General features: G+C 55.8%; 88 protein-coding genes, 2 tRNA genes and 2 pseudogenes (2 of these 92 cut by a window edge). 59 read left to right on the top strand and 33 right to left on the bottom strand.

All coding sequences use genetic code 11. The features are described 5' to 3' along the window. The 4 genes from ALMA_RS06765 to ALMA_RS06750 all read left to right on the top strand — a co-directional run. On the top strand, nucleotides 1-1,185 hold the 3' portion of the coding sequence (locus ALMA_RS06765; RefSeq protein WP_094726932.1) for an ABC transporter substrate-binding protein. 171 nt of this gene lie to the left of the window's left edge; the window shows 1,185 of its 1,356 coding nt (coding positions 172-1,356); its start codon lies off the left edge, out of view; it ends in the stop codon at nucleotides 1,183-1,185. A 1,558-nt stretch (nucleotides 1,186-2,743) separates the two neighbouring features. Further along, nucleotides 2,744-3,235, top strand: coding sequence for an S-ribosylhomocysteine lyase (locus tag ALMA_RS06760; protein WP_094726951.1), 492 nt, complete (start codon nucleotides 2,744-2,746; stop codon nucleotides 3,233-3,235). A 184-nt stretch (nucleotides 3,236-3,419) separates the two neighbouring features. Continuing rightward, nucleotides 3,420-4,847, top strand: a complete 1,428-nt coding sequence (gene alr, locus ALMA_RS06755) for an alanine racemase (RefSeq protein ID WP_094726931.1) — start codon at nucleotides 3,420-3,422, stop codon at nucleotides 4,845-4,847. Next, entirely contained in the window at nucleotides 4,844-6,142 is a 1,299-nt protein-coding gene (locus ALMA_RS06750) for a deoxyguanosinetriphosphate triphosphohydrolase (protein ID WP_094726930.1), read from the top strand. The genes alr and ALMA_RS06750 overlap by 4 nt, the downstream gene beginning before the upstream one ends. Here ALMA_RS06750 and icd read toward each other — a convergent pair. The 3 genes from icd to acnA form a co-directional block, all read right to left on the bottom strand. Continuing rightward, nucleotides 6,126-7,337: an NADP-dependent isocitrate dehydrogenase gene (gene icd, locus ALMA_RS06745; protein WP_094726929.1), complete on the bottom strand. Its 1,212-nt coding sequence runs from the start codon at nucleotides 7,335-7,337 to the stop codon at nucleotides 6,126-6,128. The two genes, ALMA_RS06750 and icd, sit on opposite strands and share 17 nt — an antisense overlap. An 83-nt stretch (nucleotides 7,338-7,420) precedes the next feature. Beyond that, nucleotides 7,421-8,596, bottom strand: a complete 1,176-nt coding sequence (locus ALMA_RS06740; protein WP_094726928.1) for a citrate synthase — start codon at nucleotides 8,594-8,596, stop codon at nucleotides 7,421-7,423. Then, the gene (gene acnA, locus ALMA_RS06735) at nucleotides 8,593-11,400 is read right to left on the bottom strand and encodes an aconitate hydratase AcnA (protein WP_094726927.1); all 2,808 of its coding nucleotides are present in this window, start codon (nucleotides 11,398-11,400) and stop codon (nucleotides 8,593-8,595) included. The genes ALMA_RS06740 and acnA overlap by 4 nt, the downstream gene beginning before the upstream one ends. Before the next feature lie 226 nt (nucleotides 11,401-11,626). Between acnA and dnaG the strand changes: the two genes are divergently transcribed. Further along, entirely contained in the window at nucleotides 11,627-13,684 is a 2,058-nt protein-coding gene (dnaG, locus tag ALMA_RS06730) for a DNA primase (protein WP_094726926.1), read from the top strand. Between the two features lie 19 nt (nucleotides 13,685-13,703). Here the strand turns inward: dnaG and ALMA_RS06725 are convergent, their stop codons facing one another. Beyond that, nucleotides 13,704-14,897: an SLC13 family permease gene (locus ALMA_RS06725; protein WP_086106404.1), complete on the bottom strand. Its 1,194-nt coding sequence runs from the start codon at nucleotides 14,895-14,897 to the stop codon at nucleotides 13,704-13,706. A 239-nt stretch (nucleotides 14,898-15,136) separates the two neighbouring features. Here ALMA_RS06725 and ALMA_RS06720 point away from each other — a divergent pair, with 239 nt between their 5' ends. From ALMA_RS06720 to ALMA_RS06710, 3 genes are all read left to right on the top strand, one after another. Next, nucleotides 15,137-15,562, top strand: coding sequence for an Ohr family peroxiredoxin (locus ALMA_RS06720; protein ID WP_094726925.1), 426 nt, complete (start codon nucleotides 15,137-15,139; stop codon nucleotides 15,560-15,562). A 141-nt stretch (nucleotides 15,563-15,703) separates the two neighbouring features. Further along, complete coding sequence (locus tag ALMA_RS06715; RefSeq protein WP_244568905.1) at nucleotides 15,704-16,498, top strand: ABC transporter ATP-binding protein; 795 nt, start codon at nucleotides 15,704-15,706, stop codon at nucleotides 16,496-16,498. Next, on the top strand, nucleotides 16,495-18,291 hold the full coding sequence (locus ALMA_RS06710) for a hypothetical protein (protein WP_148140283.1): 1,797 nt from the start codon (nucleotides 16,495-16,497) through the stop codon (nucleotides 18,289-18,291). The genes ALMA_RS06715 and ALMA_RS06710 overlap by 4 nt, the downstream gene beginning before the upstream one ends. A gap of 42 nt (nucleotides 18,292-18,333) precedes the next feature. On the opposite strand, the gene ALMA_RS06705 is transcribed toward ALMA_RS06710, so the two are convergent. Together ALMA_RS06705 and ALMA_RS06700 are read right to left on the bottom strand one after the other, a co-directional pair. Next, nucleotides 18,334-18,669 carry a hypothetical protein gene (locus tag ALMA_RS06705; protein ID WP_094726922.1) on the bottom strand — a complete coding sequence of 112 codons (336 nt, stop codon included), beginning with the start codon at nucleotides 18,667-18,669 and terminating at the stop codon, nucleotides 18,334-18,336. Between the two features lie 96 nt (nucleotides 18,670-18,765). Beyond that, nucleotides 18,766-18,838: transfer RNA gene (locus tag ALMA_RS06700), tRNA-Arg, on the bottom strand. 101 nt (nucleotides 18,839-18,939) lie between these two features. On the opposite strand from ALMA_RS06700, the gene purE reads away from it, so the two are divergent. Both purE and purK read left to right on the top strand, forming a co-directional pair. Continuing rightward, complete coding sequence (gene purE, locus ALMA_RS06695; RefSeq protein WP_086106399.1) at nucleotides 18,940-19,449, top strand: 5-(carboxyamino)imidazole ribonucleotide mutase; 510 nt, start codon at nucleotides 18,940-18,942, stop codon at nucleotides 19,447-19,449. Further along, a complete protein-coding gene (gene purK, locus ALMA_RS06690; RefSeq protein WP_094726921.1) occupies nucleotides 19,433-20,605 on the top strand; it encodes a 5-(carboxyamino)imidazole ribonucleotide synthase in 1,173 nt (390 codons plus the stop codon). Before purE ends, purK begins: the two co-directional genes overlap by 17 nt. Nucleotides 20,606-20,672: 67 nt before the next feature. On the opposite strand, the gene purD is transcribed toward purK, so the two are convergent. From purD to purT, 6 genes are all read right to left on the bottom strand, one after another. Then, nucleotides 20,673-21,977, bottom strand: coding sequence for a phosphoribosylamine--glycine ligase (gene purD / locus ALMA_RS06685; protein ID WP_094726920.1), 1,305 nt, complete (start codon nucleotides 21,975-21,977; stop codon nucleotides 20,673-20,675). Nucleotides 21,978-22,028: 51 nt separating this feature from the next. Beyond that, nucleotides 22,029-23,156: a phosphoribosylformylglycinamidine cyclo-ligase gene (gene purM / locus ALMA_RS06680; RefSeq protein ID WP_094726919.1), complete on the bottom strand. Its 1,128-nt coding sequence runs from the start codon at nucleotides 23,154-23,156 to the stop codon at nucleotides 22,029-22,031. A gap of 17 nt (nucleotides 23,157-23,173) precedes the next feature. After that, a complete protein-coding gene (gene purF, locus ALMA_RS06675) occupies nucleotides 23,174-24,691 on the bottom strand; it encodes an amidophosphoribosyltransferase (RefSeq protein ID WP_094726918.1) in 1,518 nt (505 codons plus the stop codon). Between the two features lie 25 nt (nucleotides 24,692-24,716). Continuing rightward, entirely contained in the window at nucleotides 24,717-28,508 is a 3,792-nt protein-coding gene (locus tag ALMA_RS06670; RefSeq protein ID WP_094726917.1) for a phosphoribosylformylglycinamidine synthase, read from the bottom strand. Nucleotides 28,509-28,645: 137 nt separating this feature from the next. Next, nucleotides 28,646-29,395: a phosphoribosylaminoimidazolesuccinocarboxamide synthase gene (gene purC, locus ALMA_RS06665; protein WP_094726916.1), complete on the bottom strand. Its 750-nt coding sequence runs from the start codon at nucleotides 29,393-29,395 to the stop codon at nucleotides 28,646-28,648. A gap of 155 nt (nucleotides 29,396-29,550) precedes the next feature. Then, complete coding sequence (purT, locus tag ALMA_RS06660; protein ID WP_094726915.1) at nucleotides 29,551-30,819, bottom strand: formate-dependent phosphoribosylglycinamide formyltransferase; 1,269 nt, start codon at nucleotides 30,817-30,819, stop codon at nucleotides 29,551-29,553. Nucleotides 30,820-31,210: 391 nt separating this feature from the next. On the opposite strand from purT, the gene ALMA_RS06655 reads away from it, so the two are divergent. The 10 genes from ALMA_RS06655 to ALMA_RS06610 all read left to right on the top strand — a co-directional run bounded on the left by ALMA_RS06655 (nucleotide 31,211) and on the right by ALMA_RS06610 (nucleotide 40,650). Beyond that, nucleotides 31,211-32,128 (top strand): ABC transporter ATP-binding protein, encoded by a 918-nt coding sequence (locus tag ALMA_RS06655; protein ID WP_211278346.1) that lies wholly within the window; start codon nucleotides 31,211-31,213, stop codon nucleotides 32,126-32,128. A 17-nt stretch (nucleotides 32,129-32,145) separates the two neighbouring features. Beyond that, entirely contained in the window at nucleotides 32,146-32,922 is a 777-nt protein-coding gene (locus ALMA_RS06650) for an ABC transporter permease (RefSeq protein WP_094726949.1), read from the top strand. A 2-nt stretch (nucleotides 32,923-32,924) separates the two neighbouring features. Continuing rightward, entirely contained in the window at nucleotides 32,925-34,427 is a 1,503-nt protein-coding gene (locus tag ALMA_RS06645) for a YcaO-like family protein (protein WP_094726914.1), read from the top strand. 390 nt (nucleotides 34,428-34,817) lie between these two features. After that, a complete protein-coding gene (locus tag ALMA_RS06640) occupies nucleotides 34,818-35,723 on the top strand; it encodes a hypothetical protein (protein WP_094726913.1) in 906 nt (301 codons plus the stop codon). 13 nt (nucleotides 35,724-35,736) lie between these two features. Further along, nucleotides 35,737-36,504, top strand: a complete 768-nt coding sequence (locus ALMA_RS06635) for a hypothetical protein (RefSeq protein ID WP_094726912.1) — start codon at nucleotides 35,737-35,739, stop codon at nucleotides 36,502-36,504. A 36-nt stretch (nucleotides 36,505-36,540) separates the two neighbouring features. After that, the gene (locus ALMA_RS06630; RefSeq protein WP_094726911.1) at nucleotides 36,541-37,458 is read left to right on the top strand and encodes a SagB/ThcOx family dehydrogenase; all 918 of its coding nucleotides are present in this window, start codon (nucleotides 36,541-36,543) and stop codon (nucleotides 37,456-37,458) included. A 7-nt stretch (nucleotides 37,459-37,465) separates the two neighbouring features. Beyond that, nucleotides 37,466-38,176 (top strand): CPBP family glutamic-type intramembrane protease, encoded by a 711-nt coding sequence (locus ALMA_RS06625; RefSeq protein WP_094726910.1) that lies wholly within the window; start codon nucleotides 37,466-37,468, stop codon nucleotides 38,174-38,176. Then, complete coding sequence (locus ALMA_RS06620; RefSeq protein ID WP_148140282.1) at nucleotides 38,173-39,306, top strand: hypothetical protein; 1,134 nt, start codon at nucleotides 38,173-38,175, stop codon at nucleotides 39,304-39,306. The genes ALMA_RS06625 and ALMA_RS06620 overlap by 4 nt, the downstream gene beginning before the upstream one ends. A gap of 75 nt (nucleotides 39,307-39,381) precedes the next feature. Next, nucleotides 39,382-40,530, top strand: a complete 1,149-nt coding sequence (locus tag ALMA_RS06615) for a glycosyltransferase (RefSeq protein ID WP_094726908.1) — start codon at nucleotides 39,382-39,384, stop codon at nucleotides 40,528-40,530. 43 nt (nucleotides 40,531-40,573) lie between these two features. Next, nucleotides 40,574-40,650, top strand: a tRNA-His gene (locus tag ALMA_RS06610). Nucleotides 40,651-40,848: 198 nt separating this feature from the next. On the opposite strand, the gene ALMA_RS06605 is transcribed toward ALMA_RS06610, so the two are convergent. After that, a complete protein-coding gene (locus ALMA_RS06605) occupies nucleotides 40,849-41,286 on the bottom strand; it encodes a GNAT family N-acetyltransferase (RefSeq protein ID WP_094726907.1) in 438 nt (145 codons plus the stop codon). 545 nt (nucleotides 41,287-41,831) lie between these two features. Here ALMA_RS06605 and ALMA_RS06600 point away from each other — a divergent pair. Then, a complete protein-coding gene (locus ALMA_RS06600) occupies nucleotides 41,832-43,217 on the top strand; it encodes an SLC13 family permease (RefSeq protein ID WP_094726906.1) in 1,386 nt (461 codons plus the stop codon). A 70-nt stretch (nucleotides 43,218-43,287) separates the two neighbouring features. Here ALMA_RS06600 and ALMA_RS06595 read toward each other — a convergent pair whose 3' ends face one another. Beyond that, complete coding sequence (locus ALMA_RS06595) at nucleotides 43,288-44,427, bottom strand: CdaR family transcriptional regulator (protein ID WP_094726905.1); 1,140 nt, start codon at nucleotides 44,425-44,427, stop codon at nucleotides 43,288-43,290. A 166-nt stretch (nucleotides 44,428-44,593) separates the two neighbouring features. Here ALMA_RS06595 and ALMA_RS06590 point away from each other — a divergent pair, with 166 nt between their 5' ends. The 5 genes from ALMA_RS06590 (at nucleotide 44,594) to garR (ending at nucleotide 50,639) form a co-directional block, all read left to right on the top strand. Continuing rightward, nucleotides 44,594-45,943, top strand: a complete 1,350-nt coding sequence (locus tag ALMA_RS06590; RefSeq protein WP_094726904.1) for an enolase C-terminal domain-like protein — start codon at nucleotides 44,594-44,596, stop codon at nucleotides 45,941-45,943. 43 nt (nucleotides 45,944-45,986) lie between these two features. After that, the gene (locus ALMA_RS06585) at nucleotides 45,987-47,312 is read left to right on the top strand and encodes an enolase C-terminal domain-like protein (protein ID WP_244568904.1); all 1,326 of its coding nucleotides are present in this window, start codon (nucleotides 45,987-45,989) and stop codon (nucleotides 47,310-47,312) included. 115 nt (nucleotides 47,313-47,427) lie between these two features. Then, entirely contained in the window at nucleotides 47,428-48,348 is a 921-nt protein-coding gene (locus ALMA_RS06580) for a dihydrodipicolinate synthase family protein (RefSeq protein WP_211278345.1), read from the top strand. A gap of 57 nt (nucleotides 48,349-48,405) precedes the next feature. Continuing rightward, complete coding sequence (locus tag ALMA_RS06575) at nucleotides 48,406-49,710, top strand: glycerate kinase (RefSeq protein WP_094726902.1); 1,305 nt, start codon at nucleotides 48,406-48,408, stop codon at nucleotides 49,708-49,710. A gap of 41 nt (nucleotides 49,711-49,751) precedes the next feature. After that, nucleotides 49,752-50,639, top strand: a complete 888-nt coding sequence (garR, locus tag ALMA_RS06570; RefSeq protein ID WP_094726901.1) for a 2-hydroxy-3-oxopropionate reductase — start codon at nucleotides 49,752-49,754, stop codon at nucleotides 50,637-50,639. A gap of 291 nt (nucleotides 50,640-50,930) precedes the next feature. Here garR and ALMA_RS06565 read toward each other — a convergent pair whose 3' ends face one another. Next, complete coding sequence (locus ALMA_RS06565) at nucleotides 50,931-51,878, bottom strand: AEC family transporter (protein WP_094726900.1); 948 nt, start codon at nucleotides 51,876-51,878, stop codon at nucleotides 50,931-50,933. Between the two features lie 518 nt (nucleotides 51,879-52,396). Between ALMA_RS06565 and rpsL the strand changes: the two genes are divergently transcribed. From rpsL to tuf, 4 genes are all read left to right on the top strand, one after another. Further along, nucleotides 52,397-52,768: a 30S ribosomal protein S12 gene (gene rpsL, locus ALMA_RS06560; protein WP_018143131.1), complete on the top strand. Its 372-nt coding sequence runs from the start codon at nucleotides 52,397-52,399 to the stop codon at nucleotides 52,766-52,768. Nucleotide 52,769: 1 nt separating this feature from the next. Further along, nucleotides 52,770-53,240 (top strand): 30S ribosomal protein S7, encoded by a 471-nt coding sequence (gene rpsG, locus ALMA_RS06555; protein ID WP_086106067.1) that lies wholly within the window; start codon nucleotides 52,770-52,772, stop codon nucleotides 53,238-53,240. A 48-nt stretch (nucleotides 53,241-53,288) separates the two neighbouring features. Next, nucleotides 53,289-55,415, top strand: a complete 2,127-nt coding sequence (gene fusA, locus ALMA_RS06550) for an elongation factor G (RefSeq protein ID WP_094726899.1) — start codon at nucleotides 53,289-53,291, stop codon at nucleotides 55,413-55,415. A 225-nt stretch (nucleotides 55,416-55,640) separates the two neighbouring features. Next, entirely contained in the window at nucleotides 55,641-56,840 is a 1,200-nt protein-coding gene (gene tuf, locus ALMA_RS06545; RefSeq protein WP_086106065.1) for an elongation factor Tu, read from the top strand. Nucleotides 56,841-56,926: 86 nt separating this feature from the next. On the opposite strand, the gene ALMA_RS06540 is transcribed toward tuf, so the two are convergent. After that, a complete protein-coding gene (locus ALMA_RS06540; RefSeq protein WP_094726898.1) occupies nucleotides 56,927-57,784 on the bottom strand; it encodes a hypothetical protein in 858 nt (285 codons plus the stop codon). A 199-nt stretch (nucleotides 57,785-57,983) separates the two neighbouring features. On the opposite strand from ALMA_RS06540, the gene nusA reads away from it, so the two are divergent. The 10 genes and pseudogenes from nusA (at nucleotide 57,984) to ALMA_RS06495 (ending at nucleotide 74,312) form a co-directional block, all read left to right on the top strand. Next, on the top strand, nucleotides 57,984-59,123 hold the full coding sequence (nusA, locus tag ALMA_RS06535) for a transcription termination factor NusA (RefSeq protein WP_094726897.1): 1,140 nt from the start codon (nucleotides 57,984-57,986) through the stop codon (nucleotides 59,121-59,123). Between the two features lie 275 nt (nucleotides 59,124-59,398). Next, nucleotides 59,399-59,494 (top strand): annotated as a pseudogene (locus ALMA_RS08385) (translation initiation factor IF-2 N-terminal domain-containing protein); the annotation flags it as partial. A 426-nt stretch (nucleotides 59,495-59,920) separates the two neighbouring features. Continuing rightward, nucleotides 59,921-62,470, top strand: a pseudogene (infB, locus tag ALMA_RS06530) (translation initiation factor IF-2); the annotation flags it as partial. Between the two features lie 100 nt (nucleotides 62,471-62,570). Next, the gene (rbfA, locus tag ALMA_RS06525; RefSeq protein ID WP_094726895.1) at nucleotides 62,571-63,158 is read left to right on the top strand and encodes a 30S ribosome-binding factor RbfA; all 588 of its coding nucleotides are present in this window, start codon (nucleotides 62,571-62,573) and stop codon (nucleotides 63,156-63,158) included. Between the two features lie 10 nt (nucleotides 63,159-63,168). Further along, a complete protein-coding gene (gene truB, locus ALMA_RS06520) occupies nucleotides 63,169-64,185 on the top strand; it encodes a tRNA pseudouridine(55) synthase TruB (protein WP_244568903.1) in 1,017 nt (338 codons plus the stop codon). Between the two features lie 12 nt (nucleotides 64,186-64,197). Then, a complete protein-coding gene (gene ribF / locus ALMA_RS06515) occupies nucleotides 64,198-65,367 on the top strand; it encodes a bifunctional riboflavin kinase/FMN adenylyltransferase (protein ID WP_094726893.1) in 1,170 nt (389 codons plus the stop codon). Between the two features lie 353 nt (nucleotides 65,368-65,720). Next, entirely contained in the window at nucleotides 65,721-69,455 is a 3,735-nt protein-coding gene (locus ALMA_RS06510; protein ID WP_094726892.1) for a mucin-binding protein, read from the top strand. A 148-nt stretch (nucleotides 69,456-69,603) separates the two neighbouring features. Continuing rightward, nucleotides 69,604-70,305 carry an ABC transporter ATP-binding protein gene (locus ALMA_RS06505; RefSeq protein ID WP_094726891.1) on the top strand — a complete coding sequence of 234 codons (702 nt, stop codon included), beginning with the start codon at nucleotides 69,604-69,606 and terminating at the stop codon, nucleotides 70,303-70,305. A gap of 3 nt (nucleotides 70,306-70,308) precedes the next feature. After that, a complete protein-coding gene (locus ALMA_RS06500; protein WP_094726890.1) occupies nucleotides 70,309-73,569 on the top strand; it encodes an FtsX-like permease family protein in 3,261 nt (1,086 codons plus the stop codon). A gap of 107 nt (nucleotides 73,570-73,676) precedes the next feature. Beyond that, entirely contained in the window at nucleotides 73,677-74,312 is a 636-nt protein-coding gene (locus ALMA_RS06495) for a TetR/AcrR family transcriptional regulator C-terminal domain-containing protein (protein ID WP_094726889.1), read from the top strand. 119 nt (nucleotides 74,313-74,431) lie between these two features. Here the strand turns inward: ALMA_RS06495 and ALMA_RS06490 are convergent, their stop codons facing one another. Next, entirely contained in the window at nucleotides 74,432-74,842 is a 411-nt protein-coding gene (locus ALMA_RS06490) for a hypothetical protein (RefSeq protein ID WP_094726888.1), read from the bottom strand. A 676-nt stretch (nucleotides 74,843-75,518) separates the two neighbouring features. Between ALMA_RS06490 and uriT the strand changes: the two genes are divergently transcribed. Beyond that, nucleotides 75,519-76,913, top strand: a complete 1,395-nt coding sequence (gene uriT / locus ALMA_RS06485) for a uridine transporter UriT (protein WP_446681704.1) — start codon at nucleotides 75,519-75,521, stop codon at nucleotides 76,911-76,913. Between the two features lie 63 nt (nucleotides 76,914-76,976). On the opposite strand, the gene ALMA_RS06480 is transcribed toward uriT, so the two are convergent. The 4 genes from ALMA_RS06480 to ALMA_RS06465 form a co-directional block, all read right to left on the bottom strand. Then, complete coding sequence (locus tag ALMA_RS06480) at nucleotides 76,977-77,741, bottom strand: sulfite exporter TauE/SafE family protein (protein ID WP_094726887.1); 765 nt, start codon at nucleotides 77,739-77,741, stop codon at nucleotides 76,977-76,979. 12 nt (nucleotides 77,742-77,753) lie between these two features. Beyond that, nucleotides 77,754-79,085 (bottom strand): anaerobic sulfatase maturase, encoded by a 1,332-nt coding sequence (locus ALMA_RS06475; RefSeq protein WP_094726886.1) that lies wholly within the window; start codon nucleotides 79,083-79,085, stop codon nucleotides 77,754-77,756. A gap of 104 nt (nucleotides 79,086-79,189) precedes the next feature. Then, the gene (locus ALMA_RS06470; RefSeq protein WP_094726885.1) at nucleotides 79,190-80,698 is read right to left on the bottom strand and encodes a sulfatase family protein; all 1,509 of its coding nucleotides are present in this window, start codon (nucleotides 80,696-80,698) and stop codon (nucleotides 79,190-79,192) included. Nucleotides 80,699-80,736: 38 nt separating this feature from the next. Next, nucleotides 80,737-82,185 carry a sugar porter family MFS transporter gene (locus tag ALMA_RS06465; protein ID WP_094726884.1) on the bottom strand — a complete coding sequence of 483 codons (1,449 nt, stop codon included), beginning with the start codon at nucleotides 82,183-82,185 and terminating at the stop codon, nucleotides 80,737-80,739. Between the two features lie 27 nt (nucleotides 82,186-82,212). Here ALMA_RS06465 and ALMA_RS08155 point away from each other — a divergent pair, with 27 nt between their 5' ends. Next, on the top strand, nucleotides 82,213-82,371 hold the full coding sequence (locus tag ALMA_RS08155) for a hypothetical protein (RefSeq protein WP_158520680.1): 159 nt from the start codon (nucleotides 82,213-82,215) through the stop codon (nucleotides 82,369-82,371). A 139-nt stretch (nucleotides 82,372-82,510) separates the two neighbouring features. On the opposite strand, the gene ALMA_RS06460 is transcribed toward ALMA_RS08155, so the two are convergent. Further along, a complete protein-coding gene (locus ALMA_RS06460; protein WP_094726883.1) occupies nucleotides 82,511-83,377 on the bottom strand; it encodes a D-hexose-6-phosphate mutarotase in 867 nt (288 codons plus the stop codon). A 191-nt stretch (nucleotides 83,378-83,568) separates the two neighbouring features. Here ALMA_RS06460 and ALMA_RS06455 point away from each other — a divergent pair, with 191 nt between their 5' ends. From ALMA_RS06455 to nagA, 4 genes are read left to right on the top strand one after another with little or no spacing between them, the layout of a single operon-like run. Then, nucleotides 83,569-84,714, top strand: a complete 1,146-nt coding sequence (locus ALMA_RS06455) for an ROK family protein (protein ID WP_244568902.1) — start codon at nucleotides 83,569-83,571, stop codon at nucleotides 84,712-84,714. 25 nt (nucleotides 84,715-84,739) lie between these two features. Then, nucleotides 84,740-85,663 carry an ROK family protein gene (locus ALMA_RS06450; RefSeq protein WP_094726882.1) on the top strand — a complete coding sequence of 308 codons (924 nt, stop codon included), beginning with the start codon at nucleotides 84,740-84,742 and terminating at the stop codon, nucleotides 85,661-85,663. Between the two features lie 18 nt (nucleotides 85,664-85,681). Further along, nucleotides 85,682-86,503, top strand: a complete 822-nt coding sequence (gene nagB / locus ALMA_RS06445) for a glucosamine-6-phosphate deaminase (protein WP_094726881.1) — start codon at nucleotides 85,682-85,684, stop codon at nucleotides 86,501-86,503. A 26-nt stretch (nucleotides 86,504-86,529) separates the two neighbouring features. After that, nucleotides 86,530-87,834, top strand: coding sequence for an N-acetylglucosamine-6-phosphate deacetylase (nagA, locus tag ALMA_RS06440; RefSeq protein WP_377866727.1), 1,305 nt, complete (start codon nucleotides 86,530-86,532; stop codon nucleotides 87,832-87,834). A gap of 237 nt (nucleotides 87,835-88,071) precedes the next feature. On the opposite strand, the gene ALMA_RS06435 is transcribed toward nagA, so the two are convergent. From ALMA_RS06435 to ALMA_RS06425, 3 genes are all read right to left on the bottom strand, one after another. Further along, on the bottom strand, nucleotides 88,072-88,821 hold the full coding sequence (locus ALMA_RS06435) for an amino acid ABC transporter ATP-binding protein (RefSeq protein ID WP_094726879.1): 750 nt from the start codon (nucleotides 88,819-88,821) through the stop codon (nucleotides 88,072-88,074). After that, nucleotides 88,821-89,675 carry an amino acid ABC transporter permease gene (locus ALMA_RS06430; protein ID WP_086106048.1) on the bottom strand — a complete coding sequence of 285 codons (855 nt, stop codon included), beginning with the start codon at nucleotides 89,673-89,675 and terminating at the stop codon, nucleotides 88,821-88,823. The genes ALMA_RS06435 and ALMA_RS06430 overlap by 1 nt, the downstream gene beginning before the upstream one ends. Before the next feature lie 172 nt (nucleotides 89,676-89,847). After that, nucleotides 89,848-90,681, bottom strand: coding sequence for an ABC transporter substrate-binding protein (locus tag ALMA_RS06425; protein ID WP_094726878.1), 834 nt, complete (start codon nucleotides 90,679-90,681; stop codon nucleotides 89,848-89,850). Between the two features lie 154 nt (nucleotides 90,682-90,835). Between ALMA_RS06425 and ALMA_RS06420 the strand changes: the two genes are divergently transcribed. Both ALMA_RS06420 and ALMA_RS06415 read left to right on the top strand, forming a co-directional pair. Beyond that, the gene (locus ALMA_RS06420; RefSeq protein WP_169712321.1) at nucleotides 90,836-91,282 is read left to right on the top strand and encodes a cupin domain-containing protein; all 447 of its coding nucleotides are present in this window, start codon (nucleotides 90,836-90,838) and stop codon (nucleotides 91,280-91,282) included. 21 nt (nucleotides 91,283-91,303) lie between these two features. Further along, complete coding sequence (locus tag ALMA_RS06415; protein WP_094726877.1) at nucleotides 91,304-91,633, top strand: carboxymuconolactone decarboxylase family protein; 330 nt, start codon at nucleotides 91,304-91,306, stop codon at nucleotides 91,631-91,633. Nucleotides 91,634-91,723: 90 nt separating this feature from the next. Here the strand turns inward: ALMA_RS06415 and ALMA_RS06410 are convergent, their stop codons facing one another. Genes ALMA_RS06410 through ALMA_RS06400 form a run of 3 tightly spaced genes read right to left on the bottom strand, consistent with a single transcriptional unit; the run spans nucleotide 91,724 to nucleotide 95,204 of the window. Next, complete coding sequence (locus tag ALMA_RS06410; RefSeq protein WP_094726876.1) at nucleotides 91,724-92,215, bottom strand: cupin domain-containing protein; 492 nt, start codon at nucleotides 92,213-92,215, stop codon at nucleotides 91,724-91,726. A 27-nt stretch (nucleotides 92,216-92,242) separates the two neighbouring features. Beyond that, nucleotides 92,243-93,598, bottom strand: coding sequence for an amidohydrolase family protein (locus ALMA_RS06405; RefSeq protein ID WP_094726875.1), 1,356 nt, complete (start codon nucleotides 93,596-93,598; stop codon nucleotides 92,243-92,245). After that, entirely contained in the window at nucleotides 93,582-95,204 is a 1,623-nt protein-coding gene (locus ALMA_RS06400) for an adenosylhomocysteinase (RefSeq protein WP_094726874.1), read from the bottom strand. Before ALMA_RS06400 ends, ALMA_RS06405 begins: the two co-directional genes overlap by 17 nt. Nucleotides 95,205-95,513: 309 nt before the next feature. Here ALMA_RS06400 and ALMA_RS06395 point away from each other — a divergent pair, with 309 nt between their 5' ends. Next, the gene (locus ALMA_RS06395; protein ID WP_158520679.1) at nucleotides 95,514-96,335 is read left to right on the top strand and encodes a 5'-methylthioadenosine/S-adenosylhomocysteine nucleosidase family protein; all 822 of its coding nucleotides are present in this window, start codon (nucleotides 95,514-95,516) and stop codon (nucleotides 96,333-96,335) included. A 123-nt stretch (nucleotides 96,336-96,458) separates the two neighbouring features. Here ALMA_RS06395 and ALMA_RS06390 read toward each other — a convergent pair whose 3' ends face one another. Continuing rightward, the gene (locus ALMA_RS06390; RefSeq protein ID WP_148140281.1) at nucleotides 96,459-97,328 is read right to left on the bottom strand and encodes a hypothetical protein; all 870 of its coding nucleotides are present in this window, start codon (nucleotides 97,326-97,328) and stop codon (nucleotides 96,459-96,461) included. Between the two features lie 159 nt (nucleotides 97,329-97,487). After that, nucleotides 97,488-98,504, bottom strand: coding sequence for a C40 family peptidase (locus ALMA_RS06385; protein WP_244568901.1), 1,017 nt, complete (start codon nucleotides 98,502-98,504; stop codon nucleotides 97,488-97,490). 274 nt (nucleotides 98,505-98,778) lie between these two features. On the opposite strand from ALMA_RS06385, the gene efp reads away from it, so the two are divergent. The 9 genes from efp (at nucleotide 98,779) to ALMA_RS06340 (ending at nucleotide 111,735) form a co-directional block, all read left to right on the top strand. Next, nucleotides 98,779-99,342: an elongation factor P gene (gene efp / locus ALMA_RS06380; RefSeq protein ID WP_086106039.1), complete on the top strand. Its 564-nt coding sequence runs from the start codon at nucleotides 98,779-98,781 to the stop codon at nucleotides 99,340-99,342. A 32-nt stretch (nucleotides 99,343-99,374) separates the two neighbouring features. Then, nucleotides 99,375-99,989 carry a transcription antitermination factor NusB gene (gene nusB / locus ALMA_RS06375; RefSeq protein WP_094726871.1) on the top strand — a complete coding sequence of 205 codons (615 nt, stop codon included), beginning with the start codon at nucleotides 99,375-99,377 and terminating at the stop codon, nucleotides 99,987-99,989. A gap of 36 nt (nucleotides 99,990-100,025) precedes the next feature. After that, nucleotides 100,026-101,243, top strand: coding sequence for a glutamine-hydrolyzing carbamoyl-phosphate synthase small subunit (carA, locus tag ALMA_RS06370; protein ID WP_094726870.1), 1,218 nt, complete (start codon nucleotides 100,026-100,028; stop codon nucleotides 101,241-101,243). Nucleotides 101,244-101,279: 36 nt separating this feature from the next. Further along, nucleotides 101,280-104,714 (top strand): carbamoyl-phosphate synthase large subunit, encoded by a 3,435-nt coding sequence (gene carB / locus ALMA_RS06365; RefSeq protein ID WP_094726869.1) that lies wholly within the window; start codon nucleotides 101,280-101,282, stop codon nucleotides 104,712-104,714. 175 nt (nucleotides 104,715-104,889) lie between these two features. Further along, on the top strand, nucleotides 104,890-105,489 hold the full coding sequence (gmk, locus tag ALMA_RS06360) for a guanylate kinase (protein ID WP_094726868.1): 600 nt from the start codon (nucleotides 104,890-104,892) through the stop codon (nucleotides 105,487-105,489). Nucleotides 105,490-105,859: 370 nt separating this feature from the next. Beyond that, the gene (locus ALMA_RS06355; RefSeq protein WP_158520678.1) at nucleotides 105,860-107,953 is read left to right on the top strand and encodes a Cna B-type domain-containing protein; all 2,094 of its coding nucleotides are present in this window, start codon (nucleotides 105,860-105,862) and stop codon (nucleotides 107,951-107,953) included. Nucleotides 107,954-108,328: 375 nt separating this feature from the next. Continuing rightward, nucleotides 108,329-109,540: a LacI family DNA-binding transcriptional regulator gene (locus ALMA_RS06350; RefSeq protein ID WP_094726866.1), complete on the top strand. Its 1,212-nt coding sequence runs from the start codon at nucleotides 108,329-108,331 to the stop codon at nucleotides 109,538-109,540. Between the two features lie 183 nt (nucleotides 109,541-109,723). Continuing rightward, nucleotides 109,724-110,665: a uridine-preferring nucleoside hydrolase UriH gene (uriH, locus tag ALMA_RS06345; protein WP_086106030.1), complete on the top strand. Its 942-nt coding sequence runs from the start codon at nucleotides 109,724-109,726 to the stop codon at nucleotides 110,663-110,665. A 95-nt stretch (nucleotides 110,666-110,760) separates the two neighbouring features. Then, nucleotides 110,761-111,735, top strand: coding sequence for a ribokinase (locus tag ALMA_RS06340; RefSeq protein WP_094726865.1), 975 nt, complete (start codon nucleotides 110,761-110,763; stop codon nucleotides 111,733-111,735). Nucleotides 111,736-111,828: 93 nt separating this feature from the next. On the opposite strand, the gene ALMA_RS06335 is transcribed toward ALMA_RS06340, so the two are convergent. Further along, the gene (locus ALMA_RS06335) at nucleotides 111,829-112,278 is read right to left on the bottom strand and encodes a hypothetical protein (RefSeq protein ID WP_094726864.1); all 450 of its coding nucleotides are present in this window, start codon (nucleotides 112,276-112,278) and stop codon (nucleotides 111,829-111,831) included. Between the two features lie 63 nt (nucleotides 112,279-112,341). Here ALMA_RS06335 and ALMA_RS08105 point away from each other — a divergent pair, with 63 nt between their 5' ends. Next, the gene (locus ALMA_RS08105; protein WP_148140280.1) at nucleotides 112,342-112,773 is read left to right on the top strand and encodes a hypothetical protein; all 432 of its coding nucleotides are present in this window, start codon (nucleotides 112,342-112,344) and stop codon (nucleotides 112,771-112,773) included. Nucleotides 112,774-113,590: 817 nt separating this feature from the next. On the opposite strand, the gene ALMA_RS06325 is transcribed toward ALMA_RS08105, so the two are convergent. Beyond that, on the bottom strand, nucleotides 113,591-114,562 hold the full coding sequence (locus tag ALMA_RS06325) for an amidase domain-containing protein (RefSeq protein WP_158520677.1): 972 nt from the start codon (nucleotides 114,560-114,562) through the stop codon (nucleotides 113,591-113,593). 252 nt (nucleotides 114,563-114,814) lie between these two features. Further along, nucleotides 114,815-115,343: the final stretch of a hypothetical protein gene (locus ALMA_RS06320; protein ID WP_094726861.1), read on the bottom strand. It continues 758 nt past the right edge of the window; the window shows 529 of its 1,287 coding nt (coding positions 759-1,287); its start codon lies off the right edge, out of view; its stop codon occupies nucleotides 114,815-114,817.

The raw sequence follows: 115,343 nt of genomic DNA, 5'->3' as shown, positions 1-115,343 counted from the left end.
GGCTTCGAAGCTGCGAACCCAAACATCAAGGTAAAGATAGTGAACGCTGGTACGTCGAAGGATGAGTACACCGCTCTGAGTAATGCGATGCAGGCTGGCTCGGGTGCTCCAGATATGGCTCAGATCGAGTACTACGCTCTGCCAGAATATGTCACCCGTGGTTACATGCAGAATGTGGCTGATAATGGTGCGAAGGACTTCGGCGACTTCTACACTCCAGGAACCTGGGCATCCGTGAGCCTGAATGGTGGCGTGTACGGTCTTCCTATGGATTCGGGTCCTATGGCATGGTTCTATAATAAGGAAGTCTTCGATAAGGCGGGAGTCGATCCTACTCAGGTCAAGAGCTGGGATGAGTTCTACGAGGCAGCGAAAAAGATCCGCGCTACAGGCTCGTACATCACCTCTGACTCCGGTGACGCTGGCTTCTTCGACTCCATGACCTGGCAGAATGGCGCCAAGCCATTCGACACGTCCAGCGATGGTAAGACTGTCACCATTAACCTGACCGGTGATGATAAGGTCAAGGGCTTCGTAGACTGGTGGCAGAAGCTCATCTCGGAAGATCTCATCGATACAAAGACTGCAGGCTGGACCGATGACTGGAACAAGGGTCTGGATAACGGATCCATCGCATCCCTGCTCATCGGTGCATGGATGCCATATAACCTCCTGTCTGGTGCTCCAAACGGTGATGGTAAGTGGCGCGTCACTCAGATGCCTACCTCCGACGGTCAGCCAGCTGGCTCTGAGTCTGGTGGTTCCTCTCTCGGCATCATCAAGTCTGACGATAAGGCAAAGGTGGACGCAGCATACAAGTACCTCGAGTATGTGACCCATAACAAGGAAGGTATCGCTACTCGTGTCGAGGCTGGTGCATTCCCAGCAGATAATAACACCCTGAACTCTCCAGACTTCCTGAACGTCACCTCCATCACCGATGCTGATGGTAAGGCACACGAGTACTTCGGCGGACAGAAGTTTAACGAAGAGCTCGCTACCGCAGCTAAGAATGTGCGTGCTGGCTACAAGTTCCTTCCATTCGAAGTGTATGCGCGCGGTAAGTTCGGCGACTTCGTGGGTAAGTCCTTCACGGATAAGCAGAAGCTGTCTGATGGTGTGAAGGCCTGGCAGGATGACATCGTATCGTACGCAAAGCAGCAGGGATACTCTGTGAAGGAGTAACTCTCGTGGGCGGCTTGGTTCGCTAACTCGAAGCTGTGAAGCTGTGAACGGGAGGGGAGCAGATGTGGTCTGCTTCCCTCCCGTTTTTGTGTGTGGGTAGAGGCTCAAAGTCTGGCTACGCGAAAACTTACGCTAAAGATTTAGCCATTTTTTAGGGTACCTAAGGTAAAAAATGGCTAAATCTTTAGCGTAAGTTTTTTGTCCCTATCTAGAATGTGATTAAAGTGTGAAGGCGCAAGTGTGGATAACTTCAGAAAATACTACGGCGTGTTTCCACATCTGCTAACATAGCTTCTTCAGGCTTGCTCCTAGTGAATATCTGTCAAACAATGGATATATGACATGTATAGATGCACATAAGCTACAGCGCCCGTTAGATAATAATGAGCGCAGAAGGTGGAGACGGGACGCGGAGCGAATGGAGCCGTTACCAGGATTCTTCATGCTCACTGAAGAGTGGGAAAAGCTTTCTCCTGAGGAACAGTACCTCAGTAAAATAGTGGCTTTAGCGAACTTGCATCCACACTGGATCTTTTGTGGTGTTTCTGCAGCTGCACTATACGGTGCGTCAGTTCCGGAGGTGCATCAGAGAACAATAGATATATGTACGAGCAGATATAAGCAGTCAATTTTTCCGATAAAAGTACATTGGTTGCCTGACTATGCGACTGTAGCAGAAAATGTAACAGAATGTCCTATCCCACCCGCCTTCGACACAGCCTCCATCCGACGAACATACCAGCCCATCACGCCGAGCATAGGCCGAGCGAACGGAGTGCTCGTGACCTCGCCCTTGAGAACCATGTTTGATGTCATGAGAGATGCGGGCTTCGAGCAGGGGCTTGGGATGTGTGACTCTACAGCGCGAACTATGGGCATAGCGAAGCTCACTCCAGCTCACCTCGACACAGCAGCACAGATAACCAAAGGTGCATGGCATCGTGACGTGATCCTCACTATGCTCTCGTTCATCGACGGTCGCTCCGAAAACGGTGGGGAGTCGCTCGCTAGAGCGCACATGATTATGGGTGGTCTGGAAGTGCCTGAGCTCCAGGTGAACATGGACGTAGAGGAGTATCGCGGTCCTGGCCCTCGAGAAGGAACTTCCCGATATCAGATTCGCCGTTTTCGCGTGGACTATATGTGGACTGTGCCGGACGACGCGGGTGGGATGAGAACGATAGTGGGAGAATTGGACGGGGAAGAAAAGTATGCGAAAGGCATGACGACCGTAAATAAGGAACGCCGGCGCGATGCGCTGCTCGAAGCGAGCGGGGTGCGGGTCGTGCACTTCAGTCATGCGGACGGATGCGAGGGCAGTGGGCTCAGCATGGTGCACCGTCTGTATCAAGCGGGCGTCCGCATGGTGGACGAGGCCGAACGCGAAACGGCGAGCGCGGATGCTCGGAAGACGATGACCGCGCCCCACCCTTACGCGCGTCATACGTTCGGTCACCGCACTATACTAAGGAGCATGGCCGAACGCGGCTCTCTCCGCGAGAACCCGCGAGAGATTCGCGAAGGCGGTGCAGACAGCAGAGGTAGAAAGGACAGCATTATGCCAGGAACTGAAGAAAATATGCCGGAAAGCTTCACACTGGATCACACGGCAGTGAAGGCGCCATACGTGCGTCTCATCGACACGGAAAGCGGTCCTCACGGGGATGTCATCTCGAACTATGACGTGCGTCTCGTGCAGCCGAATGAAGGCGCTATCCCTACCGGCGGTCTGCATACCATCGAGCATACTATCGCGGTGAAGCTGCGTGAGCGCATTCCTGGATATATTGATTGCTCTCCGTTCGGATGCCGTACGGGCTTCCACTTGCTGGCATGGGGTGAGCATTCGGCGGAAGACGTGGCACGCGCAGTGAAGGAATCGCTGGAGTTCATCGCTTTCGAGGCTGAGTGGGAAGACATTCCTGCGACCACGCCGGAGACGTGCGGGAACTATAAGGATCACTCCCTGTTTACCGCTCGCGAATGGTGCAAGCTTATTCTCAGTCAGGGCATCAGCTCGGACGCCTTCGTGCGCAAGGTCGTCGAGTAAGACGAGTAGATACGAGTGACGGCGAGTAGACGCGTCGAGCGCGCGACGGAAGTTCCGCGCGTGCTCAGTTCCGCGCCTACGCCGACGCTCCACTTTTCCTCAGAATTGCGCAGTTTCGTAAAGAATCTGCGCAATTCTTCGTAACAGCACACAGAACGACACACGAAACGACCACGATAGAAGCATGACTCTTACAGCAGTAGACCTTCCAGATATCCCGAGTGAGCGCGGACGTAAAGCATACGAGGCGGCACTGCGCGCATATCCGGCGCAGGCGCTCGTCGAGCTCGACGTGCTCGCGGCGAACATGGCGCATATGGTACGCTACACGCGCACGCGTGCGGCCGAGCAGAGCGTGCCGGCGCCGGAAGTCATGGGCGTGGTAAAGGCGGATGCGTATGGGCACGGGCTCATTCCGACCGCGCTCGCAGCCCTGGCTGGGGGAGCGACCTGGCTGGGCGTGGCGCAGGCGCGAGAGGCATTGGCACTGCGGCGTGCGGGCATAGGTCCGGACCGCGCTCGGATTCTGAGCTGGATGTTTTCGGCGCTTACCTCGCCGTTTGAGAAGCTCATCGTGGCGGATGTGGACATCGCCGTAGGGTCGCTGCGGGACGTCGAGCGCGTCGCTGCGGCCGCGCGTGCTGTGGGGAAGACCGCGCGCGTGCACGTGCAGATAGAGACGGGCTTCGGACGGAACGGCTTTACTGCGGACGAGCTGGATGACGCGATAGCGCTTCTGAAGGCCAATTCTTCCGTTTCGGGTGAGGCTCTCCTCGACGTCGTGGGCGTGATGAGCCACCTCGCTGTGGCCGATGCGCCGGAGAGCGAAGAAGCGCGCGAAGCGACGGACAGCCAGATACAGAACTTTAATGCCATGGTGGAAAAGATGAGGGAAGCGGGTATTCGACCGCGGATCCGCCACCTGGCGAACACTGCTGCCACGCTGACGCGTCCAGAGATTTATTTCGAGCTCGTGCGCCCAGGTATAGGTCTGTATGGCTACGAGCCAGACCGTGGCATGGGTACGCCGGAAGACTTCGGCATAAGGCCAGCCATGACGCTGCAGGCACAGCTCGGCACTATTAAGGATCTCCCGGCAGGCCATGGCATCTCCTACGGCCGCACGTATATCACCGAGCAGGATACGAGTACAGCTGACATGCCTGTGGGATATGCGGATGGCATTCACCGCAGTGCATCGGGCTTTAACCCGCTCGGCTCACAGCGCACCACGCATAAGGGTGGGCCAGTGGCTGTGCGGCTGGCGGACGGGTCCACGAAGGTGGTGCACATCGCGGGCCGCGTGTGCATGGACCAGTCGGTTCTGGACCTCGAGGGAAATGCCGCTGAGCTCGGCATCCATGAGGGTGACACGGTGAAGCTCTTTGGCCCGGGGCGTGGCGCTGTCTTCGGAGAGCCGACGGCGGATGACTGGGCGCGGTCGGCAGATACCATCAGCTATGAGATTTTCACGTGCTTGAGAAATCGCATCCCGCGCCTGTACTTCGGGGCGCAGAAGGTGCTCAGTCCAGAAGATATTCATCTCATCGAGTCCACGTGGACGAGTGTGCCAGGTGAAGCGCCTACGACGTCGGGAAGAATCGTGTCATGAGTATTCCATCACGCACCCACGTAGCCGGAGGGCGCACGGATGGGTACACGCAGCATGATACGGAGCGCTGGGCGCACGAGGACTCGAAGTCGAGGAATCGCACCGCCTTCGAGCGCGACCGTGCGCGCGTGGTGCACTCGTCTGCGCTGAGGAGGCTCGGCGCGAAGACGCAGATCCTCGTAGCGGGCACGGATGATTTCGCTCGCACGCGGCTCACCCACACGCTGGAAGTGGCGCAGATAGGCCGCCAGATAGCGGAGATTTTCGGCTGTAATCCGGATGTGGTGGACTGCGCTTGCCTCGCGCATGACCTCGGACATCCGCCTTTCGGGCATAATGGGGAAAGCGTGCTGATGAAGCTGTCTGAGTCCATCGGCGGATTTGAGGGGAACGCTCAGACTTTCCGCCTGCTTACGCGCCTCGAGCCGAAAGTCTTTCATGCGGATGGCCGCTCGGCGGGCGTGAATCTGACCCGTGCAGCTCTCGACGCGGCGACGAAGTATCCGTGGACGCGCGCTCAGGGGCAGCTGCATCCGGATGGCCCGAAGGGGAATAAATTCTGCGTCTACGAGGATGACCGTGAGGTCTTCGAGTGGCTGAAGGCGGGCAGTAAGGCGCCGGCATTCGCGAAGCCGATGGAAGCGCAGATTATGGATTTAGCTGATGACATCGGGTATTCTGTGCATGACGTGGAGGACGCCATCGTGGGCCAGTCCATCGACGCGCCGGACCTGCATGCCGCGGATGTCATCGACGCCGTCGTGCAGAGCGTGCGCAGCTGGTACGGCGAGCGCTGGGATGCGGATAAGCTCGTTCAGGCGTATGAGAGGCTGGAGAGCGCAGGCCTCGTTCCTCATGATTTCAATTCTTCCCGTCGCGACTTAGCCATGCTGAAAAACGTGACCTCGAATATGATAGGTCGTTTCGCGAACTCGGTGGAATCTGCCACGCGTGAGGCCTACGGGCAGGGAGATCTCATCCGGTACAGTGCGAATGTGGTCATCCCCGAAGAGACGAGCTACGAAATCATGTATTTGAAGGGGATAGCCGTCTATGCGGTCATGGAACCGCGCGAGCATGAGCCATTCCGCGCGAAGCAGACGAAGATCATCGAAGACCTCGTCACTGTGCTCATGGATGGGGGAGCGGAGCCGAGCTACCTGCTCGAGCCAGTCTTCCTCGATGACTGGCTCGCAGCAGGCAGCGATGAGGAGCGTCTGCGCGTAGCAGTGGATCAGGTGGCGAGCCTGACGGATAACTCGGCCATCAGCCTGCATGCTATCGTATGTGAGTAATCACCGCATCAGCGAAGTCCTGCGTGCTCAGCGCGACGGATGAGGACGGTGCTAAGTCGCGGGTGAATTGGCCAGAAGCAAAAGCAGAAGCCAGAGCGGAACGAAGCCTGTCCGCGGCCTCGCTCCAGCCGATGTACTCCAGCAGCATAGCGCCGGACAGCAGCAGCGAGGACGGGTTCGCCAGCCCCTGACCGGCGATGTCTGGAGCGGTGCCGTGCGTCGCCTCGAAAACGGCGTGACCGGACGAATAGTTGATATTCGCGCCCGGCGAGATGCCAATGCCGCCCACCTGCGCGGCCAGAGCATCCGAGGCGTAGTCGCCGTTCAGATTCGTGAGCGCGACCACGTCGAAGCGGTCCGGATGCAGGAGGATCTGCTGCAGGAAATTATCCGCGATGACGTCGCTGACCACGAGACGGCCATCCGCGAGCGCATCTGCGTACTCGCGCTCAGCCAGCTCGTAGCCCCAGCGGCGGAAACCACCCTCCGTAAACTTCTGAATATTCCCCTTATGTACGAGCGTGACGTTCGTTAGCGAGTGAGCGAGCGCGTACTCGATGGCCGCGTGGATGAGACGCTCGCTGCCCTCGCGCGAGATAGGCTTAATGCCGATGCTGCTCGAATGCGGGAAGCGGATCTTCGTCACGCCCATCTCACTGCGGAGAAAGTCAAGGACCCGCTGAACCTCAGGAGTGCCCGCGTTCCACTCGATGCCGGCATAAATGTCCTCTGTATTCTCGCGGAAGATGGTAATGTCCGTGAGCTCGGGATGCTTCAGCGGGCTTTCGATGCCGGGGAAGTAGCGTACCGGACGCACGCAGGCGTAGAGGTCGAGCTCCTGACGCAGAGCCACATTCAGCGAGCGCATGCCCTTCCCCACGGGAGTTTCGAGAGGTCCCTTGATGGCCACGAGGTCCTCGCGGATGACCTCAAGAGTCTCGGCCGGTAGACTTTCTCCCGTTTCAGCGAGGGCAGCGTGGCCTGCCAGAACGCGGCGCCACAGGATGCGACGCTGGCCTTCGCCCTGAGGTGTGCCGGTGCTGGTGCCGGGGTACGCGGCGGCCACGGCAGCATCGAAGACGCGACGCGACGCCTCCCAGATATCCTGGCCGATGCCGTCGCCTTCGATGTACGGGATTTCTGGGGTGTCGGGGACGGCGAGCGTGCCGTCGGGGGTCATGCGGATTTTCGTCATGGTTATATCTCCTTTCGGGAGGGGGAGTGAGTAGACGGTTCGAGATGCAAAAAACTTTCGGGGTAGGGTGGACGAGAATGCGTCTACCGCCGCCCCACAGCCTCATATGTCAGCCCGCTCAGCCCCACATACTGCGAGCGCGGGCGGATGAGTTTGTTATGCTTCTGCTGCTCCTGGATATGGGCTATCCATCCGGACACGCGGCTCATGGCGAAGATGAGGGTGAAGATGTCTCGGTCTATGCCCAGAGTGTGGTACACCGTGGCCGAGTAGAAGTCCACGTTCGGGATGAGGCCCTTCGTGTTCTTCATGTAGTCTTCTATCTCGCGCGAAAGCTCATACCACACGGCGTTTTCTGTGCCGGTGGTGAGCTCTTCGGCCATGGCGCGCAGATACTGTTCACGCGGGTCGCGCGTCTTATAGACCCGATGGCCGAAGCCCATGATTTTCTCTTCGCTACTGAGCTTCTGACCGAGGTAGTCGCTCACGCTTCCTCCGGCGTCCACGCGCTCGCGAATCTCGGTGAGCATCTCGAAGACGCGTTCGTTTGCTCCACCGTGCAGGGGGCCTTTGAGGGTTCCTATGGCGGTGGTCACGCAGGAGTAGATGTCGCTTAAGGTGGAGGCGCACACGCGTGCGGCGAAGGTGGAGGCGTTCAGCTCGTGGTCCGCGTGGAGGATCAGCGCCTTATTCATCGCCTCCTCTTCGAGTGCGGTCGGCTCGTGGCCGGTAAGCATGTAGAGGAAATTGGCAGCAAAGGACAGGTCCGTACGAGGTGCGAGCGGAACGAGGCCTCGACGCAGCCTCGCGAACGTGGCGATGATGGTGGGCATCTTCGCCATGAGCTGGATGCTCTGGTCGTACCGCGCGTCTACGGACGTATCCTCGGCGCGCACGTTATAGACGCCGAGCAGGCTGACGGTGGAGCGCAGTACGCTCATGGGATGCAGATGCCGGCGCGACTGAATGAGGATGCACTGCTCGACGGCGTCGGAAATCTCGTAATTTGCGCGCAGCTCGCGCACGAAATGGTTTAGCTCCACCTGCGTGGGCAGATGCAGATTCCACAGCAGGTAGATGACCTCCTCGAAGCTCGCGTTATTCTCCATGAGTTCGCTGATGTCATATCCCGCGTAGGCCAGACGGTCGTCCACGATAGAGCTGATGCGCGTCTGGCAGGCGATCATGTCCTTCATGCCGTTTGCGGCCGGCGTCTGTGCGGCCGGCGTGTGTGTGGCCGGCGTGTGTGCTGCGTTCATGCTGTCGCTCCTAACTTTTTACGGACGACCATCGGCAGGATGCCGCCGTTCGTGTAATACTCGATGTCCGCCTGCGCGTCGAACCGTACGAGTGCGCTGAACTGCGTGACGCGTGGCCTGCCCTCGCTGTCCGTGCTCGTGGCGGTGACGGTGACGACGTCGTGAATGCGCGGGGTCTCGCTCAGCGCGATGTCATACGTTTCGTGTCCGGTTAAGCCCAATTTTTCCGCGCTCATTCCGTCCATGAACTGCAGGGGCAGTATGCCCATCATGACGAGGTTCGAGCGGTGAATGCGCTCGAAGCTTTCCGCGAGCACTGCTTTCACGCCGAGCAGTCCCGTGCCCTTCGCTGCCCAGTCGCGCGAAGAACCCATGCCGTAGTCTTTTCCGGCTATGACGAGGGTGCCCACGCCCTCCTTCTTATAGGCCATGGCGGCGTCATACATGGTGGTCAGCTCGCCGTGGCGTGTGGTATATCCGCCCACTTTTCCGTCGGCGAGCTCATTCGTGATGCGGATGTTCGCGAAGGTGCCGCGCATCATGACTTCGTGGTTTCCGCGGCGGCTGCCGTAGGAGTTAAAGTCGCGATGGGTTACAGCGTGGTCGGTGAGGTACCGGCCTGCTGGCGAATTCAGTGCGATGGCTCCGGCGGGAGAGATGTGGTCGGTCGTGACGGTGTCTCCGAACTTCGCGAGTGGGGTGAGGTTCTGGAGAGCCTCGGTGTTCACGGCGAGCGGCTCGTCGAGAGAGTCGAAGTATGGCGGGTTCTGGATGTAGGTGGAGTCCTCGTTCCACGCGTACGTCTGGCCGTCGGCGGTTTCTATGGCATTCCATGCTTCGTTATCGTCGAAGACGCGGCTGTATTCCTGAGCGAAGAGGTCTCGCGTGACGAAGCGGCGCACGTAGTCGTCCACTTCCGCCTTATCTGGCATGAGGTCCTTCAGATACACTGGCTCGCCCGTCGTGCTGTCTGTGCCCAGCGGCTCTGTGGTCAGGTCGATGTCCGTGGTGCCTGCCAGCGCGTAGGCCACGACCAGTGGCGGGCTAGCCAGGAAGTTCGCTTTCACGAGAGGATTAATGCGGCCTTCGAAGTTCCGGTTTCCGGAGAGCACGCCGCTGACGAGCAGGTCGCTGTCTGTGATGGCTTTCGAGACTTCGTCGCTTAGGGGACCAGAATTTCCTATGCATGTCGTGCAGCCGTATCCCACCACCTGGAATCCCAGCTGGTCGAGGAAGTCCTGCAGTCCTGAGTTTTTCAGATACCCGGTGACCACCTTGCTTCCTGGAGCCAGCGAGGTTTTTACTGTCGGGGAGACGCTGAGGCCTCGGCGCACAGCATTCCTCGCGAGCAGGCCGGCAGACATGAGCACGTATGGATTCGACGTATTCGTGCACGAGGTGATGGCGGCTATGGCCACATGGCCGGTCTTCATCTCATAGTCGCGGCCGTCGATGGTGGCAGTAGCGGTCTTGTCTATCTCCTCTGCACTCAGGCCGAATCCCTGGACTCCTGACTCGCGCGTGAGGCTTTCGCGGAATACCTGCTTCGCGCGGCTGAGTGGAATGAGGTCCTGTGGGCGCTTCGGGCCGGAAATGCTCGGGAAGACTGTGCTGAGGTCCAGCTCGATGACCTTCGTATAGCGTGGGGTAGGTGCGGAGGCATCCACGGAGGCATCTGCGGAGGAATCCGAGGTGTCATGCGAGGCATCGTAGAAGAGGTCATTCGCGTGCGCATAGGCATCCACGAGAGCGATGGTTTCTTCTGCGCGGTTCGTCAGCTGCATGTAGCGCAGCGTCTCCGCATCGATAGGGAAGTATCCGCAGGTGGCGCCATATTCTGGAGCCATGTTCGCTATGGTGGCGCGGTCTGCCAGGCTCAGTGTGCTCAGGCCCGGTCCGAAATACTCCACGAATTTGCCGACCACCTTCGCTTCGCGCAGTATGTTCGTGAGGCGTAATGCCAGATCCGTGGCCGTGGCGCAGGCAGGAAGCTCGCCGGTCAGATGCACGCCGATGACTTCCGGCACAGGGAAGTACGAGGCTTCGCCGAGCATGGCAGCCTCCGCTTCGATACCGCCCACACCCCAGCCGAGCACACCAAGGCCGTTAATCATGGTGGTGTGGCTGTCTGTGCCGAACATGGAGTCCGGGAAAGCCAAGCCGTCCTTGTGGAGGATGACATCGGAGAGGAACTCGATGTTCACCTGGTGGATAATGCCTGTGGCAGGAGGGACGACGCGGTAGTTTTCGAAGGACTTTTCTGCCCATTTGAGAAACTCATAGCGTTCAGCATTACGCTCGAATTCGCGCTGCATGTTCAGACGCAGTGCATCCGTACGTCCTGCCACATCCACTTGAACCGAGTGGTCGATGACCAGGTCCACAGGAATCTCTGGATTAATATCCTCAGCCTTACCGCCATGAGCCACGATGGCGTCGCGCATGGAGGCGAGGTCCACGACCACAGGCACTCCTGTAAAGTCCTGGAGCACGATGCGGCTCGGCTTAAAAGGAACCTCGCCCGAAGGAGCAGCTGCATCATAGTGGACGAGAGCGTCGATGTGAGCAGCAGTCTCCGCGGTATACTCGCCACTTTCAGCGTCGCGAGTGCCTTTACGCAGCAGACTTTCGAGAAGAATCCTCAGACTGTAGGGCAGAGTGTGCACATCCACGCCGCGCTCGCGGCAGGCTTCGGCGATGCTGTAGTACGTGTAGCGTGCATCAGAGCGCGCCGACTGCGTCGATTCGGCCGAGTTCACAGAGCTGTCTCGAAGTGTGACATCTACTGTCTTTCTATATGTCATAGCTGACTCCCTCCAGTGCTGCGTCGTAGCAAGTTCGGATAGATTTCGTTAGTTTATGTCCAGAAAAGTTACGCCACATGTTACGTGTCCATTAACTGGACATTTTTGTGTTAACTATGTGAGACGACCACGTGAACGCGGTTCGCGAAGGGAAAACGGAAATTGGCCATACGCAAGCTCGCGTATACTAGGACAGTACAGATGAACGCGGAAACGAGGAGCAGCCATGCCAGGACGGATCGTGAAGGAGGACATCGAAAAGGTGCGCGAGGCGGCGGACCTCTACGACGTCGTGTCCGCCAGCGTGACGCTCCAGCATGCCGGCTCGAACGCGTGGAAAGGCCTGTGCCCGTTCCATGATGAAAAAACGCCGAGCTTTAACGTGAACGTGGCCACGAACCACTGGAAATGCTTCGGATGCGGACTGGGCGGCGACGTTTTCGAATTCGTGCAGCGTTCCGAGGGCATCGAGTTTCCGGAAGCCGTGCAGTATCTCGCAGACCGGTATCGCATCGAGCTGCATTACGACCAGAGCGCGCACATGGCAGACCAGACGCGGCGTGGCACCACGCGCTCCCGTCTGCTCGAAGCAAACGCGGCTGCACAGAAATTCTTTATGAGCCAGCTCATGACGAAAGAAGCGCTGCCTGCACGCCAGCTGCTCGGCGGACGCACTTTCACTCAAGCGGACTGCGAACGCTTCGGCTGCGGATATGCGCCGCGCGGCTGGGATGAACTCACGCGGCATCTGGCTTCGAAAGGCTTTACGAATCAGGAGATGATAGACGCGGGCCTGGCTCGAGCGAACCAGCGTGGGGGAGTGTATGACTACTTCCGCGGCCGGGCCACGTGGCCTATCCGCGACACGACCGGCCAGGTCATCGGCTTCGGCGCGCGCAAGCTCTACGACGATGACACGAACCCGGGAAAGTATATAAACACGGCAGATACTGCGCTCTACCATAAGAACCGCGTGCTCTACGGCATCGACCTCGCGAAGACGAGCATAGCCCAGAAGCGCCAGGTCGTAGTGGTGGAAGGGTATACGGATGTGATGGCCTGCCATCTGGCGGGCGTGACGAATGCTGTGGCCACGTGCGGTACTGCTTTCGGCGAGGAGCATGCGAAGATCATCCGCCGTCTCATCTCGGATAATTCGCTGAATAATTATAAATTCGTCGGTCCTACGCAGGGCTCGGGTGTGGTCTTTACCTTTGATGGCGATGCGGCGGGGCAGAAGGCTGCCCTGCGCGCCTTCCAGCTGGATACGGCATTTCTCACGCAGACTTTCGTGGCCATAGCCCGCGAGAATCTCGACCCGTGCGACCTGCGCATCCAGTACGGGGATGAGGCCGTGCGCGAGCTCATCGCAGGAAAGCAGCACCTCGTGGAGTGGATAGTTCGCACGAGCATCGCGCGGTTTGATACGCAGTACGTGGCTGGGCGCGTGGGGGCTATGAAGGCTGTGGCGCCTATCATCGCGCAGATTCGTGACATCTCGCTGCTCGAAGGCTATGCGCAGGATGCGGCGCGCGAGATAGGCGTGGATATCCGCGAGATGCGCGAAGAAGTGTACCACGCTCGCCGTTCAGCTGGGGTCCGGAATGAAGATGCGTTCGCGCCGAACCGGCAGTATGCCTCGTCGGGCTCGGGCTCGTCTGTGCTGAATGCGCCGGACTTCACGGGGCCGCTCGACCGTGTGTCCCTCGAGCGTTTTAATGCCGAGCGCGTGAACTACTACGAGATGCATGCGGATGATTCCGTTTTTACCGCGGAGCAGCAGATGCTCTGCGTGCTCGTGCAGATACCGTGGGCTCTGGACGCGGCCGCTTTTGCGCAGATGACGGAGGCCACTTTCACCATTCCGGTCTTCCGCGACCTGTACCGCGCCGTCCTCGTGGCGGGCGGTCTGCCGGATGCTGGGACCTCGCCCGCGCAGTGGGTGGATAGGCTCGCTCAGGCGGGAGGCCCGCTCGTGGCTCCGGCTTTAGATGCGCTGGCTGTGATGCAGCTGCCAATTCCTGTGGAAGACGACTCGGTCTCCTCGGCGAGGGCTTCGCAAGGGGCTGCGATGGGTGGTGCTCCGGTTCCGAGCGCTGCTCAGAGGGAATTCGCTGCTCAGGTGGCCTCTCGGCTGCTGGACGGGGACATGATGCGGGGCATCGCCGCGCTACGCGTGCAGATGAATAAGACAACGGATGGCACACAGAAGCTCGCGCTGCTCCAGCAGATTACAGCGCTGGAAAAGCGGCGCGCGGATGCGGGCGCGGGGCAGATGCGGTAGAGGAGAAATTGACCTCAGGTTACAGGGACAGAATGAAGTACGCGAGCGGCATGAGCACGACGAGGAAAGCGAGGTTCATGCCCGTGTAGATGGCCAGGTAACGGCCCTTCTTATCCGGGAACTTCGAGACGATGCTGCGGTACGAGACGAGCGATGCCATCGAGGCGATGAGCGTACCGAGGCCGCCGAGATTCGTGCCGATGATAAGCTCTGTCCACGCGTGCGAGAAGCCAGACAGGAGTAGCGTCGTCGGCATATTCGAGATGAACTGCGAGGTCAGCACGGAGATGCCGAGCGGGTCGAACTGAACGAAATGCTCAGCCAGCGTATAAAACTCGGGAACGCGCTTCATATTCCCTATGAAGATGAAGAACATGGCGAAGGTGAGCGGCAGTCCCCAGTCGATGTTCCTGAACACACGATGGTCGGTGAAGATCATGGTGGCACAGACGATGACCATCATGAGCCACAGCGGAATAACGTCTCCCACGCCGAGCAAGCAGACCACGAACAGAGCCGCGTACACCCACGTGCGCCAGCCGCCATAGCCTGCGCCGTAGCCCATAATGCGAATCTCATCTGGCTGTGTCTTATGCGGTGATGGGGCGAGAACGGCCTTCTCGAGGTCGGTATCTGCGGTGACCTCATCCATAGATTTGTTATCAAAGGCCAGCCAGATGACGAGCACGAGCATAATGCCCGAGGCGATGGTATAGGGAGCCATAATGCCTATCATCTCCATGGTAGGCATCTTCAGAAGAGCTTTGAGATAGAGGTTATGCGCATTACCTATAGGGGTAAGCATGGCGCCGAGGTTCGCTCCGAGGGTCATGAGAGTGACCACGAGTGGAGCCCACTCGTCTCTGTTCGCCATGATAAGAACCGAGATGGCGAAAGGCACGAAAGTGACGAGAGCCACGTCATTTGTGACGAGCATGCCGGAGAAGAAGGTGAGGCATACGAGCACGAGGATAACCATGCGAGAGGTAGAAGCTTTCTGCAGCAGCTTCGAGGCGATAATGCGGAAGACTCCGATGCGCTGAAGCCCGGCCACCACGAGCATGAGAGAGACGAGCTGCGCGAGTGTGTTCCAGTGGACATACTCAGCGTACTGCGCGTCTGGCAGAACGATGAAGCACGAGATAATCGCGAGAAGGGTAGCGACGAGGAGAACGACTTCCTTCTTCGCCCATTCGAGTAGCCACTGGCCCATGAAAACTCCTTTTTCCTTCCCACTATTCTACTGTATGCACGGAATAGTTGGGCAACGGGCGCGTTTTAGCTCGACTGTGGCGGACAGTATAGCGCAGAGCAGGGTGCTGAGTATGGTGCTGAGTATGGCGCACATCACACCTCGCGGAAGGCTGAAAATGTTCTGAGGGTCTACCTTCTCGCACGTGGAAACGGTAGAATAAAAGGGAATCTGATACACGTCAGAGATAAGGAGTTCTTATGGTTACGTATACCGCAGTAGCAGATGTGACCGGCGGCCGTTCTGGCCATGCCACCACCGTCAGCCCAGCAGCTGAGTTCGACATATCCGCTCCAGTAGAGATGGGCGGCACGGGTGAAGGATATAACCCAGAGCAGCTCTTCGCCGTGGGCTGGGGCGCATGCTATCAGGGTGCGCTCATGGCTGCCGCACGCGAAAAGCGCGTGAACGGCATGCTCATGATGAAGTCTCGCGTGCGTGCACACATCACCCTCGTGAAGGATGATAACGGCCCACACCTGAGCGCGAAGCTCGAGGTCTTCGTTCCTGAGCTGTCCCTCGACCAGGTGCAGGAGCTCATCGACCTGGCAGATACTATCTGCCCATATACGAAGGCGACCGCGGGGAACATGCCATACGAGGTCGTTCCGGTAGAGTCTTTGTAGATTTCGGCCAATTTTTCCTCGAGCGGGGCTGGAGTGCATGCACGCATTCCGGTCCCGCTCTTTCGATACTATGGGGGGGGTACAGAGGAGTACATGAGAGATACCCCAGAAAAGAAGAAAGAAAAAGGAAGGCATAGAATTATGACTGCGGATACTGCATACTCAAGCGCGCAGCCAGTGGCGCTGTCTGTGGATGGGCTGCTGAAGACTTTCGGACGAAAAACTGCTGTAGATAACCTCCATCTCGATGTGCCGGAAGGATCCTTCTATGGCATCGTGGGGCCGAATGGTGCGGGGAAGACCACTACCTTGCAGATGTGCACTGGTATGCTGCTTCCGAGCGCAGGACACGTGAGCCTTTTCGGACAGGATGTGTGGGAGAACCTCGACGAAGCGCGTGCTGTCATGGGCGTGATGCCTCAGGCAGATGAGATTTTCGACCGCCTCACCGGCCGGCAGCTCCTCATATATGTGGGGCTCCTGCATGGCATGAAGCGCGAGGAGTCTCGCCGCCGCGCGGATGACCTCATGGCTGCGTTCGGCCTCGCGGATGCGGGAAAAAAGATCGTGGCAGACTACTCGACGGGTATGAAGAAGAAGATATGCCTGGCTGTGGCCATGATTCACTCGCCTCGCATTCTCTTCCTCGACGAGCCTTTCGAAGCAGTGGATCCTGTCTCCTCGGCAAATCTTCGAGATATTCTGAAGGAATATGTGGCTGGCGGTGGTACCGTGGTCATCTCCTCGCATGTGATGGCTCTCGTAGAGAAGATGTGCTCCCACGTGGCCATCATCGCTGAAGGTACGGTGCGCGCGGCAGGCACTCTGGAAGAAGTCTCTGCGGGTGAAGAGCTGGAAGACCGCTTCTTCGAACTCGTGGGTGGTCGCCAGGAGACTGCTCACTTCGACTGGCTGCAGGGTGGTGAGCAGGAGTGAACTCGAAAATAACCTCAGCCCTCGCCGATGCGTGGACGGTCACACGCCTGAAATGGGCAATGAATGTATCCGTGATAAACAAATCCCCATGGCAGGCCATCAGTTTTCTCCTCAGCTGCCTGTGGTCTGTGGGACTCGTGGTCGGATCTGTGGCTTTTACGTGGTTTTATGCGCAGAGCCTCGAGATGACTGAGTCAGCTGTGAAGAGTTCAGCGGGAGTCCTCGGTTTATTCTGGACCGTGGGCGTGGTCTTCATATCTGTAGCCCAGCTTCTCGCTTTCGGAAACTCCGGCATTAATGCTCGCACACTCTACCGCTTCGGGATGAAAAGGCGCTCTATCCGCAACGCGCTCATCCTCTCGAATATGATGACGCCTAGCGGCATCGGCTGCTTCCTCGCGCTTACGGGGGTGATGGGTATCCTCGGCATGCACTTCGTTCTCGGTACGGGAACTGGTCTCTTCGGCAGCTCAGTGCTGGCTGTGGCACGCGTGTGGGTGCTCGCTGTGGTGAGTTCTCTGCTCGCTGTACTGCTGGCGTCGGTGACGGTGCAGGCTGTGCTGGCCCTCGCCATGGTCGTGATGCGGAAGAAGGCTGTGCGGAACATCGCCACGGCTGTGTTCCTCATAGCAGTCATCGTGGTCTCACAGCTATCCAGCATCCTCGGCGCTGCGGATGGTGCTTCCGACCCTACTTCTGCGCGCGCTTCGAGCTTCGACGTGATTCTCTCCTTCGGACAGGGAGAGGTGGGTCAGTGGCTCCTCTGGCAGCCATGGGGAAGCTTTAGCTCGCTTCCGGTGCTCGCCAGCATGCCTGGCCTCGTCAGTGGCCTGTTTATGGCTGTGGCTGTGCTCGGTTATCTCGTGGTTTTCATCCTTCTGCTGAAGCTCTTCGCATGGTCCATGCAGTATGACATTACTGCTGGCCCTACTCTGAGTGATTCGGCAGAAAAGGCGGAGAAGACGCAGAAGGATGCACAAAAGAAGCAGAATGCTATGCGTCTTACTCTCGACCCCTTCGAGCTGAACTTCGTGACGGGACGCTTCACTGGCATCATCGCGCGCTTAATGGCCGCATTTGCCAGAGACATGCGATACGCTCTGACTCTCCTTATTCCTTTCGTCTTTGTGGGTATCTTCGCGTTCCAGGGGGTAATGCTCGGCCGCATGCAGATGATGGTCGTGAGTATTCCTTCAGCGTCGTGGATGCTGTGCCTGACGAGCCTGAACATGCTCGCGTATGATGGGACACCATTCATTCTGCACACCTATGCGGGAGTGAAGGGGCGTGTGGACTGGTATGCGAGAAACGTGTTCTTCGTCTCTCTCGCTGTGGCAGTTCAGATCATCATTAGCGTCATCGTGCTCGTCATTCCTGGAGCCGTGGAAGACTATCTTCTCTTCGCTGGGGTAGAGGTGCTTAGCCTTATCCTCGTCATTCAGGGTACGGCACTGTCCTCGGTGATATCCTCCGTCTTCCTCTATCCTGAGCCGTCTGCAGATAATCCGTTTAAGGCGCCGCAGGGTCGCACTCTCGCGAAGCTAATCAGTCCAGTGCTCTGGTTCGTCTGCTTCGCACTGCTGTTTATCCCAGGCGGGGTGACTTTCTGGGTGAGTATAGCGTTCTTCGACCTGACACCAGTGGCACAGGTCAGCATCCTGCTCGGAGTTCAGGGCGTCTTCGCACTCGGATATTTCTTCGGTGGAACGGAGCTGGCAGGCTGGCTGCTGGATAAGCGCAGGCTGAAGATTCATACCACGCTTCGCGGATTCGCTGAGCTGTCTCGCGCATAATGCATAAGAATGTGCCCCTCTTTTAGAGAAGAGGGGCACATTCTATTTCTTCACCTCAGGTGAGAGATATGCGACGAGGAGGAAGAAGAAGGCGAGTGACTGGAGAAGATTCTCGCTCATACCGAAAAGTGGATAACCGAGTAGGAGAATGGCGAGAAAACCAGCACCCGCTAGGCGAGCCAGTGTACTCAGGATAAGAACGGATTTCTGCATTCCTCTGTTCAGATATACAGACACTGCGAAGATTCCTCCATATACAGCTAATGCTCCCCACTTGAGCGCAGGCATATGTGCTGGAAGGTAGACTGTTAGCGCTACACAGCCCAGTGTGATGAAAAAGTCGAGTGCGCTGAGGATGTTTTTCTGCCGAGACGTCATGGTCTTCTCCTTACCGTTAAGGATAGTTAGCCTTATATTCTACTCTCGAAAAAAAGAAACGCGGATACTATCCGCGCTTCTTCGAAACATGAAAAGTGCCCACGACAGGAATCGGACCTGCGACACGGAGATTAGAAGTCACCTGCTCTATCCACTGAGCTACGCGGGCGCGAAATCCAGTATAACGCACACATGCCCCAGAACGCGAGGGGCATCCGGAGGTAACGGTAAAATTGACACTACACGTACCTCCTCACGTAAGGATAAAACATGACAGAACGTACGCCGAAAGTAGCCGTCATCATGGGCTCGAGCAGCGACTGGGAGACGATGAAGAACGCCTGTGCCATCCTCGAGCGCTTCGGCGTGCCGTACATGAAGCAGGTCATCTCCGCGCACCGCACGCCGGCGCTCATGGGGCAGTTTGCTGAGCAGGCGCGCGAGCGAGGAATAAAAGTGATCATAGCCGGAGCAGGCGGAGCGGCGCATCTGCCGGGCATGACGGCTGCGCAGACTACGCTGCCGGTCATCGGTGTGCCCGTGAAGTCGCGTGCTTTAAGCGGTATGGACTCGCTGCTGTCCATCGTTCAGATGCCGGGCGGCATCCCGGTGGCCACCACGGCCATAGGAAACTCGGGTGCCACGAACGCGGGACTGCTCGCCGTAAGCATCCTGTCCACGAGCGAGGATGACTTCGGCCGAGGTCTGGCAGACGCGCTCGCAGCATACCGTGCGGAACTTGAAGAGATGGTGGAGGAGTCGAATGAACAGCTTCAGTAAGACGACGGAGCGAGCCGTGGAGTCTCTGCAGCGCGGGGCGACTATAGGCATTATAGGGGGCGGTCAGCTCGGTCAGATGATGGCGCTGTCCGCACGGTACATGGGCTTCCATACCCTCGTGCTCGACCCGACGGAAGGCTGCCCGGCGGCCGGAGCATGTGACGACCAGATCGTGGCAGCGTATGATGACGTGGAGGCCATCCGGCAGATAGCTCAGCGTTCGGACGTTCTCACGTATGAATTCGAGAACGTGGATGCGGATGCGCTGGACGCGGTTAGCGCCCTCGTGCGCATTCCGCAGGGGACAGACCTGCTGCGCGTGACGCAGAACCGCATAGCAGAGAAGACTTTTATCAATTCTCACGGTGGGCACACTGCTCGCTGGGCGGCCGTCCGGTCGCTGTCTGAGCTGGATGGGGCAGTGGAGGAGATAGGCCTGCCGGCCGTGCTGAAGACTGCAGAAGGCGGATATGATGGTCACGGTCAGCGTGTGCTACGCACTGCGGATGATGTGAATGCCGTGAAGAATGAGTGGGGTAGTGACTTCCCCGTCTGCGTGCTCGAAGAGATGATAGACTTCGCGTACGAGGCATCCATCCTCATCTCGGGGAATGGTTCTGAGTACGTGACTTTCCCTCTTGTGAAGAATGTACACGTGCATAATATCCTGCATACCACAGTGGCTCCAGCTTTCGGGGAGCATCCGAGCGAGAGCGAGCTCGCCACCGTGGCACAGGCAGAGAAGATGGCGCGCGAGCTGGCAGCAGGATTCTCCCTAGCGGGGACGCTGGCCATAGAGCTTTTCGTCTTGAGGGATGGTACTGTGCTCGTGAATGAGCTGGCTCCGCGCCCACATAATTCGGGACATTACACCATAGAAGCGTGTGCGTATGATCAGTTTGATGCACATATCCGTGGCATAGCAGGCTGGACACTCGAAAAGACGCAGCTACTCAGCCCTGCAGTCATGGTAAACGTGCTCGGCCAGCATCTCGACGCAGTCATGGCTGCGGCGGTAGACCATCCGCAGTGGCACGTCCATGATTATGGGAAAGCAGTGGCGAAGACAGACAGGAAGATGGGGCACGTAACAGTGCTCGGCACGGATACGGCAGCTATTCTCGCAGACTTCGAGAAGACAGGAATCTGGGAGTAACGATAAGTAAAGATGAAAGAGGGGGCTCTGCGCGTGAAAGTGCAGAGCCCCCTGTCAGATGAATTGGCTATATGGCCTTCGCGCCGATGTCATGCCGGTAGAACAGGCCATCCGCGCTCGCCGCATCCAGCACAGAATAAATGATCTCCTGCGCTGCCGGAACGCTCGCCGCAGTCGTCTGCACGAGCAGCACGCGGCCGGACGAGGAGACGAGGCCAGCGCTGTCCGAATCGCTCGCGTCTGCGCCGTCAGCAGCCTGCGCCACACCCGCATAGTACACGTGCGTGCCATGCTCGGCCACAGACGCGGAATAGTCCAGCTCAGGAACAGTAGCGCCCACCTGAGTCGTATCCGGGTAGCCCTCGCTCGCCACCACGACGCCCAGCGTGGTACGCGTCGTATCCCAAGTAAACTCCGGCTCGCCGCCGGACAGAAGCGCTGAAATCCCCGCGCCGAGATCACTCGTCAGCTTCGGCAGAACGACCTCCGTCTCCGGATCGCCGAAACGAGCATTAAACTCGATGACCTTCGGACCGGACGCCGTGGCGATGAGCCCCGCATAGAGAATGCCAGTAAACGGCGTTCCCTCAGCGGCCATACCCTCGAGCACAGGCGTGATGATGGTATCGAGCGCCTCATCCACCATGCTCGACGGAATCTGAGGAACAGGACTGTATGCGCCCATGCCGCCGGTGTTCGGGCCGAGGTCACCATCATAGGCGCGCTTATGATCCTGTGAGATAGGCATAGGCCAGAATTCAGTGCCTCGCGCGAAGCACATGAGAGAGAACTCTTCGCCGTCGAGGAACTCCTCGATGACCACGCGCGAACCAGCCTCGCCGAAGCGCTTATCGAGGAAGATGTCCGCCAGTGCAGCTTCGGCGGTATCCTCATCCATAGCCACAGTCACACCCTTGCCCGCGGCGAGGCCATCCGCCTTAATGACGATGGGAGCGCCCTGCTCGCGCACGTAGGCCACGGCCGGGTCATACTCGGAGAATGTGGCGTAGGCTGCAGTCGGCACGCTATGGCGCTCCATGAGTTCCTTCGCGAAGGTTTTCGAGCCTTCTATCTGTGCTGCTGCTCGGCTCGGGCCGAAAGCAGGAATGCCTGCCGCCTGGAAGTCATCCACGAGTCCCTCGATGAGAGGAGCCTCGGGGCCTACGAAGACCCAGTCGATGTCTTTATCGCGGGCGAAATCGATGAGTGCGCTGTGGTTCGACTGGCTGAGCGCTACAGTGATGATGCCGTCGGCATTCATGCCCGGATTACCCGGGGCACAGTACACATCAGTCACGCTGCCACCGCGCAGCAGCGCATGCGCGATGGCATGCTCGCGGCCGCCGGAGCCGATGACGAGTACTCGAGTCATGGGAGGGGTTCCTTTCTAGTCGTGCAGCTGGATGTGCAGCTGGGCGGGCGGCTACTCGTGCAGCTCCACGCGTGCGCCATCTGGGGTCTGATCCTTCACGATGCGTCCCACTGTGTAGTGCGTCTCGCCATGAGCGTCGAGGATCTGCTCGACCTCGTCCACATGCTCAGGGCTGACCACGAGCACCATGCCTATGCCCATATTAAAGATGTTATACATCTCGAGGTGATCCACGTTCCCGTACTTTTCGAGGACGTGGAAGATAGGTGGGACATCCCAGGAGGAGATGTCGAAGGATGCAGCGAGGCCTTCTGGAATAATGCGTGGCACCTTTTCGAGGAAAGCGCCGCCGGTGATGTGCGCGATGCCGTGCAGGAGCTGACGCGGCTGCTGGGCGCTGGCGCTGTCAGCGTCGTCCGCGCCGGAAAAGCTGGCACCGTCCGCGCCAGCGCCCACTCCACGCGCGACCGCAAAGAGCGGCTTCAGCGCCTGCGCGTAGATGCGCGTCGGCTCGAGCAGCACGTCTCCCAGACGTGCACCGCCGAGCTCAGGAAGCTCGCTGTCCACGCTCAGACCGCTATCCTTAAAGAGCGCCTTACGTACGAGAGAGAAGCCATTTGAGTGGACGCCGGAGGATGGCAGACCGATGAGCACGTCTCCTTCGCGAATGGCTGAGCCGTCTATGAGCGCGCTTTTTTCCACCACGCCCACGGTAAATCCAGCCACATCATACTCATCTGCATCATACATGTCTGGCATTTCTGCAGTCTCGCCGCCCACGAGAGCAGCGCCGGCCTGCACGCAGCCGTCGGTGACGCCCTTCACCACCTGCTCGAGCAGGGCGGGGTCGTTCTTTCCGCAGGCGATGTAGTCGAGGAAGAAGAGCGGCTCGGCTCCCTGGGCGAGGATGTCATTCACGCACATGGCCACACAGTCGATGCCTATGGTGTCATGCTTATCCGCGGCTTTCGCGACGAGTAGCTTCGTGCCCACGCCATCCGTACCGGAGACGAGGACGGGCTCCTTATAGCCGAGCTGGGAGAGGTCGAACAGGCCGCCGAAGCCGCCTATACCGCCTGCTCCCGGGCGCGCGGTACGTGCCACGTGCTGCTGAATGCGGCGGACGACCTCGTATCCTGCTTCGACGCTGACGCCTGCGTTTTCATATGCTGTAGGCATGGGGTGCTCCTTACTTCTTAGTGTTCTTCCCTCTGCACGAGGTGCTGGGTGTATTCATTTCCGTAGTACTGGCTCGAGTCCTGAGCGAAGCGGGTGAGACGCTCCTTATCTTCCTCGGTGATGGAGGCGAGGAATTCTTCCTCGTAGTCTCCTAGACTCGTCGGATAGTCGCCGTTAAAGTACGCCACGCACAGGCCACCGTACGGCGCATCTTCCTTCATACCGATGGTCTCCACGAGTCCGTCGAGAGAGAGATACGCCAGCGAGTCTGCGCCGATGAATTCGCCTATCTCCTGCACGCTCATGCGAGCGGCGATGAGCTCGCTCGTGCGCGAGATATCGATGCCGTAGTAGCACGGGTAGCGCAGCGGTGGCGAGGCGATGCGCATGTGGACTTCAGCCGCTCCTGCCTCACGCAGCAGCTGGACGATGCGCCGGCTCGTCGTGCCGCGGACTATGGAATCATCGATGACCACGACGCGTTTTCCTTCCACCACGCCGCGCACAGCAGACAGCTTCATACGCACGCCCTGCTCGCGCAGCTCCTGCGTCGGCTGGATGAAAGTGCGCGCCACATACTGGTTTTTAACCAGGCCCATCTCATTCGGCAGCCCGCTTTCTTCCGCGTATCCCGCTGCTGCAGACAGCGAGGAGTTCGGCACGCCTATGACCATGTCGGCGTCCACGGGAGCTTCCTGAGCCAGGCGCGCTCCAGCGCGCTTGCGCGTCGAGTGGACGTTTATGCCATAGATGTTCGAGTCTGGGCGGGCGAAGTAGATGAACTCCATAGAGCAGATGGCCTTCTGCGTCGTATCCGTGTAGGACTCGATGGTGTAGCCCTCGTCGTTAATGATGATGATCTCACCCGGCTGAATGTCCCGGATAAAGCGCGCGGAGACGATGTCCAGCGCGCAGGTCTCCGAGGCGAGCACATACGCACCGTTCGTCATCTGGCCGAGGGACAGTGGCCGGAATCCGTTCGGGTCGAGCGCGCCTATCATGCAGTCATTCTTCATGAGCATATAGGCGAAGCCGCCGTGGACGGTATTCAGCGCTTCCTTCAGCTTGTCGAGGAAGGTGGGCTTGCTGCTTCGGCGGATGAGGTGCATGAGCACTTCGGTATCCGAATTCGAGTGGTAGATACCTCCGGTTTCCTCGAGTTCGCGGCGGATAGCGCGTCCGTTCGTGAGATTTCCGTTATGGGCGAGCGCGAAGTCTCCGTCGTAGAAGCGGAAGAGGAACGGCTGGATGTTATCCACCGTGCCCGACCCGCTCGTGGCATAGCGCACGTGGCCTATGGCAGCGTTTCCGCGCAGTTTGCTCATCTGCGTGTCATCGCTGAAGACCTGGGAGAGCAGGCCGAGTCCGCGGTAGCCGTGCAGGCGTCCGTCCTCGTTACTGACGATGCCCGCACCTTCCTGTCCGCGGTGCTGCAGGGCGTGCAGTCCGAAGTACGTCAGGCGCGCGGCATCCGGATGGCCCCACACGCCGAAGATGCCGCATTCCTCGTGCAGACCTTCTATTTCTGCTGACATTTTTCCTCGTTTCTCGTATCTGCGGTTACGCGGTGAAGTAGCTGACTCCACTTTCGAACAGTGGCTGGTAGCTCAGATCCGGCACGTTCGCGTACAGTCCGTATCCGCTGCGTTCGGTGTGGCCCATTTTTCCGAAGACGCGGCCGTCTGGGCTCGTGATGCCCTCGACGGCGAGCAGGGATCCGTTCGGATTTACGCTGAGGTTCAGGCTCGGCTGGCCGTGTGTATCCACATACTGTGTGGCAATCTGCCCGCGCTCTACGAGTGTCTCGATCACGTCGTGAGGCGCTACGAAGCGGCCTTCCCCATGGCTGATAGCGATGGTATGCGTATCTCCCACTTCGCACTGGGAGAGCCATGGGCTCAGCGTGCTCGCCACGCGCGTGCGCACGAGGCGGCTCTGGTGGCGGCCTATCTCATTAAATGTGAGGGTAGGGCAGGACTCGTCCATATCCACGATATCGCCGAACGGCACGAGACCGAGCTTGATGAGAGCCTGGTATCCATTACAAATGCCGAGCATGAGACCATCGCGGTTCTGCAGCAGGTCGCGCACAGCTTCCGTCACTTCTGGAGCGCGGAAGAAGGCGGTAATGAACTTCGCTGATCCGTCCGGCTCATCACCACCCGAGAAGCCTCCTGGAATCATGACTATCTGCGCGCTGCGAATGCTCTCAGCCAGAGCATGGGTGCTCTCCGCTACAGCCTGTGGGGTGAGATTATTAATGAGGAGAGTCTCAGCTTCTGCTCCCGCGCGGCGGAAAGCGCGCAGAGAGTCATACTCGCAGTTATTCCCCGGGAAGACGGGGATAATGACGCGAGGACGAGCCAGCTTCACCGGAGTATGACTGTGACGAGGTGCGTCCGAGGATATCTGCGGGACACTCTCACGCTCGCCCTTCGTACGGTACGGGAAGACGGACTCCATGCCGCTTTCCCACGCTTCCTGAAGCTGGGCGAGGTCTACGCTCTCGTCTGCAGTAGCGAAGGTGTACTCGGCGGTGGTCTGGCCGAGCTCTTCCACAGTGTACAGATTCGATTCTGGAACCTTAGCGCCGTCGGCCAGCTCGAGGATGTAGCTTCCATACGCGTAGCGGAAGAGGGAGTCTACCTCGACGCTAGGGCTGAGGCGCAGACCATAGGAATTGCCCACAGACATGAGGAACAGAGCGCCCGCCGTGGCGCTGTAGCCCGGCGTGGATACAGCCAGAACGCCGCGCTCGCCTACGAGGTCTTCCACAGCAGCGGACGCAGCCGCGAAACTGCGCGCATCCGGGGTCAGGCCGTCCGCGCCATAGTGAGGCAGCAGACGCACCACGCGATGCCCGGCGGCCTTAAACTCCGGCGAGGTAGCGCGGTCCACGTGGCCGGTGGATACCGCGAAACTCACGAGGGTAGGCGGAACGTCGAGGTCTTCGAAACTGCCGCTCATCGAATCCTTACCGCCGATGGCCGCGATGCCGAGGTCCACCTGTGCCATGAGCGCGCCGAGGACAGCGGCAGTAGGCTTACCCCAGCGTGCAGGCTCGTCGCGCAGCTTCTCGAAGTACTCCTGGAAGCTCAGGTACGCCTTCTCGCGGGTAAAACCAGCGGACACGAGCTTCGCCACGGACTCGACGACGGACAGATACGCGCCCGTATACTGGTTCTTCTCCATGATGAACGGATTAAAGCCCCACGCCATGGCAGAAGCCGTCGTCGTCTCGCCATCGACCGGGAACTTCGCCACCATAGCGCTCGATGGAGTGAGCTGATGCGCGCCGCCGAACGGCATGAGCACCGTGCCGGCGCCGATGGTCGAGTCGAAACGCTCCGAGAGTCCCTTATTCGACGCGACGTTCAGGTCGCTCACCAGGCGAGTGAAGCGCTCGGCGAGAGACGCGCTGAGGGAGGAGGAGCCCGAGGACGTGTGCGAGGACTCGGCGTCCTTCGCCCACGGCTCGCGGACCGCCTGAGCAGACAGAACATGCACGTTCTGATGCTTCGCTGCGCCATTCGAGGCGAGGAACTCACGGCTGAGGTCCACGATAGCCTCGCCGTTCCACTCCATGACCATGCGTGCGTCCTCAGTAATGCGCGCCACAGGAACCGCTTCGAGATTCTCCTCGCGCGCGTAGCCGAGGAACTCGTCCACGTCCTCAGCCGCGAGGACTGCAGCCATGCGCTCCTGGCTCTCCGAGATGGCCAGCTCTGTACCGTCGAGGCCCTCGTACTTCTTCGGAACCTCGTTCAAGTCCACACGCACGCCGTCTGCCAGCTCACCGATGGCCACAGACACGCCGCCTGCGCCGAAATCATTACAGCGCTTGATGAGACGGCACGCATCTGTGCGGCGGAAGAGACGCTGAAGCTTACGCTCCACAGGAGCATTACCCTTCTGGACTTCAGCGCCATCCTTTTCGATGGACTCGACGTTATGTGACTTCGACGAGCCCGTCGCGCCACCGATGCCGTCGCGGCCCGTGCGGCCACCGAGCAGGACGACCACGTCTCCTGGTGAAGGAACCTCGCGGCGCACATTCTCCTGAGGAGCAGCACCCACCACGGCACCTATCTCCATGCGCTTGGCCACATATCCTGGATGGTACAGCTCGTGGACCTGACCGGTGGCCAGGCCTATCTGGTTCCCATACGAGGAATATCCCGCAGCTGCCGTGGTGACTATCTTACGCTGAGGAAGCTTTCCTTCCAGAGTCTCAGACACTGGCACGCGCGGGTCACTCGCACCCGTGACGCGCATGGCCTGGTATACGTACGAGCGTCCCGAGAGTGGGTCGCGGATGGCGCCACCCACGCAGGTGGCTGCTCCGCCGAATGGCTCGATCTCCGTAGGATGGTTATGCGTCTCGTTCTTAAAGAGGAAGAGCCAGTCGCGCTCTTCGCCGTCCACATCCACGGTCACCTTTACGGTGCAAGCGTTTATCTCCTCGGACTCGTCGAGGTTCTTCAGGATGCCCTTCGCTTTCAGATAACGCCCACCGAGCGTGCCCATATCCATGAGAGAGACTGGCTTCGCATCACGCCCCAGCTCGTGGCGCATGGCCAGGTACTTTTCGAAGGCCTCCAGTACAGTCTCGTCATCTATCTGCACGTCGTCGAGTTCGGTATTAAACGTGGTATGGCGGCAGTGATCCGACCAGTACGTGTCGATGACGCGGATTTCTGTGATGGTCGGGTCACGCTGCTCGGTGCGCGTGAAGTACGTCTGGCAGAACTGGATGTCTGCGAGGTCCATAGCGAGTCCGCGCTCCGCGATGAAAGCGCTGAGCTGCTCATCACTAAAACGACGGAAGCCAGTAATGACTTCTACAGGTTCAGGCTCAGGGATGCGCTGGGTGAGAGTCTCAGGGCGAGAAAGGCTAGCTTCGCGCGCTTCCACAGGATTAATGACGTAGGAACGGATGGCGTCGATGTCTGCTTCTGTGAGGTCGTCTCCATAGAGTGCATACACGGTGGAGGAACGCACCGCCGGGCGCTCGCCCTGACTAATGAGCTGAATGCACTCGCTGGCCGAGGCTGCGCGCTGGTCGAACTGGCCAGGCAGGTACTCTACAGCGAAGAGCGCGCGCGCTGCGCGTTCACCCTCTGTCACCTCGGTAGGCAGCTCTGGATACGTACGGTCTACCTGAGGCTCACTGAAAACAGTGGAGATGGTCGTCTCGAAGAGCTCCTGAGAGATGCCTTCGACGTCATAACGCTTGAACACGCGCAGAGCTGTAAGGCTCGTGACGCCGAGGATGTGAGTGAGCTCGCTGAGCAGCTGCTGCTCGTGGACGTCGTATCCTGGCTTCTTTTCGACGAGAACGCGGTATACCATGGCAGTCCTTTTCTTCTGTAATTTTCTCGGATGGGGTGGGCGAGGAGTGGGGGCGGGGACGTCTGTGGGGTGACGTAAGCCGATACAGGGGCAAAAAATAAGCCGGCGCACTGGTATACAGTGGCCGGCATCATGCATTATTCGGTGAACTGGTGAGCAGCGTTCAGCTTCTCGAGGCGCTCGAGGATCTCCTCATACGCTGGGATGATGCTTCCGAGATCTTTTCGGAAGATATCCTTATCGAGGCGCTCGATGTGCCCGGCACTCGTCTTCGCCTTATCCCACAGACGGCAGGTATCTGGCGTGACTTCGTCAGCAAGCAGGATGGTTCCGTCTGAGGTGACGCCCATCTCTATCTTAAAGTCCACGAGAGTGACATTTATATCCGCGAACATGGCGGTGAGCGCGTGGTTTACTTCGCGAGCCTTCGCGCGGATGATGTCGAGCTGGTCTGGAGTCGCGATGCCGAGCGCTATAGCGTCATCCGTGTTAATGAACGGATCTCCCAGAGCGTCATTCTTCAGGCAGAACTCGACGACGGGACGGCTCAGCACCGTTCCTTCCTCCATGCCGTAACGCTTCGCGAACGAGCCGGCTGCGATGTTCCGCGCGATGATCTCGAGAGGGAACATGGTCAGGTGACGGTTCAGCTGTTCCGTCTCGCTGATCTGCTTCAGGAAATGGCTGGCGATGCCGCGGTAGCGCAGCTCCTCGAAGATGACAGACGTGATGCGGTTATTCAGCCGCCCTTTACCGTCTATTTGCTCCTTTTTCGCGCCGTTTCCAGCTGTGGCCTGGTTCATGTACTCGACCCAGAGTACGTCCGGATGGTCTGTAGCGTAGAGCTTTTTCGCCTTACCTTCATAGAGTTTTTCGCGCTTTTCCATGGAGACGGCCTTTCTTGCGGGATGCAATTTTCGGGAATCTTTCAGCCGTCATAAGGCGACGCGAAAGACACCCTGGGTGATGCACGAGCAGTGCGCTGTAGTACTGTCTAGACTACTCAGTCCACGGTACAAGCAGCCTCTGCTCGTGCCGCGCTCTAGCGGACCTGAATGTTCAGCGTCTCGAGCATATGTGCCGTACTCTCGCGAGCCTCATCCGCACTCTCCGCGCTCGCGAGGAGGACAGCCATGCGGCGGTGACCATGCACTTCTGGTTTTCCGAAGAGACGCAGGTCAGTGCCTGGAGTGCTGAGTGCTTCCGGAAGATTCGAGAAAATCACTTCTCCTTCTCCTTCCACGACTACAGCGCGGCTGGCGTAGGCGCGTGAGGCATCACGCAGTGTCACGTCGTTCGCATGGACCGGAATGCCGAGGATGGCGCGGGCGTGGAGAGCAAACTCGCTGAGATTCTGCGAAATCATGGTGACCATGCCTGTATCATGCGGACGAGGAGAGACCTCATTAAAGAGGACACGGCCATCCGTGAGGACGAAGATCTCCACGCCGAAGACGCCCCAGCCTTTTTCGCCCACAGCCTGAGCATCTGCGACGAGCTGCTCGACTACCGCGCGCGCCACGCGCTGTGCTTCCTCAAGCGTGCTCTGTTTTATAACGGCTGGCTGCCAGGACTCTCGGTAGTCTCCATCCTTCTGCACATGGCCTACCGGCGGGCAGGTGACCACGCCAGCGCTGGACGAGACGGTGAGAATGGTGAGCTCATAATCCAGTGGCGCGAAAGCTTCCACGATAACCCGGGAGACTGTGCCGTCTCCTGCCGTGCGGCGGTCTTCCTGTGCGTGACGCCACGATGCTGGAATGTCTTCGGGGCTGTGTGCCACAGACTGGCCGTGACCAGACGAGGAGAGAATAGGCTTAATGACGCACGGGAATCCTACCTCGAGTGCGCCGTCGAGCAGTTCTTCTTCTGACTGCGCGAAACGGTACGGCGTAGTAGGAACGCCGCACTTTTCGGCGGCAGTAACGCGCAGAGCCTCGCGATTCATGCAAATCTGCGCGATGGATACGCTCGGAACCACCTGAATGTGCTGGTCGCGCTGAGCTGCAGTGAGGGCAGAAGTCGCTATAGCTTCCACTTCAGGAACGATGATATCTGGCTGCACTTCGCGAATAAGAGCGGACAGAGTCTCCTCGTGACTCATGTCGATGACGTGGAATTCGTGTGCTACATGATGTGCCGGAGCATGCTCGTAGGAGTCTACGGCGATGACATACGCACCGAGCCGCATAGCTTCGAGAGCTATCTCTTTTCCGAGCTCTCCTGAGCCCAGGAGCATAATACGGGTGGAGTCTTCGCGTAAGGTGGAGTAGGGGGCGCCGAGATGCGCGGAAACTGGCTGTGTAGTCATGCTTCTATTCTGCCATGTGAGGGGTACTGGACAGATGCGAAATCATACGATGAGTGTGTTTAATGGAATAAGACCGAATGATAGACTGCACATGATTAGAAAATCAGTAAGATTTTGTGTTCTTTGACTTTTGATATATACTGATGGTGTAGTTTAATGTGAACTACGTTGCTTCTTGAGAAAGGAGCCTCCCATGGAGAGTATATCCATTGCAGAGGAGAAACATTTTGCAGCAACGTCGGCTGTGGCGCCGGGCGGTTGGTGTTGTTCGTGCTGTTGTTGGTGCTGGATTAATATATTTAATTTGTGATTGGTTGATGGTAGTGCTTTGTACTTAGTGCTACCATTAACCATTTTAAAATGTATATCTCGAAGATGAAATGTACGGACTATGGTTAAAGAGAAAATGAGAAGCGATGGACTAATTGCTTCAATGTCAAACGGGGTTAAAGTTTACTCTGGTATTAAAGTAGTAGATGGTGTTTCGTTTAATCTTTATTCGGGTACTACGACTATAATAGTTGGACCAAATGGGTCTGGTAAAACTACGATGCTGGAGATGCTTGTTGGATTGCGCTCTATGACCAGTGGAAAAGCGACAATTTTAGATTCTTCAGTGGTACCTGGCGGAACACATAGACTATATACAGGAGTACAATTACAGTCTTCTTCTTTTCCTTCTCGGATAAGAACTAAAGAAGTAATTAGAGCTACACAGTGTCTGTATGCTAGACCTGCTGACTGGGAGCCAATGGCTGAAATGCTTGGCGTGGATATGTATCTCGATACTATAGTTGATAACTTATCTGGAGGACAACGTCGTCGCCTTGACATTTTGTGCGCAGCTATAGGAAAGCCTGCTCTTCTCGTGTTAGACGAGCCTACGTCTGGAATAGATTCGGAAGGTAGAGCTGTCATTTGGGATTTTATTCGATGTCTGAGGTCCGAAGGAAGCGCGATTCTTGCTACTACGCATAACTTATCTGAAGCAGAAATGTTTGCTGATGTATTAATGGTTATGAAAGAAGGAAAGATTTCTTTCGAAGGAAGAGTGAAGGATGTGATTGCAAGATTAGGGGAATATAAGCGGATCAATATCATCAATCCTAGTAAACGAATTATTATGCTTTTTGAGGAATCAGGCTTGTCTTATAAGTTGTCTGGTATGTCTATAACGGCAATAGGAAACGAAGTAAAAGTGAATCAGTTATGCGAACTTATCAGGGACGAGTCTGATGTAATTGATGTATTTCTGGATTCGGCTCGACTTGAAGATGTACTGACTGTAAATACTGGAATGGAAATGTGATATCGAGGTATTTGGAGATGAATGACACTCAAGGTTATGGACCACGGTTAAGAGTACTTTGGATATGGTATAAACAAGAAATTATTCTTCTTTTTAGAGAACCGATGGCTGTCTTTTTCTCTCTAGCTTTTCCTCTTGTAATTTATTTGTTCATAGGGGTTCCATATGCAGAAGAGATAATACCGCATACGCAAGTAAAGTTTATAGATATGATGTTCCCGAGTTTAATTGGAACTGTGTCAGCTAATTTGCTCATTATGGGACTTCCAACGTATATTGCTGAATTGAGATCACGACAAGTTGATAAGAGATACAGAGTCCTGCCTTTATCGGGAATATCGTTTGGGATTGCTATCGTACTTGCAATGTTAACACTGACTACTCTTGCATCTAGCATAATTATAATTGTTGTCCAACTTCAGCATGGGGTCCGCGCTGAATTTTTTTCACTTCAGTTCGTTATATTATACGCGTGTTTTATCTCATTCTTGTGCGGTTTGGGTTTTTGTCTTGGAACGCTGAGACTAGGGCAGCGGACAGTTAATGTGCTAACTGCTACCATCTTTTTTGTGCTGTTCTTCGGATCTGGGGCTGCTGCTCCGTTAGAAGCATTGCCTTCGATAATACAGAAGATTCTAGAGTGGAATCCTCTGAAAATTTGGTTTGAGGCACTAGTTGATGCGTATACAAGTACGCCAATATCGATAGCAATTTTTTGGAAGATTATATTTATGATAATAGTTTCAGTCGTTTTCACAATTGTGGGGACAAGGAATTGGAGTAGAACGGATTAGATATGTGTAGTAGTTCATTCATTTTAGGTAAAGAGAGTCAGATTAGCTCCTTATTGATAACAGAATACAACAGAGATATCCCATGGCTCAAAAGTAAACATACTAATCATGAGTGGGACTCTGTTAAAGATATGTTAGAAACGTATAGTCCTTTCGGTGAGATTAAAACTGTGCTTACGTCTTTACGACCAGGAATTGGCTTTAACGGATATCAGGGTTCAGCTACGGCGATGTCTCTTGATCATGTGCTTCGGCGGATTACGGGGTTACCGTCATTGCCAGCTGGATTGGACCGAGATATTTATGGAGGTGGAAAAGGTCTTTGTATGGAAGACTCCGTCTTATCGTCATTAGGTGAAGCAATCGAACGAATGATTGGAGCATTTTCATCACTCGATTTGCGTAGGAATAATGATGAGGAATGGGCATCTGTAAATGATCTAGATAGGGATGGAAAGAAATTCATAGGGCCAGACGAACTGAAGTTATTTGCGATGGAGCAGTTTAAAAATCCTAATTTTCTTTGTGAGGTATGGGAAAAAGACGCTAAGCTTTTATGGATTAAAGGAACTAACTTGTTAAATGGCGATGAGATTTATGTTCCATCGCAACTGATCCACTTATTTTACATTCGTCAGACTGGGGAAGCTCGAATAGGGGTATCTAGTTCAGGAGGATTGGCAACTCATCGTAATTCTTGTGCTTCCCTTGCTCATGGGATTCTTGAATTAATTGAGCGAGATGCAGCGAATCTCTCCTGGTTTTGTAAGATTCCACCTAGGCCTATTCGATTTGATCGTAAATTAAGAGATCGTGATATTGAACGATGGCTTGAAAGTGCAAAACGTGCAGGAACTGATATTACTTTTTATGCGCATAGAACTGATTGCAAAGGTGTGACTGTTGTTACCGCTATTTCTGTAGAGAAGGATTTGGACGAGTATTGTTATCTGGCAGGTGGTGGAGTAGGGGTAACTCCTGAGCAGGCAATAAGAAGCGCAATTGCTGAGCTTGTACAGTCTGAAAGAATGGTGCGTATCCCCCTGATAGCGCCTAACTGGAGACTCGTACATGGTTTTAATAGATTATTCGGAATCCACAAAGAAGCCGACAATGATGATTTCGATAATTTTATTCAAGTGGTGCCGTTCTACGGATATTCAGATAATCAAAAGAAACTAGATTGGTATTTACGAGATTCGGAAATACCGGAAGTGATGCTGAGCGAATTACCTACTGAGCTTTCAGAGCTTGATGAGTTTGAAGCAGCTCTAGAGATTTGCCGTACATCGAATCTGACTCCTATCGCATTCGATTTAACGCCGATTAATTTCGAGAGTATTGCTTTGACAAAAGTGTTCATTCCTGAACTTGTGCCTGCGTTTCCGCCGAATATGCAAATGCTTGGCCATGAACGGTATTCAATCTTTCGCCGAAAAATGGGCGAATCAGAATATGATTTGTCTTTTGATGACTTAGAAACAAACCCATTACCATACCCATGAGGAGGCGAAATGAAAATTCGACACGTATCAATGTTAACATACATATATATTGTTCTCTCACTCAAGCTAATGAGTATAGGCATTGCAGCATATGCTCAATTGGGGCAGTGGAGATGGGTTCCTCGGACAGAGGCTTATACATTAGCTATAGCTTTTGCTTTTGTGGTTTCGAGTATGGTATTTCTTCAGATAATACCTAAGCTGGGATTCTTATCTTCTTGCGTGTATGGAGCTTTGACATTTTATGGAGCTGTAACTTCCTTATTCTACGGGAAATATATTGTATGGTCTGTTTATACGGGGGTAACTGGTCTTTTGCTTGTGGCTGTAGCGCTCTATGCATGGCGACAATCTATTAATAATCACTTTTAGAAGAAAGGATAAAATAAAATGAGTATTGATTCAAATGTGGTGTATATATGTAATCCTGCGGTAAAACTCATTAGATCGACTAATGATGAAATAATAGTACGCTTTGGAAGTCGGGGGCGTGCGTCTCGTCGCCTCACAGATACGCAAAAGCGAGGTATATTATCGGACGTTATGCGTGCTTTTGAGGTTGGAGCTACGATTAAAAATGTCAAGGAAGAATTTGAAGAGGACTGCTCAGATTTGATTACAGGACTTGTAGATGGAGGTGTTCTCGTCCCGAAGACTGATGCTGATTTTGGATTTTTTGTAGCCGGATATGGAGTTCAATCTTGTTTGATACGTACTCTGAATATTATTGGTAGTGGGAAACTCGCAGAGGAAAGTTTTCGCTTAGTTAGCGATGCCTTGGGGAAACAAGTTATAGTCAAATTACAATCAGAAATTGACGTTACTGAATGCCCAGCAGATTTTACTTTATGCGTCGCTGATAGTCCAAATATAGGCTTGTTCTATGACATGAATGAGTATGCACTTTCTTATAATGCAGTTTGGCATGGTGGATATATGGATGGTCCTGAGTTAGTAATTGGTCCCTTATTTATTCCGCAAGAGACGGGTTGCTACCATGATTTTGATGTTATAGAAGAAGCTGGGCGTTCTATGAAGATTGATTATTTATATTCGAAGATGAATGGCGCTGCAGAAATACCTACTCAAATCCCACTTTTCGTCACCTCTCTTGCGGCTTCCTACTTGACCTCGTCGATAGTTCAGTATGCATTAGGATTAGGGTCCTATCTAGAAGGGCACTTTCTTCGTATTGATCTCGACAGAATGGAAATAATTCGTCAGCGTGCAGTACGTTTAGTCCGCTGTCCGGCATGCTCTGAAAACCGTCCAGATATTCGTAGCCCATTCCTATAGAAGAAGTATTGTTATGACATTACGTTATGAGCTCCATCCTGAGCATATGTATCGTATTCTAGAGCAGACCCTTATTCCTCCCGTAACGGTTTGTGAACTTGATCCAGATGTTATTGAGGTAGCCACGACTAGGCTAGGATCGGCTGAAGGATCAGTGTCGGAGATGTATTTGTTGAATTCAGAATTCACGGATTCTGATCTTAAACGGCTACCAACTCCTCGAGAAATGAACACAATTAGGGAGTATTTCTTTGCAACAGCGTTAGAGGGATATGAGAAAACTAAAGGTACGCGATGGCTTCGATTATGGGAAAATACGGATGACGCTTTTTGGGATATCCTTAGGCCAGCATGGGAAAACCCAGTAGTAGTACAGGCGCTCTATGGGATAGATTTACTCGTATTAGTCGAAGATCAGTTATGGAGACAAGTACCTGGAAAGCCTGGGGCAATTTTTGAGCAGATTGTAGATGCGGATTTTATAGATCAGATAAAAAGTTCGTTTCTCTATGTAGAGAAAGACTTGCGCGACAGCATTATTCTCATATTGGTTGGTTCACATGTACGCATGGGATACACAGATGGCGTGCAAGCTGTACGTTCTATGATGCAGAGTGCAGGAATGATTCTTGGAGTGATAGCGAGTAATGCCATGGCGTTGCACAGGAAGCCGCTCATTGATTCGCATTTTAATAGCAGTGTGATAAATAGGGCTGTTAATGCTGACGGAGTAGATAGAGCCGCAGTAGCATTGCTTTCTATTCTACCTGAAGTTGTATGACTTATTATTGATTTTACAAGTTTAAGGATAATAACTATGTCTAATATGGAGTTATCGGAGTCAATTCGGAATGAGATAATTTCGCAAATTTCTAATTGTCAACCGGAGGAATTGACATCCGTAAAGGAATTCATAGAATCCATGCGAGAAGTTAGTGAGTCTCGTATAGGTGAGGTAACATTGTGCCGTATCATACAACGATTATTTGCTCGATCTGTGAATGAGTTTTTCTCTGCAGAACATGTCAGTATGCAGATGACGCGAGAGAGGATTCTTAGATACAGAGCTTCTACATCTCCAGACAGGATTAATCTTCCGATTATCGATATGAGCTTAGATGTAGCTTTTGATGATGTAGTAGCATCACGTCGCTCTATACGCGATTATTTAGCAAGGCCGCTTAGTATAGAAAGCTTCTCTACATTGCTGAAAAGAAGCTTTGGTAAGAATGGGTGTGAGGATGGATATGGAATAAGAGATATTCCACTTTATCCATATCCTTCAATGGGTGGGTTGTCGTCATTTGATATAGGTATCGTTGTCCAAAATGTTGAGAGTATTCCTTGCGGATACTACAGATATGATCAGGTTGGTCATGCATTAGAGCCAATCATTAGTGGAGATATGCGTCTCGCTCTACAGGATGTTACATTCGAATCGGAATGGCTTATGTATGCTCCAATTATTGTGGTTGTAGTTAATAATGCTCATGCTTTTACGTGGAAGTACCATACCCGGGGATATCGTATGGCGCATATAGATGTGGGAGCTGCGATTCAGAGTCTCTATCTGTCGGCTTGCTCTATGGAACTTGGTTGCTGTGCAGTGGCAGGTTTTCTTGACGATTCTATCAATGGGTTGTTAGGGTATGACGGGTTGGATCAATATGTATCAATTATAGCTGGTGTAGGTGAACCTGCAATTCCCCTACTGGCTCGTGGTGCTCAAAGGTAATGCTGCTATGGAATTCCATCTACTTATAAGTGGGGCATTGTTTATAGCAATGGTAATGACGATTTCGGGCGTTGGCCTTACTATGAGGATAAAAGAGAATCGAAAAGTAGTAGCTCTTAGCCCTATTATTCTCGGCTGTGTTACTTTTTTGGTATCTTTTTATCTGTTTTTCCTCATGCATATTAGGTTTAATTGGTTGATTTATGGCAACTGGAAACCGTCATGGTTGAGTATATTGCTTGGAGTGAGTTGTGGCATAGTTATAGTTCCTCTTGCGTTCTGGATTGAGGCATGGCTTACGCAACTATGGTATAAGAAGCATATAAGTAAAAATCTTACATTCTTGTATATGCCGGTAATAGGGAGATCGGAAGCAATGGATTCGGTTGCGCAATTAGCGCATCAGCGGTTCATTTTTCTGTGGCTGTCTGGTGTATCTAGTTTTGGAGAGGAATTTTTTTATAGAGGTGTATTTCTTTTAGGGGGAATGCATGCAGTTCATCAGAGTGTAATTACCATTCTTCTTGTGCAGGCAGTTTTCTATGGGATTAATCATATAGCATTTGGAGTTCCAGCTATTATTGGTAAAACTATACTTGGCTTAATGCTTGGTGTAGTTGCAATTATCGGAGGGGCGTTTGCATCTTTTTTATTACATCTGGGGTATCAATATCTTGTAGCAAAACAGTTTATGGAATCGGTGGGGGAATATAGATGATTACGGTTTCGCATCATCTACTTGTTGATGCATCGTGTGCAGTTTCAGGATACGTTGAGGATTTACGAGCTGATCTAGTTCAAGATAGTGCTCGCATCGCTTTACTTTGCGAACGTTATGGCGTGGGAGGTCTTCGCGATCTAGGTTCTGGAGTGCCGGCGAAAATGCGCTTTGCTAGTGTCAATAGCAGCATAAATAATATCGGTGGAACGATTAGTATAACTGATTTGCCACCTCTTAATCGCAGTGAAATCTATGTTAATAAGATGTCTCAACTCGATGAGATTATCTCGTTGTGCGCATTGATTCATGAGGAATGGCTAGGGGTAAGAACGTCTACACCAGAATTCTTTCAAGCGGTTAGAGAAGTAGCTGCTCCCAAAGGTGTGCGCGTTTGTGGCCGCGGGAGTGCTGTAAGAAAAGCAGCTGAGAATGGAGATATACAGCTTATTGATGGAATAGCATCCTTGTTCCCTAATAAGACCTCGCCGATGAGCGTCCTTATCGCTGTCGCAGAAGCAAGTGATACTATGTTTCGAGAGCTTACTGATAGCTTATCTCAATCCGGAATTGGCATATGTACGGGGTTAATAGCATTAAGACGTTCCATTTTCGTTAAGGAAGCTTTACAAGCGCCACATCTTGAAGAACTTGCAGATATCATTCCTCATTCTCGCTATCTTTATGAAATGCGACAAGCTACGGGATATCTGGCGGGGAAAAGAGCGTTGGAAAAACATTCTGGTATGAGAGAACCAACGAATAAGGAACGTCATCTTTTAGAAGAAGGATGGGATAGGCTTATGAAGTGGATACGGGAGGCTTCGATAGGAGGAGTGAACTTTTTACCTGCTTCAAAAGCGCCTCAGTTGGCAGTCGTTCCTGGATATGGATTACTTGAAGAGCTTGCTCTTCTCGCTGATTGTGGTATTAATCCCATGAACTTAATTCAAATTGCAACTATTAAAACTCCAGATATTCTTGGTGCTAATTGTATTCCTGGAATGCTTTCGGCTATGAACTGTGATTCAATACCTGTGACAGCAGATAGTCAAACAGATAGTGAGCTGAAAAGTGTGGTTACAAGAGATACTTTTCTGTCGATAAAAGGCAAAAATTTGAGTAATTGATGGATTATCTGATTGATGATAATTAAGTGAAATGTCAAAATAAATTAAGATAATCAGAAAGAAAGATTACAGAAAATGGTTCGTGGAAAATACACTGTGGCACTCGTCGTCGATACACTCGGCCACGCAGGGAATGGTACCTCGAATTCTGCTGCACAGTTCGCCGCAGAGCTCGAGCGCCAGGGACATGAAGCGCGCCTCGTAGGGATAGGCGCTCCAGATCCGCGCTATGCAGCGCGAGAGAAGAATATTCCTATGGTCACGCGCTATGCGAGGCCTCACCAGATAGCTTTCGCTGAGCCGGATGATGAGCTTTTCGCGCGGGCCTTCGACGGCGTAGACCTCGTGCATATCTATATGCCGTTTGACTTCGGTCAGGCGGCTTTGAAGTACTGCCTCGCGCAGAGTATCCCCGTAACGGCGGGATTCCACGTGCAGCCGGAGAATATCGTGGCCAGTGCTCCATTCTTGAAAATCGTGCCGAACATCGAGCATATCATTTACCGGTATTTCTGGGACACGTTCTACCAGCATGTCCGCTTCATCCATGTACCCAGTGAGATGGAAAAGCGGGAGCTGGAGAAAAATGGGTATACGCAGAAATTGACAGTATTCTCGAACGGATACGATGCCCAGCTGTTCCGCGAACGCGAGACGAGCACGGTGCGGACGGCGCCGTTTATCGTCGCGGCATCCGGGCGGCTGAGCGCGGAAAAGGGGCACGACGCGCTCATCTACGCGGTCTCGAAAATGAGGCATAAGCAGGATGTGCACGTGAACATCGCGGGCGCGGGTCCGTGCGAGGAGGAACTGCGGAAGTTTGCCGAAACGATGCTCGAGCCAGGGCAGTGGTCGCTCGGATTCGTGCAGCATGAGCAGATGCCCGCGTTTCTGGCCAGCGCGGATCTGCTCGTGCACTGTTCGAGTGCGGACATCGAGGGGATATCCGTCATCGAGGCGATGGCTACGGGTGTGGTGCCGGTGGTAGCGAGGGCTGAGCAGAGCGCGGCGAGCGAGTTTGCGCTGTGCGAGCAGAGCGCGTACGAGTGGGGGAATGTGGACGAACTGGCCGCGAAGCTCGACTGGTGGGTGGAGCATCCGGATGAGCTGCGCGCGTGGGGTCCGCGGTATGCTGCAGCTGCTCGAGAGCAGTATTCGCTCGAGCGGTCAGTGCGAAGTTTCGTGGATATGGCGTGTCGCGCTTGCGCTGAGGTGGGTAAGTAGTGTACACTCTCATACGTTGCACTTCTACAGGAGTGTGAACGTGGTGGCTGTAGCTCAGTCGGTAGTAGCACCTGATTGTGGTTCAGGAGGTCGCGAGTTCAAGTCTCGTCAGCCACCCCAGATAAACGCCTGAGGTTTTCCTCAGGCGTTTTGCGTAGGCGGATGCTCGCAGAGTCGGGGGCGTGTTCGCAGAGTCGGGGCGGTGAAAACAAAAATGCGACTTTTCTAGAAGTTCATCGAAAAATCTCGTCTGCATACGGTATTTTTTCCACAAACTTCTAGAAAAGTCGCACAAACGTCTGAGCAGCATCACACAGCTTACCGCTTCTTCAGCGCTATCTCCTTATCGAAACGGTAGAAGGACTCGTGGAAGCCCTGAGACTTGTAGTACTCATGGCTGTCCGTGTGCTCGATGCGCGAGCACATGCTCAGGATTCCGCAGCCGGACTCGCGAGCCACGTTCTCAGCCCAGGCCAGCAGTTCGTCACGGATGCCACGGTCGCGGTACTTCGGGGAGACGGCCAGCTCCTTCGTTTCTGCCACGCGGTAGCCGATGTACAGCTGCCAGGTGCACAAGATTCCCACGAAGCCCATGATCTCTCCGTCTTCTTCATACACGCCCATCTTACGGTCGAGACTTCCGAGCTGGTCCACGAAGGTCTGAGCGAAGACCTGGAAGTCGAGAGTATAATGGCTGGTTTCTTCGATGATGTCATAGACAGCTTTGAGGTCAGCTGTGGTCGCTTGGCGTATCATACAGCATCCTTTCTGCGGTGATGCCCTGTAGCGGGGCTCAGTAGTGAGGCCCGCTTGACGAGGCGTGGGTGTCGAGTGGATCGAGGTGAGAGTCTGCAGTACGTGTGTACTGCTGTGGAGCACTCATCCTCGAGTCGTACTCACTGTATATATAGAGTGTTTGTGTGTACTTTCTATGGTAGATCTCCACAGAAATGAGGAAAATGTTTCGTGTACCATTCTACGCCGTCGCCACCCCGAGTAACGATGTGCGCTGGGACTTTGAATGTGAGCGAGCGCACAGGCATGATTAAAGGTAGAACGGGCTCGTCTGGAGTGTATACGCGTACACAGATACAGACGTGCACACAGAAGAGCTCTGGACTACAGAACATAAGATACAGGCGACGTAGCTAGCGCCCCGCTGCTTCGAGTTTGCGCACGACGTGCACACGCCAGGATAGCGATGTCCTGGAGAACACGCGATCGTGCGATCGCGCATACAGAAGCACCACAGCAGGGCCACTTGAGTCCACTAACGCCCACAGACACGGGAGGTGAGCAGCATGAGTACCGCGAGTATACTCTTAGCTCTCTTAGGCTTCGCGACGATGATAGTCATTACTGTCTTGCTGCTGAAGAAGAAAATAAGCATCTTACTGGCATTTACCACTATCCCTCTGGCAGCTGGAATCCTGGCCATGCTCATCCAGCATGCCGAGTGGTTTACGAGCCTTCCAGGCATCACCACCGCAGCAAACACGTACGGAAAGTGGGTGGCTGCGGGCATCGATAAGACGTGGTCCATCACGCTCATGATGTTCTTCTCGCTGCCGTACTTCCTGCTCATGAGCGACACGGGTATGTTCGACGACATCGTGAAGGCTGTCATGCGTCGCGTGCCAGTGACCGCGCCGATTATCTGCGCGCTCACCGTCCTCGTGGCCTGCATCGTGGAGCTCGACGGCTCCATTACTTCCGTCTTCCTCATTACTGTTCCTCTTATGCTGCCACTGTATGAGAAGTTCCGCGTGCGTAAGGAACTGCTGCCATTCCTCATCTCCATAGCCATCCTCATCATGTGTAATACGCCATGGAATCCGAAGATTCTGCGCGCTACCTCGCTGCTGCCGAAGGGTGCGGGGAACAGCATGACCCTCTTCCTGAAGATTCTTCCAGTTCAGGCCTTCATGCTCGTGGCACTGCTGGCATATGCCGTCATCTATGGTGTGCTGTCCCAGAGAAGTAAGCTGACCGCAGGCTCCGCAGCAAGCACTCAGACCACTCACGTCTCTCGCGAAGAGCTTCTCGCCCAGTTTAAGGACACCGAACTGACCCGTCATAACATGTTCTGGTTTAACATGGCTCTGACTGTGGTGCTCTTCGTGTGCATGATCGTCTTCGACAAGCTCCCACAGTATTACATCTTCGCCACCGGTCTGACCATCGCGCTCGCTGCGAACTATAAGGACCTCTCCGCTCAGACGAAGCTGCTGAAGAAGTACGGTCAGTCGCTGTGGCCAGTGGCTCCAGCTGTGCTCCTGTCCGGCGTCGTGGTGGGCGTTATGCAGGAGTCCGGCATGCTTACCGAGATGGTGAACGCTATGGTTATGGTCGTGCCGAGCGCCATCGGCCCGTACTTCTACCTCATCATCGCTCTGCTGAGCACGCCGCTCATGCTTCTGTTCACGAATGATACGTGGTTCTACGCGCTTATCCCGCTCGTTTCCGCGTTCAGCGCGAAGTATGGCGTGGATCAGACCGTGGTTATCGCCACGCTGTTCATGAACTTCGGCTCCATGATTTCGGTCATCGCTCAGCCTCAGCTCTACATCGCGACCGACTTGACCGGCATCAGCATCGACAAGCACATCAAGTTCACGCTTCCTCGCATGTGGATTTTCAATGTCCTCGTGGTCGTAGTCGGATTCGCCATCGGCGTCTTCCGTTAAGCGTCCTCCTTGAGAAAATAAGGCGTGCAGCAGGTTTCCTCCTTTTTCTGCTGCACGCCTTTTCGTCGTCTTATTCCGCGCGACGCTGCTGTTCGAAGGCGAGGTAGCGGCGCATCTTAAACGCGAGGTTCAGGATGACGTAATCCTCGAGAGTGCGCGGATTATAGCCGGTCGCGTGCGCTATTTTATTCAGATGATTCTGCAGAGTGTTCTTATGCAGGTAGAGGTCGTCCGCAGCGTGCAGGATGGACCCGTTATGCAGCGTATACGCCTGGAATGTTTTTTCATACAGGTCAATTTCTTCACTACTGAGTCCGTGGAACACCCGTGAGACGAACTGCTCAGCGCTGGATTCCGGCATACTCGACAGCAGTATCCCGTAGTCGAGACCGTCATACGCACAGATATCCTGCCGAGCCACGAAAAGTTGCCAGTCAGCAGCAGTATCTGCCTGCGCATAACTCTGCCAGTACGCGCTCGCCGTATCCGCCACGTCCCCCACGCCGAAGACGAGCGTGACGCCGTACGACTCGCGCACGCTCGTCTGCACGGCACGCAGCGTGGAATGCAGAACGTCGTCGCGCCCATCCGGAAAGTAGAAGGCGCACTCCTGCGGCGTAACGCTGTAGAGCACATCCGGTCGGGCCGCGAAAATGTCCTGCAGAACACGCGAGATGTCCTGATGACGCTCGAGAGTCGGGTCGTCTGCCAGAACACGGCCCACGACAGCGCGGCGCGGTATCTTTACATCCACATCGAGGGTGCGCGCCAAATGGTGGATAAGCGCCACATCGTGATTCTGCGAGCTGAGCAGACTCAGGAGATTCGTCATCATAAGGCGGCGGTCCGAACGCGTGACCTGGTCGAGATTCTCGCGGATGAGGATCTCCGTGATCTTACGGATGATGTTCCCGTACGGCTCCACTTCTTCGCGCGTGCCGGTAATGCCGATGACCGCGATAACGTCATCGTCGAGCATGACGGGAATGTTTATGCCATCACGCGCGCCGACGAACTGGTGCTCGCTATCGATGGCCACCGTCTCTTTGAGGTTCACGGCCAGGCGCGCGCCGTCATGGCTCGTGCCCACGCGCGACTTATCTGTACTGGCGATGATGGTGCCGGATGTGTTAAAGAAGTTAATCTCATGGTGGAGAAGGTCTTTAATATTCGCCGTAATGGCCTGCGCTATCTTCGGATCTATCTCCATGACTGCCTCCCTGTACTGCTGTGTGCCTCTAAGAATAGTACGCAGACCAGAATATGGGGGAGGAGCAGGGGTGAGTCGAGGTTTCGAGAATAGTGCGTCAGGCGGGGGAGCGCGGCCATAATAGAAGTACAGAAATTTCCAGATGCACTATCCAATGGAGGAACACATGGTACCCGTAGTAAAAACGATGCGCGTCGTACCCGTCGCTGGATATGACAGTATGCTCCTGAATCTCGCTGGAGCACATGAACCATTCTTTACCCGTAACGTGGTCGTGATGACAGACAGTAACGGGAACGAAGGCGTGGGTGAAGTCCCAGGTGGGGAAGTGATTACTCAGCGTCTCGAATCCTGTATTCCCCTGGTGGAAGGCCGGCCTATCGCTGAATATAAGCAGATAGTCCAGGACTGCACGCGCATGCTGCAGGGCCAGGTCGCTGGTGTAGCTGGAGCGGGAGCAGGCGGCGCAGAAACCGCGCACGCGCAGATCTTTAAGAAAGTAACAAATGTGGTCACCGGCGTGGAGACTCCACTGCTCGACCTGCTCGGACAGCACCTGAACGTGCCGGTAGCAGCACTGCTCGGCGAAGGTCAGGTGCGTACCGAAGTGCGCTTCCTCGCCTACCTCTTCTACGTGGGAGACCGCACGCTCACGGACATGCCGTACATTCATGATGATGATAATTCGGATGAGTGGGGCCGTATCCGCCGCGAGCCTGCCATGGATACGGATGCCGTGGTACGCCAGGCGAAGGCTGCAGCCGCACGCTTCGGATTTAAAGATTTTAAGCTCAAGGGTGGCGTCTTCGCTCCAGAAAAGGAGATAGAGACAGTGAAGGCGCTGAAGAAGGAATTCCCGGATGCGCGCATCACCATCGATCCGAATGCCGCATGGTCGCTGGATGAATCTGTGCGCCTGTGCCGTGGTCTCGAAGGCACGCTGACGTACGTGGAAGACCCATGTGGAGCAGAGGGGCGTTTCTCGGCTCGCGAGACGATGGCGGAGTTCCACCGTCAGACGGGACTGCCTACTGCCACGAATATGTGTGACACGGACTGGCGTGAGATGAAGGCGGCTATCCGCCTCGACTCGGTGACCATCCCTCTGGCTGATCCTCACTTCTGGACCATGCAGGGGTGTGTGCGCGTGGCTCAGCTGTGCCACGACATAGACCTGACCTGGGGTGTCCACTCGAATAATCACTTCGACATCTCACTGGCTATGGTGGCACAGGCTGCTGCAGCAGCTCCAGGAAACCTGAATGCCTGCGACACGCACTACATGTGGCAGGACGGACAGCACCTCGGGAAAACGGCTCCACAGTTCCACGACGGATGTCTGACGGTCGATCCGAACGTTCCAGGACTGGGCATCCAGCTCGACCACGACAAGCTCGAAGCCGCACACCAGCTCTATGTGGAGAATAACTGCGGAACGCGCGACGACGCTCGCGGTATGCAGTATTACATCCCGAACTGGCAGTACGACCCACACCGCCCAGCGATGGTCCGCTAGGCGCACACGACGAGAAAAATACACACGAAAGGTGATGAGAAAATTGGCAGCAAAAATAGTAAACATGGAAGTCTTCGCAGTAGCAGGCTACGACAGCATGCTCCTGAACCTGTCCGGAGCACACGGACCGTTCTTCACGCGTAACGTGGTCATCCTCACGGACTCGGACGGCGTGGAAGGCATCTCGGAAGTACCGGGTACGAAGAAGATAACGGACGTACTGAACGAAATCAAGCCGATGGTCATCGGCACGGAGCTCGGCCAGTATAAGAATCTCGTACGCTCCATCCGCGAAAAGTATGCAGCACTCGACGCGGGCGGACGCGGCGACCAGACCTTCGACCTGCGCACGACGGTACACGTGCAGACCGCGGTAGAAACCGCACTGCTCGACATCCTCGGCAAGCACATGGGCGTACCAGTAGCTGCGCTGCTCGGCGACGGCCAGGTGCGCGACTCGGTGAAGTTCCTCGGCTACCTCTTCTACGTGGCAGACCGCACGAAGACTGACCTGCCATACATTCACGACGATGACACGTCCGACGCATGGGGTCGCATTCGCCGAGAGCCAGCCATGACCGCACAAGCCATCCTCGAGCAGGCGAAAGCCGCACACGAGCGCTACGGCTTCGAAGACTTTAAGCTCAAGGGCGGTGTCTTCGACGGACACGAAGAGATAGAAGCCATCAAGCTCATTAAGAAGGAATTCCCGAACGCACGCATCGACCTCGATCCAAACGGATGCTGGGGGCTGGAAGAAGCCATCGATATCTGTAAGGATATGGTGGGCACGCTCACCTACGTGGAAGACCCATGTGGGGCAGAGGGACGCTTCTCGTCGCGTGAAGTGATGGCAGAGTTCCGTCGTCGCACGGGCCTGGCTACCGCCACGAACATGGTGGCGACGGACTGGCGTGAGATGAAGGCTGCTATCCGCCTCGACTCGGTGACCATTCCACTGGCTGATCCTCACTTCTGGACCATGGAAGGCTGCGTGCGCGTGGCTCAGCTGTGCGATAACCTCGACCTGACGTGGGGCGTGCACTCGAATAATCACTTCGATATCTCGCTGGCCATGGTGGCACAGGCTGCCGCGGCTGCTCCTGGGCGCATTAACGCCTGCGACACGCACTGGATCTGGCAGGACGGCCAGTTCCTCACGAAGAACCCACCACAGATTAAGAATGGTGAGGTAGCTGTGCCACGTGACGTGCCGGGTCTGGGTGTGGAGATTAACCGCGAAGCGCTCGAAGCAGCAGCTCGCCTGTATGTGGAGAATAACTGCGGTAGCCGCGATGACTCGGTAGGTATGCAGTACTACATCCCAGGATGGAAGTTTGACGGCAAGCGGCCGTCGATGGTGCGGTAGGTTTCGCGCGGACAGAGGACAGAGCGCGGACTGCTCGTGTCGGAACGAACACGAACAGAGGACAGCGCGGACAGAGCGCGGAGTGAACGCGGACAGACGGAAAGGACGTACAGATATGGCACGCGTTATGAATACAGACGCCTATAAGGGCATCATCGTCCCTATTATCATGCCAGTGACAGATGCACTCGATGGAAAGATAGACCTCGAGCGGCTGCGCGAGCATGTGAACTATGAGATAGACCACGGCGTCGATGGCATTCTCGCCTTCGGAAGTAACTCGGAGTTCTACATGTTCTCCGATGACGAGATGATAGAGGCCACCCAGGCCATCATCGAGGAAGTGCGTGGGCGCGTGCCTGTCATGTTCGGCCTCGGCCACATTCGCACGAGCCAGAACATTCAGCTGGCTCGCCGCGCAGCTGAGCTGGATATCGATGCCATATCCGTCCTCCAGCCTATGTTCATCACGCCGACACAGGATGCGCTGTATAACCATTTCTCGACCATAGCAGCAGCTGTGCCAGACGTGGCTGTGCTCATCTATAATAATCCGGGCCTGGCTGGATATCCGGTCTCGCTGGATACCATAGTGAAGCTCGCGCATGATGTGCCGAACATCGTGGGAATTAAGGATTCGTCGGGGAACATCACGAACCTGCAGGAGCTCGTGCGCCGCACGGAAGACATCGATTTCTCGGTCTTTGCGGGTAAGGATACCATCGTTTACGCGGGACTGTGTTGCGGTGCGGATGGAGCAGTGTGCTCCACGGCGAATATCTTCCCGGAGCTCATTTGTGGACTGTATGATGCGTTCGCTGAGGGAGACCTCGAGAAGTCGCGCCGTCTGCAGTTTGAGCTGAATCCTCTGCGTTTGTCTCAGGATGCGGCCAGCTTCCCGTCTGCGACGAAGGCCATGGGGAACATGATGGGCATGAATATGGGTCCGTCTGTCCTGCCTACGGAGACGCCGAGCGCTGCAGCCCTCGAGGGTATGCGCCAGGCGATGGTGCAGGCGGGGTATCTGAGCGAGTAACGCCGGGTATAAAGGTACATCAGATAACAGGAACTTAAGCTGAAGGAGGTGACACGCATGGGAGAAGACAGCGCACAGGGGCAGAACGTGCAGCACTCTCACACGGACAGTACAGCGAGCGGTACGAACCGCCCACGCACGGTGCTCGTCGCATCCGACTCGTTTAAAGGCTCTGCGAGCAGTGCGCATGTGGCGGAGCTTCTCGAACAAGGTGTGCACCGCGTGCTGCCGGACGCGCTCGTAAAGACATACTCCATAGCGGATGGCGGCGAAGGAACAGTCGATGCTGTGGTGCGCGCCACGGGCTGCGAGGTTCGCACCGTCCAGGTGCAGGGGCCGCTGGGTGAGCCGGTCGAGGTGCAGTATGCGCTGCTGGCTGGCGAGGCGGACGGCTCCGATGCGTCGGATGATACGCCGAAGCGCGCGCAGAACGATGCGCCGAACGATGTGCCAAACGACACACCAAAAACCGCCGTTCTCGAGATGGCGCAGTCCAGCGGCATCACGCTCATCGAGCAGACGCCTGAGAACGCCCTTCACGCAGATACCTATGGCGTGGGGCAGGCTATCCTCGACGCTCTCGACCAGGGAGCCACACGCATCTTCGTGGGCCTCGGGGGCAGTGCCACGAGCGACGGGGGCATGGGCATGGCTCGCGCTCTCGGCGTGCGCTTCCTTGATGCGCAGGGTGACGACGTGCCGCGCGGGCTTGCCGGTCTGCAGACTCTGGCGAGCGTGGATGTTAGCGGTCTCGATCCGCGCGTCGCGCACACCGAGTTCGTCGCTCTCACTGATGTGAATAACCCTCTGACGGGTGCGTGCGGTGCTGTGCAGATGTACGGCGCGCAGAAGGGGCTGGATATGTCTCGCGCGGAGGAGTATGACGGCTGGATGCGTGCGTATGCGGCGAAAGTGGCAGCATACGGTGCGGATGGTGCGCACGACGTTTCGCGAGAGCCAGGTGCAGGCGCTGCGGGAGGTCTGGGTGCGGGTCTTCTGGCCTTCTGCTCGGCTCGTGTGCTGAGCGGCATCGACGCGGTGCTGGACCTTATCGCGCTCGACGAGGCGCTCGACGGTGTGGATTTCGTCATCACAGGTGAAGGTCGCATGGATGCGCAGTCCGCGCGTGGTAAGGCGCCTGTGGGCGTGGCGAGCCGTGCGCGAGCCCGCGGTATTCCGGTCGTGGCTGTGGTGGGCGCCCGCGCGGAGGACCTCGGGGAGGTTTATGATGAAGGCATCGACCTCGTTATCCCGCTGCCTACGCGCCCTATGACGCTCGCGGAGAGTATGGCGAGCGTGGATACGACGCTCCCTCTGGCTGCTGAGACGGCCACGCGAGCGTTCCTGTTCGGTCGTGCGTAAGTTTATTTTTTGTATGTCAATTTTTCAGAAAGGATACCATCATGAAGGTAGGATTTGTAGGACTCGGCATTATGGGTCGTCCGATGGCGCTGAACGTGCTTAAGGCCGGATATGAGCTGACCGTGTTCGACTTTAACGAGGCGCCTATGCGTGAACTTGAAGAGGCTGGTGCACACCGTGCAGCTTCGGGTCGCGAGGTCGCGGAAAACGCAGACGTGGTCATCACCATGCTGCCGAACTCTCCACACGTGCGTTCTGCTCTCTTCGACGAGAACGGAATCGCGGAGGGACTCGAAGCAGGTAATGCTGTCATCGACATGAGCTCCATCGCTCCACTGGCGAGCCGCGAATTTGCTGAAAAGCTCTCCGAGAAGGGCGTGGACTTCCTCGATGCTCCAGTCTCTGGTGGCGAGCCAAAGGCCATCGACGGTTCTATCGCTGTCATGGTGGGTGGTGACGAGGCTGTCTTCGCGAAGTACGAAGCACTTCTGCAGACCATGGCATCCACTGTCACTCTCGTCGGTGGTGTAGGCGCTGGTAACATCACGAAACTCGCGAACCAGATGATCGTGGCCATAAACATCGCAGCTGTTTCGGAAGCATACTCGCTGGCGAAGAAGGCTGGCGTCTCCCCGGAGAATGTGTATAAGGCTATTCGCTCGGGTCTGGCCGGCTCTACAGTGATGGATCAGAAGTCCCAGAAGATTTTCGACGCGAACTATGACCCAGGCTTCCGCATCGAGCTGCACATTAAGGATCTGCAGAATGTCATGGATACCTCGTATGGCATCAATGTATCTGCACCATTCACGTCCCTCGCCATGGAAGTGATGCAGTCTCTGAAGGCTCACGGTCACGAAAAGGAAGATCACAGCGCCATCGCAGAATGGTACGAGATGGTGAACGACATCTCTTTGAAGGAAGAGTAGTTTTCATTACCTCGCGAGGGGGGCTCGGCAGTGCGCCGGGTCCCCCCCCCCCCTTTTTTTATGTGAAGAAATGCGACTTATGGGCTAATGTCGACGCCGCTCTAAGCGGGCTTCGTTACTTTAGGGCTTATTTCGACGCAGGCCTGGCTACCGGTTCAGCATTCACGCCTATCGTCTTCTCGTGTACGCGGACGCTCCGAGGAGTAGCGTCGGAATAAGCCCAAAAGTGCGCACCCCAGTGTCGGAATTGGCCCAAAACTGCGCGAACGGGAAACCCAGCCAGCCCAGCGCTCAGTTCAGCCCCATGACCACGAGCAGCCCAGTAATCTCCGCCACACTCAGAATGATGGAGAAGCTATTAATCGCGCTCGCCTTACCTTCGTCGCCGTCGCACATGCCCACATATGCCGGAGCGATGACGCTCAGCGGCGCAAACGCCACGAGCACGAGCGCCTGGCGAATGACGAGGTCGAACGGCAGAACGAAGTAGCACACGAGCGCCAGAGCCACAGAGAAGAGGTGCCGCAAGCCCAGAATGACCGCCACATCCTTCATATACTCGCGCTTGAACTCGATGCGAATCATCACGCCTATCATGAGCAGCGCGATGCACGGATTCGCCACGGACAGCGGCGCGATGAGCGTAAACACCTCCGAAGGCAGATGCACGCCACCCGTCGTCAGTGCGAACATGATGATGTACGTCATGAGGGGAGTGCTCGTGACGAGCCGCCGGCCGAACATGCGCCAGTTTATAGAGGAGAGGAAAGAAGAGGAGGAATTGCCAGAACGGCGTACGTATTCGGATGTAAACGCATACGTGCCGCCTGTGCAGGCGATGGAGTTTCCCACGTCGAACATGCTCGCGGCCACCGTTCCCAGCGCGGGCAGGAAGGACTGAATGAACGGAATGCAGAACGCGCCGATGTTCATGGCCGGCAAACTGAGCATGTAGAGCGCCTCGTCCGCGCTCGAGCGGCGGCGGGTCAGCGCCATGCCCACGCCGACCATGATGACGTTCACGAGCAGTCCGAGGGCTGCGAGACTCAGCATAACGCCTCCCGACGAGGAACCCGTTTTCGAAAAATTCATGATGATGGCTGCCGGCAGCGTGATGTTCATGACGATGCTTTTCAGCGTTTCGCCGGCATTCGCGGGCAGCAGACGGCGCGCAGCCAGAAAGCGGCCTATGATGATGACGAGTATAAACGCGGCGGCGTTCAGCAGTACGTGTGTCATGAAGCGGTCCTCGGTTCAGTGTCGCGGGTCTACGCTCGAGTATACGCTCTTTCCTCCATCGCTTAGACGGGGGAGCACTCGATATCGTATTTTTTCCAATTCTGCCTATACTTTCAGTTACTTGTTCAGGAGACGCCGGAAGTTCCCTCGCTTGCAGTGTCTATGGGGCCTGTGCAGTACGTGTGCTCGGCGGGGAGTCTTTGCGCAGAGGTGGTGCGCCCGGTGACTGCTGAGCACACACTTTTACACACTCACTTTTACACGCCCACTTGCGCTTTTGTCGGCGCTGGGTATATAATGGGAATTCGTGTGTGCCGCTGGTATGCCTATGTAAAGGTGTGCAGCAGCGGGATATCCCGGAATCTGTGAAGGTCTCTAGTAATGGAAGACCAGAGAGGATGGGCCATCGGGCCGGTGGACTGTGGCTGTTTATGAACTTTCGGGTGTTTCTCGAGGATTCTGAACGTGTGCTGCAGTGGAGCGGCCGCACTAAACAGAAACAAGAATCGGAGAAACAGTTGCCTACTATAGAACAGCTGGTCCGCAAGGGACGTCAGCCAAAGCCAAAGAAGTCGAAGACTTTGGCACTTAAGGGTAGCCCACTGCGTCGCGGTGTGTGCACTCGTGTTTATACTACTACTCCTAAGAAGCCAAACTCGGCACTGCGTAAGGTCGCACGTGTTCGCCTGTCTTCTGGCGTAGAAGTAACCGCCTACATTCCAGGCGAAGGTCATAACCTGCAGGAGCACTCCATCGTGCTCGTTCGCGGTGGTCGTGTAAAGGATCTTCCTGGTGTTCGTTACCACATCGTTCGCGGTGCTCTCGATACTCAGGGTGTAAAGGACCGTAAGCAGGGTCGTTCCCTGTACGGCGCAAAGAAGGCTAAGTAATATGTCACGTAAGGGACCAGCAAAAAAGCATCAGCTCCTGCCAGATCCAATTTACGGTTCGACAGTCGTAGCTCAGCTCATTAATAAGATTCTCCTCGACGGTAAGAAGTCTATCGCAGAAGACATCGTCTACTCTGCACTCGACATCGTTAAGGAAAAGACCGAACAGGAACCAGTAGCAGTACTGAAGCGTGCTCTGGATAACATCCGCCCAAGCCTCGAGGTTCGCTCCCGCCGTGTCGGTGGCGCTACCTACCAGGTGCCAGTGGAAGTAAAGCCAGCTCGCGCAAACACTCTGACTCTGCGCTGGCTGACGGACTTCTCCCGTCAGCGTCGTGAAAAGACCATGGCAGAGCGTCTCGCTAACGAGATTCTCGACGCAGCTAACGGTCTCGGTGCTTCCGTAAAGCGTCGCGAAGATACCCATAAGATGGCAGAAGCGAACAAGGCATTCGCTCACTATCGCTGGTAGTTTCGTCCTCGTACGAGTATTCACACGAGCAAAGTTAAGGAATAGAATATGGCACAAGATGTGCTTAAGGACCTCAAGTTCGTCCGTAACATCGGTATCATGGCTCACATCGATGCTGGTAAGACGACGACCACTGAGCGTATCCTCTTCTACACCGGTGTAAACTATAAGATCGGTGAAACCCATGATGGTGCATCCACCATGGACTGGATGGAGCAGGAAAAGGAACGTGGTATTACCATTACGTCCGCTGCTACCACCTGCTTCTGGAACCGTCAGTCTCATGACCAGAAGGATAAGTTCCAGATTAACATCATCGACACTCCAGGACACGTGGACTTTACTGCAGAAGTAGAGCGCTCCCTGCGCGTACTCGATGGTGCTGTCGCTGTCTTCGATGGTAAGGAAGGCGTGGAGCCACAGTCCGAGACTGTGTGGCGCCAGGCTGATAAGTATAACGTTCCACGTATCTGCTTCATTAATAAGATGGATAAGCTGGGCGCTAACTTCTACTACTCCGTAGACACCATTAAGGAAAAGCTCGGCGCTAAGCCTATCGTTATGCAGATTCCTATCGGTTCTGAGAACGACTTCATGGGCGTCGTGGACCTGGTCCGCATGGTCGCTTATGTCTGGGAAGATGACGCAGATAAGGGCTCGACCTATAAGACCACCGAGATTCCAGCAGATCTCCAGGAGCGTGCTGAGGAATACCGTCAGCAGCTGCTCGAAACCGTGGCTGAGACTGACGAAGACCTCATGAACAAGTTCTTCGAGGGTGAGGAAATCACCGAAGACGAGATTCGTAAGGCCGTGCGTCAGCTGACCATCTCCTCGGAAGCATACCCAGTATACTGCGGTTCTGCATTCAAGGATAAGGGTGTTCAGCCTATGCTCGATGCTGTGGTAGACTTCCTGCCATCGCCGAGCGACATCCCAGCTATCGTGGGTTCTGATCCAGCGGATGAGTCCATCGAGATCGACCGCCACCCAGATGCTGACGAGCCATTCTCTGCTCTGGCATTCAAGATCGCTGCTCACCCATTCTACGGTAAGCTCGTGTACGTTCGCGTATACTCCGGCTCCGTATCCCAGGGTGACACCATCCTGAACGCGAACAAGGGTAAGAAGGAACGCGTCGGTAAGCTCTTCCAGATGCACGCAGATAAGGAAAACCCAGTAGAGCACGCATCTGCTGGTAACATCTACGCATTCGTGGGTCTGAAGAACATCACCACGGGTGACACCCTCTGCGACGAAAAGAACCCAGTGGTTCTCGAGTCCATGAGCTTCCCAGAGCCTGTGATTCAGGTGGCTGTGGAGCCTAAGACGAAGGCTGACCAGGAAAAGATGGGTATCGCTCTGCAGCGTCTGTCTGACGAGGATCCTACCTTCCAGGTGACTACTGACGAAGAGTCTGGTCAGACCCTCATCTCTGGTATGGGTGAGCTTCAGCTCGACATTCTGGTGGACCGCATGCGCCGCGAATTCCACGTGGAGTGCAACGTAGGTAACCCACAGGTATCCTACCGCGAGACCATTAAGAAGCCTGTTATGAACCAGGAGTACACCCACAAGAAGCAGACTGGTGGTTCCGGTCAGTTCGCTAAGGTTCTCATGAACTTTGAGCCACTGGATACCGAGTCTGGTGAAGTGTACGAGTTCGATAACCAGGTGACCGGCGGTCACATTACGAAGGAATTCATCCCATCCATCGATGCTGGTGTTCAGGAAGCTATGCAGTCCGGTGTGCTGGCAGGATTCCCAGTGGTGGGCGTGAAGGCTACCGTTACCGACGGTCAGGTTCACGACGTGGATTCCTCGGAAATGGCCTTCAAGATCGCAGGTTCCATGGCATTCAAGGAAGCTGCTCCTAAGGCTAACCCAGTAATCCTCGAGCCTATCATGGCTGTGGAAGTACGTACTCCAGAAGAGTACATGGGTGACGTGATGGGTGACATTAACTCCCGTCGTGGCGCTATCCAGTCCATGGAAGACGCTACCGGTGTTAAGGTCATCAAGGCTAAGGTCCCACTGGCTGAGATGTTCGGCTACATCGGTGACCTGCGCTCGCGCACTCAGGGTCGTGCTGTCTACTCCATGACCATGGATTCTTATGCTGAGGTTCCTCGTAGCGTCGCAGAAGAAATCATTAAGGCTCAGCGCGGCGAGTAGTTTTTCTCGCTTTTATAAGGCCAATTCTTCAGTGAGGGTGGTGCGCGTGAAGACACGCGCCGCCCTCCTGAAGAAGGGATCTCGTCCCGTATTAAACCTAGAATGAGAGTAATTCTGGGTTTAACACGCGGTGGCAGTTGATCCCAAGAAGTAGTAAAATCTAACGAGTGTCTTGTGTCGCAAGACATAAAGACGAAACTCTAGAGACGTCCAGGAGGACACAATATGGCAAAGGCAAAGTTCGAACGTACTAAGCCTCACGTTAACATTGGTACCATTGGTCACGTTGATCACGGTAAGACCACCCTCACTGCAGCTATCTCCAAGACCCTGCATGAGATGTACCCAGATCTGAACCCAGCTTATGACTTCGATCAGATCGATTCCGCTCCTGAAGAAAAGGAACGCGGTATCACCATTAACATCGCTCACATCGAGTACGAGACCGAAGCACGCCACTATGCACACGTGGATGCTCCAGGCCACGCTGATTATGTGAAGAACATGATCACCGGTGCTGCTCAGATGGATGGCGCTATCCTCGTAGTAGCTGCTACCGACGGTCCTATGGCTCAGACCCGTGAGCACGTTCTGCTCGCTAAGCAGGTCGGCGTGCCAAAGCTGCTCGTCGCTCTGAACAAGTGCGATATGGTAGAAGATGAAGAGCTCATCGAGCTCGTGGAAGAAGAAGTTCGCGACCTCCTCGAGGAGAACGGCTTCGACCGCGACTGCCCAGTGATCCGTACTTCTGCATACGGCGCACTGCACGATGACGCTCCAGATCACGAGAAGTGGGCACAGACTGTGCGCGACCTCATGAACGCTGTGGATGAGTACATTCCTACCCCAGTTCATGACCTCGACAAGCCATTCCTCATGCCTATCGAGGATGTCTTCACCATCTCTGGTCGTGGTACCGTAGTAACCGGTCGCGTAGAGCGCGGTCGCCTTGCTATTAACACCCCAGTAGAGATCGTAGGCCTGCGTCCTACCACCTCCACCACCTGCACCTCCATCGAGACCTTCCACAAGCAGATGGACGAAGCAGAAGCTGGCGATAACACCGGTCTGCTGCTCCGTGGTGTCGGTCGTGAAGACGTCGAGCGCGGTCAGGTAGTGGCAGCTCCAGGCTCCATCACCCCTCACACCAAGTTCGAAGCTGAAGTGTACGTTCTGACCAAGGATGAGGGTGGCCGCCACTCGCCATTCTTCTCGAACTACCGTCCACAGTTCTACCTGCGTACCACTGACGTAACTGGCGTTATCACTCTGCCAGAAGGCGTTGAGATGGTTCAGCCTGGTGACCACGCTACCTTCGGCGTAGAGCTCATCCAGCCTATCGCTATGGAAGAGGGTCTGACCTTCGCAGTACGTGAAGGTGGCCGCACCGTAGGTTCCGGTCGTATCACCAAGATCGTAGAGTAGTTTCTGCTTCTGCGGTTCAGGTAATCTGACGAAAGAAAAGCCCCTGAGATTTCTCAGGGGCTTTTTCGTATACGTATGAAGGTCTGCTAGTTCAGGTACAGTTCGATGACTCGTGGTGCTCCGGCTGCTAGCGCACGAAGAAGGTGACCGCGAATGCTGAGGGCTACAGTACGGGCTCGCTGGTCCATAGCTGCATCGGTCTGAGACGACTGTGAAGACGAGTCTTTATCCACAGCAGTGAGTTCTTCGAGTGCAGCATCGAGTTCTATGCTCGCGTACACAGGCATGGTGATGCCTGTCGTAGAGTTTGTACCAGAATAATTCGTCAGAGAAGTCGTGTCATAAATGCGCTGACGTGTGTCCGTAGAGGAATCGGTGACGAGGTGCGCATAGGTCTGGCTGAGAAGCTCAGCATCGGTGAGCAAAGACACATAATCTGGACCAGAGTAATCACGAGTGGCGAGCACCGAGGCTGCGAAACGATAGCGGTCTTCTGCCAGAGAGAGGGCACGGAGAGTAGGAGAGAGAAGGAATGGTTCAGCATCTGGAGCACTCGTCAGCGTCGAGGCTATCTCACGTGCGGAAGGGGTCGATGCGGGGGAGGAAGAATTGACAGCAGATAATGCAGAGCGGACTATCCCCTCGCTGTAGCGTCCCGGGCACAGAAGCGCGACGCTGAGCCAGTCTTCAGAGGCGAGAGCGGACGTAAATGCAGCAGACGAGCGGGGAAGGCCGGAATCCGGCGCGGATAAGGCGCTGAGCGCATGCGCGGAATAGTACGCCGTATCGCACGTCACGGACGATGCAGCGAGCGCAGACGGGAGCGGTGCGAGACATGCGGTAACCGCCAGCGCGGATGCACAGGTTACTTTCCAGAATAGCGAGCCGCGCTGCTGGGCGGATACACAGGAAGAAACGTTCGTACGAGAAGGAAATATAACCATAGGAGCTATCCTAGCAGGCTGAGCACACGTGCGAAACGCTGAGCGAGAAAAGGTGTCGAAAAGTCAGTCTGGGAGAGTAAAATGAGTATTTCACATGATGCGAGAAGAGGTATCACGTAGCGCTGGTTAAACGCTTTCGCGCGGTCTTTTTCTCCACATACGAAAACTGAAGAAAAGAACTGAACATAGGAGGTCTTCCATGGAACTAGATCTGGCGCAGTTACACCGCATCGCGGCTGAACAGGGCATAGACGCGGAAACCTTAGACGAAGCGCTGTCTCAGGCGCTTAAGCTTGCATACTCGAAGACGCCTAAGGCGTCGAAGCATGCTCGTGTAGAACTCGACGAGCGTGCAGGAACATTTACTATTTGGGCTCAGGATGAGATTCCTGTGGAGCCTACGGAAGAGGATCCTTACCCACGCCCAGCGCTGAGTGAGCCATATGATGACACTCCTCGTGACTTCGGCCGCGTGGCAGCATCCACTGCAGCACAGGTCATCTCTGGCCTGTTCCGTAAGGCTGCGGATGATAAGATCTTCGGTGCATTCTCTGGCCAGAAGGGTCAGATTATAAATGGCATTATCCAGCAGAACTCGCGTGACCCACAGAACATTCACGTGGCAGTGGGCGAAGTGGAGGCTATCCTCCCACGCCGTGAGCAGGTGCCAGGTGAGGTATACCGCCATGGTGAGCGCATTCGCGTCTACGTGGTGAACGTCTCGCGTGGTCTGAAGGGGCCGGAGATCATCGTGTCTCGCTCGCACCCAGAGCTGGTACGCCGCCTCTTCGAGCGCGAAGTGCCAGAGCTGACCTCGGGAGCAGTGTCCATCATGTCCATCGCTCGCGAAGCAGGTGCACGCACGAAGATAGCTGTACGTGCGAATACTCCGGGCATTAACCCGAAGGGCTCGCTCATCGGACCGAGCGGTAACCGCGTGCGTGCTGTGATGGAGAACCTGGGTGAAGAAAAGATAGATATCGTGGACTGGTCGAATGACCCAGCGAAGTTTGTCGCTGCTGCTCTGTCCCCAGCACACGCTGTGGAAGTAAACGTCATCAGCGAGAAGAACCAGACGGCCATCGCCCTCATTAAGGAAGACCAGCTCTCGCTGGCCATCGGTAAGGAAGGGCAGAATGCGCGTCTGGCCGCGAAGCTGACCGGCTGGAAGATAGGCATCGAGTCGGTGGAAGCCCACGCGCAGAAGAAGGCTGCGGCTGAGGCTGCTGCTGCACAAGCAGCTCAGGCTGCACAGGTTGCCGAGGGTGCAGAGGGCGGGCAGGCTTCTACAGAAGCAGCATCGGAATCTGAAGCTCAGGCTCCAGCTGAGGAAGCGTAACCGCACGAAAGACATCATCTCAGGTAGCGTGCCGCGCGTGTTCTGGTCATTACAGACGTCAGTGCGCGCGACACGCCCGGATGATTTCAGCTGTATCATAGGCTCTCTCGTACATATCCTTCAGTATGATAGGAAGAGTTTTGTGATACCACATCACTGTTTTTTTGAGACGAGGTAATACGATCATGGTCACACTGCGATGAGACAGGATACGTTAGCCATACTCATATAAGCGCTGCGAGCAGTTCACACGCGGCGCTAGTAAAGGAGAAAATGTGCCAAAAGCACGCGTATATGAACTTGCGAAGCAATTCGGTGTAGACAGCAAGACAGTACTTGCTAAGCTCAAGGATATGGGCGAATTCGTGAAGTCTGCATCGTCTACAGTGGAAGCACCGGTGGTGCGGAAGCTGAATGCGGAGTTCGGACAGGATAAGTCCGGAGCCGCTCAGAACTCTCAGACTCAGTCTGCTGCTAAGCCAGCAGTACCAGCAGGCAGTGCGAAGCCTGCAGCAAAGCCAGCTGCTCAGGCTGCTACTCCAGCGAGCCAGAAGCCAGCGCGCTCTGCAGCTCCATCTCCACGTGCCGCGGTGGCACGCGCAGCCATGTCTTCTGTGAATCCTGCAGCAAACCGCGCAGCGGCAGCAGGGGAGAAGGCAGCACAGAATATACAGAATACGAAGCCTAAGGCTCAAAAGCCTCAGAAGTCTGCACATCAGAAGCAGAACGAGCCACTGTTCCAGCAGGCTCCGGCTCGTCAGCAGGCTCAGCACGCTCAGCAGTCTCAGCAGAAGCCAGGACAGGATCAGCCTGCGCAGAGCGCAAAGCCACGCCAGAACGGTGAGCAGAACGCCACCCCAGGTATTCCGAAGCCACGCAGCCGTGCGAATGCGTCGGCTCCACGCCCAGGAAATAACCCATTCATGAGCAAGCAGCGCATGGGCTCCACGCCTACACCTGGAGACATCCCTCGTCCACACCCTATGAGCCGCCCAGGCGTGGGTGGCGCGAATGGGAATGGTCGTGATGATCAGGGTAATGGCGGTCGTCGCGGTCGCGGTGGTCGTCCACGTCCAGGTCAGGGCCAGGGTGCCGGTCAGCACGCGAACGCTGGTAACGGTGGCGGTAATGGCCGCGGTGGTCGCGGTAATGGCGGCCCACGCCCAGGTGCACCACGCCCAGGCGCTCCACGCCCAGGACAGGGCATGGGTCAGGGTCCTGCAGGCGGTCGCGGTGGTAACGGCGGCTCGAAGTGGGGTAACCGTGGCGGAAGCGGCGGTCCGCGTCCAGGACAGGGCGCAGGCTCTGGTAACGGAGGCGGTCGCGGTCGTTTCGGCGGTGGCGCGAACGGTGGTAACGGCGGCGGCATGTCCGCTCCGTCGAACGGTCCAGCACGCGGTGGTCGCGGTGGTCGCGGTGGCGCAGCTGGTGCATTCGGACGCCAGGGAGCGAAGTCCTCGAAGTCCCGTAAGGCAGCTCTGAGGAATAAGCGCCAGGAGTTCGAAGAGCTGAAAGCACCAGTTATCGGTGGTGTACGCATCCCATCCGGTAACGGTCAGACTGTTCAGCTACCACAGGGTGCTACCCTCTCGGATCTGGGCGATAAGATAAACGTGAATGCAGCAAGCCTGGTCACGGTACTCTTCCACCTGGGAGAGATGGCCACGGCTACGCAGTCTCTGGATGCAGACACGTTTGCTGTTCTGGGTGAGGAGATCGGCTGGAACATTAAGATCGTGTCCGCGGAAGAAGAAGACCGCGCACTGCTCCAGCAGTTCGACATCGACCTGGATGCAGAAGAAGACGAGGATAAGCTCGTTCCACGTCCACCAGTGGTCACCGTCATGGGTCACGTGGATCACGGTAAGACGCGCCTGCTGGATACCATCCGTAAGACGAACGTTATTAAGTCCGAAGCTGGTGGCATTACCCAGCGTATCGGTGCATACCAGATTCATGTCACGCTGAATGACATCGACCGTCGCATTACCTTCCTGGATACTCCAGGTCACGAAGCGTTTACCGCTATGCGTGCTCGTGGTGCGGAACTCACGGATGTGGCCATCCTCGTGGTCGCTGCAGATGATGGTGTCATGCCTCAGACTGTGGAAGCTATAAACCACGCTCAGGCTGCGAACGTGCCAGTCGTGGTGGCTGTGAATAAGATCGATGTGGAGGGCGCGAACCCAGATAAGGTGCGCGGTCAGCTCACCGAGTTCGGCCTCGTACCAGAAGAATACGGTGGAGACACCATGTTCGTGGACATCTCCGCGAAGCAGGGTCTGAACATCGATAAGCTGCTCGAAGCAGTGCTTCTTACCGCAGACGCTACGCTGGATCTGCGCGCGAACCCTGAAGCAGACGCACGCGGTGCTACCGTGGAAGCGCGTCTGGATAAGGGCCGCGGTGCAGTGGCTACAGTCCTAGTTCAGCAGGGTACTCTGCACGTGGGAGACTCCATCGTGGCTGGAAAGTCGTACGGTCGCGTTCGTGCACTGCTCGATGAGAATGGGAATAACCTCCAGGAGGCCACCCCATCTCGCCCAGTGGCAGTGCTCGGTCTGACCTCGGTTCCTACCGCAGGTGATCTCTTCCTCGTAGCAGCAGATGACCGCACTGCTCGCCAGATCGCAGAAAAGCGTGAAGCGTCTGAGCGTGCTGCACAGCTGGCTCGCCGCCATAAGGTCGTCTCGCTGGAGAACCTGAAGGAACAGTTCGCGAAGTCCGAAGTGGATATGCTGAACGTCATTATTAAGGGTGACTCTTCTGGTTCTGTGGAGGCTCTGGAAGAGTCCCTCATGAAGATCGAGGTCAGCGACGAGGTCGGCATCCAGGTCATCCACCGCGGTGTAGGTGCTATCACGCAGAACGACGTGAACCTCGCTACTGTGGATAAGGCTGTCATCATCGGCTTTAACGTGCGTCCGAGCCGTCAGGTGGGCGACCTCGCTGAGCGTGAGGGCGTAGACGTGCGTTACTACTCCGTCATCTATAAGGCTATCGAGGAGATCGAGGCATCTCTGAAGGGTATGCTCAAGCCGGAGTATGAGGAAGTCGTGACCTCGCATTCGGAGATCCGTGAGATCTTCCGTTCGTCGAAGTTCGGTAACATCGCTGGTGTGAAGGTCGAAGACGGTACCGTGAAGCGCGGTACGAAGGCACGCATCATGCGTAATGGTGTCGTCACGTTTAATGACCTCGAGATTTCCACGCTGCGTCGTTTCAAGGACGACGTCACGGAGGTCACCGAGGGCTACGAGGCAGGTATTAACCTCGGCAGCTTTAACGACATCCAGATAGGCGACGTCATCGAGACGTTCGAGATGCAGGAAGTGGCACGCGTCTAGCGTTCGCGCTTTCTGAAGGCGAAGGCAGCCGAACTGCGTTTTCGAGTTCGGCTGCCTTTTCGCGGTAAAACGATAGATTTTTTTAGAGAAAGACCAATTCATGGCAGGAACGAATCCGCGCTCTGTGCGTATCGCTGGCCTTATCCAGCGCGTCGTGGCCACAGCGCTCGAAAAGGACATTCATGATCCACGCCTGCGTGGCGTGACCATCACCGAAGTGCGTGTGACGAATGACATGCAGCAGGCACGCATCTTCTGGACCATTTACGGCCAGGAAGGTCGTGAGGATGGGCAGAAGAAGCGTGCAGCACAGGCACTGCGCCAGGCACAGGGACACTTGCGCACCATGGTGGGACGCAAGGCAGGACTGCGCCTGACTCCGCAGCTCTTCTTTGTTTTCGACGCACTGCAGGGGCAGGCAGCAGAAGTGGATGACGTACTCGTCATCGCACGCAAGCGCGACGAAGAGCTCGCGAAGCTGCGTGAAAATGCGCAGTACGCTGGTGAGGCAGACCCGTATAAGCATAAGGAAGAAGCGGTAGACGAAGACGGGGGAATGGACATCTCCTTCGACGACGATGACTGGGATGACGACGACGATGATTTCGACATGACCATCATCATCGACGACGACTCGGACGACGTCGAGTCCGCGGACGAACCAGAAGCCGAGCCAGAAGCCGAGTAAAAGGATTCACGTGAAACATTCCAGCGGAGTCATCATCGTAGACAAGCCGAAAGGCGTGACCAGTCATGATGTGGTCGCAGCCTGCCGTGGCTTGCTCCATACGAAGAAAGTGGGACATGCCGGCACTCTCGACCCTATGGCCACAGGAGTACTCGTCATCGGTTTCGGTGCAGCCACGCGTCTGCTGAACTCTCTCGTGGGAGCGAGTAAGACCTACGAGACGACTATCCGTCTCGGTGCCACGTCCACCACGGATGACGCAGATGGAGACATCACGCGTACCCCAGAAGCAGACGTCACTACCATCACGCGCGAGGACATCGAGCGTGCTATAGCCGAGCACCTCACAGGAGATATCCTCCAGGTGCCGAGCACGTACTCCGCGAAGAAAATTCACGGTCAGCGCGCCTATGACCTCGCTCGGAACGGGCAGGACGTCCAGCTGGACGCAAATCCTGTAACCATCGAGGACTTTACCGTAACAGACGTGCGCTGCGTCTACGAAAGCGAGGGTACGTACCTCGACGTGGATGCCACAGTCACCTGCTCTGCTGGTACCTATATTCGCGCACTCGGCCGTGATCTCGGCGAGCTGCTCCATGTGGGCGGGTACCTGACCATGCTGCGTCGCACGCGCGTGGGAATGTTTGACGCGGACAGTCAGAAGACCATCCACATGACTGCCCAGAGCTATGAATTCACTCAGAAAGATGGCGAGGTAGTCCAGCGCACGAAGGCTCAGGCTTCGAAAGAGCTGAAGGAGAATGAGGAAAAATTGGCAGAAAAAGTCATTCTCCCAGCAGATGCCGCCCGCGCAGTTCTGCCGGTACGCGAACTGACGGCGCAGCAAGCGGTGGACATCTGCTTCGGGCGGCCGCTGAAGACGAGCGTGAAGACGCTGACCGCGGCGCTGTACCGCGGGCAGCTGATGGCGCTCGTCGAGCCGTGGAAGCCGAACCTCGCGAAGCCGTCCACCGTTTTTATGACCGCCGAGGAGCTCGCACGCCTCGCCACACAGACAGCATAAAGGAATGAACGTATGGAAATACTTCGACTCGAACCAGACGAACAGGGCATAGTCGCGTGGCCGACTCTGAGCGAGGATAAGCGCGCAGTCGTGACCATCGGCAGTTTCGACGGTGTCCACCGCGGGCATCAGGCGGTGCTCGCGCGGGCCGTCGAGCTCGCGCACACGCATGACGTGCCGAGCGTGGCCATTACGTTCGATCCGCGTCCGGGCGTGGTCCACGCGGGGCTCGAGCGCGACACGCAGGCAGTGATGAGCCTCGAGCAGCGGCTCGAATTGATGGACCAAGCGGGCTTCGACTACGCGCTCGTCGTGCGCTATACGCTGGCCTTCGCCGCGCGCACGTACATCTTCTTCCTCGGTCAACTCGTGGGTAAACTCGGCATGCGCACGCTCGTGCTCGGCTCGGATGCGACCATGGGTAAGGGGCGCGAGGGGGACATCGCCGCTATTCGTAAGCTCAGCGGCGCGACGGGCGTCTTCGAACTCGACGTCGTGGATGATTTCGGTCCGGCGGGCATCTATCTGCCGCGCGAGGTGCAGTATGTGGTGCCGGAAGCGGGGGCAGGATACGAGGGCGTGAACGGCATCGAAAGCGGCGTGAAGAGCGGCATCGAGAGCGAGCCGTCGAATCCGCTGACGGGCATGACGAAGGCGCAGCTGCGCGCGTGGAGTAAGAAGCAGCGTTCGGTGGCGGTGCGCGAGTACAGTTCGTCTATGGTGCGCTTCCTGCTGGCTCGCGGTTGCGTGCGCGATGCGGCGGAGATCCTCGGCCGCGCGCATAGCATCGACGCGACGGTGGCGCATGGTCAGGCGCGCGGTCGCGAGCTGGGCTTCCCGACGGCGAATATGGCGGATATCCGCGGTTTCGTGCCGGTGGATGGCGTGTACGCCGGGTATCTGACCGTGCTCGGCTCGGGGGAGCGCTCGGGCTCGGGTTCGGGGGAGCGGTACGCGGCTGCCATTTCTGTAGGTGTCAATTCTACCTTTGAGCAGGACGGGTCGCGCTTCGTGGAAGTATACTGCCTCGATGCGCCGGAAGGGTTTGATATTTACGATGCGTCGGTGCGCGTAGAGTTCGTCTCCTACTTGCGGCCTATGGTGACCTTCGAAGGTGCAGACGCGCTCGTGGAGCAGATGAAACGTGATGTGGATGCTGCGCGGGAGGCGCTGGAGGCGTAAGACGTGTAAATACTAGCGCGGTGTGACGCAAGGATGAATAAAAATGAGGGACTGTATCGTAGAGATACAGTCCCTCATTTTGTGGCTTATAGGCATTTTTGTGTTGCTTATTTTGCTTGTTAGGTGTTGTGTTTGTTGGGGTTTGAGGGGGTGATAAGTTTCTTTCTGGTTTATTGGGGCCCCACAACCAATTCTAAAGCAACACAAAATTGCCTATAAGCCCCATTTTTTTATGGATGAGCAGGACTTCGTGGTCGATGAATACAAATATAATGTAAGGTAGGCAACTAAATAAGAAGCCTCAAGGGAGTGGGTAAAGCTTTGTAGCACAGACGCTATAAGGAGGTTAGACTATGAAGCTTAGAGAGAGAAGAAGGAGAGCAGTCGGATATGGGGTAGTGCTCGCTATCCTGTGTGCAGGACTCACAGTCGGACCGGTATCTTCGGGAATGACGGGTGGTGTGTGGCGAGGAGTGCCATCTGCGTATGCGGCAGAAACTGGGGAGAATACTCCATCGGCTGGTGTACGCACTCAAGGAGTGGATCTCGCGGTAGAGATGAGTGGTGGTTCTGGTAGCGTGCTTATGGGAAGTAAGCTCGAAAATCACATCACAGTGAAGAATACTGGCACAAAGGACGTCTCCGATGCTGAGCTGAGCGTGAAGCTTGATAACGGTGCGCAGAATTCGGAAGTCGACCTCATATGTACGCATGTGGATGATGGAGTCCCCTATGTCAAGGAGGTGAAGAAAACTGATGGAGAGGACCATGGGGCGCAAACTTTTTCAGCTCGTATTTCTCTACCAGCCGGAAAGAGCATGGTCTTTACACTCTATGGGCGTTATCCTTTTGAGATATCTCAGGAACAGTCGAGAATCACAGCTACGGTGAGTGCTTCGCAGGACGTCCTCCCGGGAAATAATAGTGTGACTTCTGAGTTTCGTATCAGTACAGGAAACGAGCCTGAGATATCAGTGCAGCAGACGAAGAAGTCTTTTACATATGGAGAAGTTCAGCATTATACGGTGACGTATACGAATACTACGGATAGAGATTCGTACGTGAATGGGCGAGCGGTCAGTGGATTAAAGCTGACGAACCTTCCGAACATGGAGGAGAACGGGTATATCACATTCCATACGGAGTGTACTACTACCGGAAAGGCTATCTGTCGTTTGCTCGAGAAGACACTGACGAGGAGATTCCATACGGATGCGTGGGGGATTGAGACAGAGGCTTTCGAAGATAATAATCTCTATGGAGGTGGAACGGAAGTACTGAATAACTTTATCTCCATTCCTGCTCGTTCATCTCTTACTTTTGATATCGATATGAAGCTGATGCTCCCGTGCGGTATACAGAAGGATCATGTACAGATTCAGCATAGTGTCTTTTTTATACAGAATGGTGATACGCAAGGTGCTGAGCATCTTCACGAGAGCTTACGGTCGGGGAATGGAACAGATAGTGTGACTTCTCAGCTTGATGTACTTCACGAGTGCGTAGATGACCGCGACATAGAGATAAGCCAAAAAGTAGAGAATCCGGAAACTTCTGATTCGCCTAGTCGTGTAACTACGGTTACGTTCACAAATACCAGTGGGCGTGATCTCAAAAACGTTCCCGTATATGATCAATTCTATCTGTCTGATGATGATCATGGAGACTTCTCTGCCATGAAGAATCACTTCTCTACTGATGCCACTTACATGATGACATGTACTGCAGTAGGTGGGGCAGTATGTCCGGCGTGGGCGTCTCAGAAAAGACAGCGTATACCAGATGCGCAGTTCGAAACGAATCTAGACGAGCTGAAAGGACGCAGTCTCATAGGTGGAACGGAGCAAAAGCTAGATTTGCCAGCGGGAAGTTCCATAACTCTGATTATACCCGTATCAGTAGACCTGACATGTGGCGGAGCCTCATTGTATTATGCGATAGGACTACACCCCCAGCTAGTTAGTGACCTAGATGAGTATAATGCTGACCCTACACACGAAGAAAAAACTGGACATGTGCACGTGGATACTGCGTGTAATGTACGTCCTGTCAAGGAGGAATCGCACGTAGATAAGCACAAAGCAGTACGTGGTGAATCTGTGACGTATACCTACACCTATACGAATGATGGTGACAGTGATACCACACTATATTTGGGGGATAAGCTCGAAGGTAGACCCCTGAATTATTCCTACACTGCGGATTTGGTATGTGAGACTCGAGGTGAAACGGTGTGCCCATTTACCCATAAAAAAGTGAACTCAGATACTGCATGGAATGCAGATTTTCGTGATATAGACTGGATTCATACCTACTGGAATAGAGAATCTACGCTACTGTGGAATGATCTTCCGCGCCGTGTACAGCTGAAGGGACATTCGCAGATGAGAATAAGCATGACAGTACATCCAGTCTTCTCGTGTCCTCTAGGTGGAGTTTTCACTCTGGCTCATGGTATCGAAGATTTTGGAGAAACATATAACCCTCTGAAGACGACGTTTATCTGTAATTCTCCATCCATTTCTGCTGCTGCCTCGACTCAGTCTCCGAAGCGTGGTGAGGATGTGGTGTTGTCGTCGACGGTGCGTAATTCGGCTGGTTTTGTGCGTAATGCGCCGTTGTCGTTGACTGTTCCGATGTATGGTTTGAGTCTGAAAGACCCGTCTGCGAAGCCGTCGTGTGTGTCTCATAGTGGTGCGCAGTGTCCGTCGGACTGGATGTGGGATACGTCTAAGGGGGTGATGACGGGTAGTGTTCCGTTCTTGCCTATTGGTGGTAGTTTGGATGTGTCGCTGGTTGTGGTGGCGGATAAGGATTTGCCGAAGGCAAGCTATGACCTAGTCACACGTATTGATGCGTTGGGTGATGTGGATTCGAGTGATAATGTGGCTAGGGTTCCTGTGGAGTATGGGTGGACTGCTGGTCATGTGTCTGCTCGTTATGTGCAGGTGAAGGCGGATAATACTCAGTCTGATATTGTCGATCCGGTGAAGCTGGATACTCGTGTGGGTGACTCGTATGAGGCTAAGTCTTTGGATGAGGGGAAGGTTCCTGAGGGCTATAGGCTGGCATTTATGCCGGATAATGCGAGGGGGACATTATCGTCTACGGATCGGGTGAGTGTGGTGTTCTATTACATTCCGAAGGATGCGAGTGAGCAGTCGTCGGTAGGTTTTGAGACGCGTTTTGAGGCGGATTCGAGCCTTGGGTATGGTGTACAGAAGGTGAAGACTGAGGGTCAAGAGGGTAAGTCTGAGAAAGTGACGACGTATTCTTTTAACCACGATGAGAATAATCTCCAGTCTACAAGTGCTCAGCGCACGGTTTCTCGCCCTGTGACTCGTGTCGTGGGTGTGGGTAATCGAGAGTCGAAAACGGTGATGCGTGTGGTGCATTTCCGTGATCGGGCGACGAATGCGAAGGTTGCTGATGATCAGAAGGATACAGCGACGGTGGAGCATTCTGCTCGGGTGAATGCTCAGTCGGGTGTGCTTGAGGGGGATTCGTGGTCGTCTGGTGTGTGGCCTGTGGTGCGTGTTCCGTCGAGTGAGCGGTATGTGCGTTCGATTGCGGATGTGCCTGGCTTGTCCGATTCTTCTGCGACGGAGGATACTGAGTTTACGGTGTGGTTTGATCATGCTGTGGTCAGTGTCGAGCAGAAGCAGTCGTATACGCGTCGTATTCATTTCATCGATAAGGTTACGGGTAAGAAGCTGAAGGATGATGTGGTGCAGACTGTGGAGCTGACTCGCGTGAATGAGAAGGATCTCGCCACGAGCGAAGTGTCGGAGGGCGCGTGGTCTGAAGGACTCTTTGCGAAGCTTGCGTTAGACCCTGTGGAAGGATACACGGCGTCTCTCGAGAGTGTGGCAGAGGCGAAGGCGATAGAAGATACAGAGGTGACAGTCGAGTATGCGCCTGTAGCTGAGCCTGTGACTGAGGTTCCGACTGTGAATACGGGTACTCCTGAGAAGAAGCCAGTACTAGCGAAGACAGGCGTGAACGTCGCGACTGGTCTCGTGCTGATTCTTCTTCTGTCCACGGCAGGAGTCACGCTCCAGATGAGGAGGAGAGAACACACGAAGTAAAAGGGAAAAATTGACATAAGTAAGAGGGGAAGCGCCGTACGCGTGCTTCCCCTCTTACTTATACCACACTCACGGTGTGTTTGTCCGTAGTACTGCGAAAAGAAGCTCCGTAGACTGAACAGAGTTGTTTGGACTAAGGAGAAAAGACATGAGCTATATAGACGTGCAGCATAGCTTTAAGCGCTACACTATGGGTGACACGGTCATCGAGGCAAACCATGACGTGAACTTTTCCATCGAAAAGGGCGAACTCGCCATCATTCTCGGTACATCGGGAGCCGGAAAATCCACCATGCTGAACATCCTCGGCGGCATGGATACGAATGATGAAGGATCCATTTTCATCGACGGGAAGAACATCTCTGAATATACGGATAAAGACCGGATAGGCTACCGCCGCTATGATGTGGGATTCGTTTTTCAGTTTTATAATCTCGTCCAGAATCTCACCGCGAAAGAAAATGTGGAACTCGCTTCGGAGATAGTAGAAAATGCGCAGGATCCTACGCAAGCACTCATCGATGTGGGACTGGAAAAGAGACTGAATAATTTCCCTGCGCAGCTCTCGGGCGGTGAGCAGCAGCGCGTGGCCATAGCTCGAGCAGTGGCGAAGAATCCGAAGATTCTCCTGTGTGACGAGCCGACCGGTGCGCTGGATTATAACACGGGTAAGCAGGTGCTGAAGATTCTGCAGGATATGAGCCGAGTGAAAGGTGCCACCGTCATCATCGTGACACATAACGCTGCCATCGCTCCCATAGCAGACCGCGTCATTCACATGCATGACGGAACAGTGAAAAGCATCGAAGTGAATGCCCATCCTACGCCCATCGAACAGATCGAGTGGTAAAACATGTCGAAAAGAATACTTCATAAAGATATCCGTATCAGTTTTACGAAGTCACTTACGCGCTTCATCTCTATCCTGTGCCTCATAGCACTGGGCTCCTTCGCTCTCGTGGGCCTGTATGTGACGGGCCCGGATATGCGCGCCACAGGAGCCAGTTACTTCGCCGAGCATAAGCTCGCTGACGTGAGCGTCATAGGAGACTATGGCATCGATGAGGCGAACGAGAAAGCCATCAGCTCTGTCTCTGGCATCCAGCACCTCGAGTATGGATACCTCAAAGATGTGACTGTGACGAACACGGATACGAGCATGCGTATCTACTCGCAAACGAAGGACTTGTCTCTCTACGAGCTCAAGTCTGGACGCATGCCGAAGACCAGCACCGAGATAGCGCTCGACCCGCGCTTCGAAAGCGACGGGAAGTATAAGCTCGGCAGCACCATAGACTTCACAGAAAAAGAAGACGCAGCAGGACATACTGTGCTCAGACACCATAGCTTCACTGTGGTCGGTTTCGCGCAGTCGAGCGAGCTGATGTCCACGATTAACCGCGGTCAGTCCACGGCGGGCACGGGTGAACTCGAGGGGTATGGTGTGGTCACTCCAGACGCCTTCGACTCGGATGTGTATATGATAGCTCGCCTGAGCTTCACCGATACGCAGGGCCTGGACCCGTACTCGGACGAGTACACGCAAAAGATCACCCAGCATAAGAAGGCGCTGGACACTGCTCTCGAAGACCAGCCGTCCGAACGTCTCGCTGCCATAAAAAAGACATACCAGGAGAAGATAGACGAGGCGCAGACAAAGGTCGATGATGCAAAAAAGCAGCTGAGTGACGCCCACGATACATTGACAGAAGGCGACAAGCAGCTCGCCGACGCTCGCACCCAGTATGCGAACGGGAAGAACACCTACGAGACGAAAAAGGCAGACGCCGCACGTCAGCTCGCTTCCGCACGCGCGCAGCTGAACACAGGACGCGCGCAGCTCGAAGCAGCTCAGGAGCAGGTGCGCCAGCAGAGCGACGCGCTGAATCAGGCACAGAATCAGCTCAGCCAGGCGCGCGCTCAGCTCGACGCTGCTCAGGCAGACTATGCGCAGAAGGACCAGCAGGTCACCCAGCTCGAGCAGGCGGCAGCTGCCGGTCTTCTCGGCGGGACGCAGGAAGAGCAGACTCAGCAGGTTCAGCAGGCACGCGCCCAGCTGAACGCAGCGAAAGCACAGCTCGACGCGAAGGAAGCGGAGTATGCTCAGAACGCGCAGAAGATCCAGGCGGGTCAGAACCAGCTGAACGCTGCACGCGCGCAGATAGCGCAGAAGCAGGAGGAATTGGCCCAAGGAGAGAAGACGTACTCCGCGCGAAAGCAGCAGGCGGATGCGCAGCTGAATGCAGCGCGTGCTCAGCTTGACGAGGCGAACGCGACCATCGAGCGCAAAAGCCAGGAACTCGCGGACGGGTGGGCGCAGTATAACGAGAAGGAGCCAAGCGCTCGCGCGGAGATAGAGGACGGCGAGGCGAAGATAGCGGACGCGCAGAGTCAGCTCGATGCGCTGACGAAGCCGGTATACTCGCTCGACACGCGTCGCGAACTGCCGGGGTCGGAAGGATACCGCATCTACTCGAGCGTCTCGAATATCGTGGATGCGCTCGCCCGCGTCTTCCCACTCGTCCTCTACTTTGTGGCCGCGCTCGTTACGCTGACGACTATGGCGCGATTCGTAGACGAGGAACGTATCAACTCGGGAACGCTCAAAGCCCTCGGCTATACGAACCGCGACATCGTGAAGAAATTTACGGTCTACGGTATGGCTGCAGGCCTCGCGGGCTCGCTCATCGGCATCATCGCCGGACATCTGCTTCTGCCGAGCATCGTCTATAGCGTGTACGCGAAGAGCTTCAGCTATCCGCGCATTCAGCTTCACTTCTATCCGTTCATCACGCTCGTGGCGCTCGCGCTCGCCTTCCTCAGCACGGTGCTGCCTGCATGGCTCGCCGCGCGCAAAGAGCTGCGTGATAAGCCGACCGAGCTGCTGCTGCCGAAAGCGCCGGAACAGGGCTCGCGCATTCTGCTGGAATGCATCACCCCGCTGTGGTCGCGCATGAGCTTTAACCATAAGGTGACCGCGCGGAACATCTTCCGCTATAAGAAGCGTATGCTGATGACCGTTTTCGGCGTGTGCGGTTCGGTGATGCTCATTTTCGCTGGTTTTAGCGTGCAGCATTCCGTTTCGGGTATTAATGAGCGTCAATTCGGCCAGATTATGACGTACGACCTCATCGTGGCGGAAAAGAGCGGCGCTACTTCCGCTGAGCGCGATGCCATCGAGAAGCTGCTGGACAGTTTGGCTGTGCACAGTCACGCGGGTGTGCATTATGAGAGCGTGACGAAGACGGCCGGCGCGCATAACGATAAGCAGGAGATTCGCCTGATCGTGCCTGAGAGTGCGGACGAGCTGGGACAGTACATCCGGCTGCAGCAGCGCGCGAATGGGGAGGCGCTGAGCCTGTCGAGCGGGTCGAGTGCGGACGGCGCGGTTATCAGCGAGCGCTTAGCGCAGCTGACTGGTGCTCAGGTGGGCTCCACGTTCACCTTTACCGACGCGGACGGCACCTCGCGAACAGTACGTATCTCGGGCATAACGGAGATGTATACGGGACACTTCCTGTTCATGAATCGCTCTGTGTATGAGAAAACATACGGAACTTCGTATGCGACAAACGCCTATCTCGTCACTCTGAAGGACCGGAGCATGGAGAACGCTCAGAAGCAAGCGAGCGCCTTCGTAGCACTCGACGGAGTGAAGGGCGTGGTACAGAACACGACCATGATGAATCAAATCAGCACCATCGTCACCTCGCTGAATCGAATCATGCAGATTCTCATCATCGTGGCCATCCTACTGGCGGTGGTCATCCTGTATAACCTCACAAACATTAACGTCTCCGAGCGTATACGTGAGCTCTCCACCATTAAGGTACTCGGCTTCTTTAATAAGGAAGTGACCATGTATATCTTCCGTGAGACCATCCTGCTGACAGCAGCAGGAATCCTCGTGGGGTACGGTCTCGGCGATGCGCTGTTCCAGTACATCATCACCGTGGTACCACCTGATGAAGTGATGTTTAACCCGGGGCTGGGCGCGAAAGCCTTCGTGGTGCCTGTCATCGTGGTGGGAGTCATCACTGCCGCGCTGGGTGTTCTCATCCATCACCGGCTGACGAAGGTGGATATGCTGCAGGCGCTGAAGTCCGTGGAGTAGTAGGTCTCAGGGGAGTGTGAGATGTGTGGGGTGCGTGGGGTATGTGTGGGGAAGAGCGCACATGCCCCGCGTTTTTATGGATATGAAGGATACGAGAGGATGCGCGTATGGTCTGGGAGCATGTACACTATGAGGTGATGAAGAATGAAGAATCCTCTCTGCTGACGAAGACTCAGCTGGCTGAGAGCCTGAAGAAAGCGATGAGCGACAAGCCACTGAGCAAAATAACGGTCAGTGCACTCGTGGCCGACAGTCACGTTAATCGGAAGACGTTTTACTATCATTTCGCCGACATTAATGCGCTTCTCGAATGGATGCTCTATCAAGAGGCAGTACAGGTGGTGGCGCAGTTCGACCTCGTGAATGATTATGAGGATGCTATCCGCTTTGTCGTTCACTATGTTCAGGAGAATACGCACATCCTCAACTGTGCTTATGATACGCTCGGGCGCGAGGGGCTCAAGAACTTCTTTTACTATGACTTCACTGCTCTAATGACACGGATTATCTCCGAGAGGGAAAAGGAGCTGAGACTGAGTGGTCGAGTTCCCCAGGAGTTTGAGAAGTTCTTATGCCATTTCTTTACTGAAGCTATAGCAGGAATGCTCGTGAATGGCTTTAAAGGCTTAGCTGCGGGGGAGATGGATGACTCCGAACGCAGTGTGGACGCTGTTATAGCACACTTTAGTGTGGTGATGGAGACTCTACCGGACATGCTACGGCGTGGGGTGAGAGAAGAGTGAAAGAGGAGCGATGTGTGGGCGTGGAGAACGAGGTGGGTACAAAGGTGAGGGGCTGCGTCGTGGAGGCCATAACGATGCAGCCCCTCACCAGGTCTGAGCTGAGTGGAGCGTTAGAAAATTTAGAAAATCTGGAACAGCAGCGGAATAAAGTACACGAGGTTAATCAGTGTGGGCACGAGCAGAAGCATCTTTCCGCTCTGACGCCAGGCCGCGTATCCGGTGATGGAGCCGCAGAAGGAGAGGAAGAAGAGAATCTGCACGAGCCAGGCGCGGCGCATGTGCATGTACAGGGAGACGAAAGTGAGAGCATCTGTCTTCTGGAACGCTGCGACGACCAGAATAATGCTGAGGATGGCTGTGGACCAGGTGACGGCTATCAGTGGGCGGACGTCGAAGATGACGCCATTATCTGATGTAGGTACGGCAGCGACTGTGTGGTGTGCGGGGGTGTGCGAGGTCTGGACCGAGCTTGGGGCCGTGGTCGGGGTCGTGCTCGGGTGCTCGCTCGGGTGTGGTTCTGTGCTCGTCATCTCTCTCATCTCCTGCGTGGTATTCTCTCCGTCTTTCCTTTTTACCGGTACAGCTGCGTACGGTATGACACTAGTATACTACGGGTGAGAGTGAGGCGCGTAGGTGCTGGGGTGAGAATGGGCGAGAGTGAGGGTGAGGGTGAGGGGCCGCCGTCCCAAAAAGCTCACTCGTCGTCAGATACATCCTTGTACGAGGCGTAGATACATCGTTGTAGGAAAAGAGGAGTGAGCTTTTTGGGACAGGTGCATCTGAAGAGCGGGATGCTAGTCGGGGTGGGGATCGTGGAGAGCCTCGAGAGAAGGTAGTGTCCGAAAAGCTCAAAAGGAGGCATGTCGAGAAAAGCCCCAAAGTGAGCCCAAAGCCCTGAAATTTCGGGCGTGTCGGCGTCGCTTTCGGGCTTTTTCTGACGCTCGGTTGCGCGCCGTTCGAGCCCGTCCGAACACCCACCCCACTTTACGTCCGCCGACACGCCTTGATTTTGCTTAGGTTTTGCGTTTAACCAAAAATGGGTATATCCTTGAGAACGTTGTCAGAAAAGTGTACGCGCTCGCGGCGGCTTACACGCGTGAACCACGCGCGCCACGCACACGCGCCGAGGACCCGGCGCACGCACCCGTACCACACGCTGTACGTACACCTACTCACACAGGGCAGATAAATAAAGGAGTTTACACGGTGAGTGAACTGAAAGAGGGCGGAAAGTCCATCGTCGCACTGATGGCAGCGCTTCTCGTGGCCATCTTCGCATTCCAGCTGAATGCTTCCATGCTGTCTCCAGCGCTGGCCACCATGAGCAAAGAATTGAACACCACAGACGCACAGATAGCGCTCACGCAGACGGTCTTCTTCACCGCTGCCGCGCTCTTCTCGCTGTTCCTGCCGCGTCTGGCGGATATCGCGGGACGTAAGAAGGTTCTGCTCGGCATTCTCGTGGCCACGACCGTCGGCTGCATTATCTCGGCTCTCGCGGCGAACGTGACGTTCCTTATGATCGGCCGCGTGCTGCAGGGCGCTGCGGGCCCAGTGGTGCCGATGTGCCTCATCATGCTGCACCATCGTGTCACCGAAGAAAAGCGCTACACGAAGCTCATGGCCATCCTCACGTCGGTGAACGGTGGTATCGCGGGCGTGGATGCGCTGCTCGGCGGCTGGCTGGCTGAGGTGGGCGGCTTCCGCGCTGTCTTCGCTGCCATGGCTGTCATCGCGGCATGCGCTATCGTCCTCGTCTTCCTCTTCGCTGAAGAAAGCACGGCGAAGGAGACTCCTGCTATGGACTGGCTCGGCGTGTTCTTCCTTGTCGTGGCTATGGGTACGCTCATCACCGCTATTAACGAAATGCAGAAGCTTGCTTCTGCGAACTGGCTCTACGCTGGTGTCCTCGTGCTCGTCGCTGCCGTCTGCTTCGTGGCCTTCTGGCAGACTGAGAAGCGTAAGAAGGCTCCTATGGTCTCCACTTTCTACATGAAGCAGCGCCGCACGTGGGGTCTTCTGCTGACCACCACCCTGACCATGACTGGCGTTTTCGCTGTGATGAACGGTATCGTTCCAGCTATCGCGCAGGATCCGAAGTATGGTACTGGCCTCGGCGCTACGGTGATGTCGTTCGCCACGCTGACTCCATACGCGCTCATCGGCCTCGCGTTCGGCCCTGTGGCTGGCGTGCTCGCGTCGAAGTTCGGATATCGCGCGGTTCTGCGCGGCGGTCTTATCGTCACGCTCGTGGGCGTGGCTGCTGGCTTCTTCGTGGCCGCGCATCCGTCCATCTGGGGTCTCGTGCTCGTGTCTGTCATCCTCGGCTTCAGCTACGCGGGTACGGCGAATATCATGCTGAACGGCCTGGGCATCGTGCTCTCGCCTGAGGATAACCCTGGTTACCTCCCTGGTCTGAACGCGGGTGCGTTTAACCTCGGTGCGGGCCTGAGCTACGTGGCGCTCTATGCTGCGCTGAACATGTTCACTGGTTCGAGCGTGACGGCTGGCTACACGGCAGCGCTGGGTACGGGCCTCGTACTCGTGGTCCTCGCTCTGCTGGCTTCCTTCCTTATTCCTCAGCCGGGTAGTGACGAGTAAGAAGGTCAATTCTTCCTTCTCTTATCAGTGGGGTCTGCCATACGTGGCAGGCCCCACGTGTGTCTAGAACCACAGCGTCTGCACGAGAGCAAACCCTGCCACGGCGAGCAGGAGCACTCCGAAGATGAGCGTGAGGGTGCTGGCCTTCACACGTCGAGACAGGGGTGCTCCCATGAGGCCACCAGCCATGGAGGCCGCAGCGAAGATGAGTACCGTCAGCCAGTCCACGCTCACTGGTGAGCCGATGCGCGAGAGCAGCCCTACGCTCGAGGCGATAATCATGACCAGTAGGGAGGTGGAGGAGGCTTCTCGGATGCTAAAGCCGAGAGCGAGCACGAGCATAGGCACCACAGCGAAGCCCCCACCCACTCCGAAGAATCCTGTGAGGAAGCCCGTGGCTGTGGCACACAGGAGAAGCTTCATGATGCTGCGCTGCTCGGGTGCGTGGCTCACCTCAGTGGGACGCAGTGCTTTGATGAGCATGACCACGCCCACCACAGCCAGCAGGGCGCTGAACAGGAGCATGAGCACACGCGCATCGAGCCATCCGGACAGTCGAGAACCGGCGAACGTGCCCACGGTGGACAGTGCTCCGAATACCACCCCATCCTTCCAGCGCACGAAGCCCTCGCGCGAGCGGGGGATGAGAGAGACGAGAGCAGTTAGTCCCACGATGACGAGGGAACCGGCTGAAGCAGCATGAGGCTCCATGCCCAGGATGTACACGAGTACAGGAACGGAGAGGATTCCGCCGCCAGCGCCCAGGGCGCCCACGACGAGCCCCACGCCTAGTCCGATGATGAGGGCGAGAAGAAGAGATGACGTCATAAAAAACTTTCTTTACGCTCGAGCGCGCACCTGAGCGCGCACGAGGGGATTCATAATCTCGGCAGGAGCATGCTGGGAGCGCAGAAGGCGCGCCATGCCCACCATATCTGGTCGAATGTGTGCATAAAACTTCGTATATCCTGGGCACAGGTAGTTCTGGCCGAGTTCACCGTCGCGCGAGCGTACGAAGCGATCCTTCGGGCAGCCGCCATTACACATGCGCTTAAACGGACACGTGAGGCACTGCTGGGTGAGCTGTGCGTGCTTCTTTTTTGCAAATTCGCGCATGACCGGTGTCTGAGCGAGATCAGCGAAGGGGGATTCCGTCACATTTCCCACGAACCAGTCAGGCTCCACCCAGTGGTCGCAGGCGTAGACGTCTCCATTAAATTCGAGAGCCATATTCGTCCCACATTCGGGAGCGTGGGAGCATACCGTGTACTGGTTAAAGAGAGCGCCGAGCGCGGCATCGAAATCCTGTACATACACGCGTCCCACGTCATGGGATATCCATTCGTCGAAGACATCGCAGAGGAACTGTCCGTAGAGTTCAGGCTTCGTCGAACGCGAGGTGACAGCATCTCCAGCCTGCTTATACAGCAGACCCACGCTGTCTTTCCCAGTTTTACGCCAGCCGCCCCTCTCCGCACGCTCCAGCTGCGCTGGGTCCACGCGCTCCACGATAGGGATGAATTGGATAAAATCCGCACCCAGCGTATCGCGGAAGTAGGTATACACCTCGCGGCCGTGCGCCTCGTTCGCGTGATGCACGGTGCACAGGATATTACAGTCCACGCCCGCCTCACGCAGATAATTCCAGCCGCGCACGACGAGCGCATGCGTGCCGCGGCCCGCGCGATTCACGCGGTAAAAGTCATGATACTCCTCAGGACCATCGATGGAGATGCCTACGAGGAAGTGATGCTCCTTCAAAAACTGCGCCCACTCAGGCGTGATGAGTGTCCCGTTCGTCTGAATAGCGTGCTTGACCGTCTGCGTAGGGCGGCGGTACACCTCACACAGCTCGACGAGCCGGCGGAAAAAGTCCAGTCCACGCAGCGTCGGCTCGCCGCCCTGCCACAGCATGGTCACTTCGCCATCCGCGCTCGCAGCCAGGTACTCGGCCACGTAGGTCTCGAGCGTCTCCTCGCTCATCTGCTGCTTATGCGCGCTGTACAGCAGCTCCTTCGAGAGGAAGAAGCAGTACTGGCAGTCGAGATTACATGCGGCTCCCGTCGGCTTCGCGACGATGGAAAACGGAAGCTGCGTGCGCGTGAGCGGCGCTCCGGCCGGCGCGGCTGTCAGCACGGGCGCTGCCGGCAGTACAGATGCTGCAGAAGACATAACAGGACCTTTCCACTCGATCAGAGAGAAAACGAAAACGTGTGCAGGGACGCGAGCAGGGTAGGAAGCTCGCGCACCCCGCACACAAGAATGGGGAATGGGGCTTACTTCGCCACGTCGTCCCAGTCGGAACGCGCGGTATTCGACAGCGGAATGTCGAACTCCGTCATGGCAGCCATCCATTTCGCGAACGAACTGTCTCCGCGCTCCTTGAGCTGCGTATACAGCTCGGCGGCCATCTCGCGGCGAACCTCGTCGAAGGCCGGAGCGGTGTAGAGATTATTCAGCTCGAATGGATCGTGCTTCAGGTCGTAGAGCTCATTAATGGACTCGTGCGAGATGACGAGCTTATAGTCGTCCGTCCTGAGCATGCGCTGCTGGATAGGGAAGTGCAGGCCGTGGAACTCGCAGACCATGTTCTGCCGCCAGTCCTCCGGCACCTCGCCAGCCAGCAGAGGCACGAGCGAACGCCCATCCTCCACCTTCGCTGGGTCGATGCCCGCGATGTCCATAATGGTAGCCGGAATGTCGATGAGCGAGACGTACTCGTCGCGCTTCTCGCCATGCGTCAGACCTGGAATGCGCGCGATGAACGGGATGCGGTAGATGTCATCGTACATCGCAGGACCCTTATCGTTCAGGCGATGTGCGCCCGTGAACTCGCCGTGGTCAGCGGTGAAGAACATGGCCGTGTCATCCATGAGGCCGAGCTCGCGAGCGGCGTCTAAGATGCGGCCTATCTCGAAGTCGATCATGGCCACGTAGCCCCAGTACACGGCGATGAGCTTCTTCCACTCCTCGGTGTTAAAGGAGGATGTGGACCAGTACGTCGCGTAATTCTGCTGGACTTTCGGCTTCGCGATGAGCGAGTCGCCGAAGCTTTCCGGTAGTACGATGTCATTCGGATCGATGAGGTCGAACCACTCGTCCGGCAGGAAGTATGGCAGATGCGGCCCGAAGAAGTGCACGTCGAGGCTGAACGGCTTTCCGCTTTCCTTATATTCCGCCGCGTACTGGCGCAGGCGCGCGATGGAACGGTCCGCGATGAAACGCTCGAAGGTCGCTTCTTCTGGCTGGTCGAGGCGTGCAGCCAGGATATGCCCGTCGCGGTTTCCTGGCAGCTTTCCGCGCCAGAATTCGTGAGCTTTCACTGGTGGCAATTCATTCTCTTCCAGCCACGCCACATACTGCTCGTTTGCCACTGGATTCTCGGCTCCCCAGAAGGTGTCATCATCACAGCCGAACTTATCTGGCAGATTCGTGCCACAGTGGTACTTACCCACCATGCCCACGTTATACCCGTGGTCGCGTAGAGCCTGGGTGTATGTCCAGTCTGTTTCTGGAATGGCCGTAGAGTAGGCGATGTTCCACTCTGGGTTTGCCAGAGTCTGATGCTTAAATGGCAGCTGGCCAGTGAGCATGGATGCACGTGCTGGCGTGCAGATGGCCGACGGAGTGAATCCCTTCGCAAAAATGCAGCCTTCTTCTGCCAGAGAATCGATGTTCTGCGTGTGTGCGTGCACGTTTCCCAGGCAGCCGAGCGTATCGATGCGATGCTGGTCTGTCATAAAGGTGATGACGTTTTTCACGTTTTCAGGAATGCGTCCTGTCATGATAAATCCTTTCTTTTTACGTACCTGCTACGTACCCGTTACTTACCCATGTCTTCGAGGGACTTGCCCTTCGTCTCTTCGAGGAACTTCCACGCGAAGATGACCGCGAGGACACCGAAGCCGCAGTACATCCAGTACGTAAAGGCTGGCGACCATTCCACGAGGTATGGGAAGAGCAGAACGATGATGAGGTTAAAGAGGAAGTCCGAGCCGGAGGCCAGAGACATGGCGCTACCGCGGATCTGGTTCGGGAACATCTCACCCATCATGACTGAGAAGATAGGACCCCATGACGAGGTGAATCCGAGCAGGAAGCAGCACAGTGCCGCCACAGCGAGGAAGCCGAGGACTGGGCTGTGGCTGATATCAGGACCGTTCGCACCCATAGGAGCCACAGTAAAGACGGTGGCCACCGTACCGAGAGCTACGAACATGAGCGTGCCACCGTACATGAGCATGCGCTTGCGACCTACGTGGTCCACGAGCAGAATGCCAGCAGTGACGCCCACGATCTTAAAACAGGTGAGGATGAGAGTCTGCTGGAACGCAGAAGACTCTGGCATACCCACAGCCTGGAAGAGAGTATTCGAGTAGAAGAAGATGCCGTTCGTACCGGTGAGCTGCTGGAATGCAGCCAGAGCCATACCCACGAAGACGAGGGTACGCCACTTCGACTTCAGCACAGCCACCATGCCGAGAGCTTGGGAAGCTCCACCGCCGAGAGTGTCCTTAATGGCCTGAATCTGCTGGAGGGCAGCAGGGTTATCCGCGCGGTCCGTGCCGTCAGAGAGGCGAGACAGAATGCGTGCAGCCTCGTGGTCCTTCCCCTTCGTGACGAGATAGCGTGGGGACTCAGGGATGAATGGCATGAGCACCATGTAGATGAGTGCTGGAATGATGAGGCACAGGAACATGACCTGCCAGGCCTTAATGCCCATAAAGACTTCTGCCGAAGAGGAGCCAGCTATCTGACGAGCAGCCATGTTCGCCACAGCTGCGAAGAGCAGACCGAGGATGATGGCCAGCTGGCGGAAGGAGATGAGGCGGCCGCGGATGCGCGCCGGCGAGATCTCCGCCACATATCCTGGTGCCACTGTGGTGGCAGCGCCGAAGCCGATGCCGCCGACTACGCGGCACAGCAGGAGGAATGGGTATCCTCCGAGGTATGGGCACAGGGTGCCGAAGATAGCTTCGAACATGAGAAGTGGGCCCACCCACAGCAGCACGCCACGGCGGCCGATGTGGTCGGACAGGCGGCCGGCTATGACAGAGCCGATGAGGCCACCGATGATGCCGGCCGAGCCGGCTATACCCTTAGCGAGGGCACCGAGGTGGAACTCGCTGCCGACTGCACTGATGGCGCCGTTCAGCACCATGCCTTCAAATCCGTAGAAGAGTGGGCCCAGCGTCACGATAAGTGCCAGAGTAGTGGCATATCGCTCAGCCTTCTTCACCTGTACGGAGGATACTGTCTGGGTAGTAGACATAAAAACCTCCCCCTTGAGGATAGTGGTATGACCGTGATTCGTATCACAGTAATTTTTAGTATACATCTATTTGTAAAGACAAATGACAAAAATGGGAAAATTTATGAAGAAATTTTTTTGGCCGGGGTGGGTGGCGCTGAAAAACCGAGGAAAAACAAGGGGTGGGAGGGTGTGTGGTATCCGTAATGTAAGTATACAAATTACTGATTCTGTAGTGTCGTTACGGGTAGCGTGGATGGGACCGTTCTGCTCCTGCTGAGGTCCACTGGGAACGTGCATACAGGAGCGAGAACGGCCGCATCTGCTAAAAAGGACACTGAAAACGCTAAAGTGCAGAGTGCTCGGGAGTCAGGTCTGCCACGCGGATGGTCTGCGCGATACTATGGTTTCCGCCCGCAGGAATACTCACGGCACCATCCTTACATGCGCTTGCCTCGATGCACACGAAGTGCCTCCAGTCTCCAGGTGCCATGTCTGGGAAGGAATCCCCGGCTTCACCGGGATTCCAGATGACAGTATTCGTCGTTCCGTCCGGATGAATGTGGATGCGGCGTGAGAGTACGGGGTCGAGGATGGACGTGTCTGCTGTGCTCAGATATATCCGGTCAGTCTCCTCGGGGAAAGTGAGAGTAGTCGAATCCTGTACATACTCGGCCCAGCCATGCGCAGCATCGATGTAGGATGCCCCTTGCAGCCCATAGACCTCGATGGAGCGCACATCTCCCACGCGGAAGTAGGTGTGCAGAGCCATTTCGAAGGTGACGGGATGGTCGTTATCGTTATGGAGTGTCAGCCTGGCGGTCAGCTCATCGGAAGAAGGCAGTATCTCATAGTCTGCATGAAAAGTGCCGAAGTCCTCGTGTGATCCGGCATAGGTGTAGCGCAGGTGGGAGTGAGAAGACTGGGCGTCATACTCCCAGAAGTTCACGCGGCCGAGCCCATGCTTCGGGGCGTACGAAAGGTTCTCTCTGCGTGGCACAGAGTAGCCCGACGCAAACCACGGCAGAATAACCGGAATGCCTCCACGTAAAGCCACGCCCTCGCCAAACGCCATAGTGTTCGGCGTCCATAAGGCAGAGGTGTGCTGGCTGGCAGGGGTCCAGCTGAGAATGTGCGCGGCATAGTCGCTGACGCGCAAGGATGTGGCTGCGTCCTCGCCCACCACATCCCTCAGAATAAATGGGGTAGTCATGAAAACAGATTATATCATCTTACCTTGCGAAAAAAGTTCGTGTCGCCAAAGGCTAAGAGAAGCCGTGCGAGCAAACCCGTTATAGACTCATGTAAACGTGCATGACGTGATTAATTGTTAACTAAGTAGACAAATATAAAAATTGATGCTACACTCACGAATAACAGACACCTGACTCAAAGGACGAGCGCATGACTACAGCGAAAAAAACCACGCCGCCGGGCATCCGCGCGCATAACGTCATGGCCGTGTTTCAGCTGCTCTTTCCGAACGCGCAGCTGAGCCGCACGGACTTGACGCGAAGGCTCGGACTGTCGCGCATGGCGGTGGGTGAAGTCGCTGTGGAGATGCAGGAACATCGCATCGTGCGCGAAGTGGGCTCGCTGCAGCCGGCAGGGCGCGGAAAGCCGTCGCCTGTCATCGCCATCGACACGGCATACTGGCGTGTCATCTCCGTGGATCTGTCTCAGGAATACGTCATTACAGGCGCTCTCGTGGACTTGTGTGGACGCATCGTGGAGCGAGCGGAGATGCCGCAGCCTCGGGGAAAGAAGGCGCTAGCGGTGAAAGACGTCGTCGCGTTCTGCCGCCGGCTCGTGGCGCTGGCAGGTTCACAGGACGACCCTTCCGAGGACTCTCATGCCATTCTCGGCATCGGCATTACCATGCCGGGTATCATCGACCCGAAAGGTATCGTGGTGCGCTCCGTGGCGCTCGGCTGGACGAATGTCGAGCTGAAAAAGCAGGTGGAAGATGCCCTCGGCATCCCTACCATGCTCTCGAATGTGACGAATGCCGCACTCATCGCCGAGCGATTCCTCGGAGAGAGTTCGGAAAACTCCATGCTCATATCCCTGCGGCGTGGAGTGGGGTCGAGCTTGTGTCTGAATGATCAGATCGTGCGCGGGGATACGTTCACGACCGGAGAGATAGGACATATCATCGTCGATCCGCAGGGGCCGCGCTGCACCTGTGGAAAGACCGGATGCCTCGAAGCGCTTCTCGCACCGAGCCGCATCCGCCAGATGATAGACGACGCTCCAGAAAAGCGCACGCAGATTCTCGCGCAGGCGGGCCAAGTGCTCGGCCGCGTGCTGTCTGTGTCCATCGGCTTGCTGGACGTGCATGATATCTGTGTATATGGTCCCGCTGACATCGTGGGAGAGGCTTTTCTGGGGTCTATGCGCGAAGAAGTTCATGCCATTATTCATTCGGAATACCGTCAGGTGCCCGAGCTGCGCCGCTGCGAGCAGGGAGAGGACCTCGCTATGCGTGGGCAGGCGGTGACGGTCATCAGACAGTTCGTGCCGCAGATACGGCAGAATATCGCGGGATAGGTCCGCGAGAACAGAGAGGTAACACATGACATCACAGCGTAGTGAGAGCATGCCGAGCGGCGTGCGCGTGGGCATCGACGTGGGCGGCACGAAGATAGCTGGCGTCGCGCTCGCCTCAGAGAGTACTGACGTGCTCGCCGAGTATGAAGTTCCGGCACGGCAGGGCTCCGAGGCACTCGTCGAGGATGTGCTCAGCGTCGTTCGAGCTTTGAGTGACGATCCCGTCAGCATCGGCATCGGCACGCCGGGACGTGTCAATTCATCCACGGGTGAGGTGGAGAACATCGCGAACTTAGCCGTGGACTACGTGGATCTCGGCAGGCTCGTCGCAGCTGCGACGTGCGTAGAGGTTCACGTGGAAAACGATGTGAATGCAGCAGCTCTCGGCGTGGCAGCTCAGGCTGAAGCAGCTTCCACTGTCGTGTGCCTGAGCATCGGCACGGGCATAGCTGCTGGCGTAGTGCGTAACGGCGTGCTCGACCGTGGATTTAGTGGAGTCGTGGGCGAAGTGGGGCACGTTCCTATAGAGCCGCATCGCTGGCCATGCCCATGCGGACAGGTGGGCTGCCTGGAAACTGCGGGAAGTGGGGGAGCGGCAGTGCGTTTGTGGCCGCACGACACACCGCCGATGCCAGCCATCATCCGCCGAGCACACGACGCGAACGATCCTCTCCACATGCAGGCAGTGGATGTGCGTGACACGGTCATCCGTGCCATCGTGGACATCATCGACATGCTGGCCGTCACCGTGGACCCGGAGAAAATAATCCTCGCAGGCGGTATGGCGAAAACGGGCCAGCCGCTGCTCGACGAAATCTGTGCCGAACTCAGCCGTCGTGCTGAGGGCAGCAAATTCATCACATCCCTTCACTTGGACGACCGCCTGGCGCTGGCGCCGAGCGGTGTGCCAGTGGGCGCCATAGGCGCGGCGCTGTGTGGGAAAAATTGAGATAAAAAGGAGTAAAAAATGGCAGAAGTCATCATCGTTCAGAACGAGGAAGAAGCAGGACGCATCTATGGGCGCGCCGTAGCTGACCTCATCGCGAAAAAACCGGGCGCTGTGCTCGGCCTGGCCACAGGATCGAGCCCGCTGGCCGCATACCGCGAACTCGCCGCTATCCTGAAGGAAGAGGGCACGGACGTCTCGCGCGTGCAGGGCTTCGCGCTCGACGAATATATAGGCCTGCCTCTGACGCATCCTGAGTCGTATCGCAGTACCATTACCCGCACCGTCGTGGAGCCGCTCGGGCTGAACCCGGAGCGCGTTCACGTACCGGGAGACAGCCTGAACGGCGCGGGACTCGATGACCCGGCATGCGCCGAGCAGATTCTCGCCGCGGGCCCAGCCTATGACGCGGCCATTCGCGCGGCCGGCGGAATAGACGTGCAAATCCTCGGCATCGGCACGGACGGGCACGTGGGCTTTAACGAGCCGGGAAGCTCACTCGCCTCGCGCACGCGTCTGAAGACGCTTACCGAGCAGACGCGCGTGGATAATGCGCGCTTCTTCGAGGGGGACCTCGACCAGGTACCGACGCACTGCATTACACAGGGCATAGGGACCATCCTCGAAGCGCGTCACCTCGTACTTCTCGCTTTCGGAGAAGGAAAGGCAGCAGCCGTGCGCGACACGGTGGAGGGGGCGGTCAGCGCCACCTGCCCAGCCTCTGCTCTTCAGCTCCATCCGCATGCCACTATCCTCGTGGACGAGGCGGCGGCGTCTCAGCTGCAGTATGCCGACTACTACCGCTATGTGGCAGCGCACAAGCCAGAATGGCAGGGGATCTGATGAGTCGCGTGAGTGGAGTGAGTGGAGTGACCGGAGTAGAGGAGGAGCGCGGTGTCGAGCAGGAGCGCGGTCTCATCGCGGCGCGGATTCGCGAAGTACTGGCGGGGCCGGCGCGTCCAGTAGCTCTGCGCGGTGCGCGGAAAGTGGACGCCTCGGGAGTGACAGAGGGATTCTGGCTCGTCACCTCGGGGGAGCGCATCGAAGCATGTGGTGTGGCTGACGGGGCGCACGGGGGCGTCGATGGCGGTGTTACTGCCTTCGACATGGCGTGCATCGAATACGGTGTGGCTCCGTCCGACATTCTCGATGTGAGTGGTTTCATCCTCGTGCCGGGATATGTGGATATTCATGCGCATGGAGCGTGGGGCGCAGCCTTCGATGATGGCGTGGACGGCATAGAAATGGCGCGCGCTGGGCATATGATGCACGGCACCACGCGCCAGGTACTGAGCCTCATCACGAATCCGGTGGACACGCTGTGCGAGAATCTCGCGACTGTGCGGGGGCTTATGGGTTCTCGTTCAGACATCCTCGGCTCGCACCTCGAGGGGCCGTTCCTCGCCCTAGCGCGAAAGGGCGCGCACGATCCGGAGTGTCTGAAAGATCCTGAGCCGGAACTGGTGGAGCAGCTGCTCGAGGCGGCCAATGGGAGCCTCAAGCAGATAACCATCGCGCCAGAGCTGCCTCACGGACTGAGCGCTATCCGCCAGTTCGCTGCGGCTGGGGTGGTGCCTGCTGTGGGCCACTGCGATGCCGACTATGCCATGGCTGGACGAGGTTTTGACGCGGGCGCGCGCATTATGACGCATATGTTTAATGCGATGAATGGCTTGCATCACAGGAAGCCGGGGCCTATTCCGGCTGCTGCGGAAGATCCGCGTGTGATCATCGAGCTCATTAACGATGGCTTCCATGTGGATAACGCGATGCTCAAGCTCGGACTCGGCTTCGCTCCACACCGCATCGCCTTCGTTACGGATGCTATGAGTGCTACGGACTGCCCGGATGGACACTATCTGCTCGGTGCTCTGGATGTGAATGTGGAGGATGGGCATGCGCGCCTCGTGTCGAATGGCGCCATCGCGGGCTCGACGCTCACTCTCGAGAAGGCCGTGCAGCGCGCGGTCGTCGAGCTGGGAATGGCGCCTACTGATGCTGTGGAGGCGGCGACGCTCACGCCGGCGCGTGCTCTGGGGTTCGAGAAGGCGAATGCGGTGACTGAGTATCCGCTCGGCCTGCTGGCTTCTGGCTATGCGGCTGATTTCAATCTTCTCGATGCGGATACGTGGGCTGTGCGTAGCGTATGGTGCGCGGGGCGTCGCGTGAAGTAAGCTGGATAATACATCGGTTCAGGGGCGATGGTGAGACGATGTGCAGCTTACGTGGAGCGCTGTGAGAGAAGTTATGTGTAAGTCATCTCATGATGTGCTGAATACAGGCGTAGAGTCCAGATAAAACGGTGCACAAGTGAGATGACTTACACATAACGTGGACGCCGTGCCTAGGAAAACAACTGGGGGCTGAGCACATCGCGTGCCCAGCCCCCACGCTTATACGCGCAGACAGTCCTACAGGTTCCTAAAGTAGCTGAAGAACTCGCGCGTCTGAGGATTCTGCGATTCCTCCATGACTTCCTGCGGCGTACCATTTTCTATAATGTGGCCGTTTCGTAGCAGAACGATGCGGTCTGCAGCCTGATGAGCGAAGCTCATCTCGTGCGTAGCCATGAGGATAGTGGTGCCCTGTTCCTTCAGCTCCATCACCATCTCCAGCACTTCACCCACGAGCATAGGGTCGAGTGCAGAAGTGATTTCGTCGAGGAGGAGCAGCTCAGGATCCGTCATGAGTGCGCGCACGATGGCCACACGCTGCTGCTGTCCACCAGAGAGACGGTCAGGGAAGGACTTCGCCTTCTTATCCATGCCGATGCGCTCGAGCAGGGACATGGCTTTATCGATACTTTCCTGCTTATCGCGCTTGAGCACATGGGTGGAGGCGAGGATAATGTTCTCCATCACCGTCATGTGCGGGAAGAGATTAAACTGCTGGAACACCACGCCGATGCGTGCGCGGATAGCGTTCTCGTTAATGCGAGGATCGGTAATGTCCGTGTCCCCCAGCCAGATCTGACCATCGTTCACACGCTCGAGCAGGTTCACACAGCGCATGAGAGTGGACTTACCCGAGCCCGATGGGCCGAGCAGCGCCACCACTTCGTGCTCGTGCACGTCGAAGCTGAGGTGGTCGAGAATGAGATTCTTTCCATATGCCTTCGTCACCTTATCCAGGCGAAGGACTGCTTTCGTATCTTTCGTCATCAGACTGTACCTCCATTCAGCTCGCGCTTACGCAGTCTCGCAGAATACCAGTCATTCAGCAGAATGAATGGCACACTCAGGCAGATAAATGCCACCGAAGCAGTCACATATGGTGTGAAGTTATAGGTGGTGGCCTGCATAATCTGAGCAGAGCGGATGGCATCCACAGCGCCCAGAGTGGAGATCAAACCCACGTCCTTCTGCATGGAGATGAAGTCATTCATGAGAGCAGGAGCCACCTTACGCAGGGCCTGAGGGATGACCACCATGCGGATAGTCTGCAGGTTCGTCAGACCCAGGGAGCGAGCGGCTGCACGCTGAGACGGGTGCACGTCGTTAAAACCGGCACGCAGCACTTCAGCGATGTACGCCGAGTAGCTCAGAATCACGGCTACGGTACCCAGAAGAGTAGGAGAGATGCGGCTGGTGACCAGACCTGGCACACCAAAACCGATGAGGTAGAGCACCACGAGCATAGGAATACCACGCATAATGGTGGTGTAGAATGCTGCTATCCAGCGCAGAGGAAGCATAACGGCGCTGCGGCTCGTGCGCAGAAGTGCCAGAAGAGTGCCGAGGATGGCCACGCCTATGACGGCGAAGAAAAGGACCTGGAGGTTCAGGAGCAAGCCCTGACCTACGGCTGGAATGGACTGGACGAAGACATCCCAGTTAAAGAAGGTGAGCTTCACCTGCTGCCAGCCAGGAGAATTCTGTAAACTAACGGTGATAACAGCCACGAGGACGAGAGCGCTGACGACACTCGTGATCACGGATTTTAATCCTTCAGACTTGCGGTACTTCTCGCGTTCGAGCTCGACAGTACTGACTGTGGAAGGGTCGAAAGTAGCCATAGATAATGTCTCTTTTTGTGTCTAGGCGAATTAAGGAGTGTGAACACTTTCATCATACCGCGAGGTATACATTTTCGGTGCGCACGGGGTCATAGAGTAAGACGAGGAAGAATTGACAGAAAAAGTAAAAGCGGCACAGCGCATACCGCGCCATGCCGCCAGACGAAACGTCTTACTTCAAAACAGGAATGTTCGTGTACTCAGAGAGCCACTTTTCCTGCAGCTGCTTCAGGGTGCCGTCCTCAGAGAGCTTATTCACAGCCTTCGTCACCTTATCGGTGAGCTTCGAACCCTTAGGAAGCACGATGCCCTGGCCGTTCGGATCCTCAGAACCGTTTATCTGGCCGAGAACCTTACCATTATCACCCGTCTGCTTCGACTCCACCATGTTCACAGATGTAGGAGTGTCCACCACGAGGATGTCTATCTGGCCGTTCTTCAGGGCTGCCACAGCATCATCGTTATTATTATAGAGCTTGATGTCTTCCTTAATCTTATCCTTCGCCACGAGGTAGGATGTGGAACCAGACATGGCGCCGATGACGGCATCCTTAATATCTGCCAGCGACGTAGCAGAAGCGAACTTATTATCACCCTTCACCACGAGAGCCTGCGTGGTGTTATAGTAGCTCGGGGAGAAGTCCACGGCCTGCTTACGCTGCTCGGTGATGGAGAACTGCTGGATGTTCATATCCCAGTCCTTCGCGCCTGGTGCGATGGCCGAGTCGAAAGTGGAGCGAGTCCACACGACGTCCTTCTGGTCGTAGCCCAGCTCCTTCGCCACTGCGTATGCCACAGCTGCTTCGTAGCCTTCACCCGATTCTGGCTTATTATTCAGAACCCATGGGCTGTATGCTGGCTCGCCGGTAGCGATGGTCAGCTTACCTTCGGTGACGGTTTCGGAAGTGCTGGAAGCAGAAGTAGAACCGCACGCCGCCGTGAAAGCGAGCAGTGCAGCAGTAGCGCCAGCGAGGATAGTACGAGCAAGGTGTGCCTTGTTAATCATGCAGAACTCCCATTTTCTCTCTGATGTAATCTGCTCCTTCAGGATAACGAATGCCCCCGTACAAGCACAAGGCTGAACACGCATAAAATGACCAGTTTCGCGCTTTATGGGTATATGCATAATTTAGAACGCGTTCCAGCGATACAGTGGAAGCATGGAAAATACCACACAGGAAAGCGATAACCTTATGAAGTTCGAAAAAGAAGTAAAAGAGAATGTCTTCGGTTTTGGAGAAGCGAACGAAGCATACGCGCAGTACTTTACGGGCGCGTCCTTCCTCCGTGGATTAGTTTCGCCTGAAGAGAACATAGACTGGGGTATGGCTCAGGTGAGCTTCGAGCCTGGCTGCATTAACCACTGGCACGCGCATACCACCGGCTACCAGGTGCTGCTGTGCACGGGTGGTGAAGGCTGGGTGCAGGAGGAAGGTAAGGAGCCTGTCCGCATGCGTCCGGGTGACGTTTATGTGGTGCGTCGCGGTGTGAAGCACTGGCATGGCGCGGGGAAGAACAGCTGGTTCTCGCACATCGCCATCACTTCGGGCGCGACCGAGTGGTATGAGCCTGTGGATGAGCAGGCGTACGCTGAACTGGACGATTAATTTTTCATAAAGGAGACGATTATGCGCGATATGAAGCAGACGGCCGGCCGTACGCAGCTCGGCGAGTTCGCACCTACTTTTGCTCAGGTGAATGATGACGTTCTTTTCGGTGAGGTCTGGGCGGACGAGACGCTGGACATGAAGACCCGCTCGACCATCGTCATTTCCGTGTTCATGGGCCGCGGGCTCATCACGGATGCGCTGCGGCATCATCTGCAGTACGCGAAGGATAACGGCATTACCCGCGAGGAGATTGCGGCTATCATCACCCACGCGGCGTTTTACGCGGGATGGCCTGTAGCGTGGGCTGTGTTCGCGCTCGCGAAGGACGTCTGGAGCGAGGAGGAGTAGGCTTTTTCGTTAGGCCAATTTTCCCTCTTCTTATCAGCTATCGGGGGGGGGCAGCTCGCGTCGAGCTGCCCCCTTTCGTATCATCCGTGTTTAGTCGATGACGGTAAAACCCTCGAAAGTAAATCCTGGCGAGACCACACAGGAGGCGAGAGCATCCGCTGAGGTAGGCAGAGTGCGCTGCCACTGGCCGGCTTTCACAAGGCACTGCGTGGTGTGCTCGGCATCACTGAGGGCGAGGCGCGTGCGCGTGGAGCGCGCGGCTAGCTCCTCAGCAGAAAGTGTGCGTGGATCCTCATCACACACGTCTATCTCCAGCGCTCCAGGACCATGCCAGAGCCAGAGCTCGTCGGCATCCACGAGATGCCAGTCGCTGTAATCTCCTTGAGGCAGGAGGAAGTAGATGAGAGAGGCGAGAGGACGGTCAGTGTTTGCATATCCGAGGGGGCTCTGCCACGTGCGGCGGTACCAGCCGCCTTCGGGATGCGCGCTGAGGTCCAGCGAGGAGATGAGCTGCTGCGCGTAGGAGCTCAGCGGTGGGATAAGGTCCGCATGTACTGCGGTGGTAGGGTTCAGGTCGCGCATGTGAGTACACGTCTCCTTTTCTCAAATCTAAAAAGCGTCGTTATTATGCGCCACGCGGCCAGAGATGACCGTGGCGCGGTTCGTTCCCGAGCCTTCGCGCACGAGGCGTTCGAGAGTATCCTCGTAGGCTTCGTCTGAGCTCAAGTCCACAGGAATGTCGAGGAAAGCGAAGTCTGCCAGAGCGCCGGCATTTATCTGGCCTATGCGCTTCGGACCGATGTTCAGTCCCATCACTTCTGCACCGCCGAGCGTCATCATGCGGATGAGCCGGTGGCTGAGGTCGGCTCCCTCATAACCCTGCTCACGCGCGAGGTCGTAGAGCATGGATACATCATCGAGCACGTCCAGGCTCGGGGAGGAGGACAGGGAGTCGGTGCCCACGGAGACGAGATTTCCTTCGCGCAGGTAGTCTGCCACAGGAGCATCCTTCTGTGTGCAGGTAATGCGGTTCGAGCGTGGGCACAGTGCCACACCCACTCCGCGCTGACGTAAGATACGCCGGTCCTCAGCGTCCGCATATACACCGTGAGCGATGTGGATATCCGGTCCGAGACTGCCGAGCTGATCGACGAATTGGATAGCAGACACATGCACGCCGGACGACTTCAGCTGCGGATAACTATCCCAATGATGCGAACGCCACGAGCGCGAAACCGGCGAGTAGAGGTCCTCCGCGTCGCCCGACTCGCTCGGCGTCTCGCCCAAATGAATATGCAGACGCATGCCCATAGACCGCGCGATGTCCGGCAAATCGAGGAACGGCGCGGACTCAAGCGAATACGGCGCGTGCGGGCTGATGCCGATGTCCGCCGCCTCGCCCTCCTGCGACGCCTGCTCCACGAGGTCGCGCAGCCACTCCGGGCCGCTCGCATTCCAGTTATCATTCTCCCAGCCCATCACCTCGAGATACGTGATGCCATGCATGCGCTGCGAGAAGAGAGCTCCGGCCGCTTCGAGATCCGTGGTGATGTCCGCAGCAGCCGTGGTACCGTACTCGACGAGCTGGCGCGCGCCGTCATATGCCCAGTCTTTCCACGGCTTGTCGAGCGCATCGTCATCGTAAATGACGTCGAAAGCGTCGCTCCATTCCTGGAAGCTGCCATACTCCTGCTGGCCCACGGACGCCATGCCTGTGTACTGCAAATGCGTGTGCGCATTCACGAGGCCGGGCAGGAGAATACCATCCCAGTGGCGCTCCACCACGCGCTTCGAGCGCAGCGGCCCCTCGGATAACGCCTTGAGCACCCACTCGCGCGTGCCCACGTGCACCACGCGGTTCAGATAGACGGCCACGGCTCCGTGCGGCAGCGCCGGCGCTGTCACCGGAAGGACGAGGGATGCAGAGTAGACGACGACGGGATTCAGATCATGCATGCTCGCCATGGGAGGCCTCCTCGGGTGTGGTATGCGTGGCAGATGTGGTGGTAGGTGCGCTAAAGCGGGTGCGTGTCCAGTCCGTGACCATCTCGCGCTGCTCGTCTATCTGAGCGCCGCGAGCTTTCAGTGCTGAGCGGGCGATGCGCTCGTCCGTGGCAGCGTCGAGGCGGATGACGGCGTGGGGGAGCTGGCTGCCGGACGCTCCCTGGGATGTGTCCGCTTCCTCCACGAGCATGCGCACGGCATTCAGCTGCACGGCGAAGCTCATGTCCATGATTTCGATGGGATTTCCACCGCTGACCGTGTAGTTCATCCCGTCGCCACTGGCGATGAGCTGCGCGTTACGGCTTCCCGAGGCACCGCGGCCAGTATCGCTGCCGGCATCGAGGCTGGTATCGAGCTGAAGCTGCGTGAGCGGCACAGCAGGAGAGATGTGCTGTCCCGTAAGCGCTGTGAGCTCGTCGAGTGCTATCTCGTTCGCTATTCCGCCGATGACGCCGAGCACTGTCCCGTCGTTCAAGCTCTGAAGCGTGGCGAGGTCCAGCGTATGGACCACGCCGGTAGCGCTGATGAGGCAGGAGCATGCGCGTGCAGCCTCGGCGAGGGGCAGGACGTCGAAACCATCATACTGTGCTTTGAGTGCGGCGGTGGCACTGCGCTCCACGATGACCACGTGTGCGCCGAGCGAGCGCATGCGCACAGCGAATCCGCGTCCCACGGGGCCGTACCCGATGACGGCCATTTTCTCGCCTCGCGCCGCGCTGTCGTCTATCCACGAGTCGCCCAGGACGTTCAGGAAGGTGGTGACGCAGGACTCGCCCGTGCCGTGTACGTTATCGAAGCCCGTTTTCAGCTGCGAATCATTCGACGCGATGACCGGATACGTGAGCGCTCCGGCTTTTTCCATCGCCTCGAAGGCACGCACGCCGGACGTCGTTTCCTCAGCGACGCCCTTGAGCTGAGCGAGAAGCTCTGGCCGTTCGAGGCTGGCGAGACGCGCGAAGCTCGCACCGTCGTCGATGATGACGGTGGGCTGCAGCTCGTCCAGGAGCCGCAGCCCACCGGCATGCTCCTCTTCTGGCGTCCACGCTGCGTTCGCGTACACCTTCACACCGCGCCGCGCGAGCTCGTCCGCCACGGCTTGATGCACCTCGGCAGCCGTGGCATACACGCCCACCTGAGCGCCCGCCCGCTGCAGCTCGAGTAGCAGCACCGCCGTCTTCGGCTCGATGATAAGGCTGACTGCCACGCGCTCGCCCTCGAGAGTGTGCTCGGCGAGCAGTTCGTCGGCTATCTGCCGCGTCACCGGCATGCCCGCATACGCGCGGTCTATCTGCTCGGCTGCGGTGAGCTCGCCGAGCTGCCTGCGTTCTGTATAGTCAATTCTTTCTCCCTCTACCTCGGCATACTGCGCATGAAGATGAATAGAGCAGGAAGAGGCAGCGTCAGGATCTGTGACGATACGTATGCCCCAGACGGCTGCAAGAGAGGAAAAATTGGCAGGAAGAACGGAAAGAGCATCCGGATGACAGAACACGCGACTGCCAGCGAGGCTGCGATTCGTGGCCTGCGAAAGTGCGCGCACGAGCGTGGCGAAGTTCAGTGAGTGCATACTGCCAGTGTAGCCTAGACGGTATAATAATGAAGTACACTCGAAGCATTTCTCGAGCGATAGAATGGACTACTCATCGCATAAAGAAGCGCCTTCACTCGTTTTCCGTCGTGAAGGCGCCGATAGGGTACTCCCGATCCATTTATTTGCTATAAGTATGTCATAACGGTGCGATGAAGTAAACAGAAGCGCCGATTAACTGTCGTTAACCGGCGCCGATCGAGCAAACCCAATCCATTTATACAAGCTATCGTCTCATGCCGTCGTGGGAAAGTCAAGCGTTCACATGCTCCTGATACTATGACTCGTATGAGCACAGTAGTAATTCTGAGCGCACTTCCACGCGAAATAGCGCTGATTCAGGAGACATATCCCGGCGATGTCCTGCACGAAGGCGGACTCGACATCATGCATCATCAGGACGGTGATGTGCATATCTTCAGCACATTCGGTGGCATGGGCACCACGAATATCGCTGCGGCTGCACAGACTCTGCTGACAGTGGCTCGATATGAGGTGGGGGCGCCTGCGGATGCACTGATCTTTACGGGTATAGCAGGGAATCTGAATGCTCGACTCGGATTTGGCGACATCGCGCTCGCTGAGACTCTCGTCTATGAGGATACAGATACAGGCATTATCGCTGAAGACCCGCCATACCGTGAGACGTTCGGATCGACTCCGGAACTTCTCGCGCTCGCCGAACGTGTGGCTCGCGATGCGGGGATGACTTTCGTGGAGAATAATGCTTCTGTTTTAGGGGCTTCGGGACTTATGTATACGCCGTCGGGGATTCGTGAGGTTCCTTCAGACATAGATGATCATACGCAGAATCTCGCCGCACACCGCTATACAGTGGGCACTGTAGCGACGAGTAATTTGTTCAGTACTGAGCCATCCGTGCTGACTCGGATTATCGATGAAGACCATGCAGATGCCGAAGAAATGGAAGGCGCTGCAGTATCGCATGTGTGCTATAAGAATGATATTCCGCACGTGATTATTCGTTCGATGAGTAACGACTGCGGTGAATCCTACGAAGCTCTTGATGGGCGAGAGAATGATCTGAATACGTCTGCGCGGCTGGCTGCACAGGTGGCGCTGGGAGTGGTCGCTGAGCTGGTGAAGTAGAACAGAGATGTACGTGCCGACGAGTTGTTTGTAAATCATCTCACTAAGGAGCCTCGGGGAGCTGATTTGAGCCCTAGAATGAGATGATTTACAAACAACTGGCCGTATATGGTATGGCCAGGTTTACCACTCTGAAGCATAAGGCTGATGAGGAATGTTATCTGATAATGCTTGTTGCTGTTCTGGAGTCAGTGAGCCCATACACTGACCATATTTTTGCATGAATGAGTTATACGAATCCAGAAGGGTATAGCGCGCATCATGAGTCTCCATAGTGGCGGTATCCTTCGCATAAGAAATTGGTTCTTTTTCTAGTGCAAGGCACGATTTCGGATAGCCACCCAGTTTCTTCATTACTGAAATTATATTTTTTGTATCATCCTCGCTCATCTTTACTTTATGCTCAAGATAGAAATACAGAGCATGGTTCAGCGACTTCTGATAAGCATCCCAAGCATTATTTATCGCATCCATATGATTTTTAATATCAGTGGCGGTTAAATCTTGGCTACTATGAAAGGCTTCTTGCGCTGCAGTATAGAGTGTACGGTCCGCTTGATCTATCTGAGAAACTTCTGCTACATCTGGAATTTGAATTATGTCATTTATACCAGTAAGGAAGTAGTCATGAAATGGTTTTTCCGCAAGAAGCTGTTGCTGCGCTCGAATGACATAATTTGCTCTATCCAGCATGTCCTGATATGTATACACCGGCTGAGGAGCAGGAGCTGGAGTAGTGTCCTTCTTTGAAGCTGAATCTTCTGTCTGATCAGACTTTTTCTTCGCGTTCTTCGTATCTTTCGCTTCGGAAGACTTCTGACCGCGAGCACTCTGTGTGGAAACCTGCTGTGTAGCATGGAAAGGGGAGAATCCAGCACTGTGTACAGCCCACGCTACAGGAACTATCACTGCTATAGCTGTGCATGCAGCTATAGCAGAAGCGAGGAAGACATGTGTCTTCACCCAGATAAGAATCTTCGTTAGTATCATCATAATCTACTCCATCTCTCTTCCTTAGTATTTCAGCGTAACAGGGGGGGGAGAAAAGTAAATCTTCTCTGACACATACGAAAAAGGGCTGGAAGCAGGTTTTGCTTCCAGCCCTTACGATAATCGTTCAGCGCACGCTTACCTACGCTAACCTCGCACTTTTTACAGCACGCGGCGGATGGAGTACCCACCCGTGAACACGGACATGTTCGTCACCTTCGTGCCGAGGTTCGAGTTCAGTGCATTCACTACCTTACCGTTTCCGATGTAGATGGCTGCGTGAGTGCCATTCGCTATGATGTCTCCCGGCTGAGCTTCGGCCAGCGATGCTACAGGAGTACCCACGGTAGCCTGTGCGCCCGAGGTACGTGGCAGGTTAATGCCGAACTTCCTGAAGACATAGCTCGTGAAGCCAGAGCAGTCCCAGCCAGCCGTCGTCGTGCCGCCCCACAGGTATGGGGTACCCACGAAGGACATGGCATAATTGATCAAATCTGCAGCAGTACCCGTCGCAGTCCCCACGTCCACAGAAGACGAGGACGAGGACGAGGACGAACCAGCGTTCGCTGTAGCAGCACGAGAAGCCGCCGCTGCAGCCGCCACAGCAGAAGCCTGCTCAGACTGCACCTTCGCGATGGTCTCCTTCAGCGACGCGATATCTGCGTTATACGTATCCACAGCGGTGGACTCATCCTGCAGATGTATAGACGCGTTATTCATCGCCGCGCTCAGTGCAGCGCGCGACGCATCCGACGCAGAACCGGTCGAACCGAATGCCGTCTGACCAGCGTTATACGTCTGAATGAGGCTCTCACGAGCGCTCTTCTGCTCGTCCGTCATCTGATAGGTGATGTTCACCGAAGAACTGTCTGCGCTCAGGTCCCACTCTTCACCCTGAACGTAATTAATAGTGGCCACTTCTGCGGTCAAATCTGCACGGCTGGAACTACGCGACACGCTCAGGCCGGTAGCAGCGTCGCTTCCGGTAGCTGTAGCGAAAGTAGGTGCGGCAGAATGAGCCAGAGCCATGACGAGAAGCGAGGACACTGCTATGGTGCCTGCCTTCACGAGCGTCATGTGCTGGCGCGCGAGTCGAGACGCCTTCACGAAGGCGTTCTGCGTATTAAATGGCGTTACTGGTGCAGAAGCGGAGCTTACTCTATGCTTTCCTGTACTCAAAACGGTCTTCCCCTTAGGACAGCCTTCGTGCCGGGTATCTCCCAGCATCCCGTACTGCGGTCGGTTTAGCGCGTGCATGCGTGCGTACTGCCATGGTACGTCCGCGTGAACACTTAAGTATTCAGTTTAGCATACGGTCGAGAGGAAGGCCAATTTTCTCTCATCCAACACGACCTCTGTCATTCAGTAAAGCCCCTATGGCATAATAAGAAAGATTTATGTTTACCGCTGGCGTTCGCTATGCGGGAAAACCGATTTTGAATGGGTGATTTTAGTGGCACAGACTTCTAACGACATTAAGAACGGTTCTGTCATCAACCTCGATGGCAAGCTGTGGACAGTTATCGAATTCCAGCACGTGAAGCCAGGTAAGGGTCCTGCTTTCGTGCGCACGAAGATTAAGGAAGTTCTTTCCGGAAAGATAGTCGATAAGACTTTTAACGCCGGTATGAAGATGGAGTTCGAGACGGTGGATAACCGTACTCTGCAGTACTCCTATAAGGACGGAGATAACTTCGTCTTCATGGATATGACCACCTATGATCAGGTGTTCATCCCAGAAGCTCTCATCGGCGAGCAGGAAAAGTTCCTCCTCGAGGGTACGGACTGCATCGTGTCCTTCCACGAAGGAAACCCACTGTCTGTGGATCTGCCAGCGTCTGTAATCCTCACTGTGGCTCACACCGAGCCAGGTCTGCAGGGTAACCGTTCTTCCGCAGGCACGAAGCCAGCGACTATGGAGACCGGTGCAGAGATTCAGGTTCCTCTCTTCATTAATGAAGGTGAGCGCCTGAAGGTGGATACCCGTACGGGTGACTACCTCGGTCGTGAAAACTAAGCGCGAGTAGGAACTAAGGACCACACTAAGATATGGCACGTTCCACAGCTCGTAAGCGAGCCATGAATACACTCTTCGAAGCGGACATCCGAGGTCAGGAATTCACTGACCTCCTGGATGCTCGTATCGTGTATCCAGGTGCTCAGACTCCACTTCCCACCTACGCTATAGAGATAGTGCGTGGTGTGGCATCCCATCGCCGCACTATAGACAAGGCTCTCGGAGAAGCGTTAAACTCGTGGGAAGTGAAGCGTATGCCTGCCATCGACCGCGCTTTAGCGCGCATGGCAGCATGGGAGATTCTCTATAACGAGGAGATCCAGGCGGGAGTAGCTATCGATGAAGCGCTCTCGCTCGCGAAGAAATACTCTGGTGAGGATACTCCAGACCTGCTCTTCGGTGTACTCAGCACCGTGGACCAGAAGTCTGCAGAGATTCTCGCTGACGAAATAGCATGGCAGAATGAGCGCGCAGCTCTGGCTGCTGCTGAGGAAGCGGACGCTGACGCTCCTACTCAGGACGCACCAGCTCCTGCATCTGCTCCTGCCGAAGACACTCCATCGGACGAGCCCACGAGTGAGGAGAGCCTGTTCTCTCCCGCGGAGGACTCCGCCGATTCTATAACTGAAGACCCGCAAGGGAACTAGACCCACCTTATACTCCCCAGTAGCTTAGGAGGCATCGTGAATCGTAACGATTCTGCAGTTATCAGTCCAGAAATCTTTTCCACCCACGATGCCGTTTTGGTGCTGGAGGATGGGAACGTCTATGTGGGTCGCCCTTATGGGGCTCAAGGTGTGACGACGGGTGAGATAGTCTTCTCTACAGCCATGACTGGCTACCAGGAGACTCTCACCGACCCGTCGTATGCGCACCAGATAGTCGTTCAGACTTTCCCTCACATCGGTAACACAGGCGTGAACGATGAAGATCTCGAATCTCAGAAGATATGGGTAGCAGGATACGTAGTGCGTGACCCTGCCACACAAATCTCAAACTGGCGTGCGAAGCGCACACTGGATGAGGACCTGAATGACCAGAACATCGTGGGCATAGCAGACATAGATACTCGCCAGCTCGTACGCCACCTGCGCTCTGCAGGCGTCATGCGCGCAGGCATCTTCTCGGGCGAGGCACTCGTGGATGAATCTGGACGCCTCAAGCGCATCGATGACCTCCTCGACGTGGTACAGAACTCCGAGTTCATGGCGGGGGCGAATCTTTCAGAAGAAGTATCCACGAATGAATCTTACGTGGTCGAACCGCAGGGCGAGTATGAGGGGAAGGACCCGCTGTACACCGTGGTGTCCATCGACCTCGGCGTGAAGGCTATGAGCCCGTACCGTATGGCTGAGCGCGGCTGCCGCGTGCATGTGCTCCCAGCAGGAACCACCTGGGAAGAGATAACCGCGCTGCATCCAGATGGTGTCTTCTTCTCGAATGGCCCTGGAGACCCAGCCACCGCAGACTTCGAAGTGAAGCAGATCCGCCAGGTACTGGATGCGAAGATTCCATTCTTCGGCATTTGCTTCGGTAACCAGCTTCTGGGTCGTGCTCTCGGCTTCGGCACGTATAAGCTGAAGTTCGGCCATCGCGGCGTGAACCAGCCTGTGCAGGATCTGACCACGGGTAAGGTGGAAGTCACGGCACATAACCATGGCTTTGCTGTGGATGCTCCGAAGGGAGACCCTGTGCCGAGCCCATACGGAGACGGCCACTTCGGGCGCGTCCAGGTCAGCCACGTGGATCTGAATGATGACGTAGTCGAAGGCCTGCAGTGCCTCGATATCCCAGCATTCTCCGTCCAGTACCATCCTGAAGCAGCTGCAGGTCCTCACGATGCTGCCTATCTCTTCGACCGCTTCATCGACCAGATGCGTGAAGCGAAAGAAGCCCGCTAGAGGAAGAATTGACCACAGTACCAGAAGGAAAAACTCATGCCTAAACGCACAGATATCCAGTCCGTCATGGTCATAGGCTCCGGACCTATCGTCATCGGCCAGGCAGCAGAATTCGACTACTCGGGAACGCAGGCGTGCCGCGTGCTGCGCGAGGAAGGCGTACGCGTCATCCTCGTGAACTCGAACCCGGCCACCATCATGACCGACCCAGAGATGGCAGACGCCACGTACATCGAGCCGCTCAGCGTGCCTATCCTCGAACGCATCATCGCGAAAGAACGTCCGGACGCGCTCCTGCCTACGCTCGGCGGACAGACCGCGCTGAACGCAGCCATAGCACTCGGTAACGCGGGAGTACTCGAAAAGTATAACGTGGAGCTCATCGGAGCATCCCTCGAAGCCATCGACCGCGGCGAGGACCGCGAGCTCTTTAAGGAAGTCGTGAAAGAAGCCGGCGGAGACTCGGCACGCTCCTTCATCGCACACTCTATGGAGGAAGTGGAGCACATCGTTCACGACGAACTGGGATACCCTGTCGTGGTACGCCCGAGCTTCACTATGGGAGGTCTCGGCTCCGGAATCGCGCGAAATATCGAGGACCTGCATCGCATAGCGGGAGCGGGCCTGCACTACTCGCCGACGAACGAAGTACTCATCGAAGAAGGCCTCGAAGGCTGGAAGGAGTACGAGCTCGAGCTCATGCGCGACCGCAAGGATAATGTGGTCGTGGTATGCCCTATAGAAAACGTGGATCCGGTGGGTGTGCACACGGGTGACTCCATCACCGTGGCGCCAGTCTTTACGCTCACGGACCGCGAGTACCAGAAGCTGCGCGACATCGGCATAGCCATCATCCGCGGAGTGGGAGTGGATACCGGCGGATGTAACATCCAGTTCGCCGTGAACCCTCAGAACGGACGCATCGTGGTCATCGAGATGAACCCACGCGTGTCTCGCTCCTCGGCTCTCGCCTCGAAGGCCACCGGTTATCCTATCGCGAAGATAGCGGCGAAGCTGGCTCTCGGCTACACTCTGGATGAGATTCAGAATGACATCACTGAGACCACTCCGGCCAGCTTCGAGCCGACCATCGACTACGTGGTGACGAAGATCCCACGCTTTGCTTTCGAAAAGTTCCCAGGAGCGGACGAGACTCTCACTACGTCCATGAAGTCCGTGGGTGAGGCCATGGCTCTCGCGGGGAACTTCCAGGAGTCTCTCGGAAAGGCCATGCGCTCCATCGATAAGCGTCACGCCGGCTTTAACTGGGACGGTCCGGTGCCGTCTGCTGACGAAGTAGAGGAGCTGCTCGCCTCCATAAAGGTCCCGACGGAGCACCGCTACCTGCAGCTGATGCGCGCCATCTGGGGCGGCGCTACGCTCGAGCAGATCTTCGAGGCTACGAAGATAGACCCATGGTTCATCGACCAGCTCATGCAGATAAATGCCACTGCCGCCGAAGTGCGTGAAACCGAGGCTCTGAGCCCAGCGCTGCTGCGCCGCGCGAAGAAGGCGGGCTTAAGCGATGTACAGATCTCGCACCTGCGCGGACTCGGAGATCCGGGTGAAGACGTGATCCGCGAGCTGAGAAAAAACTACGGCATTCGTCCGGTGTATAAGACGGTGGATACCTGTGCAGCAGAATTCGACGCGATGACACCGTACTATTACTCCACGTACGCTCAGGAGTCGGAGCTGCGTCCACGTGAGCGCGAAGCGGTCATCATCCTCGGCTCTGGTCCGAACCGCATCGGTCAGGGTATCGAATTCGACTACACCTGCGTGCATGCCGTTCAGGAGCTCGGTAAGACGTATGACACCATTATGGTGAACTGTAATCCGGAAACCGTTTCTACCGACTATGACATCTCGGACCGCCTGTACTTCGAGCCACTCACCTTTGAAGATGTACTCGAGATCTACCAGGCAGAGCTGAAGCAGGGGCCGGTGAAGGGCGTCATCGTGCAGCTGGGTGGACAAACTCCACTGTCCCTCGCCGCTCGCCTGAAGGCTGCAGGCGTGCCTATCCTCGGAACCACGCCAGAGTCCATCGACCTGGCAGAAAACCGCGAGCTCTTCGGTGAGATTCTGGCGGAAAAGGGCCTGAATGCTCCACGCTACGGCACGGCTCTGTCCTATGACGAGGCTCTGAGTGCCGCGCATTCCATCGGCTACCCAGTGCTCGTGCGCCCATCGTACGTGCTGGGTGGACGCGGCATGGAGATAGTCTTCGAAGACTCTCAGCTGAAGGAATACGTGGGTCGTGCGCTGAAGGAAGCGCAGGCAGACCGCGTGGTTTCTGGACGCCTTCCATCCCCACTGCTCATCGACAAGTTCCTGTCTGATGCCATCGAAGTGGACGTGGATGCGCTCTATGACGGCCATGAGCTGTACATCGGCGGCATTATGGAGCACATCGAAGAAGCGGGTGTCCACTCGGGTGACGCAGCGTGCGTGCTTCCTCCGAATACGCTGTCTGACTCGCAGATTCAGCGTCTGCGTCAGGCCACTGAAGCCATCGCTGAAGGTGTGGGCGTGCAGGGGCTTATAAACGTGCAGTTCGCCTTCATGAGTAACACGCTGTACGTTATCGAGGCGAATCCTCGTGCATCGCGTACTGTTCCGTTCGCTTCGAAGGCTACGGGTACGGCTTTGGCGAAGGCTGCAGCGCGCATTATGGCAGGGGAGAGCATCGCTCAGGCACGCGCGCTCGGGCTGCTGCTTCCAGAAGGCGACGGCGGAGACATCCGTCCTGGTCAGCCAGTGGCGGTGAAGGAAGCGGTTCTGCCGTTTAAGCGCTTCCGTACGGAGGCTGGAAAGACGGTGGACGTGATCCTCGGGCCGGAGATGCGTTCCACGGGTGAGGTCATGGGCTTCGACCGTGACTTCCCGCACGCTTTCGCGAAGAGCCAGATAGCTGCCTACGAGACGGGTCTGCCGACGGGTGGTAACGTGTTCATTTCTGTGAATGACACGGATAAGCGCCAGCTTCCGCTCATGGCAGCGCGCTTGCTCGAGCTCGGCTTTAACCTGCTGGCTACGCAGGGTACGGCTTCTGTGCTGCGCCGCTATGGCATGGACGTCCAGGTGGTCGATAAGCTGACGCGGCACGTTCCGGCTGAGTCTGCTGGTTCTGAGTCTGAGGCTGCTGGTTCGGCGGATGGTTCGGCGGATGCGGACGCTCTGCATCTCGAGCCGGCGACGGGCGAAGGCGTTCTCGGAAAGAACGTCGTGCAGCTCATCGAAGAAGGTGCCATAGACCTCATCTTGAATACGCCGAGCTCGCGCTCTTCGCGTTCGGATGGTTACTCTATCCGTGCGGCGGCCATCGCGGCGGACATTCCGCAGTTTACCACTGCTATGGAGTTCCTCGCCGCACTCATAGCCATTAAGGCTGTGAAGGATGCGGACTACGAGATAGCGTCTATTCAGGAGCATGCGGCGCGTCTGCATGAACTGGATGCAGCGTAGGCTGCTGTAAGGCGTCTGAAGGCTGAGAAAGGCTGAGGAGTGACGGTTCGCTCCTCAGCCTTTTTATTTTTTAGTCCAATTTTTCCTCTACTCGACTGTGATCTCTCGAAGCTTTCTGCTCGAGATGCACAGGACGAGATACGAGCTTTCCCCCTCTCCGAGTACAGTAAAGAGTATGACTGAGCACACTGAACATACGAATCGTCTCGTAGTCCTCGCTGGCCCTACAGCCGTGGGGAAGGGGACCGTGGAGAAGAAGCTTTTCGAAGACCATCCGGACATCTGGCTGAGCGTGTCCGCGACGACTAGGGATCCTCGTCCCGGCGAGGTAAATGGCGTCAATTACTTCTTTATGACGCCGGATGAGTTCGCGGCGAAGGAAGCGGAAGGCGAGTTCCTCGAGACGGCTATTGTTCACGGTGTGCATCATTATGGCACGCCGTCCACGCCGGTCTTCGAGCATCTGCGCGCGGGCGTTCCGTCCATGCTGGAGATAGACGTGCAGGGCGTGCATGCTGTACGTGCGCGTGCTGCTGAGCTCGGTTTAGAGCCAATTTTCGTCTTCCTCGCCCCTCCCTCTTTCGAAGAGCTGGAAGCACGTCTGAAGGGCCGCGGCACGGAGACTGAAGAGCAGCAGCAGCGCCGTCTGCAGACTGCTCGCCATGAGCTCGAGCTGCAGGATGAGTTTGACGTGGTCATCGTGAATGATGAAGTGGACCGTGCAGCAGCAGAGCTGTGGAGTGTCTTCGAAAAAGCGATGGGCGGCGAGAAATAAGTGCGATGTAAGGGACCTGAGAAAGGCCCCTTTTTGTCTCTTTTATCTGCTAAGCTTCCATGTTATCTTTCGCTTTCATGAGTGAGAGACTTTTGCAGTGATGGAAAAGATAACAGAAGAAAAACAGAAAAAGGGATAAATGAAGAAGAAACTAAGCGCATACGCTATAACACTGATGTTAGTAGTCGCGATGAGCATAGGAGGTATGTGCAGCGCTCAGGCGCTGGAGAAACCTAGCTCTCCGTCATCTGGAACCTCGGGAAGCACGAGTAAAACGCTTAACCCACTCGAGAGCTTACATCGAACCGGTCAGCTCGGATTAGCTCAGAATTTCCATATTTTCGCTCATAAAGCTAAGCTTAGCGCTCATGTGAATGGAAATGTAGCAGTCGATCATCTCACAGCTCAGAGTAATTTCGGTACTGGAATCCGAGAAAATCTCCTGGATAATGACATCCACTACATAGGACAGACGGATTTCCTCCAGAGCAGCTCTTTCGTCAGCGCTCAGGGAAAACGTAAAAACACTGTCATCTTCGGTAAAGATGTGGCTCTCACCACAGTCGATAACGGGCATAAGATAGCCGCAAATAATAACAAACTCGACCACGTGAATGCAGATGAAATCATTCAGGAAAAGGATACGAAGTATATTAACTTCGACAGCGAGTTTGCTTCTCTGCAGAAGACATCCACCACTCTGGCCACACATCCGCAAACGGAAGGCGTGAAAAAAGATTTTTCCGATGAGAATAACCGCTACGTGGATGTGAGCGCTGCCGCGAGTGAACGTGACACGCTTGGCTCGGTCACCCTCACGAGCACAAATGAGAAGAAAGAACTGCTCGACGGTGCGGTTTATGACCTCTATAAAGAGGGCGAAAATGCTCCGCTGAAGTCCGGTCTGACCACCGTGCAGGGTCAGATCCACGTCACGAATCTTCCTGTAGGGAAGTACTACTTCGTGGAGACGAAAAGCGTGGCGGGCTGCGTGCCGAACACGGAGCATCACGAGTTCAGCATCACACCGGAACAGGTGAAGGCTGGAAGTTCCACTATCTATGTGACGCTCACACGCGATGAGATAGAGCGTGACCGTCCCATCACCATTACGGGCCTGGAAAAGAATGGCACGAACGTGGTCGTGAACGTCGATACGGCAGGCGCTTCGGACGTGAACGTGGGGGCAGAGATAAAATTGCACTATACAGACGGAACGGACCGTCCGAATAAGGAAACCGAGGACTTCAGCGACGCCGTGCTGCTCTGGAACTTCGCGAACCGCGCGGCCGGGCAGACGCTGAACATCAACCGCGCGCGTTTCCAGGGCAGCCTGCTCGCCGTGGGCGATACGGTGAACGTGGGGCAGAACGTGGACGGCAGCATCATCGCGGATACGGTGAACGTGAACGGCGGCGAAACGCATCGTTGGGATTATCACGAACACGATACACCGGTGCATCCTGTCGAGGTCTATGCCGTCGATTCGCTCGTTTCGCGCGAGACGATATCCATATCCGTGCGCAAAGAGTGGGTGGGTGCTGCTGGTCAGTCCGCGCGCGTGCATTTGTACGCGGACGGCGCGGAAGTAGCATCTGCTGAGCTCAATTCCTCCACCTCCTGGCAGCACATCTTCGCCGACCTCGATAAGTACACGACGGAGAACGAGCTCATCCACTATACCGTGCGCGAAGACGCGATGGACGGATATATCCCAGCGGTAACGGGCGATGCGGAAAGCGGATTCACCGTGATAAATACACAAGATACACCGGTGAAGCCGGTGGAACCGGAAGATCCGGAAGATCCAGAGCCGGGCGAGCCGGAAGAGCCGACGAAGCCGGGCGAGCCGGAAGAGCCGACGAAGCCTGAGGAGCCGGAAAATCCGGATCCTACGGAACCAAACGTGCCAGAAGATCCTCAGCCAGAAGACCCTCAGCCGGTGACGCCGAAGCATGAAGTGCCGAAGCCAGTTGAGCCTTCTGATCCTGATAAGCCAAAGGAGGATGATCCGAAGAATGAAGAGCCGAAGGATCCTGAGCCAGAGACTCCTGCTCAGCCAGAGGATCCGACACCATTCGAGCCGTCCAGCCCGGACAAGCCTAAGGGCGAAGACCCGACGCCAGAAGTGCCGTCGCCTCCTGCGCCTCCAGTGCCGCCGACGGATCGCTCTGTAGAGCCGAAGAATCCTGAGACGCCAGAGCCATCGGATCCGACTGACCCAGAGGACCCGCAGTCTTCTGAAGAGCCGTCGGGTCCGAAGAAGTCGGAGAAGGCAGAAAATCCAGCGCCTGTGACGACAGGAAAGAAGACGACAGAGGAACCGAAGCAGCTCGCTCGTACGGGTAGTGATATTCGTACAGCAAGCATGGCGGCACTCTGTGCAGTCGCGCTGGGTATGATGTGCATGCGCATACGTACGCAGCGTCATTCGGGGGAGTGCCGAGGTCTGCACCGTCAGTAATCACTGAGTGCTGAACTCGGAATGGACTCCTGAAGAGGGTCCTCAAGGAGTGAGCTTTTTGGGACGCGGTGAGCTCGACGGGCGGAAGAGGATTGGCTTATTTCCAGTCTTTCCTTTTTCTGTCTCCGGGCTGTAACAGGCTAAAGTGTCCCAAAAAGCTCACTCCTCGCTGACAGGGGTCCTTCGAGCCCGCCCGCGCCTCACCCCACGTCTCACCCAGCGCCTCACCCCACGGCTGGATGGGCAGCACTCACCGTCCGCGCTCCACCCCACGTCTCATCCCGTCCGCCCCCCCCAGTTCGCCCCACGCCGCCTCGCCCTCACGAGAAAACATGCTATCCTCAGAAGTGACATCACGATAAGGAAGTGGTCTGTATGAATGCGCACAGTGCAGCGTCAGGAGCAGTATCCGGATCGCCAGCAAAGTCCTCCCAGAAAAATACGCGAACTCAAAAAGCTTCGGAGCGCGCTTCCGAGCGCGCTCCGAAGCGTACTCCTAAGCGCGCCACGCTGAAGGACATCGCGAAAGTGGCAGGAGTATCCTCCACGGCGGTGTCCCTCGTACTGAATAATAAACCGAACCGCTTTACCGAGGAGACGCGCGAGCAGATTCGCGCCATTGCCCGAGACTTGAACTACGTGCCTAACCAGTCTGCCAGGAGCCTGGCCACGAAGTCCTCGAGCCTTCTCGCGCTCATTATTCCAGACATCGAGAACCTCTTCTTCGCCTCTCTCGCGAAGCATATGGAAGCAGAGTGTAAGGCTGCTGGCTACTCGCTGCTCATCGTGGATACGGGCGAGGACATCGTCGAGCAGGAGCAGGCCCTGCAGCGCATGATCCAGTTCGGCATCGACGGACTGTTCATCATTCCCACGTATTCCTCGCTGGAGGAGAGCGCTTCGCTGCGTGCGCGCTTGCTGAAGACCGGTTTCCCGGTCATGTTTATCGACCGTATTCCAGAGCGCATCGTGGATGAGGCTGAGGATCCTGCACTTGCTGACACAGAATCAAACTGGCGCGCGTTTGCGTATGACCATACGCGCGGGGGACAGTTGGCCGCGCGGGCGTTCCTCGAACAGGGGCACCGCGAGTTCGGCATGATAGGACCGGTGGAGCGTACAGGGCGCGATAAGGGGAATAATTCGGCGCGTTTCGAGGGTTTTCTTACTGAGCTGCTCAGGAGCGGCGTCCGAGTTCCGCCTGAGCGTGTGAAAAATGGCGCGTTTACCGTCTCGGCTGGACGTGATTACGCGGATGAGCTTATCGATGCGGGCGTGACGGCTGTCTTTTGCGGGAATGATCTCGTCGCCATCGGCTTTACGCGGCGGGCTCGTGAGCGTGGACTTCGCGTGCCGGAGGATATTTCGGTCATCGGCTACGATGACGTCATGACATCGTTTGGACTGGACTTCGAGTTTACGACGGTGAAGCAGGACGTGTCCGCGCTCGCCCGCGTCAGCTGCGAAGCGATGCTGCAGGCGGTGGGTGCAGGTTCAGGCGAGGTGCTCAGCGCCGCGCAGCGCATGACGCTTCTCATGCCGGAGCTCGTGGAGCGGACCACGGTAGCGTCCGCGCGACACGCGTAAGAGCGCATACGTTGTCAATTTAGTCTCGACCTGTGCTATTCTATAAACAGTTGGTTAAGCGCTTAACCAACGACGGCTGATTAAGGCTGAGTGAACACCCAAGCGCACATAACTGAACATATACGTACGCAGCATGGCGGAAAGCGAAGACGCCATGCTGGCAGGAATTCAAAGGAGACTTCTATGTCGAAGAAGATTATTCTGGACTGTGACCCAGGCCATGATGATGCCGTCGCTATCCTTCTAGCCGTAGGTAACCCAGAAATTGACCTCCTCGGCGTTACGACGGTGGGCGGAAACCAGAGCATCGAAAAGGTGACGTATAACGCACGCGCCGTGCTCGAAAAGGCACACGCCACGAACGTCCCAGTCTACCGCGGTGCAGGTCGTCCTATTCTTCGTCCAGCTCAGGCAGCAGCCTCCATTCACGGCGAAACCGGTCTCGACGGCGTGGAGCTGCCAGAGCCGAGCCGCCCACTCGAGGAGAAGAGCGCAGTTCAGTTCATCATCGACACCATTATGAGCGAAGAGCCAGGAACGGTCACCCTCGTGCCGACCGGACCGCTGACGAACATCGCTCTCGCCGCACGCCTCGAGCCACGCATCGTGGAGCGTGTGAAGGAAGTCGTCCTCATGGGCGGTGGCTACCATGTGGGCAACTGGAGCTCCGTGGCAGAATTTAACATCATGGTGGACCCAGAAGCCGCACACATCGTCTTTAACGAGCCATGGAAGGTGACCATGGTGGGTCTGGACCTGACGCATCAGGCGCTGTGCACGCCAGAAGTCCAGAAGAAGATAGAAGGCGTGGGCACGGATCTCGCGCAGTTCGTCTCCGGACTCATGGACTTCTTCCGCCTGTCCTACAGCCAGAATCAGGACTTCGTGGACCCTCCAGTGCACGACCCATGCACTGTGGCCTACCTCATCGACCCAAGCATCGTGCAGACGCGTCGCTGCCCACTGGATGTGGAGCTGAACGGCACGCTCACCTGGGGCATGACCGTGGCAGACCTGCGCGGACCAGAGCCAGCAGAAGACGAATGCCACACGCAGGTGGCCACGAAGCTGGACTTCGACAAGTTCTGGGCTCTCGTGGAAGACGCTCTGCGCCGCATTAACTAGACGCTGGTAGACGCCGGACGAGACACGGACGAAACACAGACGAGATACATACGAGACACATACGAGACACATACGATAACGAGGACTGAACTCTCATGGATACGAATACTCTGAACGTAGGCGAAGCGCTTATGCAGCTGACCGGCCGCGTGGCCGTGGTGGGCTCCATGAACGCGGACTACACCGTGCGCGTGCCACGCTTTCTCCTTCCTGGCGAGACACTCGAAGGCGGTGCTCTGGAGATTCTTCCGGGAGGAAAGTCCTCGAATCAGGCTGCTGCGGCGGCGAAGCTCGGAGCGCAGGTAACGCTCTTCGGCGCTCTCGGTCAGGACTCGAACGCAGATTTCCTTTCCGGAAAGCTCGAAGAAGCGGGCGTGGACACGAGCTCCATCGCGCGCGTGGACGGCCCATCGGGCACCACAGTCATCACCGTATCTGAGGCCGATGGCGAGAATACCATCGTCTACTCTGCTGGGTCGAACCGCGCGGTGACTGCCGAGTATGTGCGTTCTCATGCTGCGGAGCTGACGAGTGCGTCTGTGCTCGGACTGTGCCTCGAGTCTCCTCTGGAGGCTGTCATCGAGGCTGCTCGGCTGGCGCATGAGGCGGGCATGCCTGTGCTGCTGAATAATTCTCCGTTTATGGCGGACCTTCCGTCTGAGCTTGTGGAGAACGTGGACATCCTGCTCGCGAACGAGCATGAGGTCGCGCAGATGATAGGCATGGATGACTCTGCTGTGGACTGGGCGAATGCCGACTGGGATGCGCTGCGCGTTAAGCTCGCTGAGCTCGGCTTTAGCCGCGTCATCATTACACTCGGCGCGCTTGGTTCGTGCGTCATAGACGGCGAGAGCGTAGAGCGCGTGGACGGCGTGCGCATCTCGCCTGTGGATACGACCGGCTGCGGCGACTCGTACATGGGTACCGTTCTGGCTGGCCTCGCATCTGGTTTTAGTCTGACCGACAGCGCGCGCATAGCCGCGTATGTGGGTGCGTATGCTGCATGCGGCTTCGGCGCGCAGGCGTCCTACGGTACCGCTACTGAGATACGTGAGGCCTTCTCTCTCTAACCCATTTCTCTCGAAGGCCTCCCCACTACGGGCCCGCTGCTGGAGCATTTTTCTTTCTTTCTTCTCGTGCTCCGGCGGCGGGCTCGCAGTTTTTTATTTTTCCTGTGTCAATTTTTCCTTATCTTTCACCTCATCTCGTCTACGCCACTTCGTGATGAGCAGGGTAGTGGTAGCTGTCACCGCCATGGCGAGGAGAGATGCGACGAGATAGATATCTTCAGGATCTCGGCTCGTATATCCTGGTCTCACAGGAAGCTGGAAGAGTTCAGCCAGAGCGTCCGCGAAGACAAAGACTGCTATGGAGATGATGCAGAGTGCTACACAGGTAGCGCATAAACCATAGAGTGTGCCTGCGTCGCATAAGCGTATGGCGTAGATAAGCAGAAGGATGGGCAGCACTATGCCAGCGAGGAATAGTGCATAAATCGTGGTATATCCATCGTAGGGAATGGTCACATACGAACGAATATCCAGGATAATGCTCGCTGCGAGGATGATGCTCGAAAAGCACACCATGCGGATGGACTGGTTCTGTAGCTTCATAGACGGGCCTTTCGTTCATGGAGAAGAATATAGAGGAGAAGAATACAGCTGATAATAGCCATAATGAACGCTAGAGAAGAGTTCAGAGAGTCTCCAGTATGGTCGAAAGAAGATGGCCATTTGCCTGGAGTGGTTCCTGTAAGAGCATCACTATTCCACAGGATAACTAGACTGGTTACTACTTGGATGCCACTGAGAATAAAAACAGGTATAGACTTACGTGGCGCAATAAGAAAACTTGACTGCCATGCTAGAGTGAGTGGAAGGACACAGCCTAAAAGTAGAAGTGCAAGGATGGATGTAATCCACGTATCTTCGAAGTGTATTTTTGCTCGAGCAGCTAAGAGTATGCCGATACACAGTAGCAATGTCGAGTTTTGCAGTATGCTTCTCTCCTTTCTAGTCGAAATGAGGAGAGGACTTTTTAGTAGAAGTACTGCGGCTACGATACAGGTAACGGTGAAGATAAGAGATGCGAGAGGATATACTCTATAAGCGACGTAGTATTCGCTTATATGTGATCCTGCACGATGGGAAAGAATCAGACCGGAGAAGAGAATAGTAGAGGTTCCCAGGAGGCATGTTAGCGAACTGATAATAGTACTGTAAGTCCTCATTATACGTGGGGCATAGTTATGAGCAGCGAAGAATAAGTATGCTGGGGTGATAATCCCACATAGGAACGGAGCAGGATTTGCTATGTCTATATGCATATCATCGATATAGACATTTAAGAGCAGAAGCAGGCCGGTGAAGAGGAGAACGAATACTGTACCGAGCATGATGAAAGTTTGCGTCTTGGCATTTTTCTCTCTATCGGAAGGAGTTTGCCATGAACAACGTAATAATGATGCTAGTGTAATGTACAGCATGAGGATGATAGTAACAGCTGTAAAGACTGGTGTGAGATGAGAGCCAGAATAGATAATATAGTAGCCACGCTCAGAATTCTGACCGTCTATAAAGAAATTTCCGAGAGTGAGCTGTATGGCTGTGAGCAAACTTACGGTGAAGGCTACTAGTATGAATATGTTGCGCACTTTCGTATTATGTGCCGCGCCGAGAAGGTGGCAAAGGATTAGTGGAAATACGATGCCGATAAGTGCGCTGGCTGAACTCAAGTATATGGCGCTGTCATTATTTAGGGAATCTGAATAATAGAGAACCAGAAGTATAATAGTCGCAATGCTAGATATAATGCATGCACTTAAAGCTGCTGCAGGAATAGTAAATTTACGCATGGGGATCTCCATGATGATAGGAAGGGAAAGTGTGTGAGGAGATTTTTGACCTCCTCACACACTTGTATTACTTAGCGGCGGATTCGGTAAAACTTTGCTTTATGACTCATTCCAGGCCATCCCCCATTCCACTTGAGATAGTCGCTAGAATGTTGCGCGATTTGTACGGAATTTCCGCTCTTGTCATATACAAAAGCTACGTGGTCGACTTTGCCATCATTTCCGTCGTCATATCCTATAAAATCACCAGGGAGAATATAAACGACGAAAGCATTCCAATCTTTTACCTGGTATCCGCTTCCCATGTATTTTGTAAAGGTGTCAGCATTAATCCATGAGATAGAACGATTTCCATGGCTTTTGAACCACCATCCGTATCTTTCATCCGAATGGTTAGTCATTTGAACTCCGCCTGCCCTAAGTATTTGAGATGCAAAGTTTGTACAATCTGCTTTATATCGGCCATAAAAGCCGTTTGTGGTCGTGGCATATGTGCGTGCGTAACTTTTAGCGGCTTCGAGATTTATTCCGGAATTCCTATCAGGGAAGCGCGGCTGTGTATTATGGTTTTCTTCCTTATAAGGTAGAAGAAGTAAAGCTTGATCGACTGCTTGCCCTTCAGTAATCGTCCCATCTGAAAAATCACGATAAATAAGATCGAGATTCTGTGAAATAAAAGTATTCTCTGCTTTATTCTCATAATAATCTAAAAAGTTCAGCAGTGAACTTTTAGCATCTTCGCTTAGATTATCATACTGCCGTACATAATCCTTATAGAGGCTTGCTGTATCCTCAGCAAGTGTGGACAGTGAATTTTCCCGTGCGATATCGCTCAGTACCGTCTCAAAATGATCAGAATAATACGCGCGAACAGAATCTGGATCTTTATATGTGTCTAATAATGCGAACGTTCGGTTTCCAAATGATACGTAATGAGATACCAGTGATTCATCTGGCTGTGTAGAAGCTGACCATGGAGGTTCCACGGCGTGTGCATAAGGAATGCTTAAGCTAAGAATTGCTATAACGGCAGAAATAGTCATTCTGCCCTTCTTGAAAAGGTGCTTTCGCATCTTTGCCTCCTTGATATAGGCGCTAAAGCGTCATTACTTCAGATAATAATTTTACCAACTTTGATAAAATTAACATAAGTTTATCAGATAATTTAAAATATGCAAATTTAGTGAGGAGATTAACATAGTGGCTTTAACGGTGCGCTTGTGAATGCTAAACAGGCGGCATGTGTTTCAGACAGGGTAATATAGTAAGTGGTTTAGTGAAAAAATTTGGCTCTTTTATCTCTTTCCTATGCGGACAATGCGGCCTAGGTAGCCTTGTTCTGTGATAGCTTGCCTGATAAGAGCCTTCAGAAGCATAATCATGAGAACAGCAGCGACGACTGCCATATGCAGAGCTGTGGATGCGTTCAGTAGGAATCCCGTATGGACTGTGGGCATAGTAGAGAATGCGCTGTATGCGCAGGTGAGGGCATCACTGTTCACGAGAATGACGAGAGAATAGAACATCTGAGCGCTTCCTAAGAAGATAATGACTTTATACCACTTTCTGTCCTTAATTCTATGTGCCAGTTCGAGGATGACTAGTGGCATGAAGATGCCCCAGAGAATAAGTACGACCACGGATGCAGACCAGCGATATGGTATGTTTGTGAGTGCACGTGAGTAGGGGAAGACTCCTGCACTAAAGAAAAGCATAAAGCGTTCGTAGAGAGCTACGTTTACGGGAATGTCGCTGCGAAGCTCATTCCCGAGGAGAACTATCAGACTGACGGTGCAGCAGACAGCTGAGAGAAATGTGAGTGTA

The organism is Alloscardovia macacae (assembly GCF_002259705.1).
Lineage (GTDB): Bacteria > Actinomycetota > Actinomycetes > Actinomycetales > Bifidobacteriaceae > Alloscardovia > Alloscardovia macacae.
This window is presented reverse-complemented; position numbering and strand designations above follow the sequence as displayed.

What these genes read in the sequence shown, in the direction of transcription:
- ALMA_RS06495 (WP_094726889.1), top strand. Translation starts at nt 73,677, where the DNA reads ATGGTCTGGGAGCATGTACACTATGAGGTGATGAAGAATGAAGAATCC.
- nusA (WP_094726897.1), top strand. Translation starts at nt 57,984, where the DNA reads ATGGAACTAGATCTGGCGCAGTTACACCGCATCGCGGCTGAACAGGGC.
- garR (WP_094726901.1), top strand. Translation starts at nt 49,752, where the DNA reads ATGAAGGTAGGATTTGTAGGACTCGGCATTATGGGTCGTCCGATGGCG.
- rbfA (WP_094726895.1), top strand. Translation starts at nt 62,571, where the DNA reads ATGGCAGGAACGAATCCGCGCTCTGTGCGTATCGCTGGCCTTATCCAG.
- ALMA_RS06475 (WP_094726886.1), bottom strand. Translation starts at nt 79,085, where the DNA reads ATGTCTTCTGCAGCATCTGTACTGCCGGCAGCGCCCGTGCTGACAGCC.
- ALMA_RS06615 (WP_094726908.1), top strand. Translation starts at nt 39,382, where the DNA reads ATGGTTCGTGGAAAATACACTGTGGCACTCGTCGTCGATACACTCGGC.
- purC (WP_094726916.1), bottom strand. Translation starts at nt 29,395, where the DNA reads ATGGAAAAGCGCGAAAAACTCTATGAAGGTAAGGCGAAAAAGCTCTAC.
- ALMA_RS06510 (WP_094726892.1), top strand. Translation starts at nt 65,721, where the DNA reads ATGAAGCTTAGAGAGAGAAGAAGGAGAGCAGTCGGATATGGGGTAGTG.
- ALMA_RS06335 (WP_094726864.1), bottom strand. Translation starts at nt 112,278, where the DNA reads ATGAAGCTACAGAACCAGTCCATCCGCATGGTGTGCTTTTCGAGCATC.
- purF (WP_094726918.1), bottom strand. Translation starts at nt 24,691, where the DNA reads ATGTCAGCAGAAATAGAAGGTCTGCACGAGGAATGCGGCATCTTCGGC.
- ALMA_RS06600 (WP_094726906.1), top strand. Translation starts at nt 41,832, where the DNA reads ATGAGTACCGCGAGTATACTCTTAGCTCTCTTAGGCTTCGCGACGATG.
- ribF (WP_094726893.1), top strand. Translation starts at nt 64,198, where the DNA reads ATGGAAATACTTCGACTCGAACCAGACGAACAGGGCATAGTCGCGTGG.
- ALMA_RS06480 (WP_094726887.1), bottom strand. Translation starts at nt 77,741, where the DNA reads ATGACGTCATCTCTTCTTCTCGCCCTCATCATCGGACTAGGCGTGGGG.
- ALMA_RS06390 (WP_148140281.1), bottom strand. Translation starts at nt 97,328, where the DNA reads ATGATGATACTAACGAAGATTCTTATCTGGGTGAAGACACATGTCTTC.
- ALMA_RS06740 (WP_094726928.1), bottom strand. Translation starts at nt 8,596, where the DNA reads ATGAACGCAGCACACACGCCGGCCACACACACGCCGGCCGCACAGACG.
- ALMA_RS06725 (WP_086106404.1), bottom strand. Translation starts at nt 14,897, where the DNA reads ATGGGCCAGTGGCTACTCGAATGGGCGAAGAAGGAAGTCGTTCTCCTC.
- nagB (WP_094726881.1), top strand. Translation starts at nt 85,682, where the DNA reads ATGGCAGAAGTCATCATCGTTCAGAACGAGGAAGAAGCAGGACGCATC.
- alr (WP_094726931.1), top strand. Translation starts at nt 3,420, where the DNA reads ATGACTCTTACAGCAGTAGACCTTCCAGATATCCCGAGTGAGCGCGGA.
- tuf (WP_086106065.1), top strand. Translation starts at nt 55,641, where the DNA reads ATGGCAAAGGCAAAGTTCGAACGTACTAAGCCTCACGTTAACATTGGT.
- rpsG (WP_086106067.1), top strand. Translation starts at nt 52,770, where the DNA reads ATGTCACGTAAGGGACCAGCAAAAAAGCATCAGCTCCTGCCAGATCCA.
- purK (WP_094726921.1), top strand. Translation starts at nt 19,433, where the DNA reads ATGAACAGCTTCAGTAAGACGACGGAGCGAGCCGTGGAGTCTCTGCAG.
- ALMA_RS06395 (WP_158520679.1), top strand. Translation starts at nt 95,514, where the DNA reads ATGAGCACAGTAGTAATTCTGAGCGCACTTCCACGCGAAATAGCGCTG.
- ALMA_RS06595 (WP_094726905.1), bottom strand. Translation starts at nt 44,427, where the DNA reads ATGGAGATAGATCCGAAGATAGCGCAGGCCATTACGGCGAATATTAAA.
- ALMA_RS06655 (WP_211278346.1), top strand. Translation starts at nt 31,211, where the DNA reads ATGGTTAAAGAGAAAATGAGAAGCGATGGACTAATTGCTTCAATGTCA.
- ALMA_RS08155 (WP_158520680.1), top strand. Translation starts at nt 82,213, where the DNA reads ATGACCGTGATTCGTATCACAGTAATTTTTAGTATACATCTATTTGTA.
- ALMA_RS06720 (WP_094726925.1), top strand. Translation starts at nt 15,137, where the DNA reads ATGGTTACGTATACCGCAGTAGCAGATGTGACCGGCGGCCGTTCTGGC.
- uriH (WP_086106030.1), top strand. Translation starts at nt 109,724, where the DNA reads ATGTCGAAGAAGATTATTCTGGACTGTGACCCAGGCCATGATGATGCC.
- ALMA_RS06410 (WP_094726876.1), bottom strand. Translation starts at nt 92,215, where the DNA reads ATGCGCGACCTGAACCCTACCACCGCAGTACATGCGGACCTTATCCCA.
- ALMA_RS06470 (WP_094726885.1), bottom strand. Translation starts at nt 80,698, where the DNA reads ATGACAGGACGCATTCCTGAAAACGTGAAAAACGTCATCACCTTTATG.
- ALMA_RS06705 (WP_094726922.1), bottom strand. Translation starts at nt 18,669, where the DNA reads ATGACGTCTCGGCAGAAAAACATCCTCAGCGCACTCGACTTTTTCATC.
- ALMA_RS06435 (WP_094726879.1), bottom strand. Translation starts at nt 88,821, where the DNA reads ATGACGAAAGATACGAAAGCAGTCCTTCGCCTGGATAAGGTGACGAAG.
- purE (WP_086106399.1), top strand. Translation starts at nt 18,940, where the DNA reads ATGACAGAACGTACGCCGAAAGTAGCCGTCATCATGGGCTCGAGCAGC.
- ALMA_RS06415 (WP_094726877.1), top strand. Translation starts at nt 91,304, where the DNA reads ATGCGCGATATGAAGCAGACGGCCGGCCGTACGCAGCTCGGCGAGTTC.
- ALMA_RS06625 (WP_094726910.1), top strand. Translation starts at nt 37,466, where the DNA reads ATGGAATTCCATCTACTTATAAGTGGGGCATTGTTTATAGCAATGGTA.
- ALMA_RS06420 (WP_169712321.1), top strand. Translation starts at nt 90,836, where the DNA reads ATGGAAAATACCACACAGGAAAGCGATAACCTTATGAAGTTCGAAAAA.
- ALMA_RS06630 (WP_094726911.1), top strand. Translation starts at nt 36,541, where the DNA reads ATGTCTAATATGGAGTTATCGGAGTCAATTCGGAATGAGATAATTTCG.
- ALMA_RS06590 (WP_094726904.1), top strand. Translation starts at nt 44,594, where the DNA reads ATGGTACCCGTAGTAAAAACGATGCGCGTCGTACCCGTCGCTGGATAT.
- carB (WP_094726869.1), top strand. Translation starts at nt 101,280, where the DNA reads ATGCCTAAACGCACAGATATCCAGTCCGTCATGGTCATAGGCTCCGGA.
- ALMA_RS06465 (WP_094726884.1), bottom strand. Translation starts at nt 82,185, where the DNA reads ATGTCTACTACCCAGACAGTATCCTCCGTACAGGTGAAGAAGGCTGAG.
- ALMA_RS06325 (WP_158520677.1), bottom strand. Translation starts at nt 114,562, where the DNA reads ATGACTATTTCTGCCGTTATAGCAATTCTTAGCTTAAGCATTCCTTAT.
- ALMA_RS06670 (WP_094726917.1), bottom strand. Translation starts at nt 28,508, where the DNA reads ATGGTATACCGCGTTCTCGTCGAAAAGAAGCCAGGATACGACGTCCAC.
- ALMA_RS06450 (WP_094726882.1), top strand. Translation starts at nt 84,740, where the DNA reads ATGACATCACAGCGTAGTGAGAGCATGCCGAGCGGCGTGCGCGTGGGC.
- purD (WP_094726920.1), bottom strand. Translation starts at nt 21,977, where the DNA reads ATGACTCGAGTACTCGTCATCGGCTCCGGCGGCCGCGAGCATGCCATC.
- purT (WP_094726915.1), bottom strand. Translation starts at nt 30,819, where the DNA reads ATGACTACACAGCCAGTTTCCGCGCATCTCGGCGCCCCCTACTCCACC.
- ALMA_RS06605 (WP_094726907.1), bottom strand. Translation starts at nt 41,286, where the DNA reads ATGATACGCCAAGCGACCACAGCTGACCTCAAAGCTGTCTATGACATC.
- ALMA_RS06405 (WP_094726875.1), bottom strand. Translation starts at nt 93,598, where the DNA reads ATGGCGAGCATGCATGATCTGAATCCCGTCGTCGTCTACTCTGCATCC.
- ALMA_RS06620 (WP_148140282.1), top strand. Translation starts at nt 38,173, where the DNA reads ATGATTACGGTTTCGCATCATCTACTTGTTGATGCATCGTGTGCAGTT.
- nusB (WP_094726871.1), top strand. Translation starts at nt 99,375, where the DNA reads ATGGCACGTTCCACAGCTCGTAAGCGAGCCATGAATACACTCTTCGAA.
- ALMA_RS06425 (WP_094726878.1), bottom strand. Translation starts at nt 90,681, where the DNA reads ATGATTAACAAGGCACACCTTGCTCGTACTATCCTCGCTGGCGCTACT.
- ALMA_RS08105 (WP_148140280.1), top strand. Translation starts at nt 112,342, where the DNA reads ATGAACGCTAGAGAAGAGTTCAGAGAGTCTCCAGTATGGTCGAAAGAA.
- purM (WP_094726919.1), bottom strand. Translation starts at nt 23,156, where the DNA reads ATGCCTACAGCATATGAAAACGCAGGCGTCAGCGTCGAAGCAGGATAC.
- ALMA_RS06565 (WP_094726900.1), bottom strand. Translation starts at nt 51,878, where the DNA reads ATGACACACGTACTGCTGAACGCCGCCGCGTTTATACTCGTCATCATC.
- dnaG (WP_094726926.1), top strand. Translation starts at nt 11,627, where the DNA reads ATGCCAGGACGGATCGTGAAGGAGGACATCGAAAAGGTGCGCGAGGCG.
- ALMA_RS06460 (WP_094726883.1), bottom strand. Translation starts at nt 83,377, where the DNA reads ATGACTACCCCATTTATTCTGAGGGATGTGGTGGGCGAGGACGCAGCC.
- fusA (WP_094726899.1), top strand. Translation starts at nt 53,289, where the DNA reads ATGGCACAAGATGTGCTTAAGGACCTCAAGTTCGTCCGTAACATCGGT.
- ALMA_RS06715 (WP_244568905.1), top strand. Translation starts at nt 15,704, where the DNA reads ATGACTGCGGATACTGCATACTCAAGCGCGCAGCCAGTGGCGCTGTCT.
- ALMA_RS06635 (WP_094726912.1), top strand. Translation starts at nt 35,737, where the DNA reads ATGACATTACGTTATGAGCTCCATCCTGAGCATATGTATCGTATTCTA.
- ALMA_RS06430 (WP_086106048.1), bottom strand. Translation starts at nt 89,675, where the DNA reads ATGGCTACTTTCGACCCTTCCACAGTCAGTACTGTCGAGCTCGAACGC.
- icd (WP_094726929.1), bottom strand. Translation starts at nt 7,337, where the DNA reads ATGACGAAAATCCGCATGACCCCCGACGGCACGCTCGCCGTCCCCGAC.
- ALMA_RS06400 (WP_094726874.1), bottom strand. Translation starts at nt 95,204, where the DNA reads ATGCACTCACTGAACTTCGCCACGCTCGTGCGCGCACTTTCGCAGGCC.
- ALMA_RS06505 (WP_094726891.1), top strand. Translation starts at nt 69,604, where the DNA reads ATGAGCTATATAGACGTGCAGCATAGCTTTAAGCGCTACACTATGGGT.
- ALMA_RS06760 (WP_094726951.1), top strand. Translation starts at nt 2,744, where the DNA reads ATGCCAGGAACTGAAGAAAATATGCCGGAAAGCTTCACACTGGATCAC.
- ALMA_RS06340 (WP_094726865.1), top strand. Translation starts at nt 110,761, where the DNA reads ATGGATACGAATACTCTGAACGTAGGCGAAGCGCTTATGCAGCTGACC.
- acnA (WP_094726927.1), bottom strand. Translation starts at nt 11,400, where the DNA reads ATGACATATAGAAAGACAGTAGATGTCACACTTCGAGACAGCTCTGTG.
- ALMA_RS06640 (WP_094726913.1), top strand. Translation starts at nt 34,818, where the DNA reads ATGAGTATTGATTCAAATGTGGTGTATATATGTAATCCTGCGGTAAAA.
- ALMA_RS06490 (WP_094726888.1), bottom strand. Translation starts at nt 74,842, where the DNA reads ATGACGAGCACAGAACCACACCCGAGCGAGCACCCGAGCACGACCCCG.
- ALMA_RS06540 (WP_094726898.1), bottom strand. Translation starts at nt 57,784, where the DNA reads ATGGTTATATTTCCTTCTCGTACGAACGTTTCTTCCTGTGTATCCGCC.
- ALMA_RS06455 (WP_244568902.1), top strand. Translation starts at nt 83,569, where the DNA reads ATGACTACAGCGAAAAAAACCACGCCGCCGGGCATCCGCGCGCATAAC.
- ALMA_RS06580 (WP_211278345.1), top strand. Translation starts at nt 47,428, where the DNA reads ATGGCACGCGTTATGAATACAGACGCCTATAAGGGCATCATCGTCCCT.
- ALMA_RS06575 (WP_094726902.1), top strand. Translation starts at nt 48,406, where the DNA reads ATGGGAGAAGACAGCGCACAGGGGCAGAACGTGCAGCACTCTCACACG.
- ALMA_RS06645 (WP_094726914.1), top strand. Translation starts at nt 32,925, where the DNA reads ATGTGTAGTAGTTCATTCATTTTAGGTAAAGAGAGTCAGATTAGCTCC.
- ALMA_RS06350 (WP_094726866.1), top strand. Translation starts at nt 108,329, where the DNA reads ATGAATGCGCACAGTGCAGCGTCAGGAGCAGTATCCGGATCGCCAGCA.
- ALMA_RS06500 (WP_094726890.1), top strand. Translation starts at nt 70,309, where the DNA reads ATGTCGAAAAGAATACTTCATAAAGATATCCGTATCAGTTTTACGAAG.
- ALMA_RS06750 (WP_094726930.1), top strand. Translation starts at nt 4,844, where the DNA reads ATGAGTATTCCATCACGCACCCACGTAGCCGGAGGGCGCACGGATGGG.
- gmk (WP_094726868.1), top strand. Translation starts at nt 104,890, where the DNA reads ATGACTGAGCACACTGAACATACGAATCGTCTCGTAGTCCTCGCTGGC.
- ALMA_RS06650 (WP_094726949.1), top strand. Translation starts at nt 32,146, where the DNA reads ATGAATGACACTCAAGGTTATGGACCACGGTTAAGAGTACTTTGGATA.